This is a genomic window from Streptomyces sp. NPDC059832 (assembly GCF_042731715.1).
In the GTDB taxonomy this organism is placed as follows: Bacteria; Actinomycetota; Actinomycetes; order Streptomycetales; family Streptomycetaceae; genus Streptomyces.
Map to the genome: position 1 here is coordinate 198,871 of NZ_JBHWIY010000008.1, position 114,835 is coordinate 313,705.

Below are 114,835 nucleotides of genomic sequence, written 5' to 3' on the forward strand. Positions count from 1 at the left end.
CGTTCTGTTCGGGGGGTTCCGGTTTTCTTCCTGCCCCTGGGGGTCTTGTTCTGGGGGGGTTCTCCCCCCCCCCCTCCCCCACCCCTGGCGTTCCCTTCCCCCTGTTGGGGGCCCCCGCCCCCTGGACCGTGCGGGCGTGGTATGTACGCGCGTGCCGCGGTCCTACGCGCGGCCCGCGGTCTTCTGGGTACGGCGGGAGACCGAGTCGATGACCACGGCGGCCAGCAGCACCGCGCCGGTGATCATGTACTGGATGGCGTTGGCCATACCGATCATGTTCAGGCCCTGCTGGATCGACTGGATCACGATCATGCCGAGCAGCGCGGACCAGACCTTGCCCCGGCCGCCGAAGAGGCTGGTGCCGCCGATGACGGCGGCCGCGATGACCAGCATCAGAGTGTTTCCGCCGCCGACGCTCTTGGTGGCGCCGCCGGAGAGGCTGGCAATGAAGAGCCCGCCGAAGGCGCCCAGCATTCCGGAGAGCGCGAAGACGGTGATCCGGATCCGGTCGACGTTGATACCGGCACGGCGCGCGGCCTCCGGGTTGCCGCCCACCGCGAAGACCTGGCGGCCGAAGGCGGTCCGGCGGGCCACGAAGTCCGCCACGACCAGCACGGCGAGGAAGAGCACCAGGGCCAGCGGCAGACCACGGGCGCCGGAGGGCTCGTTCAGGACGTACGCGACGGCGAAGCACAGGATCGCGACGACGCCCGCGCGGAGCAGGACCTCGGTGGTGGGACGGGCCGGCAGGCCCGCGGCCCCGCGACGCCGGCTGTCCATCAGGAGCGAGGCGGCGTAGGCGAGGACGGCGACCAGGGCGACGCCGTACGCGACGGCCTTGTCCTCGAAGAAGTAGTTGGTGAGGTTCTCGACGATGCTGCCGGACGGCGTGTTGATCGAGCCCTCACCGCCCATCATCCACTCCTGCAGACCGCTCCAGCCGAGGAAACCGGCCAGGGTGACGACGAAGGCCGGCACCCCGATCTTGGCGAAGAAGAAGCCGTGCAGCGCGCCGAGCACCATGCCGGAGAGCACCGCGACGAGGACCGCCGACCAGTCGCTCCAGCCGTGGTTGACGTTGAGCACGGCCCAGACGGCCGCGCCGACACCGGCGACCGAGCCGACGGACAGGTCGATCTCGCCGAGCAGCAGCACGAAGACGATGCCGACCGCCATGATGCCGAGGCCGGAGCTGTAGACGGCGACGTTGGCGATGGAGCTGGCGGAGAGGAAGTTGCTGTTCTGGAGCTGGAAGACGATCGCGATGACGATCAGGCCGACGAGGACCGGCAGTGAGCCGAGCTCGCCGCCGCGCACCTTGCGGGTGAACTCGGACCAGTAGCCCTTGAAGCCCTCCTCGCGGACGAGCAGGCGCGGGTCGACGGCGGGTACGGGGGCCGCCGACGGCTCGGCCGCAGGTGTCGCCGCGGCAGGCTTGCCGGCGGTCTCGGGGGTCTTGGCGAGGTCGCTCACTTCGCGTCCTCCTTCGTGGCTGAACGGGCCTGGCGGCGCGTGACGGCGTTGTCCGTGGCACCGGTGATCGCGGAGATGATCTCCTCGTGGGACGTGGTCGCCACGTCGAAGACTCCGTTGTTGCGGCCCAGCCGCAGCACCGCCACCTTGTCGGCGACGGCGCGCACGTCGGCCATGTTGTGGCTGATGAGGATGACGCCGTGGCCGCGCTCACGCAGCCGCTCGACGAGGTCGAGGACCTGGGCGGTCTGCTCGACGCCGAGAGCGGCGGTCGGCTCGTCGAGGATGACGACCTTGGGGTCACCGATCAGGGCGCGGGCGATGGCCACGACCTGGCGCTGGCCGCCGGAGAGCGAGGCGACCGGGATACGGACGCTGGGTATCCGGATGGACAGCGTGTCGAGCAGTTCCTTGGCACGCTTCTCCATCCCGATCTCGTCGAGGACGGAGGCCTTGCGCAGTTCGCTGCCGAGGAAGAGGTTGGCGACGACATCGAGGTTGTCGCAGAGCGCCAAGTCCTGGTAGACGGTGGCGACTCCGAGCTCCTGGGCGTCGTTCGGCCGGTTGATGCGGACCGCTTCGCCCTCCCACTCGATGGCGCCTTCGTCGATCGGGTGGACACCCGAAATGGTCTTGACGAGGGTCGACTTGCCGGCGCCGTTGTCGCCGACCAGGGCGACCACTTCGCCGGAGCGAATCTCCAGGTCCACATCGGTGAGCGCCTGGACGGCGCCGAACCGCTTGGAGATTCCGCGCAACGCCAGCACGGGCGTAGCGGACACGTGAATCATCTCCTTCGCCGCCTGACCGGCGGGGATGGTACTGCTGAGCACAGGGGCGGAGCCGGTCGCCGGACCACCGGAGCGACCGGGGGGTGCCCTCGAAACGCCGTCGCCCGGGGACGACCGCGCGCCGAGGTGCGGAACCGGGGGTCCGGGGTCCGTGAGAAGTCCGGAACCGGTGAGAAGTCCGGCGCCCGCCCCTGCTGCGGGGCATGTGACGGGGCGGGTGCCGGACCGGACCGGGGGACGCCTGCCGGCGGGTGACTACTTGATGCCGGCGGCGTCGCAGGCCGCCTTGTACTGGGCGGTGCAGATGTCCTCGACCTTGTAGACCTTGTCCGCGACGATCGTGGACGCGATGTTGTCCTTGGTCACGACCGAGGCGTCGTAGAGCTTCGACGGGGTGCCCTTGAACTCTCCGGAGATGCTGTCGACCTTGACCGGGGCCAGGTCGTCGATCTTCTCGCCCTTGAGCAGCCTGACAGCGATCTCGGCGGTGGTCTCGGCCTCCGGCTTGATCTGCTTGTAGATCGAGAAGGCCTGCTCGCCCGTGAGGATGCGCTGCAGACCGGCGAGCTCGGAGTCCTGACCGCCGACCGGGATCTTCACACCCTGCTTCTTCAGGGCCGTGATGATGCCGCCGGCCATGCCGTCGTTGGCGGAGTAGACGCCCTGGAAGCCGTCCTTGCCCAGGGAGTCGATGGCCGCTCCCATCTTCTTGTTGGCCTCGTCGGCCGACCAGTCCGGGATGTCCTGCTCGTAGACGACCTTCTTGACCTGCTTGTCGAGGACGCTGTGCGCGCCCCTCTTGAAGAAGGGGGCGTTCGGGTCGGTCGGCGAGCCGTTGATCATGACAACGTTGCTGTCCTTGGCCTTGGCGCCGAGCGCCTTGACCAGCGCCTCGCCCTGGAGCTGGCCGATCTTCTCGTTGTCGTACGAGACGTAGGCGGAGATCGGGCCCTCGGCCAGACGGTCGTACGCGACGACCTTGACGTCCTTCTTCGCGGCCTGCTCGACCCAGGACTTCGCGGCCTTGTAGTCGACGGTGTCCAGGATGATGACCTTCACGCCCTGCGTGACGAGCGCGTCGAACTGCTTCTTCTGGGTCTCGCTGTCCTGCGCGGCGTTGTTGTACTTGACGTCGCAGTCGGAGCACAGCGCCTTGATCTTCGCCTCCATGATGGGGCGGTCGAAGGTCTCGTAGCGCGTGGTCTTGTTCTCCGGAAGGAGCAGGCCGATGGTCTTGCCGTCGCCGCCGCTGCCGGAGTCCTTGTCGTCGCCGGCCTTGCCACACGCCGCGAGGGAGACGGCCATGGAGAGTGCGGCCGTGCCTATGACGATGCGTCGCGTCGTTGCGTTCATTACGGGTTGCCTCCCTGACGAGGCCGCGACGTCGCGGCCGAGGTGGCTGGAAGTCAACTCGGCCGCGACGCCAGCGTCAAGGAGTAAATCCTTAACGAGATGACAACGGTGCCATCCGTTATCTAAGTGAAGGCAGGAGTGGCTTTCGGCAAGGTGCTTTCCAAAAGGGTCGAATCCCCCATCTCGCTGAGCACGAGGGCCAGTGCGCCCAGCACTTCGGCCCGGCTGCCCAGCGCCCCGGGCAGCACCGAGAGCTGCCGGGCGGCGCTCGGAATGGCGTAGCGGGAGACCGAGTCACGGATCGGCGAGAGCACCAACTCGCCCGCCTCGGCGAGCGATCCGCCGAGGACCACCCGGCTGGGGTTGAGCAGATTGCAGAGATTGGCGACCCCGCTGCCGATGTGCCGCCCGACGTCCCCGATCACCCGGCGGCAGCCCGGATCGCCGTCGCGGGCCAGCTGGACCACCCGCTCCATGGTGAGATCGGACCCGTGGCTGGGCTGGAGCAGCGGCAGCACGTACCGGGCGGCCGTGAAGGTCTCCAGGCATCCGCGGTTGCCGCAGCGGCACACCGGGCCCGATTCGTCGAGCGTGATGTGCCCGATCTCGCCGGCCGTGCCGCCCGGCCCCCGGTAGATGCGCCCGTCGATCACCAGACCGGCGCCGACACCGCTGGCGACCTTGATGTAGGCGAGGTCCTTGACCCCCCGGCCGCTCCCCCAGACCAGCTCGCCGAGCGCGCCGAGGTTGGCGTCGTTGTCGACGTACACCGGCACACCGAGCCGGCCGGCGAGCTCCTTGCTGGGGTTGATGCCCGTCCAGCCCGGCAGGATCGACGTGGAGCCCAGCGTCCCGGACTCCACGTCGATCGGGCCGGGAACACCGAGGCCCACCCCGATCACCTTGTCCGGACTGATCCCGGTCGTCTCGATCAGCCGCCTGACCAGCTGCTCCGCCCGCCCGAACCCCTGCGCGGAGGAGGCGTCGACGTCCAGCGGCTCGGCCTCCTCGGCCAGCACCTGGTGGGCGAGGTTGCCGACCGCCACCCGCAGATGCGTATGACCGAAGTCGACCCCGATCACGATGCCCGCGTCGCCGCTGAGCGAGACGCTGCGGGCCCGGCGGCCGCCGGCCGAGGTGGGGGTGACCTCGACCGTGCCGCCGTCCTTCAATTCACGAACGATATTGGAGACGGTGGCCGCTGACAGGCCGGTGCTCCGTGCGATCTCCGCCTGGGTGAGCGAACCGGCCATGCGTACCGCGCGCACGACCCGCTCAAGGTTGGCGCGATGCAGAGATGTCTGCGACCCCGGAGTCTCCATCGACTCTCTCACTCCTACCGTTTTCTCTAACATGTGAACTCTAAGCTGAGCGTTTTGCGGTACTCCCCGTCAAGACCTTGAGCGACCGAAGCCCCGGATGAGCGCCTGGGACGGCCGTCCCCGTACACGCGAACCGCCCGCCGGCTCATGGCCGGCGGGCGGTTCGTGGGTACGGGGACGGTGCGGGCCGCTACTTCACCGCACCCGCGGTGAGGCCGGCGACGACCTGGCGCTGGAAGATGATGTAGGCCGCGAGGACCGGCAGCATCGCCATCACCAGACCGGCGAAGAGACCGGACCAGTCACCCTTGTACCCCTGGCTGGTGGCCAGTTCGACCAGGCCCTGGGAGAGCACCCGGTACTTCGGGTCGGTGTTGAGCACCGTCGGCAGCATGTACTGGTTCCACTGCCCCAGGAAGTTGAAGATACCGACGCTGATCAGGCCGGGCTTCGCCATCGGCAGCATCACCTGGAAGAACGTCCGGGTGTGCGAGGCGCCGTCGAGCATCGCCGCTTCCGCCACCGAGCTCGGCAGCGTCCGGAAGAAGGAGGTGAGGAAGAAGACGGTGAACGGCAGCGAGTACGCGATGTAGACCAGGATCAGTCCGTGCCGCGTGTTCAGCAGGCCCATGTTGTTCATGACGAAGAACAGCGGGACCAGCGCCAGGATGATCGGGAAGCTCATCCCGCCGATGAACAGGTAGTAGATGAAGCGGTTGCCGGGGAAGTCGAACCGCGCCAGCACGTACGCCGCCATCGACCCCAGCAGCAGGGTGCCGATGAGCGAACAGCCCACCACCACGACGGTGTTGAAGAAGTAGTCGCTCATGTGCGCCTGGCTCCAGGCGCGCGACCAGTTCTCGAAGTGCAGCTTGTCGGGCAGCGCCCACGGCGTCGACAGGATCGAGTCGTCGGTCTTGAAGGACGCCATCACCGCCCACAGCAGCGGCATGACGACCAGGATCGCCCAGATGATCAGCACACCGTGCGAGAAGACGTTGAGGACCTGGCCCTCACTGCTCTTCTCCTTGGCGGCCGGAGCGGGCGCCTTGGCCACCGGGGCCGGGTCCGCCGCCGGGGCCGCGGGAGGGGTGTCAGTCGTCTTCACGTGTACTCACCTCGTACTGTCGAGCCGGACACGGAGGCCGACCTGTGGTGCCTGCTGGGGGTCCGGGGATCGTCTCCCGGGAATCGCAGCATCAGAACTCCAGCCGATCGCGCCGGCCCAGTCGCATCACGATGGCGGCGAAGGCCAAGGTGACGATGAGCAGTCCGACACCGATCGTCGTCGCGTAGCCGGCCTGCCCGTCGCGGAAGGCCGTCTGGTACACGTACAGCGGCAGGACCGTGGTGGAGTAGTCGGGACCACCGGGGCCCACGGTCATGACCTGCACGGCGGTGAACGCCTCGACGCCGAGGGCCAGGATCCCCATGTAGACCCAGCCCGACTGCACCGTGTCCCAGAGCAGCGGAAGGGTGATCCGGAAGAACGTGGTGAAGCGGTTGGCACCGTCGAGGAGCGCCGCCTCGTAGAAGTCCTTCGGGATGGATGCCATTCCGGCCGAGAACAGGACGACGAAGAATCCGACCGTCGACCAGACCAGCACCGACATGACGCAGACCAGCGCGAGACTCGGGTCGCCCAGCCAGTCCGGCTGGATGGAACCCAGGCCGATCGTCTTCAGTGTCGAATTCAGCATCCCACTGGTGGGGTTGAACGCGAACTGGAAGAGCAGGGCCACGATGACGATCGAGAGCACCTGCGGGAAGAAATAGGCGATCTTGTAGAAACCCGAGCCGCGCACGCCGGAGACCGCGGCGTTCTTGCGCCGCCGGCCCCCGACATTGAGCATGAAGGCGAAGAAGAGCGCCAGGCCCAGCGTCACCAGCGGCAGCAGCAGCACAAGCAACACGCTGTGCTGCAACGACTTCCAGAAGATGTCGTCCTTCAGCATCCTCGTGTAATTGCTGAACCCGACCATCTTGAAGTCCGGGCTCAGGCCGGTCCAGTCCGTGAACGAGTAGTAGATGGACTGGATGAACGGCCAAATGACGAAGACCGCGTACAGCGCGAGTGGGACTACCAAGAATCCCACGATGAAACGGTACTTGCCGTGCTGCATCGTTTACCGACCCCGATCTTTCCGCGGGTGCCGCCGCTGGTGACGGTTGCTCACTGGTGCTTGTAGTGCTTGATGGACTGGTCCTTGGCCGCCGCGTCGGCGAAGGCCTGGATCTTCTTGATGGCTTCCGCCGGGGTGGCGCGGCCGGCCATCATCTCGCCGATGCCGGCGACACCGATCTGCTCCTTCTGGAGCTTCACGTACCAGTCCTGCAGACGCGGGTTCACCACGTTGTCGCCGGCCTTCTTCAGCGAGTCGACGCCGGACTGCATGGCGGTCGACAGGGTCAGACCGTCGGTGCCGCCGTTGAACGCGCTGAGGGACTTGACCTGCTTGGTGAAGTTCTTCGAGGACTCCTCGGAGAGCATGATGCGCAGCTGCTCCATGCCGCCCTCGGGGTTCTTGGCGTTGGCCGGGACGACGAAGGGCTCGCCGCCGGAGGCCCAGATGGTGCCGAACGGCAGCTTGTCGGACGAGTCCAGCCCGGACGGCGGCGCGACCATCATCTTGAAGTCCTTGGGCGTGGTCGGCGCGGCCTCGTTCTCCACCCACGAACCGTTCGGGATGAAGAGCGCCTTGCCCTTGGTCCACTCGGTCTGCGACTGGATGTGGGTCAGACCGGGGGTGCCCTTGAGGATGTACCCCTTCTTGTACAGCTCGTAGTACGCCTCGAACGCCGCCTTGACCGCGGGGTCCTTCCAGGCGTTCGGCTCCAGGTTGTCGATCTTGTCGAGAACCTCCCGGCCACCGATCTTGGCGATGAACGGGTAGAGCGAGAACGGCAGGTAGTACGGGTACTTACCGGCGTACGTCCAGCCCGCGATGCCCTGCTTCTTCGCCTTCGCGCAGAGGGCGAGCATGTCGTCCCAGGTCTCGGGGTACTGCGCGTCGAGCTTCTCGAGCGCGGTCTGCGAGTACCAGACGCCGTACACGGTGTACGCGTAGTACATGATCCAGACCGGGTCGCCGTCGAACTGACCCATCTCCAGGACACCGGGGCGCAGCGTGTCGCGGACCTTCTTGCTCGGGTCGTCGATGGACGGGGCGTCCATCAGCGGCGTGAGGTCGAGCAGCTGCTTCTTGCCGACCAGGACACCCATGTCCATCTGCTCGGCGCCCGAGTTGTCGATCAGGTCCGGCGGGGTGCCACCGTTGAAACGGGGCTGCAGCTGCGACTGGATCTTCTGGGTCGCGACGTGCTTGACCTTCGGGGCCTTCGGGAACGCCGCGTTGTACTTCTTCTCCGCGTCGATCGCGTACTGCTGGCCGAAGCCGCCGTCGAAGATGACCACCTCGAGCGGGGCCGTCTCGTTGACGCCGAGCGGGTTGGCCTTGGTGGCCTTGCCCTTCTCGACCTTCTTGTCGCCGCTGCTGTCGCTGCTCGCGCACGCCGACAGGAAGCCCATCGTCGGAACGCTGATCAGGCCGAGTGCGGCCGATCGCTTGATCACATCGCGACGGCCAAGGCCCTCATTCTTGTGGGCGGAGGTGGATCCCATGCTCAAGTCCTCGCCTTCTCCAGGACTCAGGCGGTGTGTACCGGTCGCCCGTCGATATTCGCCTCAGGCGAAGGGCCCCGCCACCGCGGTCAGTTGCGCTTGGGTAGTGCTGATTTCAGGCTAGCCATGTGCAGTGGGGGGCTCAGGGGGAGCAGGCATCGGATGCACCCGTCGTGCCGTCCTCGGCCGTTCCCCCTTGTCCCCCTTGCCCGCGTCGCCGAAACGGCTGTTGCAGACGCCGACAGGTATAGTCCACTCACGGCCGACTGAGCAAGATCGAATGCGAGTTTGAGCAGCAGTCTTTCCCGAGTTGAGACCTCGCAGATACATGGCCCCCGCATGCTCCCGGTCCGGGTGTAACGATTTCCGCATTCCGGTCGATTCGGTTTGCCCTTCACACCCAACACCCTTGACACGCCCCGGCACTTGGCTCCCTACTGGACCTTGCGCATCTCTCTGACAACGTTGTCCAGGTGCACTTCCCCGGGAGGAATGCTCGACATGCAGCCCCGACATGGTTCTCGCAAGAGACAAAGCCGTACGGCCGCACTGATCGCGGCTTCACTGGTCCTGGTCGTGACCGCCCCCACCGCGGCCGCCGCGCAGGCGGCCGGCACGCGCGACAAGGGCCGGACCCCCTCGGGGGACCGGTCATTCAGCTCGTCCTTCGAAGCGGATGAAAAGCAGCCGGACTGGCGCAACACCGTGGAAGAGGGTCCCGATGGAAAGAAGCGGTCATCGGGTGTCGATGGCGGCTTCTCCGCAGGAATACCGGGCAATATCACCGACAAGGTGACAGACGTCCGCGCCAGCGGCGAGAACACCGGCGGCGGGGAGGTGAAGGAGAACCTGATCGACGGGGAGCCCGGCACCAAGTGGCTGGCCTTCGAACCCACCGGCTGGGCCGAGTTCGATCTCGACGAACCGGTCAAGGTCGTGACCTACGCGCTGACTTCGGCCAATGACCACGCCGAGCGCGACCCGAAGGACTGGACCCTGCAGGGCTCCACCGACGGCAAGGACTGGGAGGACCTCGACTCCCGGACCGGTCAGACCTTCGCCGAGCGGTTCCAGACGAAGTCGTACGATTTCACATCTGACACGGCATACCAGCACTACCGCCTCCAGATCACGAAGAACAACGGCGCCTCCGACGCCACCCAGCTCGCCGACGTCCAGCTCTCCGACGGCGACACCTCGGTCCCGGCCCCCGCCGAGATGCGCAGCCAGACCGATCGCGGCCCCTCCGGCTCCCCCACCGCGAAGGCGGGCGCGGGCTTCACCGGGAAGAAGGCCCTGCGGTACGCCGGTACGCACAAGGCGGACGGCCGGGCGTACTCGTACAACAAGGTCTTCGATGTGAACACGGCTGTCACCCGTGACACCTCACTGTCCTATCTGGTCTATCCCCAGCTGGGCGAGACCGATCTCTCCTACCCGGCGACGCATGTCGCGGTGGACCTGGCGTTCACGGACGGCACCTATCTGAGCGATCTGCGGGCCACCGACAGCAACGGCGGCCTGCTGACCCCGCAGGGCCAGGCCGATGCCAAGCGGCTGTACGTCAACCAGTGGAACAAGGTCGAGTCGACGATCGGCACGGTCGCGGCGGGCAAGACCGTGGACCGGATCCTGGTGGCGTACGACTCCCCCAAGGGAACGGCGAAGTTCCAGGGCTGGATCGACGACATCGAGATCGCGCCGAAGGCACCCGAGAAGCGCCGCTCCCATCTCTCCGACTACGCGTCGACGGTCCGCGGCACCAACTCCAGCGGTGGTTTCTCCCGGGGCAACAACTTCCCCGCCACCGCGGTCCCGAACGGCTTCAACTTCTGGACCCCGGTCACCAACGCCGGATCCACGAGCTGGCTGTACGACTACGCGCGGGGCAACAACGACGACAACCTGCCCACCCTCCAGGCCTTCAGCGCCAGCCATGAGCCGAGCCCCTGGATGGGCGACCGGCAGACCTTCCAGCTGATGCCGTCGGCGGTCGCCGGCACCCCGGACGCCTCCCGCACGGCGCGTGCGCTGCCGTTCCACCACGAGAACGAGACGGCGAAACCGCACTACTACGGTGTGACATTCGACAACGGCCTCAAGGCCGAGATGACACCGTCCGACCACGCGGCCCGGATGCGGTTCACCTACCCCGGTGACGACGCGAGCATCGTCTTCGACAACGTCTCCAACGACGGCGGGCTCACCCTCGACCCGGGGACCAGCTCCTTCACCGGCTTCTCCGACGTGAAGAGCGGCGGCTCGACCGGCGCCACCCGTCTCTTCGTGTACGGCGTCTTCGACGCCCCGGTCACCGCGAGCGGCAAGCTGTCCGGCGGCGGTGGCGACGACGTCACGGGCTACCTCCGCTTCGACGCCGGCAAGGACCGCACGGTCGGCCTGCGGCTGGCCACCTCGCTGATCAGCATCGACCAGGCGAAGCGGAACCTGGCCGCCGAGATCCCCGCCTCCCGCTCCTTCGGCCGGGTCGAGGACCGGGCGCAGCGGGCCTGGGACGACATCCTGGGCAAGGTGGAGGTCGAGGGTGCCACAGCCGATCAGCTGACCACCCTCTACTCCAGCCTGTACCGGCTGTACCTGTATCCGAACTCGGGCTTCGAGAAGGTCGACGGCAAGGACCAGTACGCCAGCCCCTTCTCCCCGCAGGTCGGCTCCGACACCCCGACGCACACCGGGGCGAAGATCGTCGACGGCAAGGTCTACGTCAACAACGGCTTCTGGGACACCTACCGCACGACGTGGCCCGCCTACTCCCTCCTCACCCCTGACAAGGCCGGCGAGATGGTGGACGGCTTCGTCCAGCAGTACAAGGACGGCGGCTGGATCTCCCGCTGGTCCTCCCCCGGCTACTCCGACCTGATGACCGGCACCTCCTCGGACGTCGCGTTCGCGGACGCCTACGTCAAGGGCGTGAAGTTCGACGCGGAGGCGGCGTACGACGCGGCGCTGAAGAACGCCACGGTGGTCCCGCCGTCCTCGGGCGTCGGCCGCAAGGGCATGGCGACGTCCCCGTTCGTCGGCTACGCCGACACCTCGACGCACGAGGGCCTGTCCTGGTCGCTGGAGGGCTACCTCAACGACTACGGCATCGCGCAGATGGGCCGGGCTCTCTACCAGAAGACGAAGAAGGCGCGGTACAAGGAGGAGTCCGAGTACTTCCTGAACCGCGCCCGCAACTACGTCCAGCTCTTCGACGACGAGGCCGGCTTCTTCCAGGGCAAGGACGCCGGGGGCGACTGGCGGCTCCCGTCGGAGAAGTACGACCCCCGGGTCTGGGGTTACGACTACACGGAGACGAACGGCTGGGGGTACGCGTTCACGGCCCCGCAGGACAGCCGCGGTCTGGCGAACCTGTACGGCGGCCGGGACGGCCTCGCGAAGAAGCTCGACACGTACTTCGCCACTCCGGAGACGGCCGGCCCCGAGTTCGTCGGTTCGTACGGCGGTGTCATCCACGAGATGACCGAGGCGCGTGACGTACGGATGGGGCAGTACGGCCACAGCAACCAGGTCGCGCACCATGTCACCTACATGTATGACGCGGCCTCGCAGCCCTGGAAGGCGCAGGAGAAGGTCCGCGAGGTCCTGAGCCGGCTCTACACGGGCAGCGACATCGGGCAGGGCTACCACGGCGACGAGGACAACGGCGAGCAGTCGGCCTGGTACCTCTTCTCCTCGCTCGGCTTCTACCCGCTGGTCATGGGCAGTGGCGAGTACGCGATCGGCTCCCCGCTCTTCAAGAAGACGACCGTCCACCTGGAGAACGGCCACGACCTGGTCGTCAGGGCGCCGAAGAACAGCGCGAAGAACATCTATGTGCAGGGCCTGCGGGTCAACGGCAAGAAGTGGACCTCCACTTCGCTCCCGCACGACCTGCTGGCCGAGGGCGGTGTGCTGGACTTCGACATGGGCCCGAAGCCGTCGTCATGGGGCACCGGCAAGGACGCGGCACCGACCTCGATCACCACGGACGACAAGGTGGCGTCGCCGCAGGCGGACGTGCTGAAGGGCGACGGCGCCCTGTTCGACAACACCTCGGCCACCTCCGCGAAGGTCGCCACGGTGGACCTGCCGGTCCCCTCGGCCACGAACGCGGTCCGCTACACCCTGACATCGGATAAGGCGGCCGGGGCCCCGAGCGGCTGGGTCCTCCAGGGCTCCTCGGACGGCACGACGTGGAAGGACCTGGACAAGCGCTCGGCCGAGTCCTTCGCCTGGGACCGGCAGACGAGGGTGTTCTCGGTGACCGCTCCGGGCTCGTACGCGCACTACCGCCTGGTGTTCGCCGGTGAAGGCACGCTCGCGGAACTGGAGTTGCTCGCCTGATCCTGCTGTTCCACCTGCGTCGAGGCCGACGGCCGGTACCCCTGGGCGGGGTACCGGCCGTCGGTGCGCTCAGTCCCGTTCCGGGGCCTCCGGAACGGCCCGGGGAAACAGGCTCTCCGGCAATGTCACATTCCACGCGGTGATGACCGGCTTCCCGTGCTCGGTGCCGAGCCGGGAGACGGCCCCCGTGGCGAGCTGGAACAGCGTGCCCTCGGCCGGCGTCAGACCGAGGTAGCGGGCGGTGAGCACACGCAGGAAATGCGAGTGCGCGACCAGCGCGATGTCCTCGTCCTCGTCCCGCCCGGCCGCCTCCGCGACTTCGGCCAGCACCCGGTCGGCGCGCGCCCCGACCTCGGCCGGGGTTTCACCGGGGTGCGCCTCGGGTCCGGGGGCGACCCCGTCCGTCCAGAGATTCCACTCGGGGCGGGTCCGGCGGATCTCGACGGTGGTCACCCCTTCGTAGCCGCCGTAGTCCCACTCGCGCAGCTCGGGTGTGATGCGGGGCGCTGCGAGCCCGGCGAGCTCGGCGGTGCGCCGGGCGCGTACGGCGGGAGAGACGAGGGTGAGCGCGATCCGCCGGTCGGTGAGCAGCGGCGCGAGCGCTCGGGCCTGCCGTTCCCCGAAGGCGGTCAGCGGCAGATCGGTGTAGCTCGTGTGCTGCCCGGACCGCGACCACTCCGTCTCGCCGTGCCGGATCAGGATCAGCTCGCCCATGATGATTCCGCTCTTTCTGTGCCGATGTCGCTCTGTGAACCCGCGGGCCCACGATCGCATTCCACCGGGTCGGCGGCGGGGTGCGGCTCGCCCCCGGGGGCCGGGGCGGCGGTGGACACCTACGGGTGGCGCATTCCCCGATTCCCGGTCCGGTGCGTGCGCGCGCCGTTACATTGCGGCCTATGCCGCAGCCCAAGGATCTCGATCCGTAGCCGACGCCCGTTCCTTCTACGGCTCCGAGTTGCGCCGCTTGCGTGAGGCCGCCGGGATGTCCCAGACCGAGCTGGGCGACCGGGTGTTCTGCTCGGGTAGGTACATCGGACTGTTCGAGATGGCGGAAGCTGCGTCGAGGTCACCGACAACGTCCCCGGCTTCGTGCCCGTACGCGACACCAAACTCACCAACAGCCCGGTCCTGCCCTTCCGTGCACCGGTCTGGGCGGCCTTCGTGCAGAGCGTCAAGCGGTAGAGCGACAACCACGGCCGACACGCCCGACTCGAAGGGCTGCACTCATCAAGCGGATCCGCCGTCGGTGAGGACTTCGCGGATGACGTGCCGGGCGATCGCCGCCATGGCCGGATTCGACTCCCGGTAGTAGCGCAGTTCGCCGAGCGCGGTCGACAGCGCCCAGCCACGCCCGCGCGCCCAGGCCGCGTCATCGGCGTTCAGGGCGGTACGGAAGGTTCCGCGCGCCTGCGCCGGCAGCAGGTACCACGCCGCGATCAGGTCGACGGCGGCGTCGCCCAGTCCCATGCAGCCGAAGTCGATGACGGCGCTGAGCCGTCCGTTCGCGAGCAGCAGGTTGCCGGGTTGCAGATCCGCGTGGATCCAGACGGCGGGACCGGTCGGGGCGGAGGCACCCAGCGCCGCCTCCCACACGGTGAGCGCCGCGCCGGTGTCCACGGTCTCGTGCAGTTCCGCGAGCGCGGCGCGCGTCGTGGCGTCGCGGGCGGTCAGGGGCTCGCTGCGGAAGGAGGGCGGCCCGTCGCCGGGGTCGATTCGGTGCAGCGCGGTGACGAAGTCCGCCAAGTCCGTGGCGAGCAGGCCGGGTTCGGGGATCTCCCCGACCACCGGGTTCGCGCCGTCGAGCCACCGGAAGACCGACCAGTGCCAGGGGTAGCCCTCCGCGGGCACGCCTGCGCCCAGGGGCACGGGGATCGCGGCGGGAAGCGACGGGGCGAGCCACGGCAGCCAGCGCTGTTCCTTCGCCACGTCGCCGGCGGCCCCCGCCGTACGGGGCAGCCGCATCACCAGGTCCTCGCCGAGCCGGTACATGGCGTTGGAGGTGCCCACGGGGGTGACCGGTTCGGCGGGCAGTCCGGCCCAGTCCGGGAACTGCGAGGCGATCAGCCGGTGTACGAGGGGTTCGTCGAAGTCCGGTTCGTCGGCATGCATCTTGCCCGGCCGCATGAGCACCCTTCGGGGGTCGGGGTGGCGACGGTTGTCGGCCGGGTTCATACGACCGGTCCGGGCCCTCGCCGGTCAACTCGATTCCGGGGCCGGTGGGCCGCCGAGGTCGCGCAGGAGTGCGCGGACCTGGTTCACCTCGGGGTTGAGCGCGTGGATGTCGAGGTAGATGCGGAGGGCCTCGTGCAGGGCGGCCCTGGCCGATTCGACGGCTTCGGTCGCACAGTGGGCCTGGCTCAGATGGACCAGCGTCTCGGCCTCGTTGTAGCGGTGCCCCAGTGCGCGGTTGAGGTCCAGGCTGTGCTGGTAGCAGTCGACGGCCCTCGCGTGTTCGCCGAGGCGGTGGTAGGCGTAGCCGAGGGTGTCCCAGGTGCCGGCCCGGCCTCGTTCGTCGCCCAGTTCCCGCTGGATCACCAGCGCCTCCTGGCAGCGGCGTACCGACGCCTCGTGGTCCCCGAGCTGGGTGTGGTCCCAGGCCACGGCGTTCAGGGCGCGGGCCCGTCCGGGGAGGTTTCCGGCCGAGGTGAAGTACTCGACGGCGCTGCGGTCGTGGCGCAGCGCGGCGGCGTTGTCGCCCTCGCGCTCGTACTGCCAGCCGAGGGCGAGGTGGGTGTGGGCGGCGGAGAGGAGGTCGCCGTGTCTCTCCGCGAGGGCCAGCGCGTGGGCCAGTTCCTGGTGGGCCTCTGCGAAGCGCCCGGTCTCCGTGCAGGCCCAGGCGAGCGCGCGGCGGGACTCCGCCTGGGCGGCCGGATCCCCGAGGCGCACCGCGGCGGCCAGCGCGGTGCTGTGCACGGCGGTGACGTCGACCCACCACGCCCGGCGGGCGAGGAAGGTGGTGATCGCCCAGGCCATCCGCCATGCCTGGGCATCGTGTCCGGTGCGTACCGCGTGATTGACGGCCGCGGTCAGCACGGTGTGCTCGCTCGCGAACCACGCCGTGGCCCGGTCGGCGTCGGTGAATTCCTCAAGGCGTGTGCCGTCCGCCGGCGTCGCCGGCGCGAGCGGGTCGCGGTGCGGGAGCAGGAGCCGGTCGGCCTCGTACGCGGTGTGCGCGTAGTGGTCGAGTACGCGGGTGAGTGCCGCCTCCGCCTCCCCGGCCGGGGCGACGGCCTCCGTCATCTCCAGGGCGTACGCGCGCAGCAGGTCGTGGCAGGTGAAGCGGCCGGGGACGCGTTCCTGGACGAGGTGGTGGGCCTGGAGACGGTGCAGCCGGGTACGGAGGCGGGGAAGCGGCAGGCCGGTGAGGCTGGCGGCGGCGGGCAGGCCGATGTCCGCCCCGGGGGCCTGGGCGAACTGCCGGAAGACCCGGGCGGAATCGGCGTCGAGTGCGAGATAGGAGGAGGCGAAGACGATCCGCATGTCGCCGTTCGGTTCGCCCGTCGCCAGGGCGTCCAGCGGGGTCGCCGCTTCCCGGAGTTCGGCCGCCAGGGCGATCAGGGTGAGCATCGGGTCGGTGGTGAGGCGGGCGGCGAGGACGCTGATGGCGATGGGGAGCCCGGCGCAGTGGCGGAGGAGCTCCGTCGCCGCCCCGGGTTCCGCGGCGATCCGGTCGGAGCCGAGGCGGCGGACGAGCAGGTCGCGCGCCTCGGCGGGGTCGAGCGTCTCCAGGGTGAGCTGGGCGGCGCCGTGGGAGGCGGCGAGGCCGGGCAGCCGGTGGCGGCTCGTGATCAGGACCGTACAGCTGGGGCTGCCGGGCAGCAGGGGCACCACCTGGTCGGTGTCCCGGGCGTTGTCGAGCACGATGAGCAGGCGCCGGCCTGCCGTGAGGCTCCGGTACAGCGCGGCCTGGGCCTGGGGGGTGGCGGGAAGGCTCCCGGGGTCGGCGCCGAGGGCTTCCAGGAATCCGCGCATGACCGCGTACGGGTCGGCGGGTTCACCGGAGAGGGTGAAGCCCTGCAGATCCGCGAAGAGCTGACCGTCGGGGAAGCGCTCCTGCCAGCCATGGGCCCAGCGCAGTGCCAGCGAGGTCTTGCCGACGCCGCCGGTGCCGCAGATCACCGCGATCAGCACGGTCCCGCCGTGCGGTTCGCCCTGCGGCGCCAACAGTTTGTCCAGGCCGACCAGTTCGCTGTCCCGGCCGGCCAGCAGGGGTGGCGGAGCGGGCAGTTGTCTTGGGTGTGTCGTCGTGGTCTGCGTCGTCGTGGCGGGCGCCGGGGCGGGCGCGGTGTCGCGGGCCGGCGGGGCGAGCCGCGGATCCGAGATCAGGATCTGCTGGTGCAGGCCCCGCAGTGGCGGTGCCGGGTCGATGCCCAGCTCCTCGACGAGACGACGGCGCAGCTCCTGGTAGTGGTTGAGGGCGTCGGCGGGGCGCCCGCCCCGGTACAGGGCGAGCATCAGCTGTCCGGCGAGCCGTTCGTCCAGCGGGTTGTCCTCGGCGAGCGGGGCCAGCACGCTCACCAGCTCGGTGTGGATCCCGCGGCGCAGCTGGAGATCGCTCCAGTCCAGCACGGTGGCGAGGCGTTCGACCTGCGCCGCCTCGCGCCGGGAGTTGAACCACGGGGTGTCCATGCCGGGGCACAGCTCGCCCTGCCAGTTCGCGAGGGCCTCCTCGAAGAGGCGTGCCGCCGCCGGCTCGTCCCCCGCGTGCGCGGTGGCCCTGGCCCTGGCGGACAGGGCCCGGAAGCGGTGCAGGTCGGCGTCGGTGGCGGCGACGGTCAGTACGTATCCGCCCGACCGCCGTGCGATCAGCGCGTCCTGGCCCGGGGTGCGTAACGCGTTGCGCAGCCTGGAGAGGTAGCTGTAGAGCGTCGGCCGGGCGCGCTGCGGGGCGTGCTCGCCCCAGACCCGGTCCACGAGTGCGTCCGCCGTGACCACTTGGCCGGCTTCGAGCAGCAGCACGGCGAGGACGCGCTGCTGCCGTGCGGGCCCCAGGTCCAGCCGGTGGCCGTCGGCACAGGCCTCGACCCCTCCGAGCACGCGGAATTCCACGGCCACGCCACCCACCCCCCGGGCGCGATCCTAGACCGAGGCCAAGAGCTCGGAGCAGCTGTTTCAAGCTCTTTCCAAGGTTGCGACAGGGTCGCCCGAGCACGGTGATGTCCATCCCGCCGGACAGGTTCGGGAACGGGCTACCGGAGAAGACAGCGCATCCGGCAGCCGGGGACCCACCTGCCGCGCAGCAGGACAGCAACCCGATCTCAAGGAGCAGAAATGCGTATCCGTCATGCCCTGGCGACGGCCGGACTCGGCACCGTGCTCACCCTGGGGGTCACGACGTACCCCGCGACCGCCGTCCAGCCCGACACGGCCGGCACGGCCGCTTCGGCCAGTACGGTCAGTGCTGCCAGCGCGCTCGGCAACAAGATAGCCGCGCAGGCGCTCGGTCAGTACACCAGCAAGAACGCCGAGGTGAAGAAGCGCAAGTACGAGGGCGCGGCCAACGGCGTCAACGCCAAGAACAACTGCAACTTCTACACCGGCTTCTGGACCGACCCGCGCAACCGCCGCTTCGACGGCACGAAGGCCCCGCGCACCGGCACCAACCGCGCCACCTGCGGCACGAGCAAGGGCTACATGTACGTCAAGGGCACCAAGACCTGGACGCCCGTGAAGTGGAAGTCCCGCGCCTGGTGCTCCGACTTCGCGAAGTACACCTGGTACTGGGGCGGCGCGAAGGTGACGGGGATCAACGCGGCGGCCGCTTCCTTCCGCAGCTACGGACGCACCAACCACACCTGGCACACCCGCGCCGAGGTGGCCAGGAAGAAGAACCCCTACGTACCGAAGAAGGGTGATGTCGTCAGCTACGACTGGAAGGGGGACGGCATCATCGACCACGTCGGTGTCATCACCGCGTACAGCACCAAGTACAAGGCGTACTTCTCGGTCGAGGGCAACTCCAGCGAGAAGCTCAACTACAAGAACACCAAGCAGTCGGCGCTGGCGAAGTACGTCGTCGGCTACACCTCGCCCAAGTCGCTCTGACGGTGACCGCGCGACGGTGAGCCGGTACGGGAAAGGGCCGTACCCCTTCGTCCTGCGAAGAGGTACGGCCCACTGCCCTGCCGGATCGGCTACTTGCGGATCAGGTTGCGGAGCACGTACTGCATGATGCCGCCGTTGCGGTAGTAGTCCGCCTCACCGGGGGTGTCGATGCGGACGACCGCGTCGAACTCCACACCGGTGTCGGTGGTCACCTTGACCGTGCGCGGCGTGGTGCCGTTGTTCAGCTCGGTCACGCCGGTGAAGGAGAAGGACTCCTCGCCGGTCAGGCCGAGGGACTCGGCGGTCGCGCCCTCCGGGAACTGGAGCGGGAGGACGCCCATGCCGATGAGGTTCGAGCGGTGGATGCGCTCGTAGGACTCGGCGATGACGGCCTTGACGCCGAGGAGCGCGGTGCCCTTGGCGGCCCAGTCGCGGGACGAGCCGGAGCCGTACTCCTTGCCCGCCAGGATGACCAGCGGGGTGCCGGCGGCCTGGTAGTTCTGCGAGGCGTCGTAGATGAACGACACCGGGGCGTCCGCCTGGGTGAAGTCGCGAGTGAAGCCGCCCTCGGTGCCCGGGGCGATCTGGTTGCGCAGGCGGATGTTGGCGAAGGTGCCGCGGATCATGACCTCGTGGTTGCCTCGGCGCGAGCCGTAGGAGTTGAAGTCACGGCGGTCGACGCCGTGCTCCGTGAGGTACTTGCCGGCCGGGGTGTCGGCCTTGATCGCACCGGCCGGGGAGATGTGGTCGGTGGTGACCGAGTCGCCCAGCTTGGCGAGCACCCGGGCGCCGGTGATGTCGGCGACCGGGGTCGTCTCCATCGTCATGCCCTCGAAGTACGGGGGCTTGCGCACGTAGGTGGACTGCGGGTCCCACTCGAAGGTGTTGCCGGTCGGGATCGACAGCGCCTGCCACTGGGCGTCGCCCGCGAAGACGTCCTGGTAGGACTTGTTGAACATGTCCTCGCCGATGGAGTTGGCGACGACGTCGTTCACCTCGGCCTCGGTGGGCCAGATGTCGGTGAGGTAGACCGGCTTGCCGTCCTGGTCGATGCCCAGGGCGTCCTTGGTGATGTCCACCTTCATCGAACCGGCGATGGCGTACGCGACGACCAGCGGCGGGGACGCCAGGTAGTTCATCTTGACGTCGGGGTTGATCCGGCCCTCGAAGTTGCGGTTGCCGGAGAGCACCGAGGTCACGGCCAGGTCGTGCTCGTTGACCGCCTTGGAGACCTCCTCCGGCAGCGGGCCGGAGTTGCCGATGCAGGTGGTGCAGCCGTAGCCGACGAGGTTGAAGCCGACCTTGTCGAGGTACGGGGTCAGGCCCGCCTTGTCGAAGTAGTCGGTGACGACCTTCGAGCCCGGGGCGAGAGTGGTCTTGACCCACGGCTTGCGGGTCAGGCCCTTCTCGACCGCCTTCTTCGCCACGAGCGCCGCGGCGACCATGACGTAGGGGTTCGAGGTGTTGGTGCAGGAGGTGATCGCGGCGACGGTGACGGCGCCGTGGTCGATCTCGTACGTCGTGCCGTCGGGGGCCGTGACCGTGGTCGGGTTCGACGGGACGCCGTTGTGGGCGGCCGGGGAGTCGGAGGCCGGGAAGGACTCCTTGCCCGCCTCCTCGTCGTCCGAGACGTAGTTGCGCACGTCCTGGGCGAACTGCGTCTTGGCGTTCGCGAGGACGATGCGGTCCTGCGGGCGCTTCGGGCCGGCGATCGACGGGACGACCGTCGACAGGTCCAGCTCCAGCTTCTCGGAGAAGTCCGGCTCGGCGGCCGGGTCGAGCCAGAGGCCCTGCTCCTTGGCGTACGCCTCGACGAGCGCGACCTGCTGCTCGTCACGGCCGGTCAGACGCAGGTACTTCAGCGTCTCGTCGTCGATCGGGAAGATCGCGGCGGTGGAGCCGAACTCCGGCGACATGTTGCCGATGGTGGCGCGGTTCGCGAGGGAGGTGGCGGCGACGCCCTCACCGTAGAACTCGACGAACTTGCCGACGACACCGTGCTTGCGGAGCATCTCGGTGATGGTCAGCACCAGGTCGGTGGCGGTGGTGCCGGCCGGGAGCTCGCCGGTCAGCTTGAAGCCGACGACGCGCGGGATGAGCATGGAGACCGGCTGGCCGAGCATCGCGGCCTCGGCCTCGATGCCACCGACGCCCCAGCCCAGCACACCGAGGCCGTTGACCATGGTGGTGTGCGAGTCAGTGCCGACGAGGGTGTCGGGGTACGCCTGGCCGCCCCGGACCATGACCGTACGGGCCAGGTGCTCGATGTTGACCTGGTGGACGATGCCGGTGCCCGGGGGGACGACCTTGAACTCGTCGAAGGCGGTCTGGCCCCAGCGCAGGAACTGGTAGCGCTCCTTGTTGCGGCCGTACTCCAGCTCGACGTTCTGCGCGAACGCGTCGTTGGTGCCGAACTTGTCGGCGATGACGGAGTGGTCGATGACCAGCTCGGCCGGGGCGAGGGGGTTGATCTTGGCCGGGTCGCCGCCCAGCTCCTTGACGGCCTCACGCATGGTGGCGAGGTCCACGACGCACGGCACACCGGTGAAGTCCTGCATGATCACGCGGGCCGGCGTGAACTGGATCTCCTGGCTGGGCTGTGCCTGGGAGTCCCAGCCACCGAGCGCCCGGATGTGATCGGCGGTGATGTTCGCGCCGTCCTCGGTGCGGAGCAGGTTCTCCAGCAGCACCTTCAGGCTGTAAGGGAGGCGCGCGGAGCCCTCGACCTTGTCCAGCTTGAAGATCTCGTACGACTCGTCGCCCACGCGCAGCGTGCTGCGGGCGTCGAAGCTGTTCGCCGACACGACAGTCTCCTTCATCAATGTGCGCGTACTCCGCGCCGCGCCTCATTACGGCGGGCGCCGCGTGGTGCCGCCTACGGCCCCTCGACCATCCGCTAAGGTAAGGCTTAGTTAGGTAACCCTTACCGGCTGGCGGACTACGGTGCGCCTTCGGCATATATCTCGATGTCGAGATAACTCTAGTACATCACCGTCGCACGGTCATGCGCGGGCGCCACCGATCTCCCGCGCCGCGGGTCGGGCAGCAAGGCTGCGACAGTGCCCCGCGCGATCCCGAGGCAGCACGTGGGGGCGGTGGCCTGGCGGATCAGTCCGGCCGGCGGGGCAGCTGGTCGTCGAGGTGGTCCGCGCTGTATCCGAGCTGTCCGGCGAGCGCCTGGTAGCGCACGCGCTGGGCGTCGGTCACGGGGACGTCGTACGTGAAGAGGATTTCCAGGAACAGGCGGAAGCCCAGGTCCGGGTCCACGGTGGTGACCACCTCCTCCAGCACCCGCACCACGCCCCGCACCTCGACCGCCTCGGTGCGCGTGGCCTCGCGGACCTCCCTCAGCACGGTCTCCGCCAGGTCGGTCCGGGCCGGGGACAGATAGGGCGTGTAGACGGGATCGACCTCCGCCAGGCGCTCCCGGCACGCCTGGGCGACCTGCTCCAGCCATCTCCGCCCGTCGGCGTCGAACGCCTCGTCGACGCAGGACCGTCCCGAGGCGGTCCGCCACAGCACGGTGACCGCCTCGTCGGACAGCGCGGAGTCCAGCAGTCGCCGCACGTCCTCCAGCAGCACCGCCGCGTACGAGCCCGGAGCGCATGCCCCGTCGCCGCCGATGACGCTCCGGATGTTCTCCGGCACGGTGCCCAGGTACTGCCAGTCCGTCCCGTGGAACACGGCTGCGAGCAGCGGCAGACCGAAGCGCCCGAGCATGAAGTCGCGCCGGCCGGGGTCGACAGGGGGCCAGCACACGTTCAGCTCTTCGAAGACGGCGGTCCCGGGATACGCCAGCAGGTCGCCGATGCCCAGCAGCCGGTCGTACTGCTCCTTCCCGATCGGTACGGAGTACGCCTTCGCGGCCCGCAGGAACAGACGGAGTCCGAGGTCGGCGTCCGCCTCGCGCACGACCCGCAGAAGTGCCGGGACGATGTCCGGTACGGCGACGCCGCGTTCGAGTGCGGGCGCGGCCGACTCGATCTCCGCCGCCACGGTCCCGCGCAGCTCCCCCTCCGGCACCGTCGGACGCGCCTCGTCCAGGACCTCCGCCTCGACCCGGCCGCGCTCCCGCGTGCGCGGCGGACACACCTCCGCGACCCGGCGCAGCCATGACCGGGTGTCCGTGCCCTCCTCGGCCGGGTCGAAGCACCGCCGTACGGCGGCCAGCCACACGGTGCGGAGCACCTCGTCCGGCAGCGGGGAACCCAGCAGCAGCCGGACGTCCTTGCCGAGCCGGTCGTCCTCGTCCTCCGCCTGCGCCCCGGCGAGGGCGAGCACCACGGCTGCGTCGGTGCGGAGCGTCGCCCGGGAGCACAGCGTGCCGGCGAAGCCGCTGAGCCCGAAGTCGTTCGCGTAGTCGTCGTAGTACAGCTCGCGTATCCGCGTCACCATCGGCTTCCCCCTCAGATCCACCACCCCGTCCTTCACCACCCTGCCGGTCGCCACCCCGCCCCGCCGTCCAAGATCACCAAATGCAGAATGTCCGTATGCCGATAACGAATACGCCGAGAACGGCAACGGTCGACGACGCCCCGCAGATCAGCCGTTCCCTGGCCCTCGCCTTCGACGACGACCCGATGATGCGCTCGTTCTTCCCCGACGACTCCTCGCGCCAGGCGTCGCTGGTCAGTTACTTCACCACGATCTTCACCCGGCAGTACGTCCACAGCAGCGTGTGCGAGCGCACCGGGTCCGCGGTGGCCTTCTGGGTGCCGCCGGAGGCGCAGGCCAAGGCCGTTCCGGACGCGGAGACCATCGAGGAGCTGCTGAACATCCTCGGCGACCGGGCCGGGCTGTTCAAGGACACCGTCGAGACGGCCGCCGAGCACACGCCCGAGGAACCGCACTGGTACCTGGCGTTGATCGGCGCCGACCCCGCCGCCCAGGGACAGGGCCAGGGGGCCGCCCTGCTGCGCTCGGGGCTGGCCAAGGCCGACGCGGCGGGCCTGCCCGCCTATCTGGAGTCCTCCAAGGCCTCCAACCTCCCCTTCTACGAACACTTCGGCTTCACCGTGCGCGAAGAGGTCCGGCTGCCGCAGGACGGGCCGACGCTGTGGGCCATGTGGCGCGAGCCGCGCGGTCCGGCCAACGCCTGAGAACCGTCGGCGGATCCGGCCGGTCGTGGCCGGATCCGCCGCCCCGGCTGCTGGCAAGTCCGATGCCGTATCTATGGTTTCGCCATGGCAGTCCCAGCGATCATCCCCATCGCCCACGAGCCGGACTACCGCACCGACACCATCGGGCGGTACGCGGACGGACAGTTCCTGGCCTCGATCACCTACGCCTTCCCGGACGGGTTCACGATCGACGACGGCTGGGAGGAGCACAAGCGCCTCTACACCGTCCTCCACCGGTTCGACCACGAGGGCCGGCACGTCGACTCGGACATCCGGTGCGCGGGCACATGGGCCGAGCAGCTGCAACGCCCTCCTGGCGAGGACTCCGTCATGGCGCGGGCACAGTCACGGATGACAGCGCTCCTGGACGGTCTTCCCGGGCGCGAGTACGGGGACATCGCGATCCGGCCCTTCCGGCTGACGGTCGACGGCGTGCTCTTCGGGCTGGTCGTCGAACGCCACGACGGCGGCGAGGACGAGTGCGACGAGGACGAGGACGACTGGGTCGAGCTCTACCCCGACCAACTCGGCTTCTACGCTCCCTGGGACGGCCAGTACGACACCTGACGTGCGGATCCGGACGACGGAGGAACATGAACGACGTGAGCGAGTTCAAGGACATCTCCCCGACCACCCTCGCCGATCTCCTGGGGCGCGGGCAGGTCATGGACATCGGCATCCGGCCGCTGTGGCCCTCGGTCCCGCGGGTCGCCGGCCCGGCGTTCACCGTGCGGTGCCCCCCGGGCGACAACCTCATGCTGCACGCGGCCGTCCATCGCGCGGAGCCCGGCACCGTCGTCGTCGTCGAGTCGGGTGACGTGGACTACGCGCTCGCGGGCGGCAACGTCTGTGCCGTCGCCCAACGCCGGGGCATCGCCGCTTTCGTGACCGACGGCGTGATCCGCGACCTCGCCGAGGTGCGCGAGATGGGCTTCCCCGTCTTCGCCAGGGGCGTCATCCCGATCCCCGGAACCAAGAAGGCCGTCGGTCCGCTCAACGGCCCCGTGCGGTGCGGCGGGGTGGACGTGAACGCCGGCGACATCGTGGTGGCGGACGAAGAGGGCATCGTGGTCGTTCCCCGCGCCGGGCACGAGCAGGTGCTCCTCGACGCGCGGACGAAGGCGGCCAAGGAGGCCGGCGAATCCCTCGACGCGTGGGAGGCGGCGCATCGCGCCCGCATCGACAGCATCCTGCGCAGCGGCGGCTTCGAGGACTGACCACCGGAAGGCGACGGCCGTACGGCGACGGCCGGGACGCTACGACCAAGGGACGACGTCCGGGACACCGGCCCCCGCAGACCACCCCCGGAGGCCGGTGTCCCGGACGTCCTTCGTCGCCCGTACCCGTACGGACGCACACCGCGCGCGGTCGCGGCGATCCGGGTGGACCATGGAACGCACGGCCCGCACCGGACCCGCGCTTTTCATACCGGCCTGACCTGCAACTGCCGCGCCGACACGCCCGAGCGTCACCCGAACACCACACCCCGGCACAGGTCCCATCTCATATCTGAGATAGCCTTTCGCCATGTCAGACGATTACCTCGTACGCATCGGCAAGCTCATCCGTGACGCCCGTCAGCACCGGGGCTGGACACAGAGTCAGCTCGCCGAGGCGCTCGCCACCAGCCAGAGCGCCGTGAACCGCATCGAGCGCGGCAACCAAAACATCAGCCTTGAGATGATCGCGCGCATCGGTGAGGCACTCGACAGCGAGATCGTGTCACTCGGCTACGCCGGGCCCATGCATCTGCGGGTGGTCGGCGGCCGCCGGCTCTCGGGCTCCATCGATGTCAAGACGAGCAAGAACGCGTGCGTGGCACTGCTCTGCGCCTCGTTGCTGAACAAGGGCCGTACGGTGCTGCGCCGCGTGGCCCGGATCGAAGAGGTCTACCGCCTCCTGGAGGTGCTGAACTCCATCGGCGTGCGGGCCCGGTGGATCAACGAGGGAACCGATCTGGAGATCGTCCCGCCCGCCCGGCTGAACATGGCGGCCATCGACGCGGACGCCGCCCGCCGGACCCGTTCCATCATCATGTTCCTCGGCCCGCTGCTGCACCGCATGGACCGCTTCAAGCTCCCGTACGCGGGCGGCTGCGACCTCGGTACGCGGACCATCGAGCCGCACATGATCGCGCTGCGCCGCTTCGGCCTGGAGATCGCCGCGACCGAGGGCATCTACCACGCCCAGGTCGACCACTCGGTCACCCCCGGCCGCCCCATAGTGCTGACCGAGCGCGGCGACACCGTGACCGAGAACGCGCTGCTGGCCGCCGCCCGGCACGACGGCACGACCGTCATCCGCAACGCGTCCTCCAACTACATGGTCCAGGACCTCTGCTTCTTCCTGGAGGCACTGGGCATACGCGTGGACGGCATCGGCACGACCACACTGACCGTGCACGGAGTTCCGCACATCGACGTGGACGTCGACTACTCCCCGTCCGAGGACCCGGTCGAGGCGATGAGTCTCCTCGCCGCAGCCGTGGTGACGGAGTCCGAACTGACGATACGCCGGGTGCCGATCGAGTTCCTGGAGATCGAGCTCGCGGTGCTTGAGGAGATGGGCGTCGACTGCGACCGTACGACGGAGTACGCCGCCGACAACGGCCGTACCCGGCTGGTCGACCTCACGGTCCGGCCCTCCAAACTGGAGGCGCCGATCGACAAGATCCACCCCATGCCGTTCCCCGGGCTCAACATCGACAATGTGCCCTTCTTCGCGGCGATAGCCGCCTCGGCCCACGGCCAGACCCTCATCCACGACTGGGTCTACGACAACCGGGCCATCTACCTCACCGATCTGAACCGCCTCGGCGGCAGGCTCCAACTCCTGGACCCGCACCGGGTGCTGGTCGAGGGCCCGACCCGATGGCGCGCCGCCGAGATGATGTGCCCGCCCGCACTGCGGCCCGCGGTGGTGGTGCTGCTCGCCATGATGGCGGCGGAGGGCACGTCCGTACTGCGCAACGTGTACGTCATCAACCGGGGTTACGAGGAGCTCGCGGAGCGCCTCAACTCCGTGGGCGCGCAGATCGAGATCTTCCGCGACATCTGATCCACGCGACATCCCGTACCCGCCGGCGACGTCCGGCGATGCGAGTGCGGCCCGACGGCCCTCCGGTCCAGGCGGCGTGCCTGTTCGGGGGGCCGTCGGTCGTTACGGGCGGCGCTGGTGGCCGACGTCGCGAGCGAGGTCCAGGCCGAGGACGCGGTCGAGGTGGGCGAAGGTCTCGAACTTGGCGCCCGGCGGCACATCGGGTCGCTCCGCCACCTCGGCCAGCAGTGCCAGGACGGCGGCGACATCGAGATTCTCGGTGAGAGCCGTGTGCGACTGCCGCAGCAGGTCGGTGGGGATCGGTCTGGACGGCTGCTGCGCCCAGTCGGCGACCGAACGGCGCCAGTCGCGCAGGGTCCGCCGGGCCTCGGCGAGCGCGGGACCGGTGACCGTGACCGGAGTTGCGTAGGGGCGGCCGAGCAGCAGCAGGCGTACCGCCAGTGGATCGGCGGTCTCCGGTTCCGTCGTGTCCGGGAGATCGGGGTCGAGGAGCCGGCCCGGGTCGGGAACGCCCTCCGCCGGTGGAGCCGTGGCGACCTGCGCCACCTCGATCCGGGCCCCGTCCGTGAGGTCGTCCGGGTCGGTGCCATTTGCGACCACGTGTACGTCGGCGGGGCCGCCCAGTGCCCCGTCGGGACGGTGCGCTCCGACGACGACGGGGGGATGGATGCCGAGCACCGCCATGACCCGGTCCAGTGCCCGGGACCGGTCGGGCGTCAGCTCCGGAGTGGTGAGGACCGTGACGACCTGGAGGCCGTTCAGCTCCGCGGTGCGTGCCAGTACGTCACCGATCAGCGGGACGCGCAGGTGCACCGGGCCGATCCCGGTTCCGGTGTCCGCCCCCTCGCCGATGGCCGGCAGATGGACGCAGCTGCGCAGCAGGCGGCGTGGTGCGGCGGGGATCTCCACGAGGTGGCCGGTGTGGGTGTCGGCGATACGCAGCATGATGCGGAGGCTAGTCGCGGGGGCCTGTCGCGCGTGGGAGCCCGTGCATACCATTCGCACTTTATGCCGCAGATGCTCCCCCAGGAGTAGCCTGGGGTGTGGGTTGGTGCACGCTCACGTGCACCGCCTGAAAGGGCGGCCCCGGCGCGTATTGCCGGGGTCGTTGTCATGTCGGCCGCCGGCGCAGGGCTTCCCGGCTACGCGGGGGTGATACCGGCGGCGTCGAGTATCTGCTCGGCGGAGGCGCGGTTGTCGTCCTGTACGGCCATGGTCATCGCGGTGTGTGCGGCCTCCGCGGAAGTCTGCGGCGGGATGACCAGGAACGTGAAGTGGTCGTAGTGACCGCGGCTGATGATCATCGTGCTGTCGTCGACGGCGGACCAGTCGATACGGACCTTGTGGTCGCCGACGACGAGATGGGCCGGGACCTCGTCCCAGGCACTCGCGTCCAGGCCGACACGTGCGATGGGTCCGAGACTGGCCGTCAGCGCGTCGATCAGGTCGGGCAACTGGCTTCTGATGTCGCGCGAACGGGGCCACCAGGCACCGTCGAAGAACCCGGCACGGTTCGAGGTCGTCTCCAACCGCAGTACGGCGCTGCCCGGGACCACCGGCTGGTCCACAGTGTCCTGGAGAAGCAGGAGAGCTGCCGGGGGACGTGGATCGGCAGTCATGGGTTGCCACCCGTCCGCCCGAGGCACGGGGTCGTTTCCGGGCGGACGGGCCGTCGGGGTGCCGGCGTCCGGGGCGCTGTGCCCTGGCCTCCCTCGGAGTCCCAGGCCAGTTCCCGGGTCGAGTCCCAGTCGGCCTCGGCCGCGATCCGGAAGAACTCCGCCTCACGCATCAGGCCGCTCGCGGTGAGAACCCGGAGGGGATCAGCGGCTGCGGTCATCAGCCGGGCGGCTGTGGCCGGGCCGGTCTCCGGCGGGATCACCAGCAGGTCCCAGCGACCGGTCGTGTAGGAGAGCAGCAGGAGCTTGTGCGGGTCCTGCTCGGCCTTGAACCAGCCGACGTGGACCAGATGCCCGGTGACCTGCACCTTGCGCGGGACGACCGGCCAGAACGTGGGGTTGACGGTGACCCGGGTGATCCTGCCCCAGAGCGGATCGAGTACCGCCATCAGCGGCGGCAGTTCCGCCGTCAGGTCGCGGGAACGGGGCCACCAGGCACCGTCGACAAGGGCCGGAGAGGTGCCGGCGGGCGCCAGCATGAGCCGGAGCGGCAACGAAGAAGGGGTCCGGCCTTCGACCGCCTGCGGATGCTCGATGATCGCGGTCATGACGCGAACCCTGCTCCGGGCCGGTCATGACCGGCCCGGTGTTGTGAATCGCCGAGAGCGGCACCGGCCTGAAAGCGGGTGCACGAAATGTCCCCGGTAACTCCAGGCTACTCCTGACCGGGGTCTTCCGGTCCGTGATGCCGGTCAGTTCTCCTCGGTCAACTGCTCGTCCAGTTCGTCGAAGAGCAGCTCGCCGTGGTCGATCTGACCGGTCCGGTAGGCGGTTCGGGCCACCAGGTGGGCGGCGACGGGGCCGGTCATCAGCTGGAAGAAGCCGATCAGCGCGAGGGTGGCGAGATCCATGCCGCTGCGCAGTCGCAGGGCGACCCCGGCGAGGACCAGGAGCATGCCGAGGGTCTGCGGTTTGGTCGCGGCGTGGCTGCGGGAGAGCACATCGGGCAGCCGCAGCATCCCGATCACACCGAGCAGGCAGATGCCCGCGCCGATGAGGACCAGGACCGCACCCGCCATGTCGAGGACCTGGAGCCAGACGTTCACCGTGTTTTCCCCTCGGAGCTGTCGGGGCCGTCCCCGTTCGCGCCGTGCCGGGGCGGCCGGTCTCGTACGGCGATGAAGCGGGCGATGCCGACCGATCCGGTGAATCCGAGGAACGCCAGCACCAGCATGATCGGGAAGTAGAAAGAGTCGCGCGCGAAGGCGGACTTGGCGCCGAGGCCCGCGATGATGAGGGCGGCGCACACGTCCAGCGAGATGGCCCGGTCCAGCATGGAGGGGCCTCGCCGGATCCGGGCCAGGAGCCCCGCTCCGGCGACGACGATCACCACGACGGCCGCGGTGAGCAGCGCCCGGTCGACGGTCTCCGGCACGCTCATGCGTCGCCCTTCCTGTCGGGTGGTGTGGTCGGGGGTGGTGGTCCGGCGACGCGGGCGATCTCGTCCGGGGTGCCGAAGGCCCGTACGGTCAGCCGTTCGAGGCGCCAGACGGAGCGGCGTGCCGCGTCGAGTACGGCGGGCCTGTCCGCGTCGAGGACGTGCAGGAAGACGGTGGCCGTGGCGCGGCGTACCTCGACGACCGATCCGCCGGGCACGTTGGACACGGCGACGGCGGTGGCCGCGAGCATCAGGTCGGAACGGCAGCGCAGCGGTACCGCGATGACGGCGGCCCGGTGCGGGTGGTCGACGAAGATCTGCCGGGTGACGCGCACGCCCGAGGTGTACATGTCGTAGAGCAGATATCCGGCGAGCATCAGGATGCCCCAGGGGTGCAGGCGGAGCCCGAGGTCGACCTGGGGCAGCGGGAAGGCCAGGCAGACGGCCACCGCGACGACCGCGCCGGTGAGCACATTGGCCAGGTTCGGACTGGACCAGAGCAGCACCCAGATGAGGGTGAGCCAGGCGATCAGCGGGAGGTCGAGCACGCGTCGTCGCCGCCCGCCGAACTCGCAGCTGAAGGGCGGCAGGTCCTTGTTCCGGAAGGACAGCGTGATCAGGCGTTTCACCGGCCGAGCACCGCCTGGACGTAGGGGGTCCGCGCGATGAGTTCGGCGGCGGCGCGGTCGGTGTAGGAGGTCAGTGGTCCCGCGAACACGGTGAAGGCGAGGCCGAGCGCGACGGCCGCGGCGGTGGCCGCGGTCATCGGCCGCGGCAGTTTCGTGGTGGTGGTGACGGCGTGTCCGTGCAGGGTGGCCGCGACCGCGCGCCCGGCGGGCTGGTGGCGGGGGCGGACCGGTTCGTCGCCGGTTCCGGGGATGCGGTCGGGGCCCTCGTCGGCATCGTCGTCGTCCTCGTCGGAGTCGGACTCCAGGACGGTGCCGTCGGCGGCCTGTCCGGGAGGTGCGGCCCGCCAGAACGCCAGGTTCCAGACCTTGGCCACCACGTACAGGGTGAGGAGGCTGGCCACCGCCGACCCGGTGACGAGGATCCACGCCCAGACGCTGCCGTCGGCGACCCCGGCCCGCATCAGCCCGAGTTTGCCGATGAAGCCGGACAGCGGCGGGATGCCGGCCAGGTTCATGGCGGGGACGAAGAAGAGGACGGCGAGCAGCGGGGCGGCCTTGGCGAGGCCGCCGATCCGGGTGAGTTCGGTGGTGCCGCCCCGGCGTTCGATCAGCCCCGCCACCAGGAAGAGCGTGGTCTGGACGGTGATGTGGTGGGCGACGTAGACGATCGCGCCGCCGTACGCGTCCCGGGTGGCGAGTCCGATGCCGAAGACCATGTAGCCGATGTGGCTGATGAGGGTGAAGGAGAGCAGCCGTTTCAGGTCGGTCTGGGCCACGGCTCCGAGGATGCCGACGACCATCGAGGCGAGTGCGGCGGCCATCAGCAGATCGCCGAGCCGGTTGCCGGGGAACAGGAGTGTCTCCGTACGCAGCATGCAGTAGACGCCGACCTTGGTGAGCAGGCCGGCGAAGACGGCGGTGACCGGGGCGGGCGCGGTCGGGTAGGAGTCGGGGAGCCAGGCGGCGAGCGGGAAGACGGCGGCCTTGATGGCGAAGACGGTGAGCAGCATCGCCTGGATCAGGGTCTGGACGCCGAGCGGGAGTTCGGCGAGGCGGCCGGCCAGCTGGGCGAAGTTCGCGGTGCCGGTCGCCGCGTAGGTCATGGCGATGGCGGTGAGGAACAGCATCGACGAGAACAGCGAGATGATCACGTAGGTGGAGCCCGCGCGGACCCGGGGTCCGGTGCCGCCGAGGGTGAGCAGCACGAAGCTGGCGACCAGCATGATCTCGAAGCCGACGTAGAGGTTGACCAGGTCGCCCGCGAGGAAGGTGCAGGAGACCCCGGCGACCAGGATCAGATAGGCGGGGTGGAAGACCGCCACGGGTGTCTCCTCGTCCCGGTCGGCCATGCCCTGGCCGAGGGAGTAGACCAGCACGCAGAGCGTGACGGCCGAGGAGACGGTCAGCATCAGTCCGGACAGCCGGTCGGCGACCAGGGTGATGCCGAGCGGCGGGGCGAAGTCGCCGAGGTGGACGGTGAGCGGGCCGCGGGTGTCGGCGGCGATCATCAGGGTGAGGGAGAGCCCCAGTACGGCGGTGAGCACGGCGACGCTGATGAGGCGCTGGACCTGTTTGAGGCGGGTGCCGAAGGCGAGGCTCAGGCCGGTGGCGCAGAGCGGCAGCAGCACCGGCAGGGGGACGAGTGCGTTCATCCGGTGGCTCCCGGGTCGGCGTCGGGGTGGGCCTGCTGTGCTGCGTAGTCCTCGGGGTCCGCGCCCAGTACGTCGTGCCAGAGGTCCCCGGTGGCGTCCCGGCCGCGGGCCTGCAGGGCGCGGTCGGCGCGCAGCCGGGCCCGCAGACGGCGGCGTTCCTCGCGGTAGCGGGTGCGTTCCTCGGCCGTGACGTCGTCGGCGGCCCGGTAGCGCTCGCGCAGTTCGTCCCGCTCCCCCAGTACCTCGGCGCGCAGCGCGATCCGGCGGTCCTCCAGGTCGTCGTGGACCTCGTCGGTGCCGGTCAGCTGGTGGCTGCGGTAGGCCATGGCGAGGAGGAACGCCGTGGTGGCGAGGGTGATGACGATCGCGGTGAGCGCGATGGCCTGGGGCAGCGGGTCGGTGACCCGGCCCAGCGGGACGCCGTAGAGGAGCGGTTCCGCCCCGGCCCGTCCGCCGGCGGCGAGGACGAGCAGGTTGATGCCGTTGCCCGCGATCACCGCGCCGAGCAGGATGCGGGTGAGCGGGCGGGTGAGCATGAGGATGCCGCCGACCGCGCACAGCACCGCGGCGGTGGCCAGGAGGGAGACGCTGACGGTCATCCGGGGGTGCCTTCCGTGCCGGGTGCCGCGCTCGGTGGTGTGGCGGTGCTCGCCGCCGCCTTCTCGGCTGCCGCGCGCTCGATCTGACGGTCGATCTTGGCGCCGAGCGCGCGCACGATGTCCAGCACCACGCCCAGGACCAGCAGATAGACCCCGAAGTCGAAGAGGATGGGCGTACCGATGTGGTATTCGCCGATCAGGGGCAGCCGGCCGTGATGGGTCCAGGCGTGCAGGACCGTTCCGTCGGCGAGGCCGAGCAGGGCGACGCCGGTGGAGACGAACAGCCCGAGGCCGGTGAAGAGACCGGGCTGCAAGGGGGCGGCCTCGGCCAGTTCGAACCGGCCGCCGGCCAGGTACCGGGTGATCAGGGCGAGTCCGGCGACGAGCCCGGCGACGAAGCCGCCGCCCGGCATGTTCTCGGCGCAGAACAGCAGATACAGCGAGAGCACCAGGACCGGGTGGAACAGCAGCCGGGCCACGACCTCGAAGACGACGGAGCGGTGCTCGGGCGCCAGCGTCGCGCCGGCCGCGAGCCAGCCGCGCTCCGGCGCCCCTTCGTCGCCCTGCGGAAGTCCCGTCATCCCGGGGGCTGTCAACGACCAGGCGGTACGTCCGCCCGCCTCTTCGCGCAGCGACGGTCCCTCGGTCCGGCGGTGCAGATAGATCAGGCTCGTGACGCCGACCGCCGCGGCGGCGAGCACCGCGGACTCCCCCATGGTGTCCCAGGCCCGCAGGTCGACGAGGATGGTGGCCACGACGTCCTTCAGTCCGTGGTGGGAGACCTCCGCCACCATGGCCGCGCCCGCCGAATCCGCCGTACGGGCCGCCGCCGCGACCCACACCACCACGCCGAGCGTCGCCGCCGCGGCCAGCGCCACCGGGATGCGCACGGCACGTCGCCAGCTGCTGACCGACTCCTGGAAGTGCACCGGCATCCGCCGCAGCACCAGCACGAACACGATCATCGACACGGTCTCGACGCAGAACTGGGTGAGCGCCAGGTCCGGGCCGCCCTGGACGACGAAGAGCAGCGCCGCGCCGTATCCGGTCAGCCCGGCCAGGACCACGGCCTTCATCCGGCGTCGCACGGTGAGGCACAGGAGTGCGGCGGCGCAGGTCAGCACGGCGATGGCACCCTGCAGGGGGGCGTCCCAGATCCTCGGGGCGGCGGCCGTGCGCCAGGGCCGGTCCACGCCGAGGACGGTGAGCTGACCGGCCAGCATCACGAGCAGGGTGGTGGCGAGGTAGACGGAGAGCGAGCCGCGCTGGACGAAGCCGGTGAGCTGGAGGGAGAGCCGTTCCAGGCCGAGCAGCAGATGCCCGAAGACGCTGTCGGCGGTCGGCCAGGCGATCCGCCGGGAGAGCCGGGTCACGCCGGCGCGGCCCATGAAGAGCACCACACCGCCCGCGGTGGCGACGGCCGAGAGCAGCAGGGCCGTCCCGAAGCCGTGCCAGAGCGCGAGGTGGTAGGGATGGGCGGACGGGGGGAACGCGTCCGCGTACGCGCTGAACAGCCGGTCGGTCCATCCGACGCCCGGCCCCAGCACCAGCCCGCAGAGCGCGAGCAGGGCGGGCGGTGCGAGGAACGACCAGCCGACCCGGTGCACCGGGGTGTCCTCGGCCCCGGGCTTGCGGACGAAGGCGCCCCAGACGAACCGCACGGTGTACGCGACGGTCAGCGCCGAGCCCGCGACCGTGACGCCCAGCGCCCAGCGGTCGGCGGCCGATCCGTGCAGCAGCGCCTCGAAGGCGGCCTCCTTGGCGGCGAAGCCGAGCAGTGGGGGCAGGGCCGCCATGGAGGCGGCGGCGAGCACCGCGACCGCGCAGACGTGCGGCAGTGCCCGGCCGACGCCGGAGAGCCTGCGCAGATCGCGGGTGCCCGCCGCGTGGTCGACGATGCCGGTGACGAGGAACAGCGGGGCCTTGAACAGCGCGTGGCCCAGGATCATGACGGCGGCGGCCAGCGCGGTGTCCCGGCTGCCGGCCCCGGCGAGCAGGGTGAGGAAGCCGAGCTGGCTGACGGTGCCGTAGGCGAGGACCAGCTTGAGGTCGTTCAGGCGCAGCGCCCGCCAGCCGCCGAGCAGCATGGTCGCGGCGCCGAGGACGATCACGACGGGCCGCCAGACGGGCACGTCCGCGAAACCGGGCGCGAGCCGCGCGACCAGGTAGACCCCGGCCTTCACCATCGCGGCGGCGTGCAGATAGGCACTGACCGGGGTGGGCGCCGCCATGGCGTTCGGCAGCCAGAGGCTGAACGGCCAGATCGCCGACTTCGACAGGGCCCCGCACAGGATCAGCACCACCGCGACGGAGACGGCGACGGTGGCCCGGGGCGGGTCGGCGAGGATGGCGGAGATGCGGTATGTCCCTGCCGCCTGACCGATGATCAGGAAGCCGACGAACATCGCGAGGCCGCCGAGGGTGGTCACGGTGAGCGCCTGGAGCGCGGAGCGGCGGCTGTGCTTCTGCTCGCTGTCGTACCCGATCAGCAGGTACGAGAAGACCGTGGTCAGCTCCCAGAACACATAGAGCGAGATCAGGTCGTCGGCGAGGACGAGGGCGAGCATGGCGCCCGCGAACGCCAGGAGATTTCCGGCGAATCCGGCCAGTTGCGGGGTGTCGTCGGTGAAGTAGGAGGCGCAGTAGAGCAGGACGAGGGTGCCGATCCCGGCCGCGAGCAGCACCATCAGTTCGGCGAGCGCGTCGAACCGCAGGGCGACGGTGACGTCGTACGCCGGCATCCACCGCCACGACCAGGTGACCGCGGAGCCGGAGGCCGCGGTGTTCCACTGCGTGGCCGCCCACACGGTGGCGGCGGCCGGTGGCAGCGCGAGGACGACGAAGGCGCGCCTGCCCAGCGTCCGTACGAGCGGGCGCGCGCAGGCGGCCAGGACGAAGTGGCAGACGATGAGCGCGGTCATACGGCCCCGGGGGGCGTCCCGCGCCCGCCTCGGACGGACGTTCGGGGCCTGGGCGATGCGTCACGGGCAAAGGGCACTAAATACAGATATATCCCCGACCGCGCTTCACCCGTACGGCGCGCCGCGCCCAGTACCGCATGGCGGGTTCACCCGTGCTCGCCGCAGACCCCGCTGTGGTCGCAGTACGGCGGGTTCCCGGTGCGTCCGCAGCCGCAGAGCATCACCCGGGTCTCCTGGCGCGGCCCTTTCGGGGTGGCGACTTCGAGGTCTCCGCGCAGGTGGAGTACGCCGTCGGAGTGCAGCGAGACATGGGTCGGCACCTCCGGCTCCTCGTCGGGGGCGCCGTCGGTGCGGTGGTACTGCAGGGCGCCGCTGGGGCAGCGGTGGATGACGTCGGCGATGTCGTCGGCAAGCGTCCCCCTGACCTCCCGGCCCGCTACTCGGAACGGGACGAACCCGGCACCTCCGGATCACTGTGGTGGGGCTGTGTGTGATCGGTGATGCACTTGTGAGCCCACTTTCTTTTCATTTTTTCACTGTGACTAATATCTATCTGTCGAAGTTCTCAACGGATTTGACCAGTCCTGAGGCTGGCATCATCAAGGAGCACGCCCTGCGCACGCGCGCCTCACGGCGGACCGAGTCGACCACCATGTCGCTGCGGACAGCCCTGCTCGTTCTGGCCATCGTTCCCGGCGTCGCACTGGCCGCTCTCTGGGCCGTCACCAGTGGCCAGACCCTGCTGGACTTCCAACGCCAGGCCGCCCAGGGGCAGTTGGCGCAGAAGGCCGGCCAGCCGTCCAACATCGTGTACTACAACCTGCAGCAGGAGCGCCGACTCAGCGCCGAGGCGCTCGCCCGGCACAAGGGCGCCACCGACGAACTCCGGCAGCAGCGCAAGCTGACCGACGAGGCCGTCAAGAGCTTCCAGTCACTCTCGGACGTGGCCACCGACGACGCACCCGCCGAGGTCCGTGACGCGGTCGGCAAGGCCCGCGAGGCCATCAACCAGCTGCCTGCCCAGCGCGCCCTCGTCGACGACGGCGGCAGCGACCAGCAGAAGGCCGTGTACGGCTACTACACGGATCTGATCGCGGTCGACCTCCAGCTCTTCGCGGCGCTCAGCCATGTCGACAACGGCCGGATCACCACGCTGTCGCAGCCGCTGGTCGACCTGTTCTGGACCAAGGAGATGATCTCCCGCTCGGATGCCCTGCTGGCGCGCGCCTGGTCCAAGGGGAAGCTGAGCACCGAGGATCTGAAGCAGGTCCGGGAGGCCGTTTCCGGCCAGGAACTCCAGTACTCCACCAAGGTCGTTCCCCAACTGCCCTCGGACGAGAGGGCCATGTGGGAGAAGATCACCCGCAGCGCGGCCTGGAAGACCAAGACGCAGGTGGAGAACGACGTGCTGCGCCCGGCCGATGCCGACGCGAAGGGGTTCGTCACCCTCGACGCCCAGGAGAAGACCTGGCGCGGGGCGATGGACGAGCTCTCCCCCCAGATCGAGAAGCTCCTTGAGCACCGCACCGCCAGTGTGGTCGAGGAGGGCAAGGGCAGCGTCATGTCGCTGCTGCTCAAGATGGTGCTGACCACGGTCGTCGGCCTGGCGGCCGTGATCGCGGTCATCTGGACCACCTGGCGCCTCACCCGTAACCTCCGCCGCCGGATCGGCAGTCTGCAGGAGCGGGCCGAGGAGCTGGAGAAGGCGCTGCCGGACGTCGTCGAGCGGCTCGGCCGCGGCGAGCGGATCGATGTCGAGGCCGAGGCGCGTGCCATCGAGCACGACAGCAAGGGCAGCAGGAGCGACGAACTGACCCAGCTCGGCGACGCGCTCAACCTGGCGCGCACCAGTGCGCTGGCGGCGGCCGTCAAACAGGCCGACCAGCACCGCGGCTTCGAGCGGCTGCTCCAGCGCATCGCCCGCCGTACCCAGCAGTTGATCGGCCAGCAGCTGAAGAAGCTGGACGAGCTGGAGCGCAAGCACGAGGACCCCGAGGTGCTCGACGGCCTCTTCGACCTCGACCACCTCACCGCCCGACTGCGGCGGTACGAGGAGAACCTGGTGATTCTCGCGGGCGGCACCCCGCACCGGCGCTGGCGCAAGCCGGTTCCGCTGCTGGACGTGATGCGCTCCGCCCAGGGCGAGGTGCAGGACTACCGGCGTGTGGTGCTGGACCTCGACGGCGCCCCCTGGCTGTCGGAGCGGGCCGTCGGTCCGGTCTCCCATGTGCTCGCCGAGCTGATCGAGAACGCGCTCAGCTTCTCCCGGCCGCCGAGCCCGGTCGAGGTCAGGGCCGCCAAGGTCAGCCGCGGTCTGGCCATCGAGGTCGAGGACCGCGGGCTCGGGATGGAGGAGGACCAGCTGGCGGCGGCCAACGAACTGATGGTCCGGCCGCCCCGGATGGACGTGCTCGCCCACTCCGACGACATCCGTCTCGGTCTGTACGTGATCGCCCGGCTCGCGGACCAGCACGGCCTGCGGGTGGAGTTCCGCTCCTCGGCGTACGGCGGCACCCGTGTGGTCCTGCTCGTCCCCGACGAGCTCACCGTCCCCGAACCGCGGACCGGTCCGGTCGGTGTGCCGTCCCCCGCTGCCGCCGCGCCCGCGGCCCCCGCGGCCGGCGACGCGCTGCCCACCCGCGTACAGGGTCAGGCGCTGGCCGGAGTCACCGCGCTGAACACGGCGGGCGTCCCGTACACCACCGCCGAGCAGCCGTACACGGTCTGCGAACAGCCCTACGCGCCCCCGGGCCCGGAACAGGGCCAGGAGCCGTACCGCCCGGAGCAGGAACAGCCCTACCGGCCGGCCGGGACCCCGTTCGCGGGCCAGGAACAGCCGTACCCGGCGCCGGAGCACACGGACCCGGTGCCGAGCGGGACGTTCGGGGCGCCGGAAGGCCCGTGGGCCGCGCCGTACGCCGCCCAGGAGGACCCGTACGGCCAGGCCGAGCAGCCGTACATGACGGCCGCCGGTCAGTACCCCGTGGACCAGCCTCCGTACGCGGCGCCCGAGGAACCGTACGTGGATCCGCAGCAGCCGAACGCCGCCCCGTACCCCTCCGGCTACGGCGCGGACCGTACGTCCCTTCCGATCCCCGCGCCCCGGCAGTCCGAGCCGGGTACCGTCCGGCCCGCCCCGCTGCCGGTGTCCGAGCCCGACCACCCGGCACCGCCGGAGCCGGAAGCCGTCCGCGCCCGGAACGCGGAGCACGGGTCCGACCGGCCCGCACTCCCCGCCCCCGGTGCGGAGCCCCCGTTGCCGCGCCGGGTACGGCAGGCCAGCCTGGCCGACGAACTGCGGATCGACCCGGCCTCCCGGCCCGCCGCACCGCAGCCGCCGAGCCGCCCGGAGAACCCGCTGCCACGACCGGAGCCGCGCCGGGCCGGAGCCGCGATCGGGGCGTTCCAGCGCCGGTCCCGTGCCGCCCGTGCGACCGACGAGGCCCCGAAGCAGCCCGCACCACCCGCCATCCCCCAGCCCACGAGAGAAGAACGGCCATGACACGCACAACCGCCACCCACCAGGATCTCGACTGGCTGCTCGACGGCCTGGTGGACTCGGTGGCCGAGACCCAGAACGCCGTCCTGCTCTCCGACGACGGACTCGTGGTAAGCCATTCGCGCACCATCGACCGTGCCGACGCCGAGCGGCTGGCCGCCATCTGTACCGGCCAGCAGAGCCTGGCGCGCGGCGTCGGCCAGCTCTTCAACGGCGGCAGCGTGCACCAGGTGATCGTCGAGCTGAACGACCTCTGGCTCTTCATCATCGCGGCCGCCCAGGGCACCCACCTGGCCGTGATCGCCTCCCAGGAGGTGGATGCCGAGATCATGTCGCTCGCCATGCACAACCTCGTGCAGCAGGTCGGCCAGAAGCTCAGCACGCCGGCCCGCGGTGAATTCGACGCCTTCGGTACCGGGGACGGGCAGCGCGCGTGACCCCGTACTGGGAGGACGAGGCCGAGGAGGACGGGGCGGGCACGATGGTGCGCCCGTACACCATCACCCGGGGCCGGACCGCTCCCGAACGGGACGACTTCAGCCTCATCACCGTGCTCACGACCGCGCAGGACCCCCAAGACGAGCACGGTGCGCCGGTCAGGCCCGGAAGGCTCCAGCCGGAACACCGGATGATCCTGGAGCGTTGCCGCCGCCCGGCAGCGGTGGCCGAAGTCGCCTCCGACCTCGGCCTCCCGGTATCGGTGACCAAGATCCTGCTGGCCGACCTCGTCGCCCAGGGCCTGCTGCTGGCCCGCGCCCCGCTCTCGGTGGCGCGGGTGGCGGGCGGGGCCGGCATGGGCCTGCTGGCCGCCGTTCGTGACGGACTCCGGAGACTCTGAACCAAGATGACAAGCAGTCAGGCGGCCCCCGCCGCCGTCAAGATCCTTATCGCCGGAGGTTTCGGCGTCGGCAAGACCACCCTGGTGGGCGCGGTCAGCGAGGTCGCGCCGCTGCGCACCGAGGAGTACCTGACCAAGGCCAGCATCGGTGTCGACGACCTGGCCGGTGTCGGCGAGAAGGACACGACCACCGTGGCGCTGGACTTCGGCCGTATCACGGTCAGTTCCGAGCTGGTGGTCTACCTCTTCGGCACCCCGGGCCAGGAACGCTTCTGGTTCATGTGGAACGACCTGGTCAACGGGGCGCTCGGCGGTGTGGTGATCGCCGACACCCGCAGGCTGGAGACGAGCTTCGCCTCGATCGACTTCTACGAGAGCCGGGACATCCCGTTCGTGGTCGCGATCAACTGCTTCCACGGCCACAACACCCGCACACCGGACGAGATCAGGGCCGCTCTCGACCTCGATCCACACGTTCCCCTGCTGATCGGCGACGTCCGCGAGCGGTCGTTCGGCCGGGACGTGCTGCTGGCCCTGGTGGACCACCTGATGAGCCTGCCCGTCGCGGCCGGCTGACCGTCCGCTCCCCGCAGGGTCTCCCGTTCGGATCATGCCGGGCCCGCGGGGTCCGGCACGCACCCCGATCCGGCCCGATCCGAACAAAGACCCCGCACCTTTCTCGCTCTGGAGACACCTGAGATGGCAACACCCCTGCGCGTCCTGATTCACGGCGGCGGCATCGGCGGGCTCACCCTCGCCACCGCACTGGCCCGGCGCGGTCACACCGTCGAGGTCGCCGAGCTCCGTGACGAGCTGGACGCGCTCGGCGTCGGCATCATCCAGCCGTCCAACGCCCTCCACGTCATGCGGGAGATCGGGGCCCTCGACGACTGCCTGGAGGCGGGCTTCGAGTGGGAGATCCTGACCATCGCCGACCCGGCCGGCAACACGCTCGCCGAGATACCCCAGCCGCGGATGGGCGACGCCCCCTCGAACAACGGCATCCCGCGCCCCGCCCTCGCCCGGGTGCTGAACTCCGCCGCCGTCGGCGCGGGTGCGAAGATCCGTTTCGGCACCACGATCACCGAGCTGACCGACGACGGCTCCGGCGTGGACGTCACCCTGTCCGACGGCTCCTCGGGCCGCTGGGACCTGGTGGTCGGCTTCGACGGCATCGGTTCGCCGCTGCGCACCCGGCTCTACGGGGACCGCTACACCCCCGAGTACACCGGCTTCGCGAACTGGCGGGTGACGGTTCCCCGGCAGCCCCGGGTGCGGGGCGTGGTGATGGGCACCGCGGGCAAGGAGGCCAAGGCGCTGCTCACCCCGATCACCGAGGAACTGATGTACCTGGGTGCGGTGTTCGCGGAGTCCGAGGACTTCCGGCCGGACCCGGAGCGGGCCCATGAGCAGCTCACGGAGCGGCTGGCGATGTTCTCCGGGCCGGTCGCCGAGGCACTCGCCACCGTCACCGACCCGGCCTCGGTGGTGTACTCGCGGATCTCCCAGGTGACCGTCGAGGAGCCGTGGCACGTCGGCCGGGTCGTCCTGGCCGGTGACGCCGCGCACGCCTCCACCCCGCACATCGCGCAGGGTGCGGCGATGGCCGTCGAGGACGCACTGGTGCTCGCCGAGTCGCTGGACGCCGAGGCCGACGTGGCCGCGGCCCTCGACGCGTGGGAGGCGCGCCGGCGCCCCCGGGCCATGTGGGTGCAGGCCATGTCGCGTGCGGTGCTCAAGCAGGAGACGGGCAGCGAGACGACGCCCGAGGAGGACGAGCTGCTGAAGGTCGGCATTCCGGGCGCGGCGCACGTGCTGGTGAAGCCGTACTGACCGGCAGAGGTCAGCACCGGCCGCGCTGATGCGCCGATTGCCGTACGGGCCCGGGTCACCGGGCCCGTACGGTGCGTTCAGGGCAGTACCGCCACTCCGTCGATCTCCACCAGGGCCTGCTCGTCCCAGAGCCTGGCCACCCCGATGACCGCCATCGCCGGATAGTCGCGGCCTGCCAGCTGCCGCCAGATCCGGCCCAGTTCGGCGGCCCGTTCGCGGTAGTCGGCCACATCGGTGGCGTACACGGTGACCCGGGCGAGGTCCGCCGGGGCGCCGCCCGCCGCGCGCAGCGCGGTGAGCAGATTGGTGAGCGCCGTCGCGAACTGCTCGGGCAGATCGTCACCGACGACCTTGCCGTCCTGGTCGAGGGCGGTCTGCCCGGCCAGGAAGACCAGTTGGCCGCCGGTGACCGTGACGGCGTGCGAGAAGCCCGTGGGCGGGGACAGCTCGACGGGGTTGATCCGGTGGACCGGACTCATGCGGACGCCTCCCGGCTCGCGTACAGCTCCTTGGCGATGATCGTGCGCTGGACCTCGCTGGCGCCCTCGTAGATCCGTGGCGCGCGGACCTCCCGGTAGAGGTGTTCGAGGAGGTGGCCGCGGCGCAGGGCTCGGGCGCCGTGCAGTTGGACGGCGGTGTCGACGACGTACTGCGCGGTCTCGGTGGCGTACAGCTTCGCCATGGCGGCCCGGCGCGGCACGCCGGACTCCCCCGCGTCGTACGCGGCGGCGGCCGCGTACACCAGGAGCCGGGCCGCCTCGGTGCGGGTCGCCATTTCGGCGACCTGGTGGGAGACGGCCTGGAGGTCCTTCAGCGGGCCGCCGAACGCGGTGCGGTGGGCGGTGTGTTCCACCGTGGCGTCGAGGGCGGCGCGGGCCATGCCGACGGCGAACGCGCCGACGCTGGGGCGGAACAGGTTGAGAGTGTCCATGGCGACCCGGAAGCCCCGGTCCGGTTCGCCGAGGACGTCGTCGGGGGTGACCGGGACACCGTCGAAGTCCAGGGCCCCGATGGGATGCGGCGAGAGCATGTCGAGGGCGGTGCCGGTCAGCCCGGGGCGGTCGGCGGGGACCAGGAACGCGGTGACGCCGCGGGAGCCGGCGCCCTGGGTCGTGCGGGCGAACACGGTGTAGAAGTCGGCCTCGGGCGCGTTGGAGATCCAGCACTTCTCGCCGGTCAGCCGCCAGCCGCCGGGGGTGTGTTCGGCGTTCAGGGCGAGGGCCGCCGCGTCGGAGCCCGCGCCCGGCTCGCTGAGCGCGAAGGCGGCGACGGCGCGGCCCGCGCGCACCTCGGGGAGCCAGCGTTCGCGGTGGGCCGGGGTACCCGAACGGACCAGGGGGTGGGTGCCGAGGCCCTGGAGGGCCAGCGCGGTCTCGGCCTCCGTGCAGCCGCGGGCCAGGGACTCGCGGAGCAGGCAGAGATCGAGGGCGCCGGAGTTCAGCATCCGGTCGAGGAGGCCCGATTCGCCGAGTGCGGCGATCAGCGGGCGGTTGACGTGTCCGGGGTCGCCCTTCTCCGCGAGGGGGCGCAGTTGCTGCTCGGCAAGGGTCCTCAGCTCTTCACACCAGGCGGTTTGTGCCGGATCGAGCGAGAATGCCGTCATACCGGCGCCTCTCTTGTCGCGTCTGCCCGTCTTCTCGTGCCCGTTCTTCGCATCAGTACTCCGGTCTGTCGTCCCGTCCGTTTCCGTGCTCGTCTTCCCGCCCGCTCGTTTTCCCGTCCACTCGTCTTATCGCGGACCGTTGACTACCGTCACCCAAACGATACGCTCCAGAGGCGACAAGGGGGCGATCCGTCATGGACCCGAAGACCTCAGCGCACCTCGACACCTTCGCCAGGGAGCACCTGCCACCCCAGGACGAGTGGCCGGAACTGCTCTTCGACCTTCCCGAACTGCGCTATCCGGACCGCCTCAACTGCGCGGCGGAACTGCTGGACCGCACGACCGACCGCTTCGGCCCCGACCGCCCCGCCTTCCGCACCTCCGACGGTGCGGTCTGGAGCTACGGGGAGCTGCGGGAGCGGGTGGACCGGATCGCCCATGTCCTCACCTCCGACCTGGGCGTCGTCCCCGGCAACCGCGTGCTGCTGCGCGGCCCCACCACACCGCGCCTGGCCGCCTGCTGGCTCGCGGTGCTGAAGGCCGGCGCCATCGCCGTCACGGTGCTGGACCGGCAGCGGTCAGCCGAACTCTCCACCATCTGCTCCATCGCCCGGGTGAGTCACGCACTGTGCGACGTCCGGGCGGTCGACGACCTGGTGAAGGCCGAGGTGCCGGGGCTGCGGATCACGGTGTACGGAGGCGACGCCCCGGACGATCTGCTGCGCCTGGCCGAGGCCAGGACCGGGCCGTACCGCGCCGTGGACACGGCGGCGGACGATGTCGCGCTGATCGCGTTCACCTCGGGCACCACCGGACGCCCGAAGGGCTGCATGCATTTCCACCGGGACGTGCTCGCCATCGCCGACACCTTCTCGGCCCATGTGCTCCGGCCCACTCCCGACGACGTGTTCGCGGGCAGTCCGCCGCTCGGCTTCACCTTCGGGCTCGGCGGACTGGTGGTCTTCCCGCTGCGGGCCGGGGCCAGCGCCCTGCTGCTCGAACAGTCCGGCCCGGCGCAGTTGCTGCCCGCGCTCGCCGCCCACCGGGTCTCGGTGCTGTTCACCGCGCCGACCGCCTACCGCGTGATGCTCGACCGCATCGACGACCACGATCTCGGCGCGCTGCGACGCTGCGTCTCGGCCGGGGAGAACCTTCCGGTGGCCACCTGGCACGCGTGGCACGAGCGGACGGGGCTGCGCATCATCAACGGCATCGGCGCCACCGAGCTGCTGCACATCTTCGTCTCGGCCGCCGACGACGCGATCCGCCCCGGCACCACCGGAGTCCCCGTGCCCGGCTGGCAGGCCCGGGTGCTGGACCGCGACGGCCGGCCGGTGCCGGACGGGGAACCCGGACTCCTCGCCGTACGCGGCCCGGTCGGCTGCCGCTATCTCGCCGACGAGCGCCAGCGGGACTATGTGGCGCACGGCTGGAACCTCACCGGTGACACCTATGTGCGCGACGCGGACGGCTACTTCCGCTACGTGGCCCGCGCCGACGACATGATCATCTCCTCCGGCTACAACATCGCGGGCCCCGAGGTCGAGGACGCCCTGCTGCACCACCCCTCGGTGGCCGAGGCGGCCGTGGTGGGCCGGGCGGACGAGCTGCGCGGCCAGATCGTGGTGGCGTACGTGGTGCTGCGCGAGGGCGCGGTGACATCGGCCGACGAGCTGCGCGCCCACATGAAGAGCGAGCTGGCCCCGCACAAGTGCCCGCGCGTCATCGAGTTCCTGCCCGCCCTCCCCCGCACCGCCACCGGCAAGCTCCAGCGTTTCCGGTTGCGCGACGACGACTGACCCGGGAGGCCGGGCAACCGGTCCCGAAATACGGGTGCTTCGTGCCGCGCGCACCCGGCAGGATGAGGCATGCCCTGGACCTTCACCGATGACGTCGACGCCTTCCTCGACGCGGCCGACGCCTCACTGGCCGCCCGCCCCGCCGAGAACACCCTGATCCTGACCGTCACCGGGACCCTGCGACTCCACGGCCCGCACGCCTACGGCGACGCCGCCCCGCTGCTCGGCTGGTGGCGCGGGGCGGGCGGCGAGGTCGCGGGGACGCTGGTGCAGACCCCGCCGTACCCTCCCGTGCTGGGATCCGTCGCCCCGGAGGCGGTCGGTCCGCTGGCCGCCGCGCTCCCGCTGACCCGGATCAACGCGGACCGGGCCGCCGCCGAACGGATCGCCGCAGGCTGGCCCGGTCACCGGGTCGACCAGGAGCAGCGGCTCTACCGGCTGGCGACGCTGATCCCGCCCTCCCCGGCCCCTTCGGGACGGCCCAGGACCGCCGACGCCGCCGACCGGGAGCTGCTGGTGCGCTGGGTCCGCGACTTCGCCGACGGGACCGGCCAGCCCGGTACCCACGCCGAGCGGCTGGTGGACGAGCGCATCGCGTCCGGCGCGCTGACGCTCTGGGAGGACGACGGCGTCCCGGTGTCGATGGCGGGGGTCTCGCCACGGATCGCCGGCATGGTCCGGGTCGCCTCGGTCTACACCCCGCAGGAGCACCGCGGCCGGGGCTACGCGGCAGCGGTGACGGCGGAGATCAGCCGGGCCGCGCGGGAGGGCGGTGCGCAGGAGGTGCTGCTCTTCACCGACCTCGCGAACCCCACCAGCAACGGCGTGTACCGGCGCATCGGCTACCGGGCGGTCTCGGACCGGCTGCTGATCAGCGTGGCGGAGCGGTGAGCGGGACGCCCGAGCCGGTCTGGCTGGTCGCCGCGAACGTGGTGCTGTGGCGGCGGTACGGGGATCTCGGCCAGGAGCTGCGGCCGGGCACGAAGGCGTACCGGGGCGGCGCGAAGGTGTACGTCGTCGACACCTACCCGGGCATCGGGCACCAGCAGCTGACCACGGTGGGGCACGGGCGGCACACCGGTCGCTGGATCACCATCGACACGGGGACCCGTCATCTGCACACCTTCCGGGCGAGGTTGGTGTACACCCCGGCGGTGCTGAAGCGGTGCGACAGCCGGGGGTTCGGCACTCGGGAGGAGGCCGCGGAGCTGGCCGCGCTGCTGGAGCGGATCGCCCGCGAGGAGCGGCACGCGCACCACGGGGCGCCGTGCCCGCACCGGTGCCGGTGCCACGAGTGCCTGCCCGTCACCCCAGGGTGAGCCGGGGCTTCGGTGCGTCCGTGCGGCCCGTCGGCGGGGTGCGGCTGCCCGCGCGGTAGGGAAGCGGCCAGGGCGCGCCCGGTCCGCCGTAGCCCTGCTCGGCCGCCGCGTGCAGGGTCCAGTGCGGGTCGTAGAGGTGGGGGCGGGCCAGGGCGCAGAGGTCGGCCCGGCCCGCGAGCAGCAGGGAGTTGACGTCGTCCCAGGAGGAGATCGCGCCGACCGCGATGACGGGCACGCACAGGGTGTTGCGGATCCGGTCCGCGTACGGGGTCTGGTAGGAGCGGCCGTACTCGGGGCGCTCGTCGGGGACGACCTGGCCGGTGGAGACATCGATGGCGTCGGCCCCGTGGCCGACGAAGGCGCGGGCGATCTCGACGGCGTCCTCGGCCGTGGTGCCGCCCTCGGCCCAGTCGGTGGCGGAGATCCGGACGGTCATGGGCCGGTCGTCGGGCCAGTCGGCGCGGATCGCGTCGAAGACTTCGAGGGGGAAGCGGAGCCGGTTGCTCAGCGGCCCGCCGTACTCGTCGGTGCGGTGGTTGGTGAGCGGCGAGAGGAAGCCGGAGAGCAGATAGCCGTGGGCGCAGTGCAGTTCGAGCAGGTCGAAGCCGCAGTGGTCGGCGCGCCGGGCCGCCGAGGCGAACTGTTCGCGCACGGCGTCGAGTCCGGCCCGGTCCAGGGCGTGCGGGACCTGGTTGACGCCGGCCGCGTACGGGATCGGGGAGGCGGCGGTGAGCGGCCAGTTGCCGTGGTCGAGGGGCTGGTCGATGCCCTCCCACATCAGTCTGGTGGAGCCCTTGCGTCCGGAGTGGCCGAGCTGCACGCCGATGGCCGTACCCGGCGCGCTCGTGTGGACGAAGTCGGTGATCCGGGTCCAGGCGGCGGCCTGTTCGGGGGTGTAGAGCCCGGTGCAGCCGGGGGTGATGCGGCCCTCGGCGCTGACGCACACCATCTCCGTCATGACGAGACCGGCGCCGCCCAGCGCGCGTGCGCCCAGGTGGACGAGGTGGAAGTCGCCCGGGACACCGTCGACGGCCGAGTACATGTCCATGGGTGAGACGACGACGCGATTGCGCAGTTCGAGGCCGCGCAGTCGCAGCGGGGTGAACATCGGCGGGACGCCCGGGGCGCAGCCGAACTCCTCCTCGACGGCGGCGGTGAAGGAGGCGTCGCGCAGCCGCAGATTGTCGTGGGTGACGCGGCGGCTGCGGGTGAGGAGGTTGAAGGCGAACTGGCGGGGCGGCTGGTCGACGTAGGTGGCGATCTCCTCGAACCAGCGCAGGCTGGCCGCGGCGGCCCGCTGGGTCGATTCGACGACCGGCCGGCGCTCGGCCTCGTACGCGGCCAGTGCACCCGGCAGGTCGGGCTGTTCCTCGATGCAGGCGGCGAGGGCGAGGGCGTCCTCGACGGCGAGTTTGGTGCCGGAGCCGATGGAGAAGTGCGCGGTGTGTGCGGCGTCGCCGATGAGGACGGTGTTGCCGTGCGACCAGTGGTCGTTGACGACGGTGCGGAAGGTGAGCCAGGAGGAGTTGTTGGAGCGCAGCGGCCGGCCGCCGAGCGCCTCGGTGAAGATCTTGGCGCACCGCAGGGTCGAGTGCTCCGTGTCGCAGGTGTCGAATCCGGCGGCCCGCCAGACCTCCTCGCGCATCTCGACGATGACGGTGGAGGCGTCGGCCGAGAAGGGGTAGCCGTGGAGCTGCATCACCCCGTACGCGGTCTCGGCGGTCTCGAAGCGGAAGGCGTCGAGGGCGAAGTCGGCGGCGAGCCAGATGTAGCGGCAGCGGTGGGTGGTGAGGCGGGGGCCGAAGGTGTCGGCGTGGGCGGTACGGGTGAGGCTGTGCACACCGTCGGCGGCGATCACCAGGTCGTGGGAGGCGGCCAGCTCGGCGGCGGGCGGCGCCCCGGTGCGGAAGCGGAGGCGTACGCCGAGGGATTCGCAGCGGTCGTGCAGGATCCGCAGCAGCCTGCGTCTGCCCAGCGCCGCGAAGCCGTGGCCGCCGGACGTCTGGGTGACGCCCCGGTGGACGATGTCGATGTCGTCCCACCGTACGAATTCCTCCTGGAGGGCCCGGTACACGACGGGGTCGGCGTGCTCGATGCCGCCGAGGGTCTCGTCGGAGAGGACGACGCCGAAGCCGAAGGTGTCCTCGGGGGCGTTGCGCTCCCAGACGGTGATCTCGCGCTCCGGGTCGAGCCGCTTGAGCAGGGCCGCGGCGTAGAGCCCGCCGGGCCCGCCGCCGATGACCGCGATCCGCTTCACGCCGGTCCGGGCCGCGCCGGACGGGGCCGTTTCGGAGGGCATCGCTACCGGCCCCGCCACTTCGGTGGCCGCTTCTCGGTGAAGGCGGCATGGAATTCCGCGTAGTCCTCGCCGTGCATCAGCAGGGCCTGGGTGGCGGCGTCCATCTCGACCGCGGCGGCCAGCGGCATGTCGAGTTCGGCGGTGAGCAGGGCCTTGGTCTGGGCGAGGGCGAGGGCCGGTCCGTCGGCGAGCCGGCGGGCGAGCGCCGCCGCGCGTACATCGGCCCGGCCCTCTTCGGTCAGCTCGCTGATCAGTCCGATACGTTCCGCTTCGGGCGCGCGGACCGGTTCGCCGAGCATGAGCAGTCGGGTGGCGTGGCCGAGGCCGACGACGCGCGGCAGCAGGTAGGCGGCGCCCATGTCGCCGCCGGAGAGGCCGACCTTGGTGAACAGGAAGGCGAAACGGGCCGACGGATCGGCGATCCGGAAGTCCGCGGCCAGCGCGAGTACCGCCCCGGCGCCCGCCGCCACCCCGTGTACGGCGGCGATGACGGGGAAGGGGGTTTCACGAAGGGCTCGCACCACCTGTCCGGTCATGCGATTGAAATCGAGGAGCTGGGCGGTGTCCATGGCGAGTGTCGCGCCGATGATGTCGTCGACATCTCCGCCGGAGCAGAATCCGCGGCCCTCCCCCGCGAGCACCAGAGCGCGCACGCTGCGTTCGCGGGACAGTTCGGCAAGCAGGTCGCGCAGATCGGCGTAGGCGCCGAAGGTGAGCGCGTTGAGTTTCTCGGGCCGGGCGAGCGTGACGGTGGCAACCCCGTCGTCCGTCGTCAGCCGCAGATGGCGCCAGTCGTCCGTGTGCGGGGCGGAGCTGGGAAACGGGCTCATGGAGGGGGCTCCCCTTCAGCCGTCGGGCTGCTACCTGCACCCGAACTTATCACTCGTACGTGACTTCCGTCACGAGCACGCGATAGGCGGAGAGTGAAGACACAGTGGCCAACGTCCCTTTCATACCTGTCGGCAGTCCCTTGCCCGTGTCATTGCACTTCGTAAGGTTGAAACCGAGAAGTCTTGATACCGGAGAGTCCCCGCACCCACGAACCCACGACCAGACCCGCACTCCGCCCCGGAACGGAAACCATGCCGTGCCCCCCGATGTCCCCCTCCCCGCCTCCTGGCGGATCGCGCTCCCGCATTCGACGGCGGCCGTACCGATTGCCCGTGCCCTGATCCGTACCGCACTCGCGGACATCGACGCACCGGCCGACACCGACACCGCCGAGCTCCTCACCGCGGAGCTGGTCGCCAACGCGGTCGAGCACACCCGCAGCGACGAGCCGATCGAGCTGGTGGTGGAGCTCCTGCCCAGCGGCTGCCAGGTCGAGGTGCACGACCGCGACCCCGCCCCGCCGGACGGTCTCTCCTTCCCCAGGCCCGGCGGCGAGCCGGACCCCTGGCAGGAACACGGCCGGGGTCTGCTGCTGATCCGGACGCTCAGTTCGTCCTGCGGTCACCGCACCACGGAGCACGGCAAGGCCGTGTGGTTCACCCTGCCGTCCCTCACGCCCCAGAGCTGAGCCGCCGCCCTCACCGGGCCGCGTCGGCGGCGGCCAGCCGGGAGCGGCTGCGGCCGTAGAAGGCGTACACCGCCGAGCCGACGATCAGGAAGACCGCGAACTGGATCCAGGTCGCCCAGCCCGTCCCGTACATCAGATAGAGGCAGAAGCCGACGCCCAGCAGCGGGCTCAGCGGATAGAGCGGCACCCGGAACGAGCCCCTCACCTCCGGGTTGCGGCGCCGCAGCACGATCACCGCGACGTTCACCGCGACCATGGTGGCCAGCGTGCCGATGGTGGTCAGATTCACCACCACGCCGAGCGACGAGAAGGCCGCCGGGACCGCGAAGACGACCGCCACGATCCAGGTGTTGGCGACCGGCGTCGCCGTGCGCGGCGAGACCCGCTCGAAGACCCGCGGGATCAGTCCGTCACGGGACATCGACATCAGGATGCGGGTCTGCCCGTACATCACCGCGAGCACGACGGACGCGATCGCGACGACCGCTCCGAAGGCGATGATCCCGCCGCCGACGGTCGAATCGGTGACCTGGTCGACGACGATCGAGAGCGCGGCCGGCCGGTCGGCGACGGCCTTCGGCCCCAGCGCGCCGATGGCGGCGAGCGCGACCGCGCAGTAGAGCAGCGTGACCAGGCCGATGCAGACCATGATCGCGATCGGGATGTTCCGCCGCGGGTTCTTGACCTCTTCGCCCGCGGTGGTGATGGCGTCGAAGCCGATGTACGAGAAGAACGCCAGCGACGCACCGGCCGTGACCCCGCCCGCGCCGTGGGCGAAGAACGGCGTGAGGTTCCCGCGCTCGAAGGCCGTGAAGGCGATGACGCAGAACAGGATCAGGATGGTGATCTTGAGGACCGCCATCGCGGCGGTGGCCCCGGCGCTCTCCCGGACGCCGCGCACCAGCAGGGTGGCGGCCATCATGACCACCAGGACGGCGGGCAGATTGATCACACCGCCGTCGCCGGGGCCCGCCGAGAGGGCGGCCGGCAGCTGCGCGCCGAACAGACTGTCCAGCAGCTCGTTGACGTACTGGCTCCAGCCGACGGCGACCGCGGAGACCGAGACGCCGTACTCCAGCAGCAGACACCAGCCGACGAGGAAGGCGATGCGTTCACCGAGGGTCGCGTAGGCGAAGGAGTAGGAGCTGCCGGAGACCGGGATGGCGCTGCCCAGCTCGGCGAAGGAGAACGCGGTGAAGATGCAGGTGATCGCGGCGAGCACGAAGGAGAGCACGACCGCGGGGCCCGCCTCGGCGACGCTGTCGGAGAGTCCGACGAAGATGCCGGTGCCGACGACGGCGCCGACACCGAAGCACACCAGCTGGAAGAGCCCCATGGTGCGCTTGAGGCCGTGCCCCTCCAGGTCGGCGCCGGACTCGGCGATCAGCTGGTGGGGATTCTTGATGCGCGGCCCGGACAGGTGCGGGGGGATCGGTGGGCGCAGCGGACTCACGGGGATGGTCTCTTCTCTGGCGGAGCATGTGGGGGGTGCGACCGGGGGCTGTGGGGGCTCCGGTGGCACACAGAAAATGGGGTTCGAGCGTGCGAGCTCGAACCCCACCAGGAGGCAACATATTAGTCGCCTCTGCGCATGTTCACCCAATCGGGCGTATGTTCATGCAGCGATCAGCCCTTGACCTCCGGGGACGCCATGGTCGCCACCAGAACGGCCTTGATCGTGTGCATCCGGTTCTCCGCCTCGTCGAAGACGACCGAGTGCGCGGACTCGAAGACCTCGTCGGTGACCTCCAGCTCCGTCAGACCGTAGGCGGCCTCGATCCCCCGACCGACCTCGGTACCGAGGTCGTGGAAGGCCGGGAGGCAGTGCAGGAACTTCACGTCGGCGTTGCCGGTGGCGCGGAGCACGTCCATGGTCACGGCGTACGGCGCCAGGGCCTCGATCCGCTCGGCCCAGACCTCCTTGGGCTCACCCATGGAGACCCAGACGTCGGTGGCGACGAAGTCGGCGCCCTTGACGCCCTCGGCGATGTCCTCGGTGAGGGTGATGGTCGCACCGCTCGCACCGGCCAGCCGGTGGGCCTCGGCGACGATCTCCTCGGCGGGCCAGTACGCCTTCGGCGCGACGATGCGTACGTCCATGCCGAGCAGGGCGCCGGTGATCAGGTAGGAGTTGCCCATGTTGAAGCGGGCGTCGCCGAGGTAGGCGAAGGCGATCCGCTCCAGCGGCTTGTCGCTGTGCTCGGTCATGGTGAGGAGATCGGCGAGCATCTGGGTCGGGTGCCAGTCGTCGGTGAGCCCGTTGAAGACCGGAACGCCGCCGTGGGCGGCCAGCTCCTCGACGGCCGTCTGGCTGTCGCCGCGGTACTCGATGCCGTCGAACATCCGGCCGAGAACCCGGGCCGTGTCCTTGACCGACTCCTTGTGCCCCATCTGTGAGCCGGAGGGGTCCAGATAGGTCGTGGACGCACCCTGGTCCGCGGCGGCCACCTCGAAGGCGCAGCGGGTGCGGGTCGAGGTCTTCTCGAAGATCAGCGCGATGTTCTTGCCGCGCAGCCGCTGCGCCTCGGCCCCCGACTTCTTGGCGGCCTTGAGCTCGGCCGCGAGCTCGATCAGGCCGCGGAACTCCTCGGCCGTGAAGTCCAGCTCCTTGAGGAAGTGGCGGCCTGCGAGGTCTATGGCCATGGGAGAGCTCCTGGGTCGGGCGAGGATCGCACGTACAGTGATTCTGGAAGTCTATACGACACCATGCATCGCTATACGGTGCGGTCGGCTCACGCCGCGCCCGGCCCCGCCCCTACACCGGGTCGCGCTCCACCGGACAGCTCATGCAACGGGGGCCGCCCCTGCCCCGGCCGAGTTCGCTGCCGCGGATCTCGATGACCTCGATGCCCTCCTCGCGCAGAAAGGTGTTGGTGGTGGCGTTGCGCTCGTACGCGACGACGACTCCCGGCTCGACGGCCAGCACGTTGCAGCCGTCGTCCCACTGCTCGCGCTCGGCGGCGTGCACGTCCTGGGTGGCCGTGAGGACGCGGATCGAGTCCAGCCCCAGAGCCCGTGCGATGGCCCGGTGCATGTGCTCGGGCGGATGGTCGGTGACCTTCAGGTCCCTGGGGCCGTCGCCGGGCTCGATGGTGTACGAGCGGAGCATGCCCAGGCCGGCGTACTGGGTGAAGGTGTCGCCGTCGATCATCGTCATCACCGTGTCGAGGTGCATGAACGCCCGGCGCTTGGGCATGTCGAGCGCCACGATCGTGCGGGCCGAGCCCGCGTCGAAGAGTCCGCGGGCCAGCATCTCCACCGCCTGCGGGGTGGTGCGTTCGCTCATCCCGATGAGTACGGCGCCATGGCCGATGACCAGTACGTCACCGCCCTCGATGGTGGACGGGTAGTCGTCCTGCCCCTCCGACCAGTGGTGGAAGGCGCCCGCGTCGGGGCCGGTGAAGAGGGGGTGGTGGCGGTAGATCGCCTCGAAATGGACGGTCTCGCGCTGCCGGGCCGGCCAGCGCATCGCGTTGATGGACACCCCGTCGTATATCCAGGCCGAGGTGTCCCGGGTGAAGAGATGGTTCGGCAGCGGGTCCAGCAGGAAGTCGTCCAGGTCCATGACGTGGAAGCGGACGGAGGTCGGCTCGCCGTGCCCGGCCAGGAACTCCCGCTTGGTCATCCCGCCGACGAGCGCGTCGACCAGCTCGGAACTGGGCAGCTTCTCGAAGGCGGCCCGCAGATGCTCGGTGGCGAGCGGGCCGTACTCCTTCTCCTCGAAGACCCGGTCCAGGACGAGCCGCCTGGCCACCGGGATGTCCAGCGACTCGCGCAGCAGGTCGCCGAAGAGGTGCACCTCCACACCGCGGTCGCGCAGTACGTCCGCGAAGCCGTCGTGCTCCTGGCGGGCCCGGCGCACCCAGAGCACGTCGTCGAACAGGAGCGCGTCCTTGTTGCTGGGGGTGAGCCGCTTCAGTTCCAGATCGGGGCGGTGCAGGATGACGCGGCGCAGCCGCCCGGCCTCGGAGTCGACATGGAATCCCATGCCTCCATCCTCACCGTGCACGGGCCCGTTCACTCCCGCGAACCGCCAGCGGGTTTTCCGGTGATCCCACCGGAGAACCCGCCGACGACGCCCCACAGCCTGCTGCGAGGCTCCTCAGAGCCGCGGGTCGACCGGCTCCGACTCCAGGGCCAGCACCGCGAACACCGCCTCGTGGACCCGCCACAGCGGCTCCCCGTCGGCCAGCCGGTCCAGCGCTTCGAGCCCCAGCGCGTACTCCCGGAGCGCCAGCGACCGCTTGTGGCCGAGGAACCTGCCGCGCAGCCGTTCCAGGTTCTCCGGGCGGGTGTACTCGGGTCCGTAGATGATCCGGAGGTACTCCCGGCCGCGCACCTTGATGCCCGGCTGGACCAGCCTGCCCCTGCCGTCCCGTACGAGCGCGGCGAGCGGCTTGACGACCATGCCCTCGCCGCCGCGGCCGGTCATCTCCAGCCACCAGTCGACACCGGCGCGCACCGACGCCTCGTCCCCGGTGTCGACGACGAGCCGACGAGTGACCTGGAGGAGCCCGGTCGGGTCGTGCTCGACCAGCCGGTCGAGCCAGGCCAGCTGCTCGTCGTGCGGTACGGAGGCCAGTGAGCGGCCCTGGACGGCGAGAACCTGGAAGGGCGCGAGACGGACCCCGTCCAGCCCCTGGGTGCTCCAGCAGTACCGGCGGTACGCCTCGGTGAACGCGGCGGCGTCCTCGGCGCGACCCCGCTGGCGGTCGGCGAGAGCGCCGACGTCCACCCCACGGGCCGCCGCGGCCGCGAGGGCCGCGTTGGCCTCCGGGAGGACGGCGCCGGACGCGGCGCCGACCGCGGCGTACTGCGAGCGCAGCAGCCCGGCCGCCTTGAGGGACCAGGGCATCAGCTCGGCGTCGAGCAGCACCCAGTCGGTGCCCCACTCCTCCCAGAGCCCGGCGGCTGTGACGGCGTCGCGCAGCCTGCCGAGGATCACCTCGGTGAGCGCGACGTCGTCGAGGAACGGCCGTCCGGTACGGGTGTGCAGCGCCCCGGTCGGGCCGCCGGCGGAACCGAGGGCGTCCGGGGTGCCGCCCACACCGAACCGCTCACGGGCGGCGGCCGCGTCCCGGCAGACGAGCGCCACCGCACGCGACCCCATGTGCTTCTCCTCGCACACGACCTTGTCCACGCCGTCCGCCCGGTACTGCGCGAAGGCCTCGGCCGGGTGCTCCAGGTAGCCGTCCTCGCGCGAGGTGGCGGTGGGCGCCATGGTCGGCGGGAGGTAGCCGAGCAGCTGGGGGTCGACGGCGAACCGGCTCATGACTTCGAGCGCGGCGGCGGCGTTCTCCTCACGGACGGCGATGCGGCCCATGTGCCGGGTCTCGACGATCCGGCGGCCCTGCACATCGGCGAGGTCGAGCGGCCGTCCCTCCCGGCCACCGGGTGCCTCGGTGGCCAGCGGCTTGGCCGGCTCGTACCAGACCTGCTCGGCCGGTACGTCGACGAGCTCGCGCTCCGGCCAGCGCAGCGCGGTCATCTTCCCGCCGAAGACCGCTCCGGTGTCCAGGCAGATGGTGTTGTTGATCCAGGAGGTGTTGGGCACCGGGGTGTGTCCGTAGACCACGGCGGCACGGCCCCGGTACTCCTCCGCCCACGGGTAGCGCACGGGCAGGCCGAACTCGTCGGTCTCGCCGGTGGTGTCCCCGTACAGCGCGTGCGAGCGGACCCGTCCGGAGGTGCGGCCGTGGTACTTCTCGGGAAGTCCGGCGTGGCAGACGACGAGCCTGCCCCCGTCGAGCACGTAGTGGCTGACGAGCCCGTCGATGAACTCCCGGACCTGCTCGCGGAAGGCCGGGTCCTTCTCGTCCTCCCGGTCCAATTGCTCGATGGTCTCGGCGAGTCCATGGGTGTGCTGGACTTTGCGGCCCTTGAGGTAGCGGCCGAGCTTGTTCTCGTGGTTGCCCGGCACGCACAGGGCGTCGCCCGCCGACACCATGGCCATGACGCGGCGCAGCACTCCGGGGCTGTCGGGGCCGCGGTCCACGAGGTCGCCGACGAAGACCGCCGTACGCCCTTCGGGGTGCGCGCCGTCGACATAGCCGAGCTTGCCGAGCAGGGACTCCAGCTCGGAGCTGCAGCCGTGGATGTCGCCGATGATGTCGAAGGGGCCCGTGAGGTGGCGCAGGTCGTTGTAGCGGCGCTCCAGCACCACTTCGGCGTGGACCGCCTCCTCCTCGGTGCGCAGGATGTGCACCTTGCGGAAGCCCTCGCGCTCCAGGCCGCGCAGCGAACGGCGCAGTTCGCGGCGGTGCCGCTGAATGACGTGGCGCGGCATGTCGGCGCGGTCGGGGCGGGCCGCGTTGCGCGCGACACAGACCTCTTCGGGCAGGTCGAGGACGATCGCGATGGGCAGCACGTCGTGGCTCCTGGCCAGCTGGACCAGCTGCTTGCGGCTCTCGGACTGGACGTTGGTGGCGTCCACGACGGTCAGCCGTCCGGCTGCCAGCCGCTTGCCCACGATGTAGTGCAGGACGTCGAAGGCGTCACGGCTGGCGCTCTGGTCGTTCTCGTCGTCGGCTACCAGACCACGGCAGAAGTCCGAGGAGACGATCTCCGTGGGCTTGAAGTGCTCGCGGGCGAAGGTGGACTTGCCGGAACCGCTGGCCCCGATGAGGACCACGAGGGAGAGGTCGGTCACCGGCAGTGTGCGTGAGGTACTGGTCATGCGGCATTCGCCTCCTTCCCGGTCCTGTTCCCGGTCTCGTCGGCCGCGGTCATCGTGAACACGGCCATCTGTGTGGGCGGCCCCACCTCGGGGTCGTCGGGCCCCACGGGGACGAAGTCGACCCCGTATCCGTGCCGCTGCGCCACTTCCCGGGCCCAGCCGCGGAATTCGGCCCTGGTCCATTCGAACCGGTGGTCGCCGTGGCGCACATGCCCGGCCGGAAGGGTCTCCCAGCGGACGTTGTACTCGACGTTCGGCGTCGTCACGAGCACGGTCCGCGGTCGGGCCGAACCGAACACGGCGTACTCCAGCGCGGGCAGTCTCGGCAGGTCGAGGTGTTCGATGACCTCGCTGAGCACGGCCGCGTCGTACCCCTTGAGCCGCTTGTCGGTGTAGGTGAGCGAGCCCTGCTGAAGCGTGACCCGTCCGGCCTGCCGCTCCCCCATCCGGTCCAGCTTCAGCCGTCGTGAGGCAATGGTGAGGGCGCGGATCGAGACATCGACGCCGACGATCTGCGTGAAGCCCACGTCCTTGAGCAGTGCCTGCACCAACTGGCCCTGCCCGCAGCCCAGGTCGAGGACCCGGCTCGCGCCCGCGGCCCGCAGCACGTCGAGGATCGCGGCGCGCCGCTGCTCGGCGAGCGGGACCGGCTTCTCCTCGGTGTCGGTCGTCTCGTCCACCGCGTTGTCGATGCTCTCGACGTCCAGGTCGTCCGACTCGGCGAGCCGCACCAGTTCGAGCCGCTGCATCGCCTGCCGGGTCAGCCCCCAGCGCCGGGACAGATAGCGGCTGGTGATCAGCTTCTGCTCGGGGTGGGTGGCGAGCCAGCCCTCGCCCGCCCGCAGCAGCTTGTCCACCTCGTCCGGTGCGACCCAGTAGTGCTTGGCGTCGTCCAGCACCGGCAGCAGCACGTACAGCTGCCGCAACGCGTCCGCCAGCCGCAACTCGCCTTCGAGCACCAGCCGTACGTACCGCGAGTCCCCCCACTCCGGGAACTGCTCGTCCAGAGGAACGGCCACCGCGTCCACGCTCGTCCAGCCGAGCGGCCCGAAGAGCTTGCGCACCAGCTCCGCTCCACCGCGGGCCGGCAGCGCGGGCACCTCGATCCGCAGCGGCATCGATGCCTCCGCGCGCTCGGGCAGCGCGCGGCACGCACCGTTCAGCGCGGACTTGAAGACCGTGCTCATGGCGACGGACAGCAACGAGGACGCCGCGTAGGGGCGGTCGTTGACATACTGCGCGAGCGCCGCGTCGGGAGCGCCGCCCCGGCCCTTGCCCTTGCCCCGGCGCACCAGGGCCACGGGATCCACTTCCAGCAGAAGCGCCGCGGTGCAGCGCTCGGCGGATGCCTCGGTATAGAAGACATGCGCGGTGCCGTGGGAGGTGGAGAACGTCTGCGCCTTCTCGGGATGCTTGTGCAGCAGGAAGCCGAGGTCGGTCGCCGGACGTTCCGGGTTGCCGGTTGTGCTGATTGTCAGGAACACACGTCCGAGTATGGTCCGGTCCACTCGCCTCCGACCAGGTATTTTCAGGTGTCCGAAGAGCCGGCTGGGTCTGTTCCCGGGGGCAGGTCTGCTCTCCGGGGCGGGTCCGCACTCCGGGGCGGGTCGGTTCTGCTCGTCGAGCGCTGCGCGGACTCGCCGGCCGTCGTCGTGCCGAGCAGTCCGGCCAGTTCCGCGACGGTGTCCGGGCCGACCCGGCAGCAGCCGCCGATCAGCCGGGCCCCGGCGTCCAGCCAGGCCGCTGCTCCGCCCGGGTCGAACGTGGGAGCGCCGGCCCATCCCCGTCCCCCCGCGTCCCACCGCTCGCCGCTGTTCGGGTACACGACGACCGGCTTCCCGGTCACCTCGGCGGCCACCCGCACCGCCCGGTCCGCGTCGACCGGATCGCAGCAGTTCACCCCCACGGCCACCACGTCGTCGCGCCCCGAGGCGAGGGCGAAGGCCGTCTCCAGCGACTGGCCCGCCCTGGTCCGGTCGCCCGCCACGCTGTACGAGAGCCAGACGGGCAGCCCGCACCCCTCGACCGCCCGCAGCAATGCCTCGGCCTCGTCGATGTCCGGCACGGTCTCCAGCGCCAGCGCATCGGGCCCGGCGGCGGCCAGCGCCTCGATCCGGGGCCGGTGGAAGCGCTCCAGCTCCCGGACGGAAAGCCCGTAGCGGCCCCGGTACTCGCTGCCGTCCGCCAGCATCGCCCCGTACGGGCCGACCGAAGCGGCGACCCAGACGTCCCGCTCCACCGCACCGGCGGCCCGTCGCGCCAGCCGGACACTGCGGGCGAACAGCTCCGCCGCCTCCGCCCGCCCGATCCCCCGCCGCGCGAACCCCTCGAAGGTCGCCTGGTACCCGGCGGTGATGAGCACCTGCGCACCCGCACGCACATAGGCGGTGTGGGCCGCCTCGATCTGTCCGGGCCCGTCGGTCAGCAGACGGGCCGACCACAGCGCGTCGGACAGATCGCAGCCCTGCGCCTCCAGCTGGTTGGAGAGACCGCCGTCGAGCACGACCGGCCCTGCCGCGAGAGCACGGCCGAGCGGACGGGCGGGCGGGCCCAGGCGCGGACGGGCGGGCACGGGGAGGGACAGTGAGCCGTCGGCCGGGCGGGCGGGGTGCACAGGTGGCCTCCTTTGCCCTCGGTCCTCAGCCGAGCTGGGACTGGATCTGGGAAGAGATCAGCTCCAGGTGGTCCAGGTCGTGCAGATCCAGGGCCTGGAGGTAGATCCGGGACGAGCCGATCGCGCCGTACCGGCCGATCTTGTCGACCACCTCGGCGGGCGAGCCCGCGAGCCCGTTCGCCTTCAGCTCCGCCACCTCACGCCCGATGACGGAGGCGCGGCGCGCCACCTCGGCGTCGTTCCTGCCGACACAGACCACCAGGGCGTTGGAGTAGACCAGGTCGTCCGGTGCGCGGCCGGCCGCCTCGGCGGCCTCCCTGACCCGGCCGAACTGCTTCTCGCTGTCCTCAAGCGACGCGAAGGGGATATTGAACTCGTCCGCGTAGCGGGCGGCCAGTCGCGGTGTACGCGTCGCACCGTGACCGCCGATCAGCACCGGCACCTTGGCCTGCGCCGGCTTGGGCAACGCGGGCGAATCGGTGAGCTGGTAGTAGGTGCCGTCGAAGCTGAACGTCTCGCCGATCCCGGTCGCCCAGAGCCCGGTGATGATCTCCAGCTGCTCCTCCAGCCTGCCGAACTTCTCCTTGGGGAACGGAATGCCGTAGGCCTTGTGCTCCTCCTCGAACCAGCCTGCGCCGAGACCCAGCTCGACGCGTCCACCGGACATCTGGTCGACCTGCGCGACCTGGATGGCAAGCACGCCGGGGAGCCGGAACGTCCCCGCCGTCATCAGGGTGCCGAGCCTGATCCGCCTGGTCTCACGCGCCAGCCCGGCCAGGGTGATCCACGCGTCGGTCGGGCCGGGCAGACCGTCCCCCGGGCCCATGCGGAGATAGTGGTCGGAGCGGTAGAAGGCGTCGAAGCCGAGGTCCTCGGCCGCCTTGGCGACGGTGAGCAGGGTGTCGTAGCTCGCCCCTTGCTGGGGCTCGGTGAAGATTCGAAGATCCATGCATCCATCCTGCACCTCCGGATACCGGTCGTTCTTCTCCTGCCGCCTCCCCGGCGCCGTCGCTGTCGAAGTCCTGTACAGTCACCGCCTTCCCGTCCGACGGCGCGCTCAAGGCCGCCCGTTCACCCCCGAATCCGCCGCGCGGTCGCATCCGACGCCTTGCCCGGTCACTCCCGAAGTCTTGCGCGGCCACGGCCGGCCGCCGTCGTACCTGCCGGTCCGCCGACCGCGCCGTACGGGCCGTCCCGCCCCCGGCCGCGCTCCAGATCCTGCTGCCGCTCCCTGTCCTGCTCGTCGAGGCGGCGGAGCATTCCGTGCACCCGGTCCATGGACTCGTCGGCCGCGTCGATCGCCTCCATGCACTGCCAGTAGAGCCCCTGCTCATCGGTCTCGCAGGCCACCCCGACCAGCGCCATCCCCACCTCCCCGAGCAGTGTGCCCAGCCCCGTCAGCGTCGCCCGGGGTTCGGTGAGCTCGGAGAGCTGCGCGGCCCGTGCCACCCCGGCCCGCGCCGCCGGGTGGTCCAGCGCCCCGCTGCTCCGGCCGCCGATCTCGCTCAGTCCGCGCGCCTCGCCCCGTAACTCCTTCGGTCCGTCGGCCGCCAGGCGGCTGCCGATCGCCTGGGCCAGCGCCTGTGCCTGCCAGGCCTCCGCGATGATGTCCGGCGTCCCCCTGCTCTGCGCCAGAGCACGCCGGCTGACTCCTACAAGACGTTCCGCTTCCATGCGTTCCCCCGTCCGTACGAAAAGCCGCTCACCTCATCCATTACCCACAGTGAGGTCACCGGTACCGAAAAGCCAGGGGAATTCGGAAATCTATGGACACTAAATCGATTGTGGATAAGTCGATCACTCCGAAGAGTGACGGTCGCTCGATTCCGTGGGGTCCTGGAGTCCCGGCACCGGGAATCGGGACTCGTTCCGGTCGATCTTCTGCGACAGCGCCGCGAGCGCGTCGATCCCCAGCACTTCGCAGAACTGCAGCAGATACGCGAGAACATCCGCGACCTCGTCCGCCACCCGGTGCGCCGTCTCGGGCCGCTCCATCACCCGCGCCGACTCCTCCGGCGTCAGCCACTGGAAGATCTCGACCAGTTCGGACGCCTCGACGCTCAGCGCCGCCGCCAGGTTCTTCGGGGTGTGGTACTGCTCCCAGTCCCGTGCGGCCGCGAACGCGGCGAGCCGTCGCTGCAGGGCCTGTACATCAAGTTCTGTCACGGTCCAGGTCTACCACCGTCACCCCGGGCGTCTCCCGGGCCCGTACCGCGCCCGGTTCCGTGACCGTCCCGGCCAGCCTGAGGTGCCCGGCCGCCCCGATCGACACGGCCAGGGACAGCAGCTCGCGCACCTGCCTTCCGTCCAGGTCCCGGTCGAGTCCGTCGGCCAGCACGGTGAGGGTCTGCATGGCCGACGGCACCTCCCCCGCGGCGTCCACCGCCAGCACCCCGGGGCCGGTGAGCAGCACGAGGGCGAGCGCGAGATACCTCAGCTCGCCGTCCCCGAGCCGCCCGACCGGGGTCGCCGGGGTGGCGGGTCCCCCGCCCCGCCCGACCGTCGCCCGCAGCGATCCGTCCGCGAGCCGCTCCACGCCCAGCGCGCTCACCGGCCCCGCGCACCCGGCATGCGCCGCGGCGACCAGCCGGGCATGGCGCTGGACGCACTGCGTGTGCGTACGCTCCAGCACCGCCGCGAGGTTGTCGCAGCCGCGTCGCAGTCTGCCGTCGCCGGCCGGCACGGGGGCGCGCATCCGCTGCGGTTGCGGTTCGCACGCGAAGACCGACCGCAGGGCCACGACCATCTGTTCCGCGGCGGCCAGGACCCGTAACTGCCCCTCGGTCCTGCCCGCGACCCGCAGCGGCAGCAGGGCCGTGCCCAGCCGGTCGTCCGGCAGCGGCGCGCGCGTCACCGGGACCGTGCCGGCGGTGTGCCAGGCCGCCTGGACCATGGAGCGCCCCGGGTCGCGCAAGGCGGTGGTGAGCAGGGTCTCGCCGCCGGCGGTGAGCCGTTCGCCGACGATGCGGAGCGTGGGCTCCGCCTGGACGGCGACATCGAGCCGTACCGGTCCTGCCGGGCCGTCCGCCGTGCAGCCGATCCGGAAGCCTCGGCGCCCCTGCGGGTCGGCCGCGGCCCCTTCCGGCACGCAGCCCGCCGGGTCCGGGAACACCTCGTCCAGCGGGTCCCCGCCACCCAGGCGCGCCAGCGCCTCGTACGCCCGCAACGCGCTCGTCTTGCCGCTGCCGGCGGGCCCCGCGAAGAGCGTGACCGGACCGATGGGAAAGGCGGCACCGCGGTGCGAGGCGAAGGCGGACAGCCGCAGTTCGGTGACGACGGGTCCGGCGGCGCGGTCCGGCCCGCCGGAGCGCCGCGCGGCCTCCGGACGGACCGGCTCGGGAGTGGCGGCGGCCCCGGAAGGGTCGGCGGGCGGTGGCGGGGTGGCCCCCGGTCGGAGTGCGGTCATGGGCGGACCGTATGCGCGCCACGGACCGGTGAACCGTTCCGCCTGAACGACCTTCCTACGATCGGGTTACACGAACCATCTCGCTCCGCCCACCCCAGCGCCCCGCCCCGCCCCCACGATCTCCGGCGGCCCACTAACCGGGCAGGCCCGCCGCCGTGACTCCCTCGACCTCCATGCCGACCGGGGACAGCAGGAAGACATTCCGGTCGACCCGGTGCATTCCGCTGCCGAGGCCGAAGACCACCCCGCTGGTGAAGTCCAGGATGCGCTTGGCCACATCCGTCTCGGCGCTGGTCAGGTCGAGCAGCACCGGAATCTGGGAGACCAGGTACTCGGCCACCTCCCGTGCGTCCGCGAAGACCTGGACCCGCAGCACGACGAGTCGCCGCTGCTCGGACGCCGGGCTCTCGTCGGGGACCGTGCGGTGATCCACCCTGGACGGCCACTCGTTGCGGCTGCGCAGAGGTACGACCTGGGCAAGCCCCTCCCACTGCTCGTCCGTGACGTCGTACCTGTCGTACCTGCTCACCGGACCACCCCGTCTGTGCTTCGGTTGGCGTTGCGCCGGCTGCGCTCGCTGTTCATCGGGCAATTCTCTCGCCACTCACCCGTTCGGCGTACCACCGACACGGTTCATGGGCCGATCGACACCGCCGACGGCCCGTCCTCGGCTTCCCCGGCGGACCTGAGCCGGTGTGCTTCCGCACTCATGTCGACGGGGGTGAACCGTACCGGAAGCCGGACCAGCGCGCGGTGGAACGGTCCCGGACGCCACTTCAGAGCACTGACCGGAACGGCCAGTTCCGCGTCGCACAGCTGACTGGTGAGCTGCTCGATCGCGGTCATGGCGATCAGGAGCGCCGGCTGCTTCGCCGGGCATCGGTGCGGACCCGCGGACCAGGCGAGGTGGGCGCTGGCCCCGGAGCGGACCGCGGGGTCCGAAAGGCCGGGCGCCGAGCGGGTGTTGGCCGCGGCGTAGGAAACCAGGAGGAGTTGTCCCGCGCGCAGCCGCACGCCGTGGAACTCCGTGTCGTGCCGCGGGTAGTGGGCGGCGAGATTGGCCAGCGGCGGATCCTGCCAGAGGACCTCGTCGATCGCCTCGTGCGCCGTCATCGCGCCGCCGTGCAGCGAACCGGCGTAGCGGGCGTCGGTGAGCATGTGCAGCAGCGCGTTGCCGATCAGATTCGTGGTCGGATCGTGGCCCGCGCTCATGATCAGGGTGATCTGACGCACAGTCTCGTCGTTGTCGAGATTGGCCGGGTGGCCGAGGAGGTACGAGGTGAGGTCGCGGCGCGGCCGGGTGCGCCGGTCGGCGACCAGTTCGGTGACGACCTCGACGAGGTCGGCGTACGCGGTGGCGGCGTTCTCGGCCGAGTTGAACATGCCGGCGATGCCGTTGACGATGCGTTCGCCGTCGCCCGGCGGCACGCCGAACCAGGTGACGAAGACGTGCAGCGGCAGCCGTCGAGCGTACTGGGCGATGAGATCGCCGCTTCCGGTGGCGGCGAATTCGCCGATGAGCCGCCGGGCGACCCGAGCGACCTCGGCCCGCAGGACGTGCGGCTCGATCAGGGCGAGGCTGTCGTTGATGGCGTCGCGGTAGCGGGCGTGCACGTCGCCGTCGCTGAAGAGCGCGGTGGGCCGGTAGCCGAGCATGGGCAGGACCGGCGAGTCGTCGGGCACGGTCGCCTGCCAGACGCGCGGGTCCTTGGTGAAGGTGTGGGTGTCGCGCAGCAGATCGACGGCGGCCTGGTAGTCGGTGACCAGCAGGGCGTCGATGCCCGGGGCGAGCCGGACGGGCGCGAGCGGCCCGTGTTCGCGCAGGCGTCGGTAGTGGCTCCGCGGGTCGGCGGCGAATTCCGGTCCGTACAGGGCGAGGGGCTGCGGCGGCTGTGCGTACGGTGTCATGACGGGTCCTCGGGCCTGGGCATCCGGGTGAGCACGTGCTCGGCCAGCGCGATCAGCGCGTCGATGCTGCCGCGGCGTTCACGGGCGTCGCACTGCACCAGGGGGGTCTCGGGTGCGAGGTCGAGGTGTTTGCGCAGGACCTCGTCGGTGTGGGCGGGGGCGTCGGGGAAGCGGTTGACCGCGACCGCGTACGGCAGGCCCTGCTCCTCGACCATGTCCATGACCGCGAAGGAGTCGGCGAGTCTGCGGGTGTCGACCAGGACGAGTGCGCCGAGCGCACCGCGCGCGATGTCCTCCCAGAGCGGCAGGAACCGCTGCTGGCCCGGGGTGCCGAACATGTAGAGCACCAGGTCGTCCAGGACGGTGAGCCGGCCGAAGTCGATGGCGACGGTGGTCGTGGTCTTGTCCGGCAGCCCGGCGGTGTCGTCGAGCCGGGTGCTGGACTGGGTCATCGCCTCTTCGGTATGGAGCGTGGCGATCTCCGACAGCGTACGGATCAGGGTGGTCTTGCCGACGCCGAACGGACCCGTGACGACGAGTTTCATCAGGGTCCGGGCGGCAGGCGGCAGATAGCCGATGCCGGTGCGGTCAGTGGAGGGAGCGGAGTCCAACGAGCAGCCTCTCGACGAGCGACCGGTCGATCTCCCCGGCACTGGGGATGGGCGGTCGGGTGTGCAGATGTCCGGCGGCCGCGAGGTCCGTGGCCAGGAAGACGGTGGCGCTGACCGGCAGGCCCAGGTGGGCCGCGCACTCGACGACGGTGAGCGCCCCCGGTTCGAGCAGCTCGCACAGTCTGCGCTGTTCCGAGCCGGTGTCCGGGGGCAGCTCGGTGTCGGCGCGTACGAGCACGTCGAGCCGGTCGAGCGCGGGACCGGCGGGCCGGGTCCGGCCGCCGGTGACCAGATAGGGGGGTATCAGACGGCGCCCTGGGCCGGAGGTCATGGCCGGGCGGTGGTGTCCGGCAGGCGGGCGGGTGCGTTCATCGCCCGGGTCAGGGCGGTGACCTGCACCTGCATCTGGTACGCGATGTCGCCGAGCTTGGCTCCGGGTTCCGCGAACAGGGCGAGTGTGGTGTTGTTCCCGGCCGGTACGACGATGGCGAAGCCCTGGTCGGACTCGACGACGGTCTGGGCCAGGCGCGGTGCCTCGACGTCGGTGAACGCCGTGGTGAACGCGCGTGCCGCGGCGTGCAGCGTGGCGGTCATGGCGGCTACCCGCTCGCCGGACGCCCGGTCCAGGCCGGGCGACGCGCCCTCGACGAGACCGTCTCCGGTGGCGACCACGGCGTGCTGGACTCCCGGCAGCTCCAGCAGCGGGGTCAGCACCCATGCGAGGTCACCGGTGGTGGAAGTGGGGGCGCTCACGTCTGGTCGTCTCCTTGCTCGTCCCGGTCGTCCGGGTGGTCGTGGTCGTCCGGTGCCGGTGCGGATGGCCGCCCGGCGACGCTCCTGCCGTTGAGGGTGCCCTGTTGGAGTGCCGCCCAGGAAGCCCCGGCCTGCTCCGGTGTACGGGGCACCTGTTCGCGGTTCGGGGCGGCGTCGGCGGACGCGGGGCGGGCCGGGGCCGGACGCGGGGCGCGTCGGCGTCGGCTGGGCAGCGCGGCAGCCTCCCCGCCGGCGGGTTGCGGCACGGGGGCGGTCTCCTGCTCGGTCGGGGCGGGAACGGAGGAACTGGCCTGCGCCTGCACCGGCTTCGGGGCCAGGGCGGAGAGGCTGCGGTCCTCCTCCATCACGGTCAGCAGATGGGCGGGAACGCGCAGGATCGTGCGCATGCCGCCGAACGGCGATGCCTCGATGTGGCAGTTGAAGCCGTACTGCAGCACCAGCCGGCCGACGACGGCGAAGCCGGTCTGCGGCGGGTCGCCCAGCTCGGTCAGGAGGACTTCGGGCGGGCCCGCCAGCAGGGCCCGTGCCCGGTCGAGCGCGTCGTCGTCCATCCCGATGCCCGCGTCGTCGACCACCAGGAACGCGCCGCGGCCGCCGCTCTGCTGGAGGGTGACCTGGACATCGGTGTCGGGGTGCGAGTAGGCGGTGGCGTTGGCGAGCAGTTCGGCCAGTGCGATGGCGAGGGGTTCGGCGGCGCGGGCGACGAGGGCGAGCCGTTCGTCGCGCAGGTGGTTGGCGACCTTGACACGTTCGTAGCCGGCGACCCGGGACTGGGCGCCGAGCACGATCTCGACGAGCGGCGAGTTCTGGCGGGCGAGGCCGGGCCAGGCGTCGCAGAGCACCGCGGTGGCCTGGGTGCGCCGCAGCGCCAGTTCGTTGCGGAAGTCGAGCTGCAGGATCCGCGGGTCGTCGTACTCGTGCTGGAGCTCGTGCAGCAACTGCTGGGACTGGTTGAGCAGGGACTGGATCTTGGCGGAGGTGCCGCGCATCGCCGCGCGGGCGGCCGCGTCGACACGCCCGCGCTCCTCGACGACGGCCTTGCGGGCGGCCTGCACCGCCTCGGTGAGCAGCCGCGCGGAATCGCCGTCGACCTCGGCCGCCTCCCGCAGTCCGGGGACCTTGGCGGTGGGATGGGAGAGGGCGAGCGCGGCGGCGGGTATCCGGTTGTGGGCCAGCTGGCGGATCTCGTCGGTGAGGGCCGCGGTACGGGCCTCGGCGGCCTTCGACTGGCGTTCGGCCAGCTCGGCACGGGCCAGGGCGATGTGTTCGGCGCGCGCCGAGTTCTGTGCGCGGACCGCTGCCGCCACGGCAGCGGTGACGGCGATCACCGCCATTATCCATCCCATGCCGTCACCGCGTTTCTGTTGTCGGATCGGTCTTCCGGCCGAAGCGGCGGCAGAAGCTCCGCCTACCGCTCCGCGGGGCCCGCCGGCTCATCCGGCTGCTCCAATTCTTGAGCGACCACGGCGACCTCGGTCATCACCTGGAGCACTCCGGGCAGCTCGGAGCCGTCGAGCTGCCGGTACTCGCTGCCGATGGTCACCACCAGCCGCTCGGGCAGGCCCAGTTCCGGGTAGCGCCCCTCGCCGATGACCCGGCGGGCGGCCTCGACGGCGGGAATCCCCGCCGTGTGGAAGGCGTGGGCGCGCTCGCGCACGTACTCCAGGTACACGATGTGGTCGCGCACCCCGGCCCGGTCGAGGAGCGGGCCGTGCCCCGGGACGACGGTCTCGGCGCCGGTGGCCAGCACGCGTTCGCAGGCCGCGATCAGATTGCTCAGCGGACCCGCCCAGTGCACCGGGTGGTCGCCCGGCTGCTCCGGGGTGGAGGAGAAGATGATGTCCCCGGTGAACACGGCACCCTGCGCGGGCAGATGGACCATCAGGTCGCCGGTGGTGTGCGCGGACGGCAGCGCGGAGATCTGGACCGGGTACTCCCCCAGGGTCAGTTCGAGCTCGCCCGTGAAGTAGGTCGTCGGCACCACCGGCTCGGTCTGCGACCAGTCGAAGGGGCCGAAGTGACGTGCGAGATAGCTGCCGAGCGGGGTGGCCGGATCGCCTGCGGCGACGAGGGCGTGCTGCTGCTTCGGGGTGGGTTCGTAGTGGATGTGCTCGCGGGCCTCGCGGGTGGCGATGATCTCCGCGTCCGGGAGTACGCCCGCGCCCCAGAAGTGGTCCCCGTTTGCATGGGTGACGATCACCCGGTCGACGTGGACGCCGTCGGGCAGCCGCTTCGTGGACTCGGCCAGGAACTGGCCGGCCAGCACGGCGTCGTACGGGGTGTCGATCCAGAGCGCACCGCGGGGCGAGACGAGCAGACCGCAGTTCGCCAGCCCCCAGCCCCGTTTCGGCGGGAGCCATGCGTAAAGGCCCCGCCCCAGGTCAACGACGTCTCCACCCGTGATCGACATGGACGCGATTATGCCGACCGAAATCCGGCCACGCGTTCGAACTCGGTCACCATGAGGTCCCGTTGGCGCAAATTCATCGCTCCCGCTCCCCGGCGGCGGAGCCGCGGTGACCCTGCGAGACCGGCGCACCCCGTCCTCACCTGTCACCTTCCGGATGAACCTTCTCAATTCACCCGACAGTGTCACGCGTCGCGGTGAGCAGCAGCCGGGCGGTCGCCAAACCGGAATGAGTCGATTACCCACCGAGCATGGCCGAAAACAGTCGCAAGAAGAGACCTCCGGGGCGGCGCCGGAAGGCACTGTCCCCGGAGGTCTCCCGGGCGGCGAACGAGTCGCGCCCGTCGTACCGGCTACTGGCGGACCTGGCCGCCCTCGAAGTAGGCGATCAGCTCCGGGTCGAGGGCCGGCACCTCGAACGGCGCACCGCCCTCGCGCAGGGAACGGGTCGCGAGCACACCGGCGGCGACGCTCATCCGGGCGGCGACCGGCGAGGTGTCGGTGACGCCCCCGTCGCGCACGAACTGGCAGAACTCCTCCATGATCCGGGTGTCCCCGCCGCCGTGCGAGCCACCGGCCTCCGGAACCCGGTAGGTGATGTCGGCGTCGCGGCGGTAGCCGCTGGGGCCGGTGTTCCAGACCTTGACCTCGTCACCGGGGCTGTCACCGAAGTTCTCCAGGCGGCCCTCGGTGCCGATGACGGTGTAGTTCCGCCAGTAGTCGGGGGTGAAGTGGCACTGCTGGTAGGCGGCCACGACGCCGTTGTCGAGCTGCATGTTCATCACCGAGACGTCCTCGACGTCCACGATGTGGTGCAGGTCCTTGCGGGCCGTCGGCGGCCAGTCGAACTCGCGCAGCCAGTTCGCCGGTCGCGGGGTGTCCGCCTCGCGGCGCGGCAGGTCGCCGTAGACGAGGAGGTCGCCGAGCGCGTTGACGCGGCGGGTGTAGCCACCGGCCAGCCAGTGCAGGACGTCGATGTCGTGCGCGGCCTTCTGGAGCAGCAGGCCGGTGGTGCGGGTCCGGTCGGCGTGCCAGTCCTTGAAGTAGTAGTCACCGCCGTAGCCGACGAAGTGCCGCACCCACACGGCCTTGGGCTCGCCGATGTCACCGCGGGCGATGATGTCGCGCATCAGCCGCACGACGCCCATGTGGCGCATGTTGTGTCCGACGTACAGCCGGGTGCCGGTCTCGTACGCGGCGCGCAGGATGTTGTCGCAGCTCTCGACGGTGATCCCGAGCGGCTTCTCGACGAAGACGGCCTTGCCGGCCCGCAGCGCGTCGATGGCGATGGTCTCGTGGGTGTCGTCCGGGGTCGCGACGATGATCGCGTCGAGGTCGTCCCGGCCGAGGAGCAGCTTGTAGTCCTCGACCGCGACCTCGGTGCCGAAGCGCTCGGCCTCGCGCCGGCGCACCTCGGGGTCGAGGTCGCAGACGGCGGTGATCGCCGAACCCTGTCCGGGGTGGTGGGCGGACGTCGCGATGGAACGGCGCAGGCCGAGCCCGATGACGCCGAGTCGCAGGTCTGACACGGGGGTCCCTTCTGTCTGTACGGGTGGTGCGGGCGGAGACTACTGACTGCGGCTACTTGCCGGCGAGCGAGGCCTCGAACTCGGCGCGCATCTTGTCGCCGCCGCCGGAGCGCCACTTGCGCAGCTCCTCCTTGAAGGCGGAGATCGGCTTGCGGCCCGCGACGATGTCCTTCTGGCAGTCGCTCATGGCGGTGGTGAGGGAGGCGCTCTTGCTGGTGGACGTGTCGGAGAAGTGGCCGCTCGTCGGGTTCGTCTGGTTGATCTTGAGGAGCTCCTGCTGCCAGCCGTGGATCCGGCCTGCCAGCTCCGCCTTGCCCGGCAGGTAGATGTACTCGGGGCCGGCGGCCAGGAAGGCGAGCGGCATGGCGGTGGTGACCGCCTCCGCGTTCCCCTTCGGCGTGAGCTCGATGTCACCGTTCGACGCGTGGGTGAAGTGCGTGCCCTCGATGCCGTTGTCGAGGAAGAGCCGCTCCTCGGTACCGAAGGGCGCGGCCAGGTAGTCCAGCACGCCCAGCAGCATCTTGACCCGCTTGTCGTCGGCCTTCTTGTTGATGGCGGTGTAGCCGACGGATCCGTATCCCATGCTGTACCGCGGGTTCGCGCCGGACTTGGCGGCGAACGGCGTGATGATGCCGAACGGGAAGTCGTAGTTCTTGACGTCGACCAGGAAGCTGGGGAAGGACTGCACATAGGCGCCCAGCGTGCCCTGTGCCATCTTCTCCATGACGGTGGAGAGGTTGGGGTCGGGCCAGAAGAGACCGGCCTTGGCGACCTTGACGCCGAACGCCAGGGCCTCCTGGTACTCCTCGGTCTCGTACATGTGCGTCAGCTTGCCGCCCTCCAGCCGCCAGCCGCTGGGGGCGCCGAACCACTGGCCGAACATGCCGACGTGGTTCACGTACGCCGGCTCCAGGACGTACTTGTTGCGCTTGGCGTCGAGGAGCTCCTTGCCCTTGGCGAGGAAGTCCTCGGCGCTGGTGAACTCGGCGCCGCCGACCGGCTTCCAGAAGTCCTCGTTGACGACGTAGACCTGGCCCATGGAGCCGTAGGCGACGGTGACGCCGCGGATCTTGCCGTTGATGACGGCGGTCTTCCACGCGGTGGTCGGCAGGTTCGCCAGGTTCGGGTACTTCTTGACGGCGTCGCCGGACAGGTACGGCGTGAGGTCGTGGAACTTGGCGTCCAGCAGCTCGGGCACGCGCTGGATGCCCTGGTTCGGCGGGAACCAGACCAGGTCGGGTATGTCGCCGCTGGCCATCATGGCGTTGAACTTGGTGAGGTACGCGTCGACGCCCTGGTCGACGACGATCGTCATGTCGAACTGCGCCCCGAGACGCTTGTTCAGCTCCTGCCAGTAGCCGTTCTTGCCCTGCGGCGGGGCGGGCGTGGTGAACGTCTCGGTGAGGGCCGTGATCCGGCTGCCGTCGCCGGGCGCCTTGGCCACGGACCTGGTCAGCTTCTTCGGGTAGCGCAGATACGTGGCGTCCAGCCCGGCCGCGTTCCCGGCGAGGTCCGCGGGGGCGGTCTGCGCGGGGACGTACGCCGGGAGCTTCAGCTTGGCGGACGCCTTGGCCCCGCCCTTGCTGATGGTGGCGCCGCTGCCGCACGCGGTCAGGGACGTCAGACCGGCCACGGTCAGGCCGGCGATCCCCGCCGCGCCCATGAAGCCGCGCCTGGACAAGTTGGTGGACATGGGTACTCCTTGAAGTGTGTGAAGTGCGCGGGACGACGGGAGGTCCGGGCGGGCGGATCAGCCCTTGATCGCCCCGGTGAGGACGCCCTTGACGAAGAACTTCTGCAGGAAGGGATAGACGCAGAAGATGGGCACGATGGCGATGATCAGCACGGCCATCTGCAAGGAGGTCGCGGGCGGGATCGCGTGCACGCCCATGGCCTGCGCGTTGATGCTCTGGCCGTTGAGGACATAGCTGCGCAGGATCACCTGGATGGGGAACTTGCTGGAGTCGTTGAGGTAGAGCACCGCGTTGAAGAAGCTGTTCCAGTACCCGACCGCGTAGAAGAGGCCGACCACGGCGAGGACCGCCTTGGAGAGCGGCAGCACGATCCGGAAGAGGACGGTCACCTCGCCCGCGCCGTCGATCCGCGCGGCGTCGTACAGCTCCTCGGGAATGCTCTGGAAGAACGAGCGCACGACCACGATGTTGAACGCGTTGAGCAGTACGGGAAGGATCAGCGCCGCGTAGGTGTCGAGCATCTTGAACTGCTGGACGGCCAGGTACGTGGGGATGATGCCGGGGGCGAAGAGGAAGGTGCCCAGCACCAGCAGCAGGATCGGCTTGCCGAGGACGGTGCCGGGCCGCGAGGTGCCGTACGCGATCATCACGGTGCAGGCCAGGCTCAGCGCGGTGCCGATCAGCGTGATGAAGATGGAGACCACGGCCGCCTGGGTGACGACTCCGCCGGAGAGGATGACCCGGTACGCCTCCAGCGTCGGGTGCTTGGGCAGCAGGACGTATCCGCCGTTGGCGTTGAGCTCCTCCCGCCCGGCGAGGCTGGTGCCGATGGCGAGGACGAACGGGTAGAGCACGATCACGGTCAGGACGACCAGGGCGGCGGCCTTCGCACCCTGCCCGTACCAGTGGGGCCGTTCCATCCACGGCGGGCGGCCGGAGGAGGCGCGGCGGCGCTCACCGCCGCGGGCGGTTCGCAGCCGTGCCGCAAGGGTCTGCTGACTCATCGGTACACTCCCTGCTCACCGAAGCGGTGGGCCAGCTTGTTGGCGGCGAGGATGAGGGCGAATCCGATGACGCCCTTCATCAGGCCGGCGGCCGTGCTCATTCCCCAGCTGCCGTCGATGACGCCGTGGAAGTAGACGTAGGTGTCCATGACTTCCGAGGCGTCCGGACCGACCGCGTCGCGCTGGAGGATGATCTGCTCGAAGCCGACCGAGAGGATGTCGCCGAGCCGCAGGATCAGCAGCATGAGGATCACCGGCCGGATGCCCGGCAGGGTGATGTGCCAGATCCTGCGGAGCCAGCCGGCCCCGTCCATGGCGGCGGACTCGTACTGGCCCATGTCGATCGAGGCGATGGACGCCAGGAAGATGATCGTTCCCCAGCCGCAGTCCTTCCAGATGGCCTGGGCGGTGATCAGCAGCTTGAAGGTGCCGGGATCGGTCATCACATTGCCGATGTTGACCCCGTGCTCCATCAGCAGCGTGGTGACGGAACCCGCGCCGCCGAGCACCTGCTTGAACATCGCGACCACGACGACCCAGGACAGGAAGTGCGGGAGGTACACGACGGTCTGGATGAACCGCTTGATCTTCTCGCTGATGAGCGAGTTCAGCAGCAGTGCCAGCGCGATCGGGGCCGGGAAGTAGAGCAGCAGCTGGATCGCGGTGATCTGCAGCGTGTTGGAGACCGCGCTCCAGAACTCCGGCTCGGAGAGCAGCGCCGTGAAGTTCGCGAGACCGACGAACGGGCTCTGCTTGAAACCCAGGAACGGCTGGTAGTCCTGGAAGGCGATGACGTTGCCCGCGAGCGGCAGGTAGAAGAAGAGAGCGAAGTACAGGACACCCGGCAGGCAGAACAGCAGAAGTGATCTGTCCCGCCTGAGGCGGTGCCGGAGCGGTAGTCGTACCCGTATGTCCTTGCGCTTCTTCCCGCCGGAGCGAGCCGTTTCGTCAGGGTCATGGGGCTGCGGCACAGGCGACCGCACGGCCGAGACCGGCGCATCTGCCATCGTCACAGGCACCTCCAGGGCTGATGGAGCAACGGGGAGTGTCCCGCGATCACGACTGCAACACGCACCGGTGACAGTGCGGCCGTTGCTCCCTCGCGGCGACAGCCACATGGTTCACGACATGCACCTCAATGGCAAGAGTTGTTCATTTCACACGGGTAACGAACATCTAAGGACATTGGAAAGTCCTGGCTGAGCTTCGCTTTGACCCCCCGGAAGCCCGCAATCGGGCACATCAGGGGCACATGGCAGGCGCAGAACGGTCACGGAAGAACCTCGACGTGATCACCGAACCTCTTGTCGGCCGGTTGATCGCAACTCAGAAGCCGCCCCTGTGCTCGATCTTGCACCACTGGACGCATCCTCCAGCATTCTCAAGCAGAGGCTGGGGAAACAACTTCTGTCCGACCGCGGCGCCCGGGACGGCCGGCGGCGGCAAGAAACCCCGGTCACGGTCACGACCCGCACCGGGCGCGCCCGGACCGCTGACGGCCTGGGCCCACGGCGCGCACGGCTCGGTCGTGGACGACGCGGCCGGCACATGCCGGTACGCCCGGCGCGGCAACGCGACCGGGCACCGGGTGGAACCGCGCGGCGGCACCGGCAGGGCCGGCCGGCGGTGGACGGCGGCCCCGCCCGACCTCGCGGGACAACATCACCGCCGGTCGGGAGGGGGTCGCCTCACACGGCGATGACGGTGACGCCGGCCTCCGTGAAGCGAGCGGTCGCCTCGGGCGTGATGCCCTTGTCGGTGACCAGGAAGTCGACCTGCCCCAGATCGCAGACCCGGGCGAAGGCGCGCTTGCCGATCTTCGAGGAGTCGGCGGCCACGACCACCCGCTGCGCCTGCTGGGCGAGCAGCCGGTTGATGCTGGCCTCGCCCTCGTGGTGGACGTACGCACCGCGCTCGGTGTCGATCGCGTTGACGCCCAGCACGGCGACATCCAGCGTGATCTCGCCCAGCACCCCGCTGGCCAGCGGGCCGGTCAGCTCGTACGACTGCGGCCTGGCCACCCCGCCGGTCACCACGATCTTGATCTGCGGCCGGATCACCAGCTCGTTGGCGATGTTGAGGGCATTGGTGACCACGGTCAGGGTCGGCTGGCCGCCCATCCCGGCCGCGCTGTCGCCGACGACGTCGGAGCGCACCGCCAGCGAACGGGCCACCTCGGTCAGAGTCGTGCCGCCGGTCAGCCCCACCACCTCGCCCACGGCCACCAGTTCGGAGACCGCGCGGCCGATGGCCTGCTTCTCCGGGGCGTGGCGTCCGGTCTTGTAGCGCAGGGCCAGTTCGTAACTGACGCCGTGCGCCACCGCGCCACCGCGGGTACGGGTGAGCAACTGCTGCTCGGCGAGCTGATCCAGGTCACGGCGGATGGTCGCGGCCGAGACGTCCAGCGTCGTGGCGGCGTCCTCGACGTCCACCCGGCCGTTCTTACCGACAAGTTCCAGCAGCGCGTTCCACCGGGCATCCCTGGACAAGGCAACTCTCCTTACGAGTCCGGGCTTCGGGCACCCATCCCCTTGGGTACGGTCACCGGACACGCGCAAGCGTCGCACAAGGCTCCGCCCAGTCAAGCCTCCTGCAAGCAGAATGCTTGATAATGCTCGTAGGTCGCGTATAACGTGCGTAAACGAGCATCCCACTACGAGTACGGAGTGCAAAAGTGTCATTTGTCGAGATCGAGACAGCCAGTCAGCCGGATTGCTGGCGTCGCGCCGCCGAGCTGGCCCAGACGCAGTCGGCCGCTCTGCCCGCCACCGGTGAGCGCATCGCGGTCGTCGGCTGCGGCACCTCGTTCTACATGGCTCAGGCGTACGCCGCGCTCCGCGAGGGGTCCGGCCAGGGCGAGTCCGACGCCTTCGCCGCCTCGGAGTTCCCGTTCGGCCGCGGCTACGACCGGGTCGTCGCCCTCACCCGCTCGGGAACCACGACCGAGGTGCTGGAGCTGCTCGAACGTCTGCGTGGTGCCACCCGCACAGTAGCCATCACCGCCGATCCCGACACCCCGGTCATGACGGCCGCCGACGACGTCGTCGTGCTCGACTTCGCCGACGAGCAGTCCGTCGTGCAGACCCGGTTCGCCACCACGCTGCTCACCCTGCTCCGCGCCCACCTCGGTCTGCACACCGAGGACGTGGTGCGCGACGCGGAGACCGCGCTGGCCGAGCCGCTGCCCGAAGGCCTGGTGGACTGCACCCAGTTCACCTTCCTCGGCCGCGGCTGGACGGCGGGGCTCGCCAACGAGGCGGCGCTCAAGATGAAGGAGGCGTCGCTGTCCTGGACCGAGTCGTACCCCGCGATGGAGTACCGCCACGGCCCCATCAGCATCGCCACCTCCGGCACCGCGACCTGGATGTTCGGCACCGCCCCCGAGGGTCTCGCCGAGCAGGTGCTGGCGACCGGCGCCCGCTGGGTGGAGAGCGGCCTGGACCCGCTGGCCGAGCTGGTACGCGTGCAGCGTCTGGCCATCGCCCGCGCCGCCGCCCGCGGTCTGGACCCGGACAGCCCCCGTCACCTCACCCGCTCCGTCGTGCTCACGGATGCCTGACCGGCCGGTGCACATCGTCGAGCGCACGTTCGGCGACCCCGGCGAAGGCGCTCGTGAGGCTGCTCGCGGAACCCCTCATGAAGCCCTTCACCAGGGCGTTCGTGAGGGGTTTCTCGCCAGGCCCGCGGGCGGGCCGGTACGCGACACGGAAGTCGGGGTGCTGGTGCTCGCCGGGTCCAGCGGGCGCATCGAGGACGAGCGGTGCAGGCTCCTGGCCCGGGAGGGCATCGCCGCCCTGTCGATCCGCTGGTTCGGCGGCCCCGGGCAGCCGCCGGGCATCTGCGAGGTCCCGCTGGAGACGTTCGAGCCCGCGATCGAGGCGCTTCGCGCGGGCGGCGCACGGCGGATCGGCGTCCTCGGTACGTCCAAGGGCGCGGAGGCCGCCCTGCACCTGTCCGTGCTCCTGCCCGGTGTGGACGCCGTGGTGGCGCTCTCGCCCACCTCGGTCACCTGGGCCAACGTCGGGCCCGGCCGGGACGGACGGAGCCGTCCGTACCGCTCCTCCTGGACCTGGCGCGGTGAGTCGCTGCCGTTCGTCCCCCTCGACGACTCCTGGGCACCGGCGCCCGGACGGCCTGAGGGCGATCCCGTAGCCGTCCTCGGCTGGTACGAGAAGAGCCGGCGGACGTTCGCCGACCGCGTCGACGCGGCGGCAATCCCGGTGGAGAGGTCCGGTGCCGAACTCGTCCTGGTCGCGGGCGGCGACGACGCGATGTGGCCCTCGCTGCGCTCTGCCGAGGAGCTGGCCGCCCGCCGCAGAGCGGCCGGCCTGCCCGTACGGGTCATCGGCGGCCCCGACGCGGGCCACCGCCCACGGCTGCCGGGCGAGGGCCCGGCGCCCGCCTCCACGCAGTTCCTGTACGGAGGTTCGACCGCGGCGGACGCGGCCCTCGGGGCAGCCGCCTGGCCCCACATACTCGACGCGCTGCGCGGCACGCGCGCTCCGGTCGGAGGTATGTGAGGAGGACCGGCGGTGCGTGCGGAGGCCGACGGTCCCGCGAGGAAGCCGGCAGTACGGGAGAAGGCCGGCGGTCGTCCCTTCCGCCGGCCCGGTCTCTCGAACGGCACCTCTCCGTGGTCAGGACTCCTCGAAGTAGACGTCCAGAACCGCGTCGAGTTCCGCCGCCCACTCCTTGAGGCTGCTCCTGGCCGGCGCCTCGACCTCGGCGTTGAACCATCGGCGGGTCGACATATGGACCGTGACGGTGAACCGGCGGCCGAACCGGGGGGTCTTCACCTCGACCGCGCCGATCTCGTCCCAGCGGAACTCGGCCTCCTGATCGTCCAGCCGGAACCGGACACCCTCGCGGTCCGCGGTGATCGACCCGCGGCGGTCGCTCACCTCGAACGCGGGCCCGTCCGCCGCCTCCTTCCCGTCCGCCGCCGAGGCCTCTTCCGAGTCCGGCTCCGAATCGGACACGGCCTCCGCGGCCTCGGACGCCCGCTCCTCCGTCCTTTCCGGCTCCGACTGTTCCCGCTCCGTCTGTTCCGGTTCTGTCTGCTCCAGGTCTGTCTGCTCCAGGCTCGTATCCGGTTTCCCGGCCGTGACGGGGGCCATGAGACCGGGGATGAACGCCGGGTCTGTCCCTGCGGCGTATCCGGGCTGAGTGTTCGGATCTATGCGCTGCTCCACGGCGGGCAGTATGGCCGACGAAACTGTGCCGGGCCAGCGAGCCCGCCGTGGAAGCCGCACGGGATCTATGTGCTACGACACCGCTCCCCGCGCCGCCAGGAGTTCGGTCACCCGGTCCAGCGGGAGCGCCGGGACGTGGTGTCCGGCCCGGCCGGTCATCGCGTGCGCGCCGGTGAGCACATTGAGCACCGCCTCCTCCACCGACTCGACCACGGCGCCGTAGAAGGGGTCCATCCGGCCCCAGGGCACGAAGCGCATCGACTCGTACGGCGCGCTGCCGTCGTCCTCGGGGAACGTACTGGTCAGCGCGGACGGGTTGGCCGTGGAGAAGGCCAGGAACAGGTCTCCGGAAAAGTGGCTGCCGGTGGTGCCGGTACGGGCCAGGCCGAGCGTCACCCGACGGGCCAGCGCCTTGCACTGCCCCGGCAGCAGCGGGGCGTCGGTCGCCACCACCACGATCACCGAACCCGCGCCGGGCGGCACCGGGCGCTCCCCGTCGGGCGCCGCTCCGGGGGCCGGTGCCTCGACCGGGTCGGACAGCTCGCGCCCCACCGGCACCCCGGCCACCACCAGTTCGCGCCGTGCGCCGAAGTTGGCCTGGACGAAGACACCGACGGTGTACCGGTCCTCGCCGTACTCCACGACGCGCGACGCGGTGCCCGAGCCGCCCTTGAAGCCGTAGCAGCGCATGCCCGTTCCGCCGCCGACGCATCCTTCCTCGACCGGCCCGGACGCCGCCGCCTCGATCGCGGCCGCCGCGTGGCGGGACTCCACGGCCGTACCGTGGATGTCGTTGAGGTGGCCGTCCCAGGTCTCCGTGACGACCGGCAGCAGCCACTCCGGCGCCATGCCACGGCAGTTGGCGCGCACCCACTCGACCACGCCGCGGTGCACCGGGCCGACCGCGTACGTATTGGTGATGACCACCGGAACGGCGAGCGAGCCGGTCTCCTCGATCCACGCGGTCCCGGTCATCTCACCGTTGCCGTTGAACGAGTGCCAGCCGGCCGCGCAGGGGGTGCCCACACCGTCCCGGCCGCGTGGCAGCAGCGCGGTCACTCCGGTGCGCACGTCGTCGCCGTCGACGAGGGTGACGTATCCGACCTCCACGCCGGGGACGTCCGTGATCGCGTTCCACGGTCCCGGCTCACCGGTCAGGGGGATGCCCAACTCACGTGCGCGCCTGCGCTCTTCGCCCGGTTGATCTTCGCTCATGCGGACAGAGGTTACGGGAACACCCACCCGTCGGACGAGACCTGCGCCGCTGCTTCCCGGTCCCTACGCACCCGTTCCGCGCGGAGCGCCGGGGGCGTTCCCGACGACGATCGCGGTCAGCACCAGGCCCTTCTCGGCCAACCAGCGGCCGTGGAAGGCCGCGGGGACCGCTTCCGACCCGGTCCCGGTCGCCGGCACCGGGTCGGAGGCCAGCAGTTCGGCGGTGAAGCTACCGTCGAGGCGGAGCTCGATGTCGGCCTCCTCGAAGCCCAGCCAACGGTGGGTGAGCGGGAACCACGCCTTGTAGACGGCCTCCTTCGCGCTGAACAGCAGACGGTCCCAGTGAATCTCCGGGTGCTCCCGGCGCAGTTCGCGCTCCCGCCGCTGCTCCGTCGCCAGCGCGATGCTGTTGTGCACGTCGCCGGGCAGCGGCGCGTGTTCCTCGGCGTCGATGCCGATGCTGAACACATCCGTCCGGTGGGCCACGGCGGCGGCGCGGTAGCCGGTGCAGTGGGTCAGGCTGCCGACCGTTCTCTCCGGCCAGATCGGGGCGCCCCGTTCACCCTTGAGGATGGGGACGGGAGCGATGCCCAGCGAGCCGAGCGCGCGGCGGGCACAGTGCCGCGTCGTGGCGAACTCGCCGCGCCGCTTCGCCACGAAGCCACGGGTCAGCTCCTCCTCGCCGGGCAGCAGTACGGCATCGGGCAGGTCGGAGAACGCCTCTGCCACCGCTACCCGGGACGGCAGGATTTTCTCGATCATGATCTCCCCTTACCTGCTGGACTCCCCCATCCTGCCTGCTCTCGCGGGCTCTCCCAACCGGTCGGCGGCACGGGCACCGACTCCACGGTGTTGTATCGGCCACAGCGCAGTCGTCAACGGCCTCTTCGGCATCCTTGCGGTTCCCTCAGGACTCGGCGAGCCTCGGCCAGCGGATCTGCGTGGCGCACAGGGACACGAGGATCGCCGAGGCGGCGACGGCGGCCATTCCCCAGACGAGACTGCTGGCACCGGCGATGAAGCCGATCACCGCGGGTCCGGCCAGCAGGCCCGTCGTTCCCATGGCGGCGACCAGGGCCAGCGCGTCCGTACCCTGTGCCGCCGCCGCCACGTAGATGCACGGCGTCACGGCCGCGACGCCCAGTCCGACGCAGGCGAACCCGATCAGCGTCGGCACGACACCGCCCGCCAGCAGGGCGAGCGCCAGCCCCGCACCGGCCACCACGCTGCCGACCCGGACGATGCGTCCGTCGCCCCAGCGGCTGCGCCAGCCGTCGGCGAAGACACGGGCCAGCACCATCATGACCGAAACCACCGCGATGCCCATGGGCGCCAACTCCGACGCCGCGTCGACGACGTCCTTCATGTAGAGCGCGGACCAGTCGTTCATGGCACCTTCGGTCACCGTGCCGAACACCATCGCGCAGCCCATCCATACCGTCACGCGGGACGGCATGCTCAGCTTGCGACGGCTCTTCTCCGGAGCCGGGACCGGGTCCTCCGCCGGGGCCTCGGCCCGAGGCTGCTGTTCCTCCGTCAGCAGGCCCGACCGGGTGAGGCCGACCAGCAGGAGCAGGAGGACGGCGGCCACGCCGAAGTGCGCGGCGATGTCCGTGGTCACCAGGTTCACACCGGACGCGAGAAGCGCGGCGAACAACGAACCGGCACTGAACGTGGCGTGCAGTTTGGCCATGGCGGTTCGCTGATAGGTGACTTCGAGAGCCGCCCCCTGAGCATTCATCGCGACGTTCAGGCTGCCGACGGCGATTCCGTCGCAGCAGATGACGACAAGGGCGACCGGGTAGTTGGGCGCCGCCGACAGGGCCAACAGGAGCAGGCTCAGACATACCGCCGACACGACCGCGAGGCGCCGCGAGCCCATGCGCTTCATCAGTACCGCCACGAGGGGGAACGATGCGGCCGCGCCCGCACCGCAGGCCATCAGCAACAGGCCCAGTTCCGCCTCCGTGAGGTCCAGCCGTGTCTTGATGGCGGGGAGCCGTGAGGCCCAGGTCGCGTACTGGAACCCGAGAAAGCAGAACAACCCCGCGATAGCGAGCTGCGCCCGGCGGAATTGATCACGAACGCCAAACATTGGTCATCAGCCCACTTCGTCTTCCAGAGGTGCCCGATGCGAGGACGCATGGGCGGGATTCGTTCTGCTGCCGCGGACGCCCGGCACCGCCCTGGACATGTACACCGCGTCCGCGCCGTAACTCTTCGGGGGCGTGACCTCCCGATGGGCCCGGTATCCGTTCGCCGCCCAGAAGGTGTCGCTGCCCGAGACGGCGACCAGGGAGATCGCTTCGTACCCCTTCGATCCCGCCGTTCCGGTGAAATGACGCAGCAGGCCCTTCGCCAGACCCCTGCCACGCAGTTCCTCGGCGATGACGAGGTCGTGCAGATGCAGATTGCGCGAATGGAAGACGATGTCCTCCGCACGGGTCAGATCCGGATACTCGAACATCGGGTAGGGCAGGGCCAGCAGGTAACCCGCCGTCCGGTTCCCGTGGTCCACGACGAAGCAGGTGGCCGGCGAGGCATGGGCCCGGGACTCCAGTGCCGCCCGCCCCTCCGAAAGACCGTCGTCGGTGTACGCGCCGGCCTCCAGCGCCACGATGGCGTCCCAGTCGCTGTCGCAGATGTGTCGTATACGCACGTCGTGACCCGTCTAATCGCCGTGTACGCAGGTGTACGGAAGCGGATCGAAACCGTTGAACCCCTGCGTCATGTAGCCGGTGGCATAGGCGCCGCTGGAGAGAATCCAGACCGGGTCTCCTGATGCGGCGGAGCCTGGTACGGCGACGCGATCGTGCTCGTGGTCGTATGCGTCGTCGCTGTCGCACGTGGGACCCGCGACAACGGCCCGGACGCTTTCCGTGCCGGAACGAGAGGGAAACAGCAGCCGGTACTGCAACTGGTCCATCTCGTACAGTCCGTTGAACTTTCCGCAGCTCAGATACAGCCAGTGCTCGCGTGCACCGTCGATCTGCCGTCGGGAGGACAGCCGTGACACATGTGCCCTGATCGCGCCGTGGTCGGCGACCAGATGACGTCCCGGCTCCATGACGAAGTCGAGAGGGGATTCCGAGACCGCCCCGAGGTACTGCAGGCCTTCCCGGATCACGGCGAAGATCTTGTCCAGCGGAGGATCCAGAGGTACTCCCCGGCTGTCGAGATAGCCGAGAGCGGGCAGGCCGCCACCGAGATTGATGTGGTCCGGGAAGATGCCCCGCCGGTTCAGGTCCGTGAGGACGCCGGCAAGGAGCTCGAAGGCGTCCTGCCAGGCCTCGGACGTCATCTGCTGCGAGCCGACATGAACGGACAGACCGGACGGTGTCAGGCCGGCCGACCGCGCGGCCTCCATGACGAGTACCGCGTCGGTTGCGGAGCAGCCGAATTTCCGGCTGAGACCCCACAGTGCCCCGTCCCCACTGGTGGCCAGTCGGCAGAACACCCGGGAACCGGCGGCGTGGGCCGCTATCGCCGCCACGTCCTCCAGGCTGTCGGTCGCGAAGTCCCTCACACCGAGGCGGTGGGCGTCGGCGATGTTCTCGTCGGACTTGATGGTGTTGCCGTAGTGAATCCGGTCGACCGGCACGCCGGTCCTGAGGGCTTGCGCGATCTCATTGGGGCTTGCCGCGTCGAAACCCGATCCCTTTCCCGCCAGGCGGCCGAGGATCTCGTCCACGGGGCAGGCCTTCATGGCGAAGCGGACGGAGATGTCCGGCAACTCCCGTAACAGTGCGTCGTACTGCGCTTCGATGCCCGCGAGATCGAAGAAGATCCGGTCCTCGTCGGCGGCTTCCAGCGCAGCGCGCATATGAGCATTCAGGTGCATGTTGATCCACGCCCGCCTAGCGAATCGACTGATGAACGCCGGTGGATGTACTCGGCCCACGCACGCTGGTGGATCTGCTCGCCTCCATCAGGGGGCGCCAGGCCTCGGTCAGCAGCGCGAAGTCCTCGATGTCCGCCTGGGCCTCTTCGAGCAGTCGTCGACCGCGCGATGCCAGGATGTCGGCGAACTCGGCGTATCTGCCGCCCAGTTTCCGGTAGGAGCGGTCGAGGACGTCCAGCCGGTGTACGTTCTCCTCGCGGTCCGACCCGGCGCTCTCCCTCGCCAACTCGGCCACCGCTTCGGGGCGCAGGTGGAAATCGCCGTCGATCAACGAGGCACCGGCCGCCGCCATGCGGTCGTAGATGAAGTTGAAGTAGAGCATCGACAGGAAGAACTTCGTCAGCCGCAGCTGATAGGCCATGAATCCGGCATCGGTCCGGCGTTCGGCCGTGTAGTAGTTCACGATGTGGCGGTTGTGCAGAACACCGGGCAGGGTGCCGTCGTGCACCAGGTGCATCAGGAAGTAGTCGCTGCCGATGGTGTCGGTCGCGGGCGGCAGTGGCACCCGCTCGTACACCTCGTGCAGGAAACTGATGTTGCACATGTCCACACGCATGGGATCGACATGGGTCAGGGTCGAGTGATCGCCTGTGAACGCGTCGGTGCCCGCTCCCCGGAAGGATTCGTCGACCAGTTCCCTCTTCCGCTCGTTGGACCAGTGGCGAGGAGCCCAGAGACCGACGACGTCGTGGTAGATGTCGCGGTCCAGCCGGGAGATCTCGCCGATGTCCACCGAAAGTTCACCCACGAATGAACTGCCCACCATCACCACCGGTTTGGACGCGTGCTCCGGACCGAGCACGGTCTCGGACACACCGCTCGCCGCGTCGGCCGCGGTCTTCCCGAGCGAGGTGAGCTCATGGTGAATGGGAAAGACCGTCTCACCGTTCAGAACCTGGTACGTGCTGTCCGAATCCCTGCGGTGCACCGAGTGGCACCCGAGCGCACCGGCGATCAGAAACGCGCGATTGGTGCAGGCGCCGTAGGACACACCGGCCGGGAGCATGAGGTCGAGCATCAGATCCGGCTTGAGAACACCGGAACGCCGGATCACCCGCCGCAGGAAGTGCCTCTGTTCCGCTTCGCCGAGGTGATGCACGATCACATTCGGCGCCCGGCGGGCCTCGCCGACGACCTGGGCGTGCTCGGTGAACGTCTGCTTCCCGGAGGAGTCCAGGATCAGCACATGCACCTCGACGCCGAAGTGTCCGGCCGCGTAGTCCGCTTCCTCGCCCACGGCCGCAATCGTGGCGGCGCAGGCCCTGTTCGTGGGAAGGGTCAGGCAGATGCTGCGCATGCCGGCTCTCCCGTCGACCGTTCGGATTCCCGCTCGTTCCAGGACGTCAGCCCCAGCAGCTTCTCCCCGAGGCCGTTCAGCACGGCGGTGCCGTACCTGAGGGATTCATGCCTCGTGGCGTCACCGACCAGGGTCCTGTTCCAGTCCGGCGTGCCGAGCCGCCGCCACGATTCGACCCGGGAGCGCCGCAGCTCTTCGTGCGACTCCAGTGCGGGCATCATGGAGAGGTACTGGACCGCGCGCACACCGTTGTCCGAGGTGTTGCGTGCCACCCCGTGCGCGAGCAGACCGTTCCAGATCAGCAGGTCCCCGGCCCCGAGTTCGGGCCGGACCACGGGAAACTCCTCCCCGTCGGCGTCCGGCCTGATCGGGTCCCGGTCCTCCGGCTGCGTGGTCTTCCACTGCTCGAACCGGCGGAACAGTTCGGGCGAGCACTGGAAACCGCCCAGCTCGGGCCGGGTGTCGTTGAGCGCGATGATCCCCTGGACCCGTTGGGGCAGAACACCGAGCGTGGTGTCGACATCCCAGTGGAGCTCGATGTCGAAGCCCTTGTCCGTGGGCTCGATGAGCGCGCGATCACGGTTCTTGACGTTGGGCGGATTGAGATTGAGCCGGTCCAGCGTCACCCACAGCTCTTCGCAGTCCCACACATCGACGAACGCGTCGTAGACGCGCTGCGCCTGTCGGCTGTCCCAGATCAGCTGGTGATGGTACGCCTCGACGAAGCCGTAGACATGCAGCTCCCGGTCCAGATCGGTCCGGAACGGCCGGTCCCCGTACCAGCTTTCGGGCCGTGCCGGATCGAGCCCCTGGAAGTCCCAGGTGAAGTCCAGCAGGCGTTTCGCCGCGGCGGCGGGAATCGCCTCCCTGACGATGACGTAGCCATAGGTCTGCCAGAAGTCGAAGTCCTCCTCGGACAGCACCCGGAGCTCTCGCGACTTGCGGATGTCCCTCAGTGGTGTCCGTGCCAGGTATGCCTCACCGTCCGAGCTGAAATACGGGAGGTCCGAAGGGGCTCGATGCAGATACGGTTCGGGCGTCGGCATGCAATCACTCCAGGCTCGAAATGTCGGTGGGCGCCGGAAACGGCCTCCGCTCGTCGTCGTCGTCGGCGTCGGCGCGGTGTGTGTCGGGACAGAGCGATGGACGTGGCCCGGTCGTCGGGGCCGGGTCGCCGTCGGCCTCACGAGTCCGGCGTTGTGCCGGCCTTCGGCCGAGCCGTTCCCCACCTCGACTCTTGTCGACCGCAGGGCGGCGGACAAGCCTTTCGGTGTACGCCGAATCGCCTCGGCCACGCACCGCGCCGTCGGGCTGTATCCGGCGAAACCGCTGGTGAGGAGCGCGACCACGGACCAGCCCGGAAGATCACTTGTTCATCAGACACTGCGTCAGCGTCACGCCCGAACGATTCAGCTCGTACAGGACACGGGTGCCGGCCCGGTGGCGTTGGACCACACCTGCCGAGACCAGGGCCGACAGGTGCTGGGAGACCGTGCTCGCGGCCAGCCCCAGCTGGTCGGCGAGCGCGGACGTGGTGATCGGTACAGCAAGTTCACGGACGACTGAGGCGCGCCCCCGGCCCAGCAGGATCGCCAACCGGTCCTCGCGTGAGGGCTGTTCGGCGCCGGCCCGCTCCGGATCGGCGTACAGGAGTCCCGCCCCCCGCGCTGCGAAGGAGACCACGGTCCGCCCGTCGGCGACCGACCACCAGTGGGTGGCGTCCGCGAACAGCATCGGCACGGCGGTCACGCGATCCACACCGTCCGTGCGCTCGAACGGGATCCCGAGGTCGCGGAGCAATGCCACACCCCCGCCCATCGCCAGGGTGCGCGAGCGGAAGAGGATCTCCTCCTCCAGGGAACGCGCCAGCCCGATCCCCCGCGGCTCGATCGCGGTTCGCCAGAAGTTCGACAATTCGACCGCCAGATAGCCGAGTTGTACTTCGGGGTCGCGGACCATGGCGGCGATCAACGGGTCCGCGAACGCCTGCGGGTACTCACGGGCGAGCTCGTCACGGACGAGTCCGGCCGATACGCGTGCCATGTCGCCGAGCTCATCGGCGACACCCGCCTTCCGGGAGGTGACGCCTCCCGTCAGGAACGAGGGAATGCGTCCGCGCGGCCGGGCCAGGGCGACCACCGACCTCAGACGCGGTGTCAGCGCCCCGTGTGCCTCACGGGCCCAGGAGGAATGCGGCCAGGGGACCTCGGGGCCGTATCGGACCAGCAGTGCGGCGGCACCGAACGCCTGCCACAACTCGCACAACGCCAGGCGTACGTCCGAGAGCTGTCGGTCCATCAGCTCTCCCGGGCGGCACTGGCGCACACCGCTACGGACTCCCGGACCGGGCTCCACCCGGACGCCAACCCCCTTGATCTGAACCGGCATTCAGTCCGGGAGAGCAGCACACCCACAGCAGAAGCACGCGACGGCTTGAACATGAACCCCGCCCATTCATCGTGGTCCAGACCAATGATGAATGAGCTTTCGGCACCCGTCCGGCGACTGTCAAGGATCTTGTGCCCCAGGTCACATCGACATCACTCACGGCGACAGTGTGCATGCGGATGGTGATGCAGTTTAGCTTGTACATGCCAAGTAACAACTTGCCGAGCCGGCGTGGCCGGACGCCCGAACAGTGCGCTTACCAGGCCAATTGCCGTGCGGGGTATGCCTGTCGGCCCGATTCTCTTCGCCCGGCCGTAACCCGGGCATGCGTGCGCTCGGGTTACCGCCGGACGTCGGCCGGCACCTCGCGCAGGGCGGTGGCGACGGACTCCAGAACCTCGATGGGGCGCAGCAGATCCCCGTAGTCGATCGGCGGCCTGCCCGTGCGAGCCATCTCCAGGAACGCTTCGAGGCCGGGCACGCAGTAGTCCGCGCCCGGAACGAGGGTCTGCTGGACCATGCTCTCCCGGGTGAACGTCATTCCGTGGAAGGGGATCTGTTCCGTGCTGCCGGGCTTGACGAGGTTCACGACGACGCGGGTGTCGCCCGCGGTGAACGAGGCGGTGACCGTGGTGCCGGTGACGTCCGTCCGGACGCCGGAGATCTCACCGGGGGCGAGCCGCAGGGCGATGTCCACCGCGTGGATGCCGTAGAAGAAGATCCCGCCGTGGTCGCCGGCCGGGTCGGCGGGACCGGACACGACGACCAGGTGCGGCCCTCCTCCCGGCGCCGACCGGGCCACCAGCGCGTCGGTGTCGGGGATCCAGCGGAGCGCCGAGGACGAGGTGAGCGGTGCGCCATGGGCGCGTGCGGTGTCGATCAGGGCCCGAGCGTCCTCGACGGTGCGGGCGAGGGGCTTGTCGACGAACACCGGAAGGCCTTCGGCCAGGAAGGGGGTCGCCTGGTCCCGGTGGTGCGCGCCGTCCCGGTCCGCGACGACGACGGCGTCGACCAGCCCCAGCATCCCGGTGGGCTCGTCGACGATCTCCGGGATGCCTCCGGTGGCCGCCAGCGTGTCGTTGCGCCGACCTCGCCCACCGCTGAGCGCCACGACGCGTGCGTCGCCACCGGCCTCGTCGACATTGAGGTGACGGACGATCTGGTCGACATGGCTGTTGTCGGTGCCGACGATCCCGATGCGCATCCGGAGAGCTTCCCTTCGAGGTGACAGGCTGGTGGAACACACCCTCCCGGGCGCGAGGAGGCGCCCCTGCGCAGCGCAGGACCGAGTTTCCCACAGGGGTGGAGCAGCGCCCCCGTCTACCTGATCGCGCGGGGCCGTGGCACGGGCGGGCGCGAGGCGTCCCGGCCGTGCTCGGCGTAGCCGACCGGACGTCCGGTGTCGGACCGTCGGACGGCCATGGCGGGCGACGGGCGGGGGTGTGGAGGCGGTACAGATACTCCTGCGCCGTGGGCAGCGTCTCCAGCAGGATCTGCTGCTGGCGCTTGATCTGCAGGAACCGGGCCTCCGCCGCCCGGCCGGCGGCCGGGCGATGGGTCAGGGCGGACCGGGGTGCCGAGCGGTCCGTGGTGAGTGAGGCCGGCAGGCAGTATCCACCGCGACCTGACGGCCCGTGCGATTCCTCATGTCGACGCGGCGCAGATCGAGGTCGTGACCCGCCCGGAGACCGCAGGCATTCGCGATCTCCCGGAGGCGCGCAACGCCGCGCAGAGTGCCGGGGAGAAGGCGAGCTGGTCCCTCAGCTGGGAGCTGATCGAGGAGGTACTGGCCGCCGACACTTTGGTGATCGGCCTGCTCATGTACAACTTCTCCGTACCGTCCGCGTTCAAGGCCTGGTTCGACCGGATCGCCATACCGCCGCTGATCGTGGACCTCACCACCGGGAAGGGCCCGCTCTCCGGCAAGCGGACCATCGTGGCCACGGCCCGCGGCGGCGCGTACGGGCCGGGGACGCCCAGGCACGGCTCGGACTTCCAGGAGCCCTATCTGCGCGCCGCGTTCGGCATGGTGGCGCTCGCGGAGAACCTGGAGTTCCTGCACTCCGAGATGACGAAGTCCGGCCATGTGCCGCTGCTGGCCCAGTTCCGGGACATCGCCGCCGGTTCCCTGAAGGAGTCGGTGGAAAGCGCCCGCGAGTACGCCCGCCGCTGACGGGGCACGTCGACGGAACCACGGGCCGGCTTGCTCCACCGGATCTCGGCGGCATCCGGGGCCGTGCGCATCAGGAGGTCCCTGAGGGGCGGGCCCGGCTCCCGCCCCTTCGGGCTCACTCGCCCGCGAGATCCTGAATGCTGATGTTGTCGTGCTGCACGACCCGCGTCGGAACATCTCCGTTCTCGATGCTCCGGCCGGGCCGGTAGAGGCCCCACTTGATGTAGCCGAAGTTCGTGGGATTCCTGGGGTGGAAGGTCTGCACGTTCTCGTACGTCTTGCGCAGTGCGAAGTCCGATTCGCCGGGCATACGGACGGAGATCTCGTCATAGCCGGTCTTGTCGTCCGTCCAGCGGACGTCCACGCGGAATGTCATCCACTGATTGACGTACGGGCGGAAGTCGTCGACCACATCCGCCCGCAGTTCGAGCGTGGGCGACCGGAAGGCGATCGAGGCGTCCTGCGCGGTGGCGTGTGTCGTCGTCAGTCCGGGAATTCCCGAGTCGAGGCTGCCGTCCTGGTAGTCGATGCCGAGCAGGGTGGAATGCGCGCTGCTGCGGGACTGCTGCGCCGTGGACCGGTTCGGCCTTTCCTGACCTGCCTCAGCGGTGTTCAGGCACACACGCAGAGAGTCCCCGTCAGTGCGAGGGCGGTCGTGGCCCGCACCATTGTCTTCCTGTGCATTTCCGCGTCCCTTCCTGTAGCCGTTCCCCGTCGGTCGTACGGTCAGCGGCCCGGCCTGTCGGTGATCCGGATCAGGTTGCGGCCGCGCATGGTGCAGAGGTGACCGGCCTCGTCGTCGGTGAGGTGGGAGCCGCTGCACCAACTGCCGTTGACGGCGGGAACGACGGTGCTGACGGCGAAGGCGCGGGGATCGAAGCGGAACACGGTCGTGTCGAGACTCCGTACGCCACACCGCGGTTGGTCACCAGGGCGGCGAACCCGTTGCAGACCTCCCTGATGTCCGCCCGGTGTACGAGGCTGCACCGGTGAAGGCCGATGACGAAGAGGCCGCCCTTGCGTGACAGGCCGTAGAGGTGGAGGTGTTGTCCCCGGACCGCCAGAGCCGCTGTGCCCGCCGTCCGCTGCGGGTCGATCCGCCAGAGTTCCTGGCCGCGGACGGGGTCGAACGCCACCACGGTGCTGCCCGGCCCGGTGGCGAGGGTGTTGTCACCGCCGAGGTGGCGTGACCCAATTCACTTCACTTCAATAGTTGCGCAATGCTTAAACTATCGCCATGAACACAGGCAGCCCGGCGGGGTGGGAAGCGGCGGTACTGGTCGGAGGGCCCGCGGACGGGCTACGGATGCGGGTCGTCGACCGGCCGCCGACGATCCAGGTGACCTGCCCCTGCGAGCTGGAAGCCCCGCCGAACGGCGTGCGCGCGGAGGCGCTGCACATCTACCGCCGCGACTTCCGGGTGAAGAGCGAGCCGCTGCGGTACGGCTTCGACGGGGCCAGCCCCTGACGGGCGCGTTACGCGCGGCTCAACGGACGGCGTCACTCTCCGCGGCGGGGCGGGCCGACGCGGCATCCCCCGGCGCCGCCCGCATGATGCGCGGCGCGTCTTGCGCCGAGGCGTCGTCGGCAGGGGCCGCGGAGGTCTCCGCGGCGCCGTCCTGCTTCATGGCCTTGGCCTCGCTCTTGAGGATGCGCATCGACTTGCCCAGCGACCGGGCGGCCTCGGGCAGTTTCTTCGAGCCGAACAGCACGATGACCACGATCGCCACGATCAGCAGGTGCCAGGGTTCCAGTCCGTTGCGGAGCATCTCGCCCACCCCATTCTCTTCGTTCGGCAGAGGCGGGCGCCGAGTGCACCACACCGCCTGCAACACTTGCTACATTGCGCAACTGTACAACTATGAAGTGGGGTCGGACGTCCCCTTCGTACGAGGCAGACGGATGAGGGCGTACGCATGACAACCAGCCACTCGGCGGCTTCAGCGCGGCGGCGGCGCACGGCACCTGCGCCGCGGGACGGCGGGCATCACAACGTCCGCGCAGGGCGGCGCCGTAGACGCAGTCGTCTGCGGATCACCCTCGTGACCGTGCTGTCCATACTCGTGCTCGGCGCAGCCGGGCTCGGCTGGATCTTCTTCGAACTGAACGGCAACATCGACACCTTCAGCGCAGACGGCATCTCCGGCGACCGTCCCGAAGCCGCGAAGGGCGAGAACGTCCTCGTCATCGGATCGGACGCGCGTACCGGCGGCAACAGCGCGCTGGGCGGCGGCGACAAGGACGACATCGGCCGTTCCGACACCGCCTTCCTGCTGCATGTCTACGCCGACCGCCGGCACGCCGTCGCCGTATCCATTCCGCGCGACACGCTGGTCACCATCCCGCCCTGCAAACTGCCGGACGGCTCCTGGACCGGCACGCGGACCAACACCATGTTCAACGCGGCCTACTCCGTGGGGCAGACAGCCAAGGGCAGTCCCGCCTGCACCCAGAACACCGTCGAGGAACTCACCGGGCTGCGCGTGGACCACACGGTGGTCGTCGACTTCAAGGGCTTCGCGGAGCTGACGGACGTGGTCGGCGGCGTGAAGGTGTGCCTGCCGCAGGACATCCATCAGAAGGACCTCAACCCCAACCGCACCACCCGGGGAAAACTCCTCTTCGGCAAGGGGGAACAGACGGTCTCCGGGCAGAAGGCTCTGGACTACGTACGCATCCGGCACGGCATCGGCGACGGCTCCGACATAGGACGCATCAAGCGCCAGCAGGCGTTCGTGGCCAGCCTGATCACGAGAGTGAAGAGTGACGGCCTCACTCCCACCAAGCTGCTGCCGCTCGCCGACGCCGCCACCAAGTCGATGACGGTCGACCCCGGTCTCGGCTCGGCCGACAAACTCATCTCCTTCGCGATGTCCCTGAGGGACATCGACCTGCACAACACCAAGTTCGTCACCATCCCCTGGCGATACGAGGGTGCACGCGTGGCGATCGTCCAGCCGGCCGCCGACCAGCTCTGGGCCGCGTTGCGGGCCGACCGGACCATCGACGGCAAGGACGCCAGTGGCAAGAAGGGCGCGGCGGCCTCCGCCCCGCCGAGCACCGTCGAGCCCCTCTCCGGGGACGGCGTCGACGTCGCCGTCTACAACGGCACCACCACCAGAGGACTCGCCGCACGTGCCGCAGCCACCCTTGCCGACCACGACTTCACCGTCACCGGTACAGCGAACGCGAGCACCCAGGACCATGCCGACACCGTGATCGAGTACGGGCCGGGGCAGAAGAACCAGGCCCGGAACCTCGCCAGGCTCTTCCCCGGTGCCCAGTTGCACCCGGCGTCCAGCACGGGCATCAGTGTGACCCTGGGCAGGTCCTACACGGCCGGGGGCCCCGCAGCCGAGAGCCCGGCAGCCGAGGCAACCGGGGTTCCCACGACCGTCGCCGACGACGCCCGCTCGGCCGACGACGACCTGTGCTCCGACCTGTCGTACGGGTAGCACCGCCCGGAAGCGGATGCACACACCACCCCAGAAGGACGGTGTGCCCGGACGTGGGCATCGGAAGTGTCCGGGAAAGGGCGGGGCGCGGCCTCGCCGGGCTCGGCGAACCGACGGCTCGTGGCCTTCGCGCGGCCGCCCCGGGAGGCATCGCCGGTGCGCCCGGCGGTCCACCGAGCGGACGTGGACCTGACCCGGGGCCGGCCATCACGTACTACTTGCTGACGGCGAAGCGCATCAGGGCGTGCTCGTTGCCTTGCTTGATCTTGCCCGTCGTATTGATCACTTCGAGCTTCCAGTTGTCGCCCACGCGAACGGCCTTGGCCACGGCGCAACCGTTGTCCTGGGTGAGCAGGCTCGGCCAGATGTCGGCGACCTGCTGGGGGGTGCCCCCGGTCGCGTCGTACACCTTGAAGCTGATGTTGCGTGCCTTCTGGAAGGAACTGCCCTTCTTGTAGGCGGCGGCGACGAACACGATCGACGTGATGTGGGACGGGAGCCGCGCGAACTCGACGGTCACCGTCTCGTCGTCCCCGTCCCCGTGCCCGGTCTGGTTGTCTCCGCTGTGCACCAGTGAGCCGTTGCCCATCGGATCGAGGGAGTCGAGGCCGGCCAGGCGCACGGGGTCTCCGCCCTGCATCGCGACGGCGATCAGGTCGAGGTCGGTACCGGACTTGCGGCGGAGTATCCCCATCACCCCGCCGCTGCTGCCGGCGGTGGGGTCCCAGGACACTCCGATGGACAGATGAGTCACTCCGTCCAGATCCGCCGGGCCGTCTTCCTTCTTGAGCGTAATCATGTGTGGATCTTCCTTTTTGACGACGGGCTGCAACACCTAGAGTGTGCCTGGGAGCCTTCGGACCACCTTCGGCGCGGTTGCGCGGAGCGCGAGAACGGCAGCACGGGCGAGCCGAGCGACGTCGAAGCACAGGTTCGGCACCAGGACCTGTACGTAGCGATGTCGCCGCCGGCGAACCGGCTTCGCGGTGACGGTGTGGTCGATCGCGGCAACGCCGGCGGCGTGCAGAACGGGTTGCGGGCCCGGACATCTCCGGCCCGATCCTGCGGTCCCGGAAGTATCAGGCACCGGCCCCGCGCAGTCGGCCCCTTGGCCCCGCCGCTCCCTCGGCGCGTGCGGCCAGCTGGCCGACCATGAGCCGGACCACGGTCACGACATCGGGATCGTCGACGTAGTAGACCTGACGTCGGCCATCACGGCGGGAGCGTACGAGTCCGGCAAGTCTCAGCTTTGTCAGGTGCTGACTGACCGCGGGCAGCGCCCCGCCCACCCGTACCGAGAGGTGGGTGACATCGCTCTCGCCCTGCGCCAGCGCCCACATGATGTGCAGCCGCGCCGACGACGCCAGCAACCCGAACTTGGCGGCCGCCTCGGCCAGCACCTCGGTGGGCGGATCTTCGGGGTCACCAACGTCTGCCGTCACAACCCGCTCTCTCCCGTCCCGTCCTGGCCAGTCCTCGCGCCGTGGGCCAGTTTAGGTGTCCGGCGTCCGTGCGAACGCTGCGGCGGCGGCACGGGCAGAACCCCTCACCCGGCACACACGGCTCTACGGCTCTACGGCTCATCCCAGGAGCGGGACACCGAGCAGCCTGGGTGCAGGTGGCGCAGTGTGCCCAGCCAAGTCAGGGGCTGCTGTGCCGGCTCAAGCCGGGCTCTCCAGCATGGCGGTCTCGTACGCGCGCAGGGTATGGACGAACAACTGCCGCTCACTGACGGAGAGTGGCGCAAGGGCAGTTCGCCACGAGGCGGCGCCGCGCGCCAGCCAGCCTTGGATCGCCGGCCGCTTCTCGGCGGCGATGCTCACGATGCGGCGCCGCCGGTCCGCCGGGTCCTCTTGTCGCTCCAGGAGCTCCTTCCGGCCCAAGGCCCGCGCACGGCGCAAGCGCGGGCCGCCCTGTCAGTGGGCAAGGGCGAGAAACGATCTTCCGCATCCGTAGCCACAGGCCCAAGATGGTCGCATGGGGGTATCCAGCACACACGCAACGTTCCGCCTGACGTTCACCGACTATCAGCAGGACCCGAGCGATAGCGACGTTCTCCGCCGAGCAGTCACCGTCCAAGCAGACCGAATCACGTTCGAGGACAACCACCTGGACCTCTGGCTCACAGGAACCCTGGTCGGGAGCTTCCCGCTGGACGTGATCGAGTCACTCTGCCCACAAGGAGACCCCGGCAGGCGGCAGGAGTCACCGGACGAACTGCGCTCCCGCTACCCGCAGATGGGCCAACCATGGGCGCCACAGGACGACGCTCGACTCCTCGCGCTCTACCAGCAAGGAGAACGCGACTTCGGCACCCTCGGGAAGCAGTTCGGCCGGAAGCCCAGCGCCATTCGGTCACGGCTGGCAAAGCTCGGTCTGGAGAGTCTTACCTGAGCTTCGAATGCGCGCGCATGAATCCCCCGGTCAGGCGCCCTTCTCAGCAGGTTCAAGGATCGCCACGCACTCCACATGATGCGTCATCGATAACGTGTACAACTCCAAGCCATCAAAGAAAGCCAAGGTCAGATGGGGTTGCCAGCCGCTGTCCGGGTGTCGCCCCGGGCCTGGAGCGTCAACTGAGCGTCATGGGCACCTGACTTACCGCCCCGAACCGGAGGGTCGACGTCACCACAGCAAAGTCGTGCAAGACAGTGACTTGAGCGACAAGTGCAAGCCAGATTTTCCGCTCACCGGCGTCGGGCTGCACTCCGTCTCTCCGTCCCAGATAACTTTGAGCGGGTACACGGGTAAGTCGTGAGAGGTTGCCCTGCGACCTCTGACCGCGCTTGGGGCGAACATGCTGTTTGAAGAGCTGACAGCGCTTGCGACAGAAGGCGGACAGGCACTGGTCCGGGCCGTGGGTACCGCGTTCTGGCCCGTGACGCAGCGTCGCACCGCGAAGTTGGTCGGCCGCGGTGACGCCGAGCGAGTGAAGGCGGAGCTTGTGCGGCTCGATCACACCGCGCAAGCACTGACGCCCCCATCATCAGGCGATGCCGCCGCAGAGCGGGCGCGACAGGAAGGGCTGTGGGCCGGACGGTTCGAAGCCCTTCTGGACCGCCTCGACGGGGCTGAACAGACTCGAGCAGCAGCAGAGTTGCGCGCACTCCTCGAATACCTCACTACCTCAGTCGGCGACACAGCCATCGACACCGGCAACGCGACGGCCCGCGACGGCGGCAGCGCGATCACAGGAATCCGGAACGCAGGCGGTAACCGTCCCGGCGCGTCGAAGGTCGCGCATACCGGAGACGCGGAAGCCTCCGGCCCCGGCTCCAAAGCCGTCACCGGAATCGCCAACGAGTAGGCCGGCCCAGGAACGGCCAGAGGCATCGTGGATACGTTGAACACACCCCCAGAAGCCGACAATCGACATCGCGCTCCGGATCAAACTCGCAGCGGTCGCCAACGGCACGGAAAGCAGGGCCTATAAAGGCCGGGGGATCACATCACCCTCCTCCGTCGCTCGCCGACACTGCCTTCCCCTCCTGCCCGCTGCAGCAGTGCTTGAACTTCCGCCCCCGCCGCATCATGCATGGACACGGCGCATTCCTCCGTGGCCGCACCACCGATAGCGGCACGGCTGCGCCAACAGCCTGCCCAAGGATGATGGCCCGATTGAGGTACGTGGGGTCGTCGGCCACCATGCCCGGAAGGTTCCGGCCCACGATAACGATCAGCGAGCCATGGTGGGCCCGCTCGTACCAGCGAGGAAGGAAGTTGAGCGGCAGTCCCGGCAGGAGGTCGCCATGAGGGCTGCTGAGGGTGAGTTTGTTGTCGACCAGGCGGGCCTGAAGGTCCCGGCCGGGGACGGGCGGCAGGTCGCGGAGGTCGAGGGGCTTGCCACCGTTATCAGTATACAAGGTGCACAAGTTGGTGAAGCCCGACTCCAGGAAGAGCCGGAGGATGACGTCCTCGATGCGGCGGCTGCCGTTGATCGCTCCCCAGCCGCCGTGGCAGTCGAGGACGATTCCGGCGCGGTCGCCGCCGAAGAGGATGCACTCGGCGTCGAGGCGTTCCGGTGAGCGATCGGGGGCCGGGCCGGTAAGTTCGATCACCTCGGAGAGGTGGCAGTGGGAGTGCGCGAGCCGGAGCATCAGGGGGTCGACGTCCGGGTGGCGGAGGTAGAGGAGTTCGGCCTCGCCGGACTCGTCGATGATCAGATTGCATATAGTGCAGTACTGTCGGGAGTTGGCGAACCGGAGCGTGAGCGACTCCAGGTCGAATGCGGCGAGCGCCTGTTGCACGGTATCGGAGATCCGCACGCTGCGCAGCCGGGGCAGGGTGGGGGACGGCACCGCTGCATTGTCACGATCGTCCCGGAGGGCGCGAGCGCGGAGTGATTCGAGGACGCGCAGGTCGACCGGGCTGGCACCCACGAGCTCCACGGGGCTCGGTACAGTGCCGTCCGGGTCCGTCTCGTGGTGGAGTGCACCAAGGAAGACCAAAGTCTCTCCTGCTTCCGACCAGTTGCCGAGCGCCTGATGGAGCGCAAAGGCCTGACGGGCGCGGGAACGCGCGGCCTCCGATGCATGGAGGGCCTTTTCGGCGCGGGCCAGGTTGAACAGGCAGGTGGCGCGCAGTGGGCCATCGCCGAGACGTTCGCTGATCTGCAGGGCCGTGCGAAAGGATGCTGCCGCGGCGGGGTGGTCGCCGACCTCGGCGTGGCAGGCGCCGAGGTTGGTGTGCAGGGATGTCAGCACGCTGTCCATGCCGAGCTTTTCGGCGAGCGGAATGTTCTTAGTCATCAGGGCAACGGCTTCATCCCGGTTGCCGGTCTCCAGCATGCAGGTCGCGGACTGCGCGCGGGCGGAGAGGAGGACGTGGAGATCATTGTGCTCGGCAGCGGCTCGCGCAGTCTGTTCGTACTGGTCGGCTGCTTCGTCCCATCGCCCAGCCCGTGCGTGGATGTTGGCCAGTGCCATCCGGCAGTGCAGGACGCCTTCGATGTCGTCGTGCTGTTCACAGTCGTTGAGTGCCGTGGTGATCGCGGACAGGGCTTCGGTGTGCTGGCCGCGTCGCGAGTGGAGGACAGCCAGAGCACGCGTCGCCCGGGCCCGGGTGTGGGGGGAGGCGGCGTCGCTGAAGTCGGAGACTACGGACCACAGCATGCGTGCGCCGTCCTGCCACTGCCCCGCGACGACCAGGGCCTCTCCCAGCGCCGCCCGCACCTGGGCGAGCGCCCAACTCTCGTCAGTGGCGGCGAGAGACTGCTCCGCTTCAGTTAGCAGGCGGACGGCGTCTCCGATCCGCCCCCGGTGCCACAGCAACTGGGCTCGCTTCCGCAGGACATCTGCTTGAAGAACCGGGCTGCCGGACTCCTGGGCCATGTCCGACGCGACCTTGAACTGCGACTCCGCCGTGTCGTGGTGCCCGATACCGCCGCTGTACGAGGCGAGATAGGTCAGGGAGCGCGCCGCATGCTGATGGTCGCCGATTCCGATGGCGAGCTCGGCGCACTGCGCGAGGTAGGTCGCGGCCTGGTCGAGGTCAGCGCGATGCGCGGCATCCTCACCGAGCCGGAACAACGCCCGGACCTGGCCCTGCACGTCACCCGTCTCCTGATGGATGGACAGGGCTGCCTCAAGCGGCCCGGCCGGAGCAGAATCCGGCCGGGCGCTGGCCGGGACCGCCGCAAGGTCCATCAGCGCCTGCGCCTCCCATTCCCGGCTGCCGATGGCTCGTGCCCGCTCGATGTCCCGGACGGACTCCTCCGCCGCCTCAGCCTCGCGGCCCGTGCTGCTGAGCAGTCTGGCGATCGACCGCGTAGCGAGCATCTCACCGAAGCCACTGCTCCGGCTCAGGTCGCGACTGTTGCGCAGGTAGCTCTCGGCCCGGCGGATCTGTCCGACCGCCAGGTACGCCTGACCCAGGTTGCCTAGAGCGAGCGCTAGTGCCTGATGCTGCCCGGCGGTCCTCCAGTAGTGCAGTCCGTTTCGCAGGTAATTGATGGCGTCACGAGGCCGGCCCAAGTTGATCAGGAGTGTCCCCAGACCGAGCTGTGCCATGAAGAAAAGATGCTCGGCTTCGTTGGCCGCGCGCGCCGTTTCAGCGCAACGGTGGAATAGATCAGCCGCATCCTGGCTCTCGCCGAGGTGTGCGGCAACGACGGCCCGGTTGTGCAGAGCGGTGGCCGTCCAGTTGGGGTGTCCGGCCAGCTCCCCGGCCTCCTGTACGCACTGGTAGACGCGGTCCAGTTCCTTCCAGTGACTAGCAACCCGCAAGTGCTCGGTGAGCGTGAAGGCGAGAAGCAGTAGGTAGTCCCAGGCCTCGTACCGCCGGGCCGTCTCAACTAGAGCGACAGCGCCGGGACGGTCCGCGTCCAGCGACCGCAGCGCTGCAGGACTGCTCTCGGCAGGGACGGTCGCCTCCTCGTCCAGAAAACCGATCGCATCGGTAGACGACCGCACGCGGACGGCCGTGACGAGACAGGCATGACGAACAACATCCGCCCGTTGTGTCCCCGACCACGGCGCGGACGTCAGCCGGGCGAAGCGGTGCTGAATTTCGTGCATCACGAATCGGTCGTCGTCGATCTGCTCGATGAGGCTGAGCTCGACCAGCGAGTCGAGGAGCGCGGCTGTGTCCGTGAGGTCGTCGTCGTTGATCTCGTCCAGCGAACGCTGTGCGATGACCGCTGCGACGACATCGACGGTGAACGACATGTGCGGCAGGACGCCGAGCGCGGAGAAGACCTGCGCCTGGTCGTGTTCGAGTGCGTCGAAGCTCTGCTGGAACACAGGCTGCAGCGCGGTCTGGCCGGCGACGAGGGCTTTGACGCTACGGTCCGGGTTGGTGATCTCGGACAGGTAGCGGTCGGCGTTCACACGGGGCCGCCGGGCCAGATGCGCCGCGGCGATGTGCAGGGCGAGCGGGTGACCGGCGCACGCCGCGGACAACGCGGTCGTCTGCTCGCCGGTCAGCCGGCCGGGACCGGCGACCGACCGTACGAGCTCCTTGCTGGGCGCGCCTGGCAGTGGACCGAGGTCGATGAGGCGGACCAGGCCAGTTAGCCCACTGAGCTTGGCCCGGCTGGTTCCTACCAGTGCGAACGGGCCGTCGATGGAGAGGATCTCAAGGAGCGCTTCCTCCGAAACGATGTCGTCGACGAGCAGCAGGACACACTTGCCAGCGAGCGTCGTCCGTAGCAGCGCTAGCTGCTGGTCACGGCGATCCGGCAGGGGGTGCTCTGGCGGAAAGAGCGCGTGGAGAATCGATGACACGAGGTCCATGGGACCGGTCGACAGCGCGAGATTGATGTGAAACTGGCCGTCCGGGTACCGCTCTGCGGCAAGCCGGGACATGCGCAGGGCGACGTCACTCTTCCCGATGCCAGGAGCCCCAGTCACCACAACCGCCGCCCGGCTGCCGCCGTCCGTGCGCCGCAGCACGTCGAGGCCGGCGGAGATCTCCGCCTCGCGCCCAAACAGGCGTGGGCGCCGTTCGCCGGGCAGGACGGATTCCTGCATCGAGCGAGACTGCAGGGAGGGCAGCGTCACACGGACGTCACCCGCCACGTACCCAGTGATGGCGACCCCACCGTGCGAGGCGTATGCCGCCCCCGTCGCCTTGACTGAGACGGGGCCGGGCACGCCGGGCACTGTCGCTGCGCTGACTCCGGTGATCGCGGTGCCGCCGTCCGTCGCGCGGGCGTCGCCGCTGTCCCGCACCTCGGTACCTGGCCGTGCGTCGCCAAACTCGTTCTTATCCTCCACCGAAACCGCTCCCGGGGACTAGCTGTAGTCGACCCCGGTGCCGGCACTGCTGCCGGCACCGTCAGCCTTGGCGTCACCAGTCCGATCCACCCGCACCATTCCCGTGCCCGCCCCACCGGGCCTACGGATCCCGGTGTGCGCGGACCCACCACCAGACGCCTTTGCCTGGCCAGTATCCGTGGCCGAATCTCCACGGCCGGGCTGCAACCACGCCCACACGAGCGCTGCAACCCCGGTGCCGGCCTGCAACGAAGCCCCGACCAGCTCCCCCTTCCCTGGACCGTTCAACAACCACACCATTGGGGTCGCCGCGATGCAGGCCACCCCAACCACGATCAGCACAATCTTCCACGGCCGTGTCACGCCGTCCCGCCTTCCCCCTGACCAGCCTTTCCGCAGATACAGCAAGGACGCTCCTGCCATTGCCGCTGGTTCCAGCGGTCTGCGTCTACCTGGAGCGATCGAAGTGCGATGCCGTCCCGACCCAGGTAGGTGCCGACGATGAATGCCTCATGTCGGCCATCAGGACATGGGCAAATCCCGGTCGAGGGCGGGCAGGAGGCCGCGAACCGGCCTGTCGCAAGCAAAAGCCACTTGGTGGCCTTCGCGTTACTGACTTCGGCTCGTCAGGGTGAACTTTGGCGAAGTCCCTGATGGGCCCGGTGTGGTGGCTGTATCTCGTGATGTGTGAGGTATGCAGATGGGGGCGGGGTGACCGCTGTGGGACGGCGGCGCCGGGAGTCGGTGCGGATGCAGGCGGCCGAGTTGTTCGAGCAGAAGATCAAGCCGCTGGAGGTGGCACGGCGTCTGAGGGTGAGCCCGAAGTCGGCCTATCAGTGGCATCAGCTGTGGCGGGACGGCGGTGCTCAGGCTCTGGCCTCCCGTGGCCCGAGCGGATCCCGATGCCGTCTGTCCCCGCGCTGTCTGGACAAGCTGGCCGCGTATCTCGAGCAGGGCCCGGCCGCGCATGGCTGGGTGGAGGACCAGGTGTGGACCGCGGCGCGGGTGGCCACGCTGATCGGCAGGAAGTTCCACGTCTCCTACAGCGTCTCCGGGGCGACGAGGCTGCTGCACCGACTCGGCTTCAGCCCACAGGTCCCCGCGCGGCGGGTTGCCGAGCGCGACGAGCAGGCCGTCACCGTCTGGAAGGAGGCGACCTGGGACGAGGTAAAAGAACCCGGGCGGCCTGCGGGGGCTACATCTGCTTCGAGGACGAGGCAGGCTTCACCCGCAGGCCGCCCGAAGGACGCACCTGGGGCCGGCGCGGAGTGACTCCGCAGGTGACGGTGAGCGGACGGCGTTCGGGACGGCTGTCCGTGGCCGGGCTGATCGCCATGCGGCCCGGCTCCCGGACCCGGCTGTGCCATCGCCTGCGCGCCCACCCCTCGGGCAAAGGCGAGCGCCGCAGCATGGGAGAGCGCGACTTCATCGCGCTGATCGACGGTGTCCACCAGCTCGTCAAGGCACCGATCGTGCTCGTCTGGGACCGCCTGAACACCCACGTCTCCCACGCCATGCGTGAGCTGATCGCCGAGCGTGCATGGCTGACGGTGTTCCTGCTGCCCGCCTACTCGCCCGACCTCAACCCCGTCGAGTGGGTCTGGGCACACGTCAAACGCAGCCTGGCCAACCTCGCCGTCGTCGCCCTCGACCGCCTCGAGGCCCTCGTCCGCAACCGGCTCAAACGACTTCAGTACCAGCCCGACACCCTCGACGGCTTCATAGCCGGCACCGGCCTGACTCTCAACCCCCCAACGTCACCCTGACGAGCCGAAGTCAGTAGCAGGCCTCAACGGCGGTAAGGCTCGCAAACTCCTACCCGTCGAAAGACTATGCCGACAGTATCGAAGACCGTGCCACAGCCACCAGGAATGATCACGACGAGATGCGTCCAGGCGCTGCTGCCCCGGACTGCCACCCGTCGAGTGCGCCGCTGAGTCGTCAATAGGGCACGGCACATGGAAACAGAGGCACGGAACAAGCCGACAAGCGCCTCTCCGGGGAGGCGCAGCGACGTCCAGCTCACGCGGCGATGGTCAATGGAACGTCCAGCCGCTCCCACGCCCCGAGCACAGCCTTGTGGGCATCCGGCTGCAGATGCGCGTAGCGCTGGGTCGTCTGGAAGCTCTCGTGGCCGAGGAGGTGCTGAACCTCGTAGAGGGAGACTCCCTTCTGGACGAGCCACGAGGCACAGGTGTGGCGCATGGAGTGCGGCGGATAGTGCGGGACGGGGAGTTGCTCCCCGTGGGTGTCGAAGTAGTGGGCGTTCTCGATGGTCGGCCACCAGGTCTGGCGGCGCCAGTTGCCGTCGTCGAGCCGACGGCCGGCGCGGCCCTTGGTGATGGTGGTGAAGACTAGGGCGTCGCGGTCGAGTGGGTGGATGTGCCGTTCGAGGGCGTCCAGGACCTGTGGTGGGAGCGGGACCTCTCGGCGGCTCCTCGAGCTCTTGGGGTACTCCTTGATGCCGCTCTTGGTATTGACCTCCACCACGAACAAGCGGGAACGGCGCTGGTCGATCCGATGGCGGTGCAGGCCGGCGAGTTCGCCCCAGCGCAGGCCCGTGTAGAAGCCGAGCAGGCACATGGTGCGCCACGGGGCCGGGAGCTCGTCGACGATGCTCTGCGCCTGGTCGAGGGTGAACCACTGCGGCGGCTTGACCGCGATCTGCGGCAGGTCGATGTTCCGGCAGGGGCTGACCGCGATGACATCGTCGTCGACGGCCGCCCGCATGATGGACGACAGCAGGTTGTACGCCCTCTTGATCGCGGATGCGCCGACCCCCTTCTCCACCAGTCCGCGGATCCAGCTCTGGACGTCCATGCGGGTGACAGCCCGCATCTCCCAGTCGGTCCAGTGGGGCAGCACGTGGTTCTTGATGCTGGAGGCATCACCGCGCAGCGTGTGGGGCTCGACCACGCGGGCCTGCCACCAGCGGTCGTGCCACTCACAGAACGTCGTCTCACCCGCTCGGGGATCCCGCATGCTTCCACGGGCGAACTGGGTTTCCATCTCGGTACCCCAGACGCGGGCCTGCGCCTTGAGGGGAAACGACTCGCTGAACCGGTCTCCAGTCCGGTTGCGGACGGTCGCCTGCCATTTGCCGGACTTCAGCTTCCGGAGGTACGTGGTTCCGTTCCTTCCTGTTTCGCGTACGGAGGGACTTGGTCCTGGTCAGCGGCGGCGCGCGGGCGAGGCGACCGCCCGGCTGTTGATGAAGTCGTCCAGGCTCGCGGCGGGGACGCGGACGCGAGAGCGAGCCGGTCCCGTGCGCAGGTCGACGACGGGCAGCTCGCCGGCGGCGATGAAGCGGTAGACCGTTCGGCGGTCGACGTCCAGGGCTGCGGCGACGGCAGGTATGGACAGCAGGCGCGGTGCCATAGGCGGTTCCTTTGCGTGAGAAAGAGCGACGAGAATTGAGAGATCCAGCCGGGGCGAGAGGCAACAAGCCCAGCCGATGCTGCGAGATCGCCGAACAGGGCTTTACGAACGGCCGGGATCTCCGAGCGGAGCAGAAGAGGAAGCGAGCGGAGTTACGTGTGCGCGGCGGGGAATTCGAAAACGGCGCGTAGGCGAATCGAGCAAGGTGTCCTCTGGGGAGGTGGGCAGGCTTCTGGCAAGGACCGGTACGACGGGCGTTCCGGGACCCACAATGATCCGGAGAATCGCCGGTCAGGCTAACCGGCGATCGTCGGCTATATTCCGCCCGCGCCGACCGGTTCCAGGTGCGTACGTCGGCCGGCGAGAAGGGCCTGCGGGGCGACCCCGAGGGCTGTGGCGATGGCGACGAGGTCGTCGATGTCGCAGCGTCGGACGGTGCGTTCGATACGGGAGAGCGCGGTGAACGTCATGGGCCGGCCGAGGGCGGTGACGCGGGCGGCGAGCTGGCGCTGGGAGTAGCCGCAGGCGGTGCGGGCGCGTTCGATGGCCTGGGCGGCGGCTCGTCCGGCGGGTCCGATTTCGAGGGGGCGTGGCGGCATGGGTGGTGTTGTAGCTTGCGCACCGGCCCTTCTGGAAGGGTATTCATGTCTGCCGTGAGCGATGCGGATCGCACGGTGTTTTCCGGCGGCTATTTCGTCAACCGGGATTTCGGGTCTACAGCCACCGGGCCACGGGCGAAACGACTTGTGCATGATTCCAGAACCAAGTCTGGACTTTCGCACACCGGGTGTGGCTGTGTTGTCCATGCACCCTGGCGTCGCCGGATTCCCTGCCCCTCTCCCTGATTTCGAATGGTGGTCGATCGACATCGCCCGTATCCGCACCATCAAGCCCGAGGCGTTCGCGTCGGAGTCCCTCGCATCCGTGTCCCTGTCCGCCGAGCGGACCTTCTTCGGCCTGCTCACCCAGGCCGACGACCAGGGCCGCCTCCGCGACCAGGCCGCCGTCATCGCCGGCCAACTGTGGTCGCTGCGCCGCGAGCACGGCCCGGTGGAGGTCGAGGACGACCTCACCCAGCTCGACGCCGCCGGGCTGATCTGCCGCTACGAGGGCGGAGACGGCAAGCGGTACCTGCACATCGTCACCTTCGCCAAGCACCAGAAGATCAACCGCCCGAGCGGAGTCCGCAACCCACCGTGCCCACACCACAACCTCGGCATTCCGTGTGAGCCCTCACCGCAGACGCTCGGAGCGGTCGCGGAGCCCTCCGCGACTCAGCCGGGAGAACCCACGGAGATACCCGTGAACGACGAATCCGCAGGCCAGGGCGGATTCAGTGAGTTCTCACCGCAGCCGCAGGGAGGGCTCACGGAGCCTGCGGTGAGCCCTCACGGCCCGGATCTAGGACCTAGGAACAGGGATCTAGGAACTACCCCGTTGGGGGGCGCAAACGCCCCCGCGCCGCAGACCGTCTCGGCAAAGGACCTGATCAGCGAGTACGCCGCCGCGTGTACGCACCGCCCGCCCCGGGACGTTCTCGGCCAGCTCGGCGCGCAGGTGCGCAGGCTCCTCGGCGAGGGCATCGACGCCGCCCACGTACGGTCGGGTCTCGCACGGCATCGTGCCAAGGGCCTGCACCCGAGCACTCTGCCCAGCCTGGTGCACGAGGCCATGAACGCCTCCACGCCCGCCCCCGCCGCCCACCGGCCGTGGACCAACCCCGCCGACGTGGCCGCCGCCTACGGAGGTGACCTGTGACCGCCACCCTCACCCGGGACCCGCACCAGTTCGGCCGGATCACCGGCCGCCTCGGCGCCATCCTGGCCCAGCGGGGCCTCGGCCCCGCCGCCACCGCGCACGAGCCGCCGCCGGAGCCCGTCACCGCGCTGGAGCTGGCCGATGCCCGCATCCCCGCCCGCTACCGGTGCGCCCTGACCGACCACCCCCACGTCACCGCCTGGGTGGACGAGATCGCCCGCGCCGGCCGCCCCGGACCGGCAGGCGCACCGGGCATCGCGGAGGGCACCTCCCTGCTGATCGTCGGCCCCACCGGCACCGGCAAGACCCACCAGGCGTACGGCGCCATCCGCGCCCTCCTCGCCGCCGGGGTCCGCCTGCGCTGGGAGGCCGTCACCGCCGCCGACCTGTACGCCCGCCTGCGTCCACGCTCCGGCTTCGACAGCGAGCGCGAGCTACAGACCCTGGCGCGCTGCCCGCTGCTGCTCCTGGACGACCTCGGAGCAGCCAGGAACAGCGAGTGGACCGAAGAGCTCACCTACCGGCTGATCAACCACCGGTACGAGCACCTGCGCCCCACCCTGATCACCACCAACCTCCCCACCGCCGACCTACGCACCGCCCTCGGAGACCGCGTCGCCTCCCGCCTCGCCGAGATGACCGAACGCGTCATCCTCGACGGCCCCGACCGCAGACGCCACCCCGCGGCCTGACTTCCCTGCCGGGGACCGGGGACCGCACGGTCCCTGGTCCCCGGCTTGCGGGGGTTCCGGCAGGCCCAGTGGAGGCCGTACGCGGGGACCGGACCCGTCGAAAGCGGGGACCGTCCCCCGCCCCGGGGACCGTCCCCCTGACGACCCGTCGGTCCCCGGTCCCACCGGATACCGGGGAACGGTCCCCAACGCTCGCGGTCCCCGGTCCCGGTCCCCAGCCAAAGGCCGCAGCAGAAGCGGGACCGGGGACCGTGAGGACCTGCACCAGGGGACCGGCGAAGCCCAAGGGAACGGGGGCGCAGTCCGCCACCGCAGAAACGAAACCGCTGCTCAGGGGCACTGCGAGGCCGGTCCCCGTGTCCGCCCCCTGCGGCATGCGGTGCCGGTCCCCTGGGGATCTCGCACGCCGGAACCGTCCTGCTCGGTCCCCGCTCGGTCCCCGACAGAGCGGGGTGCCACCGAGGCAGGGACATCGGTCCGGGGCCCGAGCAAGGCGGGGACCGTCCCCGCTACGAGACGGTCCCGATTCGGGACCGACCGCCAGGGACCGAAGCCTCGTGGGGACCGGTCCCCAAGGGACCGGGGACTGCGGTGGGGGCCAGGAGCCACGGACTCAGGAACGGGCACCGAGCACGGCGTCCTGCGCAGCCGACGACGGAATCCGCAGATGCCCAACCCAGCTGCGTTCCCTCACCGCGCGTACGCCCTCACCGACCATCCGCACAACGACGAAGAACACGGAGACCAGACATGCACACCCCGCACCACGAAGTCCCCTCCATGCAGCAGGAGATGACCACCCCAGCCCCGGGCGGAGCAAGGTATGACGTTGGACCGTCCAAGGGCCGGTCCCACGCGGAAGCCTCCGCCCCGGGGACGGCGGAGGCGAGTCCCCGGCGCGAGGGCGCACCGGGAACAGGGGGTGTGCGTGCCGCCGACGAGGCCGCGCTGCGCCGAGTCGCCCACCGTCGCGCCCGCCAGGACGTGCAGCGCAAGGAGCGTGTCGACGTCCGCTACAGCACCGACGAGAAGCAGGCGATCCTCGCCGAGGCCCGCCGCCACAACCTGGCCGGCGCCCATCTTGTCGGTGCCATCGTCATGGCCCACCTGCACGGTGAACTCGCCCTGCCCGAGCAGCGCACCGCCATCGACGACCTGATCGACGAGTACGCCGCGCTGCGTATCCAGCTCGCCAGGATCGGCACGAACGCGAACCAGATCGCCCACCGCCTCAACGCTGGCGGTGAGGCACACCCGGTGGACGCCGCCGTGCTCGCCGTGGCCCGCCAACTCGTGGCAGCAGTGAGGCAGACGGTCACGGCGGTCGACACCGCCGCCGATGTGGCCGCCACAAACTGCCGGGCGGCCTGATTGATCGCGAACATCGTCAAGCCCGGCCACAAGACCCGAGGCGTCCTGAACTACCTCTACGGCCCCGGCCGCGCCAACGAGCACACCGACCCGCACCTCGTCGCCTCCTTCGACGGCTTCGCCCCCGACCCTGGCCGCAGCCCCGCCGCCACCCTCGCCCAGCTCGCCGACGTCCTCGACCTGCGGGTCAAGCAGGCCGGTCCGAAGGCGCCGGAGAACCACGTCTGGCACTGCTCGATCCGCGCCGCTCCCGAAGACCGCCGCCTGACCGACGACGAGTGGGCCACCATCGCCCGCCGCGTCCTCGACGCCACCGGCATCGCCCCCGTCGGCGACTCCGACGCCTGCCGCTGGGTCGCCGTCCGCCACGCCGACGACCACATCCACATCGTCGCCACCAAGGTCCGAGGCGACCTCCGCCCGCCCCGCAACTGGAACGACTTCCTGCGCGCTGACAAGGAACTCATCGTCATCGAGAAGGAGTACGGGCTCCGCCAGGTCCCGCGCGGCGACCGCACCGCCGCCAAGCGCCCCACTCGGGCCGAGCAGGAGAAGGCCCGCCGTACCGGGAACGCCCGGACCTCCCGCGAGCACCTGCGCACCATCGTCCGCACCGCAGTCTCGGCGGCCACGACCACCGAGGAGTTCTTCCGGCTCGTCAAAGGGACCGGCGCCCTTGTCGACGTCCAGTACTTCCCGTCCGGAGACGTCCGCGGCTACAAGGTCGCCCTCGACAACGACACCAACGCCCAGGGCGAGCCGGTGTGGTTCTCCGGTTCCACCCTCGCCGCCGACCTCTCCTACCCCAAGATCGCCGAACGCCTCGCGACCACGGAAGCACGGTCTGCCAACCAGACCGAAACCCCGGCCTGGCGACGACTCTCCGTCGCCATCGACCAGATACCCGACCACCTCGCCCACAGCGAGGACGAGGCCGGACAGGCCCACATCGCCGTCCTCGCCGAAGCCCTCGACGCACTTCCCCTGGTCGCGCCCGCCGGTCTCCAGGCCCAGCTGATGCAAGCAGCAGCGTTCGAGCGCGCCAGCCGCTCCCGTATCCGCGCCCATCACCAGCAGGCCCAGGCCACACGACGGGCGGTGAAGGCCATGCTGCGCGTGCCCCCACCCAGGGACGGAGCCCTCCTCGCGACCGTCCTCGACGCCCTCCTGCTGGCGGTCATCGCCGCCCAGCACTGGCACCGCACCCGCAACCACACCCAGCAGGCCGAAGCCGCCCGACAGGCAGCCGAGCACCTCCGTGTCGCCTACCGGGCCGCAGCCACAGAGCCGCTGGCCGTGATCCACCACCGGGGTCGGAGCCTTGCCCGGCCACTTCTGGAGCGGCAGGCCGCCGTGGTGCGCCAGGCGCTCCCCGACCTGGCCGAGCGGATCCTCGCCGAACCCGCCTGGCCCGCCCTCGCTGCCACCCTCGACGACGCCACCACGGCCGGCCACGGCCCCGCCGCGCTCCTCACCCAAGCCGCCCGCCACCGAGAACTCGACACCGCCGCCAACCTCGCCGAAGTCCTCACCTGGCGCCTGAAGCGCCTTCCGGATGTGGCAGTCGGGGAGCCTTCGCATGACAGGACGGCGGGCAGAGTTCAGCCTGGTCCTGCCACACCCACGCCAAGGGCGACGCGGTCAGGCTCCCTTCCAAGGAGCCGTTGACACGGCCCCTGTCCCGAGCGGTGCATCCCACGTTCACCGAGTGAACAGCCGGGGCGTTCACCCGGTGAACGTCCGCGATGTTCACCGGGTGAACAGGTCATGGCTCGTTCTCAGAGTGCCGTTCCGCGTCGGAACAGCGACCTCGTTCCAGCTCGGAACGCACCCCTTGTTCCGCCTCGGAGCACCGACGGACCGCTGTTCAGTTACTGAACGGCGGTGTCGTTTCGTAACTGAACGGCCTTCCCGTTCAGTTACTAAACAAGCCGACCGCTCCTCGTTCCACAGCACGCTCCCCAGTGCTGGCGTACGAAGGCGGTCCCGTTCCTCCAGGGAACACCGAACGCGTTCCCTGAAGGAACGGCCACCGCGTTCCCCGAGGGAACAGCGCTCGCGTTCCGATTCGGAACACGCTCGCCACGCTCATGAGAACGCAGGCCGGATCACGTTCAGTCGATCTTTCCCTCCAGCAGCTCCAACGCCTCCTCCCACCGGAAGCGGTCCGCTCCCCCACCCGCCTTCGGCCGGTGCGGCTCGTACCCCCCGACCAGCACACCCATCTCCCGCAGCTGCTCCAGGCTCCGCCCGTACGCCGGGTGCGCGGCCATCGCTGCGTTCACGTACAGCAGCACGACCATCGGGATGCCCATCCCATACGCCTCGCACAGGATGCCCAGCGCAAGGGTGTCGGCAATGCCAGCGGCCCACTTGTTGATCGTGTTGAACGTGGCGGGCGCGACGGCGATGGCGTCAGCGGGAGGGAGGGGGCGCGGGTCGCCGGGTCTGCGCCAGGCCGAGCGGATCGGGTAGCCGGTCTGGGCCTCGATCGCCTCGGTGTCGAGGAAGCCGAGGCCCTGGGGTGTGGCTATGACGCCGACGCCCCAGCCCTGCTACTACGCGGCAGTGATCAGCGTGTGGCCGTCGCCCGCGATGCCGGCGGCGCAGACGACGACGTAGAGGAAGGGCTTCCTCGGATGGTCGTTCACCGCACGTTTCCCCCGTCGGCGGCCAGGAGACTTGCAGCTTCTTCGGCGCAGCCCCACGAGAGCGTGACACCGGCGCCTCCGTGCCCGTAGTTGTGCAAGACCACGGTGCCGTCCTCCGCCCGCTCTGCATCCACTCGGACCCGGGCCCGGGTCGGTCTGGCACCGATCCGGTGCTCCAGGACGCGGGCCTCAGCAAGGCGGGGTTCGCCCTCGGCTCAGCGGGCCCGGATGTTGGCCGACGCCGTGTCGTCGGGGGCGAGGCCGCCTTCGCCGTCGATAGCCGTACCGCCCAGGACGACCGTGTCGCCGTGGGGGTAGAAGCACAGCAGGTCCGGAGAGAGGCCGGTGTCCTCGGAGAGGAACTCGGTCAGCCCCGGGTTGGTGACGACGACATGCTGGCCGCGGGTGGGCCGAAGGTCATGGTCAGGGACCAGTTCCTGGGCACCCAGGCCCGTGCAGTTGACGATCACGGGAGCAGGCGCGGCGTCCGCGAGCGAGGCCAGGCGCCGCCGCTCGACCGTTCCTCCAGCGGAGTCGAGCCGGCGCAGGAGGTAGGCGAGGTAAGTGGGCATGTCGATCAGCGGCACCGTGAACCGGTAGCGGACCGAGAACCCGGCCGGCAGCTCGGCCAGCTCACACGGCCGGAAGCCGGGCAGGGTGGTGGCCCAGTGCGGTGGCGCCTCAGCCGTGCGGGACGCCTCGATGCCGCTGGCGAGCCGGACGCCCGTGGACGGGTCCTGGGCCAGCTTGCGGAAGATCTCCAGGGACCGCTGCCCCCACTGGTCAACCTTGTCCTTCGGCTCGACCAGGTACGGCCCCCACATCGCCCCGGCCGCCAGCGAGGTGACGCCCGGCACCTGCTCGGCGATCACGTGCACCGAGGCTCCGGCCTCGGCGAGAACGACGGCGGTGGTGAGCCCCGCCACCCCAGCCCCGACAACGACAACGCGCGCCTCACGTCTCAAGGACGCTGACCCAACGGAGATCACGAGAGCAGAGCCGCATCGAGGTAGTTCTGCACCGGCTCGAACAGCCCGTACGGCACGTACTGCGGGATCTCGCCGTGCGCGGCCCAGGCCAGGCCGGCCACCTCATCACCACTCGCCACGACCGCCTGGCCGCCGACGGGGCGGCATGCGATGTAGTAGATCTCCCGGCCTGTCATGGGGTGAACCCGTTGTCCCAGCACGCTCTGTGGGACCACCAGGAGCCCGGTCTCTTCCTCGGTCTCACGTGCTGCGGCTTCCCCGGGGGTCTCCTCGGGTTCGATCTTCCCGGCCGGGAACTGCCACGAGAGTGCGCCTTCCGCGACTCGTCGCCGCACGAGCAGGACTCGCTCGCCCTGAACGACGACGGCAGCGGCGACTGGTCGCTGGGCCTCGGTAGTCACGAAGATCCCCTACCGTCGCACCTGAATCAGCGCGTGCGTTCCACTCGTACGCCAGGCAGCCCCGGACCGTTCGAGCGCGTCCAGTGCTTCCTGCTCCAAACCGACGATGACGTCGGACTTCAGGGTCCGGAGAGCCGCGACGGCCCCAGGGAAATATGCAGTGAGATCGGCGAAGGACGCCTTGGCGTCCCACAGCTGGTCACCCACCAGGCGCCGGTAGTTGAGGTCGCCCTTCAGGACCGTGAGCGTGGCGCTCTCGAACTCGCCGCGGAGGTCCTCGGGCATGTCCTCGTACGGCAGCGGAGCGCAGAAGAACGGGTGGGTGCGGACCTCCAGGCTTCCTGCCGCCATGGCCTTCCACAGCCGGCCTCCGATCGCACTGGCCTCGCCGGATGCCTCGGTGAGGCGACGGAGGCAGTCGACGACGTCGGCCGTCATCGCGTCGGAGACGTAGTAGGGGTACGGCTTGAGGTGAAGCACGACCTGTTCGACATGCCGCTGTTCGAGGAGGTGGTCGATGAGGATCAGGTCCGGGATCAGCTCGCGCCCCGCATTGTCCGCCACCACGGCGACAGCCGCGGAGCCCCCGACAGGCAGCAGCTGCCACAACAAGGCGCTGTCGTCGGCCACCAGCGCGGAGGCAGCGGCGTCACCGGCCACCGGCTCCCCCGCCGAGACGCGGAAGCCGAGGTCCGCCCGGTTGCCCCAGAGCGACGCGTGGAGCAGGGCCGCAGCCCGCTCGTCCGCCGGAACGCTCGCGAGCGCGTCCAGGGCCCGCAGTTCCTCCTCCACGGCCTCGCCGCGCAGCTCGGCCCGTTTGAACGGCGCGAACGGATCGACTCCCTGCCACGGCCCGGTGCCGAAGTACGCGACCGCACCGAGGAGCCTGCGGTAGAAGTAGCTCTCCGCCCACAAGAACGGGGCGTCGTACCAGGAGCGTCCGAAGTGCTCCTGCCCCCAGTCCGCCCAGCACTCACGGTCGTGCTCCCCAGGGGCGAGCGGCTCGATGACGCCATTGGTGATCTCGTCCAGCAGAGCGTCGAGGGCCTCGTGCTGCTGGCGGCCGTACGGGAAGGCGTCTCGTACCTGCTGGATGAGGGCAGGGTGGCGCTTGGCCAGCACACCCCAGGCGAACGAGCCGGGCTCGTTGCTCAGGATGACCGGCTCGCCAGTCACATCGCTCGAGATCCGGGAGGTCTTCTCTGTCATGGTGTCCAAAGCCCTTCGCATGTCGCTCACGTGTCCATGATCCCCAGGGCCACGACGCCAGCCGCACTCCCGACCAGCACCTCACCCGTCGCCGGCTCGAAGGCCGCGCAGTGCAGTGAGGCGTCCACTCGGACCTTGGTGGTCTGCCGCTGCTCGCCGAGCGACCACACGCGCACCGTTCCGTCCGCCGCAGCCGACACGAGGCGGTCCTCGTCGCCCATGAAGCCAAGCATGAGGATGCGGCCCGTGTGACCGGAGAGGTGGAAGGTGAACCGGTCCGTCCCCAGATGCCGTACCGCGATGTCTCCGGTTCCCGACCCGACCGCCACGCGGTTGCCCGGACCGTCCACGGTGACGGCACGAGCCCACCCGCTGGGGCTGCTGAACCGGCTCCTGAAATCCCCTGTGGGGGCGTGCCATACGCGTACCGAGCCGTCACCACCGCAGGCCGCCAGGACGTCTCCACTGTCGTCGAACGAGAGCGACCGCAGCCGACCGGCGTGCACGTCCTGAGTCCACAACAGCGTCCCGGTGGGGAGATCCCAGCACCGGATGTGTCCGTCGCCCGTGCTCGCAGCGATACGAGGCGTCGAACGGGCCATCGCCACAGCCCACGTTCGCGGGGTGTCCTGGTTCAGGGTGAGCGACCAGGCCCGATCGGGCAGCGACCAGACCCTGACCGCCCCGTCGCCGCAAGCCGCGGCGACGTGCTCCGCGCCGCAGGCCAGGGACCAGACGCGTCCGTGGGCGGCGGGCAACCTCCGGCCGACTGCCGCCGTCGCGGTGTCGACGACGTCGACACCGCCGACCCCGTCGCCGACCACGGCGGTACGTCCGCCGGCCGCGAAATGCGTGGACCACACGGTGTTCGAGCCGCCGGCCAGGGTCCTGAGCCTGCTCTTCCCCACGGTCCAGACTCGGACAGCGCCGTCCTCGCACCCGGCGACCACGGTGCCGTCGCCCGTTCTGGCGAGTGAGCGCACCCAGTCCACGCCCCGTGGGAGCTGCGTCTCGCCTACGGGCGTCTCAGCTGAGAACGCCTGGATTCTCGGCTCCTCGGTGGCGGCGACTAGGACTTCGTCATGCGGGGACAGAGCGACGGCGCGCACGCGTGCCTTGAGGTCGGCTATCCGGCGGACGAGGGCGAGTTTCCCGTCGGCCACGTCCCACAAGGCTACGGAACGGTCACCAGACCCCGAGGCCAAGAGAGAGGAGCCGGACGCGAAGGCGACGGAGCGGACCCAGTCCCGGTGTTCCGCGCGTTCGTCGAGGAGGCGGCCGGTGCGCAGGTCGAAGAGTCGGACGAACTCGTCCTCGCCGGCTGCGGCCACGAGCGAGTCGGAGTCCCCGCCGATAGCCACGGACCAGACGGGGGTACCTGCCGCCCTCATCGTGCGCAGGAGCACGAGCCGCTCCAGGTCCCACGCGCATACGGCTCCGTCCTCGGCACCGGAGACCAGGACGGAGTCGGCTGGGGAGAAGGCGAGGCTGCGAACACGGCGGTTGTGCCCGGGCAGCACCCCGACAGGTTCGCCGGTGTCCGTGCGCCACAGCCGGATCGCTCCGTCGTCCCCCGCTGAGGCGAGGACCATCCCGTCCGCGGAGAGCGCGGTGGCGAACACCCATCCGGTATGGGCTTCGTGGGCTCGGAGGAGCTTTCCCGTGTTCAGGTTCCACAGCCTGACCACTCCGTCCTCTCCACCTGATGCCACGAGGTCGCGGACGGCGGACAC

At 70.0% G+C, this 114,835-nt stretch carries 101 protein-coding genes and 2 pseudogenes (1 of these 103 cut by a window edge); 30 read left to right on the forward strand and 73 right to left on the reverse strand.

The annotated features are described in order from the left end of the window. Positions 1-162 precede the first annotated feature (162 nt). From ACFV8T_RS16830 to ngcE, 7 genes are all read right to left on the reverse strand, one after another. Positions 163-1,473: a sugar ABC transporter permease gene (locus ACFV8T_RS16830; RefSeq protein WP_385328144.1), complete on the reverse strand. Its 1,311-nt coding sequence runs from the start codon at positions 1,471-1,473 to the stop codon at positions 163-165. Beyond that, positions 1,470-2,264: an ATP-binding cassette domain-containing protein gene (locus ACFV8T_RS16835; protein WP_385328145.1), complete on the reverse strand. Its 795-nt coding sequence runs from the start codon at positions 2,262-2,264 to the stop codon at positions 1,470-1,472. Before ACFV8T_RS16835 ends, ACFV8T_RS16830 begins: the two co-directional genes overlap by 4 nt. Positions 2,265-2,519: 255 nt before the next feature. Beyond that, positions 2,520-3,617: a substrate-binding domain-containing protein gene (locus ACFV8T_RS16840; RefSeq protein ID WP_385328147.1), complete on the reverse strand. Its 1,098-nt coding sequence runs from the start codon at positions 3,615-3,617 to the stop codon at positions 2,520-2,522. Between the two features lie 122 nt (positions 3,618-3,739). After that, positions 3,740-4,939: an ROK family protein gene (locus ACFV8T_RS16845; RefSeq protein WP_385328148.1), complete on the reverse strand. Its 1,200-nt coding sequence runs from the start codon at positions 4,937-4,939 to the stop codon at positions 3,740-3,742. Positions 4,940-5,129: 190 nt separating this feature from the next. Further along, positions 5,130-6,047 (reverse strand): carbohydrate ABC transporter permease, encoded by a 918-nt coding sequence (locus ACFV8T_RS16850; RefSeq protein ID WP_385328149.1) that lies wholly within the window; start codon positions 6,045-6,047, stop codon positions 5,130-5,132. Between the two features lie 91 nt (positions 6,048-6,138). Continuing rightward, positions 6,139-7,062, reverse strand: coding sequence for a carbohydrate ABC transporter permease (locus tag ACFV8T_RS16855; RefSeq protein ID WP_266428262.1), 924 nt, complete (start codon positions 7,060-7,062; stop codon positions 6,139-6,141). 50 nt (positions 7,063-7,112) lie between these two features. Continuing rightward, a complete protein-coding gene (gene ngcE / locus ACFV8T_RS16860; protein ID WP_385328151.1) occupies positions 7,113-8,561 on the reverse strand; it encodes an N-acetylglucosamine/diacetylchitobiose ABC transporter substrate-binding protein in 1,449 nt (482 codons plus the stop codon). A gap of 501 nt (positions 8,562-9,062) precedes the next feature. Here ngcE and ACFV8T_RS16865 point away from each other — a divergent pair. Beyond that, positions 9,063-12,908: a GH92 family glycosyl hydrolase gene (locus ACFV8T_RS16865; RefSeq protein ID WP_385328152.1), complete on the forward strand. Its 3,846-nt coding sequence runs from the start codon at positions 9,063-9,065 to the stop codon at positions 12,906-12,908. Positions 12,909-12,977: 69 nt separating this feature from the next. On the opposite strand, the gene ACFV8T_RS16870 is transcribed toward ACFV8T_RS16865, so the two are convergent. Next, on the reverse strand, positions 12,978-13,622 hold the full coding sequence (locus tag ACFV8T_RS16870; RefSeq protein WP_351256717.1) for a histidine phosphatase family protein: 645 nt from the start codon (positions 13,620-13,622) through the stop codon (positions 12,978-12,980). Positions 13,623-13,997: 375 nt separating this feature from the next. Between ACFV8T_RS16870 and ACFV8T_RS16875 the strand changes: the two genes are divergently transcribed. After that, on the forward strand, positions 13,998-14,090 hold the full coding sequence (locus ACFV8T_RS16875; RefSeq protein WP_385328154.1) for a DUF397 domain-containing protein: 93 nt from the start codon (positions 13,998-14,000) through the stop codon (positions 14,088-14,090). Between the two features lie 45 nt (positions 14,091-14,135). Here ACFV8T_RS16875 and ACFV8T_RS16880 read toward each other — a convergent pair whose 3' ends face one another. Then, complete coding sequence (locus ACFV8T_RS16880; protein ID WP_385328156.1) at positions 14,136-15,080, reverse strand: aminoglycoside phosphotransferase family protein; 945 nt, start codon at positions 15,078-15,080, stop codon at positions 14,136-14,138. Between the two features lie 24 nt (positions 15,081-15,104). After that, positions 15,105-17,963: a BTAD domain-containing putative transcriptional regulator gene (locus ACFV8T_RS16885; protein ID WP_385328157.1), complete on the reverse strand. Its 2,859-nt coding sequence runs from the start codon at positions 17,961-17,963 to the stop codon at positions 15,105-15,107. 216 nt (positions 17,964-18,179) lie between these two features. On the opposite strand from ACFV8T_RS16885, the gene ACFV8T_RS16890 reads away from it, so the two are divergent. Continuing rightward, the gene (locus ACFV8T_RS16890; RefSeq protein WP_385328158.1) at positions 18,180-18,953 is read left to right on the forward strand and encodes a CHAP domain-containing protein; all 774 of its coding nucleotides are present in this window, start codon (positions 18,180-18,182) and stop codon (positions 18,951-18,953) included. Between the two features lie 89 nt (positions 18,954-19,042). Here the strand turns inward: ACFV8T_RS16890 and acnA are convergent, their stop codons facing one another. Both acnA and ACFV8T_RS16900 read right to left on the reverse strand, forming a co-directional pair. After that, the gene (gene acnA / locus ACFV8T_RS16895) at positions 19,043-21,757 is read right to left on the reverse strand and encodes an aconitate hydratase AcnA (protein WP_385328160.1); all 2,715 of its coding nucleotides are present in this window, start codon (positions 21,755-21,757) and stop codon (positions 19,043-19,045) included. 304 nt (positions 21,758-22,061) lie between these two features. Then, positions 22,062-23,402 carry a hypothetical protein gene (locus tag ACFV8T_RS16900; RefSeq protein WP_385328162.1) on the reverse strand — a complete coding sequence of 447 codons (1,341 nt, stop codon included), beginning with the start codon at positions 23,400-23,402 and terminating at the stop codon, positions 22,062-22,064. A 41-nt stretch (positions 23,403-23,443) separates the two neighbouring features. On the opposite strand from ACFV8T_RS16900, the gene ACFV8T_RS16905 reads away from it, so the two are divergent. The 4 genes from ACFV8T_RS16905 to ACFV8T_RS16920 all read left to right on the forward strand — a co-directional run bounded on the left by ACFV8T_RS16905 (position 23,444) and on the right by ACFV8T_RS16920 (position 27,130). After that, on the forward strand, positions 23,444-24,052 hold the full coding sequence (locus ACFV8T_RS16905; RefSeq protein ID WP_385328163.1) for a GNAT family N-acetyltransferase: 609 nt from the start codon (positions 23,444-23,446) through the stop codon (positions 24,050-24,052). 84 nt (positions 24,053-24,136) lie between these two features. Continuing rightward, entirely contained in the window at positions 24,137-24,640 is a 504-nt protein-coding gene (locus ACFV8T_RS16910; RefSeq protein WP_385328165.1) for a hypothetical protein, read from the forward strand. 26 nt (positions 24,641-24,666) lie between these two features. Next, entirely contained in the window at positions 24,667-25,290 is a 624-nt protein-coding gene (locus ACFV8T_RS16915; protein ID WP_385328167.1) for an RraA family protein, read from the forward strand. A gap of 310 nt (positions 25,291-25,600) precedes the next feature. Then, a complete protein-coding gene (locus tag ACFV8T_RS16920) occupies positions 25,601-27,130 on the forward strand; it encodes a helix-turn-helix domain-containing protein (protein WP_385328168.1) in 1,530 nt (509 codons plus the stop codon). Positions 27,131-27,232: 102 nt separating this feature from the next. Here ACFV8T_RS16920 and ACFV8T_RS16925 read toward each other — a convergent pair whose 3' ends face one another. From ACFV8T_RS16925 to ACFV8T_RS16970, 10 genes are all read right to left on the reverse strand, one after another. Further along, a complete protein-coding gene (locus ACFV8T_RS16925) occupies positions 27,233-28,075 on the reverse strand; it encodes a hypothetical protein (protein WP_385328170.1) in 843 nt (280 codons plus the stop codon). A 197-nt stretch (positions 28,076-28,272) separates the two neighbouring features. Then, the gene (locus tag ACFV8T_RS16930; protein ID WP_385328172.1) at positions 28,273-28,749 is read right to left on the reverse strand and encodes a DUF5994 family protein; all 477 of its coding nucleotides are present in this window, start codon (positions 28,747-28,749) and stop codon (positions 28,273-28,275) included. Continuing rightward, positions 28,746-29,354, reverse strand: a complete 609-nt coding sequence (locus tag ACFV8T_RS16935; RefSeq protein ID WP_385328173.1) for a DUF5994 family protein — start codon at positions 29,352-29,354, stop codon at positions 28,746-28,748. Before ACFV8T_RS16935 ends, ACFV8T_RS16930 begins: the two co-directional genes overlap by 4 nt. 144 nt (positions 29,355-29,498) lie before the next feature. Continuing rightward, positions 29,499-29,852 (reverse strand): monovalent cation/H(+) antiporter subunit G, encoded by a 354-nt coding sequence (gene mnhG / locus ACFV8T_RS16940; protein WP_385328175.1) that lies wholly within the window; start codon positions 29,850-29,852, stop codon positions 29,499-29,501. After that, positions 29,849-30,187: a monovalent cation/H+ antiporter complex subunit F gene (locus tag ACFV8T_RS16945; RefSeq protein ID WP_385328177.1), complete on the reverse strand. Its 339-nt coding sequence runs from the start codon at positions 30,185-30,187 to the stop codon at positions 29,849-29,851. The genes mnhG and ACFV8T_RS16945 overlap by 4 nt, the downstream gene beginning before the upstream one ends. Further along, positions 30,184-30,813, reverse strand: coding sequence for a Na+/H+ antiporter subunit E (locus tag ACFV8T_RS16950; RefSeq protein ID WP_385328179.1), 630 nt, complete (start codon positions 30,811-30,813; stop codon positions 30,184-30,186). The genes ACFV8T_RS16945 and ACFV8T_RS16950 overlap by 4 nt, the downstream gene beginning before the upstream one ends. Further along, positions 30,810-32,465: a Na+/H+ antiporter subunit D gene (locus tag ACFV8T_RS16955; protein ID WP_385328181.1), complete on the reverse strand. Its 1,656-nt coding sequence runs from the start codon at positions 32,463-32,465 to the stop codon at positions 30,810-30,812. The genes ACFV8T_RS16950 and ACFV8T_RS16955 overlap by 4 nt, the downstream gene beginning before the upstream one ends. After that, positions 32,462-33,064: a Na(+)/H(+) antiporter subunit C gene (locus tag ACFV8T_RS16960; protein ID WP_385328183.1), complete on the reverse strand. Its 603-nt coding sequence runs from the start codon at positions 33,062-33,064 to the stop codon at positions 32,462-32,464. The genes ACFV8T_RS16955 and ACFV8T_RS16960 overlap by 4 nt, the downstream gene beginning before the upstream one ends. Further along, complete coding sequence (locus ACFV8T_RS16965; protein WP_385328185.1) at positions 33,061-35,985, reverse strand: Na+/H+ antiporter subunit A; 2,925 nt, start codon at positions 35,983-35,985, stop codon at positions 33,061-33,063. Before ACFV8T_RS16965 ends, ACFV8T_RS16960 begins: the two co-directional genes overlap by 4 nt. A 146-nt stretch (positions 35,986-36,131) precedes the next feature. Then, on the reverse strand, positions 36,132-36,305 hold the full coding sequence (locus tag ACFV8T_RS16970) for a CDGSH iron-sulfur domain-containing protein (RefSeq protein ID WP_385328187.1): 174 nt from the start codon (positions 36,303-36,305) through the stop codon (positions 36,132-36,134). Between the two features lie 218 nt (positions 36,306-36,523). Here ACFV8T_RS16970 and ACFV8T_RS16975 point away from each other — a divergent pair, with 218 nt between their 5' ends. The 5 genes from ACFV8T_RS16975 to ACFV8T_RS16995 all read left to right on the forward strand — a co-directional run bounded on the left by ACFV8T_RS16975 (position 36,524) and on the right by ACFV8T_RS16995 (position 42,155). Next, positions 36,524-39,487, forward strand: coding sequence for a nitrate- and nitrite sensing domain-containing protein (locus ACFV8T_RS16975; RefSeq protein ID WP_385328189.1), 2,964 nt, complete (start codon positions 36,524-36,526; stop codon positions 39,485-39,487). Beyond that, a complete protein-coding gene (locus ACFV8T_RS16980) occupies positions 39,484-39,921 on the forward strand; it encodes a roadblock/LC7 domain-containing protein (protein ID WP_385328191.1) in 438 nt (145 codons plus the stop codon). The genes ACFV8T_RS16975 and ACFV8T_RS16980 overlap by 4 nt, the downstream gene beginning before the upstream one ends. Then, the gene (locus ACFV8T_RS16985) at positions 39,918-40,322 is read left to right on the forward strand and encodes a DUF742 domain-containing protein (protein WP_385328192.1); all 405 of its coding nucleotides are present in this window, start codon (positions 39,918-39,920) and stop codon (positions 40,320-40,322) included. The genes ACFV8T_RS16980 and ACFV8T_RS16985 overlap by 4 nt, the downstream gene beginning before the upstream one ends. 6 nt (positions 40,323-40,328) lie before the next feature. Further along, the gene (locus ACFV8T_RS16990) at positions 40,329-40,898 is read left to right on the forward strand and encodes an ATP/GTP-binding protein (RefSeq protein WP_385328194.1); all 570 of its coding nucleotides are present in this window, start codon (positions 40,329-40,331) and stop codon (positions 40,896-40,898) included. A gap of 123 nt (positions 40,899-41,021) precedes the next feature. After that, positions 41,022-42,155, forward strand: a complete 1,134-nt coding sequence (locus ACFV8T_RS16995) for an FAD-dependent monooxygenase (RefSeq protein WP_385328196.1) — start codon at positions 41,022-41,024, stop codon at positions 42,153-42,155. A gap of 77 nt (positions 42,156-42,232) precedes the next feature. Here the strand turns inward: ACFV8T_RS16995 and ACFV8T_RS17000 are convergent, their stop codons facing one another. Beyond that, positions 42,233-42,634, reverse strand: coding sequence for a RidA family protein (locus tag ACFV8T_RS17000; RefSeq protein ID WP_385328198.1), 402 nt, complete (start codon positions 42,632-42,634; stop codon positions 42,233-42,235). Beyond that, the gene (locus ACFV8T_RS17005) at positions 42,631-43,758 is read right to left on the reverse strand and encodes an acyl-CoA dehydrogenase family protein (protein ID WP_385328200.1); all 1,128 of its coding nucleotides are present in this window, start codon (positions 43,756-43,758) and stop codon (positions 42,631-42,633) included. Before ACFV8T_RS17005 ends, ACFV8T_RS17000 begins: the two co-directional genes overlap by 4 nt. 194 nt (positions 43,759-43,952) lie before the next feature. Here ACFV8T_RS17005 and ACFV8T_RS17010 point away from each other — a divergent pair, with 194 nt between their 5' ends. The 3 genes from ACFV8T_RS17010 (at position 43,953) to ACFV8T_RS17020 (ending at position 46,876) form a co-directional block, all read left to right on the forward strand. Beyond that, on the forward strand, positions 43,953-45,557 hold the full coding sequence (locus tag ACFV8T_RS17010) for an AMP-binding protein (protein ID WP_385328202.1): 1,605 nt from the start codon (positions 43,953-43,955) through the stop codon (positions 45,555-45,557). Between the two features lie 69 nt (positions 45,558-45,626). Then, on the forward strand, positions 45,627-46,448 hold the full coding sequence (locus tag ACFV8T_RS17015) for a GNAT family N-acetyltransferase (RefSeq protein WP_385328203.1): 822 nt from the start codon (positions 45,627-45,629) through the stop codon (positions 46,446-46,448). Further along, entirely contained in the window at positions 46,445-46,876 is a 432-nt protein-coding gene (locus tag ACFV8T_RS17020) for a hypothetical protein (protein WP_385328204.1), read from the forward strand. Before ACFV8T_RS17015 ends, ACFV8T_RS17020 begins: the two co-directional genes overlap by 4 nt. Here ACFV8T_RS17020 and ACFV8T_RS17025 read toward each other — a convergent pair. Together ACFV8T_RS17025 and ACFV8T_RS17030 are read right to left on the reverse strand one after the other, a co-directional pair. Next, a complete protein-coding gene (locus ACFV8T_RS17025) occupies positions 46,863-49,175 on the reverse strand; it encodes a bifunctional salicylyl-CoA 5-hydroxylase/oxidoreductase (protein ID WP_385328206.1) in 2,313 nt (770 codons plus the stop codon). The genes ACFV8T_RS17020 and ACFV8T_RS17025 overlap by 14 nt on opposite strands. Before the next feature lie 2 nt (positions 49,176-49,177). Continuing rightward, complete coding sequence (locus tag ACFV8T_RS17030; RefSeq protein ID WP_385328207.1) at positions 49,178-50,005, reverse strand: enoyl-CoA hydratase family protein; 828 nt, start codon at positions 50,003-50,005, stop codon at positions 49,178-49,180. Positions 50,006-50,262: 257 nt separating this feature from the next. Here ACFV8T_RS17030 and ACFV8T_RS17035 point away from each other — a divergent pair, with 257 nt between their 5' ends. Then, positions 50,263-50,694, forward strand: a complete 432-nt coding sequence (locus ACFV8T_RS17035) for an ATP-binding protein (RefSeq protein WP_385328209.1) — start codon at positions 50,263-50,265, stop codon at positions 50,692-50,694. A 10-nt stretch (positions 50,695-50,704) separates the two neighbouring features. Here ACFV8T_RS17035 and ACFV8T_RS17040 read toward each other — a convergent pair whose 3' ends face one another. The 22 genes from ACFV8T_RS17040 to ACFV8T_RS17145 all read right to left on the reverse strand — a co-directional run bounded on the left by ACFV8T_RS17040 (position 50,705) and on the right by ACFV8T_RS17145 (position 75,806). Beyond that, entirely contained in the window at positions 50,705-52,147 is a 1,443-nt protein-coding gene (locus ACFV8T_RS17040) for an amino acid permease (protein ID WP_385328210.1), read from the reverse strand. A 173-nt stretch (positions 52,148-52,320) separates the two neighbouring features. Next, on the reverse strand, positions 52,321-53,337 hold the full coding sequence (gene argF / locus ACFV8T_RS17045) for an ornithine carbamoyltransferase (RefSeq protein ID WP_385328212.1): 1,017 nt from the start codon (positions 53,335-53,337) through the stop codon (positions 52,321-52,323). Between the two features lie 112 nt (positions 53,338-53,449). Beyond that, complete coding sequence (locus ACFV8T_RS17050; protein WP_385328213.1) at positions 53,450-54,682, reverse strand: arginine deiminase; 1,233 nt, start codon at positions 54,680-54,682, stop codon at positions 53,450-53,452. Positions 54,683-54,796: 114 nt separating this feature from the next. Next, positions 54,797-57,370: a polynucleotide kinase-phosphatase gene (locus ACFV8T_RS17055; RefSeq protein ID WP_385328215.1), complete on the reverse strand. Its 2,574-nt coding sequence runs from the start codon at positions 57,368-57,370 to the stop codon at positions 54,797-54,799. Next, the gene (locus tag ACFV8T_RS17060) at positions 57,367-58,854 is read right to left on the reverse strand and encodes a 3' terminal RNA ribose 2'-O-methyltransferase Hen1 (protein ID WP_385328216.1); all 1,488 of its coding nucleotides are present in this window, start codon (positions 58,852-58,854) and stop codon (positions 57,367-57,369) included. Before ACFV8T_RS17060 ends, ACFV8T_RS17055 begins: the two co-directional genes overlap by 4 nt. A gap of 44 nt (positions 58,855-58,898) precedes the next feature. Then, positions 58,899-59,924 carry a homocysteine S-methyltransferase gene (gene mmuM, locus ACFV8T_RS17065; protein WP_385328344.1) on the reverse strand — a complete coding sequence of 342 codons (1,026 nt, stop codon included), beginning with the start codon at positions 59,922-59,924 and terminating at the stop codon, positions 58,899-58,901. Positions 59,925-60,009: 85 nt separating this feature from the next. Continuing rightward, entirely contained in the window at positions 60,010-60,933 is a 924-nt protein-coding gene (locus ACFV8T_RS17070) for an LLM class F420-dependent oxidoreductase (RefSeq protein WP_385328218.1), read from the reverse strand. Positions 60,934-61,100: 167 nt separating this feature from the next. Further along, entirely contained in the window at positions 61,101-61,658 is a 558-nt protein-coding gene (locus ACFV8T_RS17075) for a DUF6099 family protein (protein ID WP_385328219.1), read from the reverse strand. 123 nt (positions 61,659-61,781) lie between these two features. Continuing rightward, the gene (locus ACFV8T_RS17080; RefSeq protein ID WP_266428111.1) at positions 61,782-62,150 is read right to left on the reverse strand and encodes a nucleotide pyrophosphohydrolase; all 369 of its coding nucleotides are present in this window, start codon (positions 62,148-62,150) and stop codon (positions 61,782-61,784) included. After that, positions 62,137-63,390, reverse strand: coding sequence for an ATP-binding protein (locus tag ACFV8T_RS17085; protein WP_385328220.1), 1,254 nt, complete (start codon positions 63,388-63,390; stop codon positions 62,137-62,139). The genes ACFV8T_RS17080 and ACFV8T_RS17085 overlap by 14 nt, the downstream gene beginning before the upstream one ends. Before the next feature lie 133 nt (positions 63,391-63,523). Beyond that, complete coding sequence (locus ACFV8T_RS17090; RefSeq protein ID WP_266428106.1) at positions 63,524-63,919, reverse strand: cell division protein SepF; 396 nt, start codon at positions 63,917-63,919, stop codon at positions 63,524-63,526. A 104-nt stretch (positions 63,920-64,023) separates the two neighbouring features. Beyond that, positions 64,024-65,298, reverse strand: coding sequence for a cytochrome P450 (locus ACFV8T_RS17095; RefSeq protein ID WP_385328222.1), 1,275 nt, complete (start codon positions 65,296-65,298; stop codon positions 64,024-64,026). Then, positions 65,295-65,909 (reverse strand): ATP/GTP-binding protein, encoded by a 615-nt coding sequence (locus ACFV8T_RS17100; RefSeq protein ID WP_114247180.1) that lies wholly within the window; start codon positions 65,907-65,909, stop codon positions 65,295-65,297. Before ACFV8T_RS17100 ends, ACFV8T_RS17095 begins: the two co-directional genes overlap by 4 nt. Beyond that, positions 65,887-66,240: a DUF742 domain-containing protein gene (locus ACFV8T_RS17105; protein WP_385328224.1), complete on the reverse strand. Its 354-nt coding sequence runs from the start codon at positions 66,238-66,240 to the stop codon at positions 65,887-65,889. Before ACFV8T_RS17105 ends, ACFV8T_RS17100 begins: the two co-directional genes overlap by 23 nt. Continuing rightward, positions 66,237-66,662 carry a roadblock/LC7 domain-containing protein gene (locus tag ACFV8T_RS17110; protein ID WP_266428095.1) on the reverse strand — a complete coding sequence of 142 codons (426 nt, stop codon included), beginning with the start codon at positions 66,660-66,662 and terminating at the stop codon, positions 66,237-66,239. Before ACFV8T_RS17110 ends, ACFV8T_RS17105 begins: the two co-directional genes overlap by 4 nt. Further along, complete coding sequence (locus tag ACFV8T_RS17115) at positions 66,659-68,029, reverse strand: ATP-binding protein (protein WP_385328227.1); 1,371 nt, start codon at positions 68,027-68,029, stop codon at positions 66,659-66,661. Before ACFV8T_RS17115 ends, ACFV8T_RS17110 begins: the two co-directional genes overlap by 4 nt. Positions 68,030-68,091: 62 nt before the next feature. After that, complete coding sequence (locus tag ACFV8T_RS17120; protein WP_266428091.1) at positions 68,092-69,093, reverse strand: MBL fold metallo-hydrolase; 1,002 nt, start codon at positions 69,091-69,093, stop codon at positions 68,092-68,094. A 350-nt stretch (positions 69,094-69,443) separates the two neighbouring features. Then, positions 69,444-70,619: a Gfo/Idh/MocA family protein gene (locus tag ACFV8T_RS17125; RefSeq protein WP_385328229.1), complete on the reverse strand. Its 1,176-nt coding sequence runs from the start codon at positions 70,617-70,619 to the stop codon at positions 69,444-69,446. A 52-nt stretch (positions 70,620-70,671) separates the two neighbouring features. Further along, on the reverse strand, positions 70,672-72,312 hold the full coding sequence (locus ACFV8T_RS17130; RefSeq protein ID WP_385328231.1) for a hypothetical protein: 1,641 nt from the start codon (positions 72,310-72,312) through the stop codon (positions 70,672-70,674). A 57-nt stretch (positions 72,313-72,369) separates the two neighbouring features. Continuing rightward, positions 72,370-73,317: a carbohydrate ABC transporter permease gene (locus ACFV8T_RS17135; RefSeq protein WP_385328232.1), complete on the reverse strand. Its 948-nt coding sequence runs from the start codon at positions 73,315-73,317 to the stop codon at positions 72,370-72,372. Continuing rightward, positions 73,314-74,324, reverse strand: coding sequence for an ABC transporter permease (locus ACFV8T_RS17140; RefSeq protein ID WP_385328234.1), 1,011 nt, complete (start codon positions 74,322-74,324; stop codon positions 73,314-73,316). The genes ACFV8T_RS17135 and ACFV8T_RS17140 overlap by 4 nt, the downstream gene beginning before the upstream one ends. A 681-nt stretch (positions 74,325-75,005) precedes the next feature. Next, positions 75,006-75,806 carry a DeoR/GlpR family DNA-binding transcription regulator gene (locus ACFV8T_RS17145; RefSeq protein WP_266428079.1) on the reverse strand — a complete coding sequence of 267 codons (801 nt, stop codon included), beginning with the start codon at positions 75,804-75,806 and terminating at the stop codon, positions 75,006-75,008. A gap of 185 nt (positions 75,807-75,991) precedes the next feature. On the opposite strand from ACFV8T_RS17145, the gene ACFV8T_RS17150 reads away from it, so the two are divergent. Together ACFV8T_RS17150 and ACFV8T_RS17155 are read left to right on the forward strand one after the other, a co-directional pair. Next, the gene (locus ACFV8T_RS17150) at positions 75,992-76,876 is read left to right on the forward strand and encodes an SIS domain-containing protein (RefSeq protein ID WP_385328235.1); all 885 of its coding nucleotides are present in this window, start codon (positions 75,992-75,994) and stop codon (positions 76,874-76,876) included. Next, a complete protein-coding gene (locus ACFV8T_RS17155; RefSeq protein WP_385328237.1) occupies positions 76,869-77,837 on the forward strand; it encodes an acyl-CoA thioester hydrolase/BAAT C-terminal domain-containing protein in 969 nt (322 codons plus the stop codon). Before ACFV8T_RS17150 ends, ACFV8T_RS17155 begins: the two co-directional genes overlap by 8 nt. Positions 77,838-77,954: 117 nt before the next feature. Here the strand turns inward: ACFV8T_RS17155 and ACFV8T_RS17160 are convergent, their stop codons facing one another. The 10 genes from ACFV8T_RS17160 to ACFV8T_RS17205 form a co-directional block, all read right to left on the reverse strand. Beyond that, positions 77,955-78,509: a hypothetical protein gene (locus ACFV8T_RS17160; protein WP_385328239.1), complete on the reverse strand. Its 555-nt coding sequence runs from the start codon at positions 78,507-78,509 to the stop codon at positions 77,955-77,957. A 72-nt stretch (positions 78,510-78,581) separates the two neighbouring features. Further along, complete coding sequence (locus ACFV8T_RS17165) at positions 78,582-79,724, reverse strand: P1 family peptidase (protein WP_385328241.1); 1,143 nt, start codon at positions 79,722-79,724, stop codon at positions 78,582-78,584. 63 nt (positions 79,725-79,787) lie between these two features. Beyond that, a complete protein-coding gene (locus tag ACFV8T_RS17170) occupies positions 79,788-80,486 on the reverse strand; it encodes a 4'-phosphopantetheinyl transferase (RefSeq protein WP_385328243.1) in 699 nt (232 codons plus the stop codon). Positions 80,487-80,631: 145 nt separating this feature from the next. After that, positions 80,632-81,819: an MFS transporter gene (locus tag ACFV8T_RS17175; protein WP_385328245.1), complete on the reverse strand. Its 1,188-nt coding sequence runs from the start codon at positions 81,817-81,819 to the stop codon at positions 80,632-80,634. Between the two features lie 6 nt (positions 81,820-81,825). Beyond that, entirely contained in the window at positions 81,826-82,377 is a 552-nt protein-coding gene (locus ACFV8T_RS17180) for a GNAT family N-acetyltransferase (protein WP_385328346.1), read from the reverse strand. An 18-nt stretch (positions 82,378-82,395) separates the two neighbouring features. Then, complete coding sequence (locus ACFV8T_RS17185; RefSeq protein WP_385328247.1) at positions 82,396-83,547, reverse strand: type III PLP-dependent enzyme; 1,152 nt, start codon at positions 83,545-83,547, stop codon at positions 82,396-82,398. 34 nt (positions 83,548-83,581) lie between these two features. Beyond that, complete coding sequence (locus ACFV8T_RS17190) at positions 83,582-84,922, reverse strand: DUF6271 family protein (RefSeq protein ID WP_385328249.1); 1,341 nt, start codon at positions 84,920-84,922, stop codon at positions 83,582-83,584. Continuing rightward, positions 84,904-85,968, reverse strand: coding sequence for a phytanoyl-CoA dioxygenase family protein (locus ACFV8T_RS17195; protein ID WP_385328250.1), 1,065 nt, complete (start codon positions 85,966-85,968; stop codon positions 84,904-84,906). Before ACFV8T_RS17195 ends, ACFV8T_RS17190 begins: the two co-directional genes overlap by 19 nt. Positions 85,969-86,287: 319 nt before the next feature. Continuing rightward, on the reverse strand, positions 86,288-87,220 hold the full coding sequence (locus tag ACFV8T_RS17200; RefSeq protein ID WP_385328252.1) for an ArsR/SmtB family transcription factor: 933 nt from the start codon (positions 87,218-87,220) through the stop codon (positions 86,288-86,290). Between the two features lie 430 nt (positions 87,221-87,650). Continuing rightward, positions 87,651-88,514, reverse strand: coding sequence for a Gfo/Idh/MocA family protein (locus tag ACFV8T_RS17205; protein ID WP_385328253.1), 864 nt, complete (start codon positions 88,512-88,514; stop codon positions 87,651-87,653). A gap of 390 nt (positions 88,515-88,904) precedes the next feature. On the opposite strand from ACFV8T_RS17205, the gene ACFV8T_RS17210 reads away from it, so the two are divergent. Continuing rightward, on the forward strand, positions 88,905-89,483 hold the full coding sequence (locus ACFV8T_RS17210) for an FMN-dependent NADH-azoreductase (protein ID WP_385328255.1): 579 nt from the start codon (positions 88,905-88,907) through the stop codon (positions 89,481-89,483). A 115-nt stretch (positions 89,484-89,598) separates the two neighbouring features. On the opposite strand, the gene ACFV8T_RS17215 is transcribed toward ACFV8T_RS17210, so the two are convergent. Beyond that, positions 89,599-90,105, reverse strand: a complete 507-nt coding sequence (locus ACFV8T_RS17215) for a heparin lyase I family protein (protein ID WP_385328256.1) — start codon at positions 90,103-90,105, stop codon at positions 89,599-89,601. Between the two features lie 104 nt (positions 90,106-90,209). Further along, positions 90,210-90,371: a hypothetical protein gene (locus ACFV8T_RS17220; RefSeq protein ID WP_385328258.1), complete on the reverse strand. Its 162-nt coding sequence runs from the start codon at positions 90,369-90,371 to the stop codon at positions 90,210-90,212. 158 nt (positions 90,372-90,529) lie between these two features. On the opposite strand from ACFV8T_RS17220, the gene ACFV8T_RS17225 reads away from it, so the two are divergent. Together ACFV8T_RS17225 and ACFV8T_RS17230 are read left to right on the forward strand one after the other, a co-directional pair. Then, positions 90,530-90,673, forward strand: coding sequence for a hypothetical protein (locus ACFV8T_RS17225; protein ID WP_385328259.1), 144 nt, complete (start codon positions 90,530-90,532; stop codon positions 90,671-90,673). A 47-nt stretch (positions 90,674-90,720) separates the two neighbouring features. Then, on the forward strand, positions 90,721-90,951 hold the full coding sequence (locus ACFV8T_RS17230; RefSeq protein WP_385328261.1) for a hypothetical protein: 231 nt from the start codon (positions 90,721-90,723) through the stop codon (positions 90,949-90,951). Between the two features lie 19 nt (positions 90,952-90,970). Here ACFV8T_RS17230 and tatA read toward each other — a convergent pair whose 3' ends face one another. Continuing rightward, complete coding sequence (tatA, locus tag ACFV8T_RS17235; RefSeq protein WP_385328347.1) at positions 90,971-91,252, reverse strand: Sec-independent protein translocase subunit TatA; 282 nt, start codon at positions 91,250-91,252, stop codon at positions 90,971-90,973. 147 nt (positions 91,253-91,399) lie between these two features. Between tatA and ACFV8T_RS17240 the strand changes: the two genes are divergently transcribed. After that, the gene (locus tag ACFV8T_RS17240) at positions 91,400-92,938 is read left to right on the forward strand and encodes an LCP family protein (protein ID WP_385328263.1); all 1,539 of its coding nucleotides are present in this window, start codon (positions 91,400-91,402) and stop codon (positions 92,936-92,938) included. Between the two features lie 214 nt (positions 92,939-93,152). Here ACFV8T_RS17240 and ACFV8T_RS17245 read toward each other — a convergent pair whose 3' ends face one another. The 3 genes from ACFV8T_RS17245 to ACFV8T_RS17255 form a co-directional block, all read right to left on the reverse strand. Further along, positions 93,153-93,737 (reverse strand): TerD family protein, encoded by a 585-nt coding sequence (locus ACFV8T_RS17245; protein ID WP_385328265.1) that lies wholly within the window; start codon positions 93,735-93,737, stop codon positions 93,153-93,155. A 280-nt stretch (positions 93,738-94,017) separates the two neighbouring features. After that, entirely contained in the window at positions 94,018-94,380 is a 363-nt protein-coding gene (locus tag ACFV8T_RS17250; protein WP_266428021.1) for a metalloregulator ArsR/SmtB family transcription factor, read from the reverse strand. A gap of 219 nt (positions 94,381-94,599) precedes the next feature. Beyond that, entirely contained in the window at positions 94,600-94,761 is a 162-nt protein-coding gene (locus ACFV8T_RS17255; protein WP_385328266.1) for a hypothetical protein, read from the reverse strand. A 154-nt stretch (positions 94,762-94,915) separates the two neighbouring features. On the opposite strand from ACFV8T_RS17255, the gene ACFV8T_RS17260 reads away from it, so the two are divergent. Next, the gene (locus ACFV8T_RS17260; protein ID WP_385328268.1) at positions 94,916-95,332 is read left to right on the forward strand and encodes a hypothetical protein; all 417 of its coding nucleotides are present in this window, start codon (positions 94,916-94,918) and stop codon (positions 95,330-95,332) included. 403 nt (positions 95,333-95,735) lie between these two features. Further along, the gene (locus tag ACFV8T_RS17265) at positions 95,736-96,245 is read left to right on the forward strand and encodes a hypothetical protein (RefSeq protein ID WP_385328270.1); all 510 of its coding nucleotides are present in this window, start codon (positions 95,736-95,738) and stop codon (positions 96,243-96,245) included. Positions 96,246-96,387: 142 nt separating this feature from the next. Here ACFV8T_RS17265 and ACFV8T_RS17270 read toward each other — a convergent pair whose 3' ends face one another. Continuing rightward, the gene (locus ACFV8T_RS17270; protein ID WP_385328271.1) at positions 96,388-100,653 is read right to left on the reverse strand and encodes a tetratricopeptide repeat protein; all 4,266 of its coding nucleotides are present in this window, start codon (positions 100,651-100,653) and stop codon (positions 96,388-96,390) included. 711 nt (positions 100,654-101,364) lie between these two features. Here ACFV8T_RS17270 and ACFV8T_RS17275 point away from each other — a divergent pair. Continuing rightward, positions 101,365-101,925 (forward strand): winged helix-turn-helix domain-containing protein, encoded by a 561-nt coding sequence (locus tag ACFV8T_RS17275; protein WP_385328273.1) that lies wholly within the window; start codon positions 101,365-101,367, stop codon positions 101,923-101,925. Next, positions 101,853-102,419 (forward strand): transposase, encoded by a 567-nt coding sequence (locus ACFV8T_RS17280; protein ID WP_385328349.1) that lies wholly within the window; start codon positions 101,853-101,855, stop codon positions 102,417-102,419. The genes ACFV8T_RS17275 and ACFV8T_RS17280 overlap by 73 nt, the downstream gene beginning before the upstream one ends. Positions 102,420-102,675: 256 nt before the next feature. Here the strand turns inward: ACFV8T_RS17280 and ACFV8T_RS17285 are convergent, their stop codons facing one another. The 3 genes from ACFV8T_RS17285 to ACFV8T_RS17295 form a co-directional block, all read right to left on the reverse strand. Further along, positions 102,676-103,635, reverse strand: a complete 960-nt coding sequence (locus ACFV8T_RS17285) for a tyrosine-type recombinase/integrase (RefSeq protein WP_385328274.1) — start codon at positions 103,633-103,635, stop codon at positions 102,676-102,678. Positions 103,636-103,824: 189 nt separating this feature from the next. Beyond that, positions 103,825-104,031 carry a helix-turn-helix domain-containing protein gene (locus ACFV8T_RS17290; RefSeq protein ID WP_385328275.1) on the reverse strand — a complete coding sequence of 69 codons (207 nt, stop codon included), beginning with the start codon at positions 104,029-104,031 and terminating at the stop codon, positions 103,825-103,827. A gap of 314 nt (positions 104,032-104,345) precedes the next feature. Then, a complete protein-coding gene (locus ACFV8T_RS17295) occupies positions 104,346-104,630 on the reverse strand; it encodes a helix-turn-helix domain-containing protein (RefSeq protein ID WP_385328276.1) in 285 nt (94 codons plus the stop codon). A gap of 268 nt (positions 104,631-104,898) precedes the next feature. Between ACFV8T_RS17295 and ACFV8T_RS17300 the strand changes: the two genes are divergently transcribed. From ACFV8T_RS17300 to ACFV8T_RS17315, 4 genes are all read left to right on the forward strand, one after another. Next, positions 104,899-105,789: a hypothetical protein gene (locus ACFV8T_RS17300; protein ID WP_385328351.1), complete on the forward strand. Its 891-nt coding sequence runs from the start codon at positions 104,899-104,901 to the stop codon at positions 105,787-105,789. Then, positions 105,786-106,481 (forward strand): ATP-binding protein, encoded by a 696-nt coding sequence (locus ACFV8T_RS17305; protein WP_385328277.1) that lies wholly within the window; start codon positions 105,786-105,788, stop codon positions 106,479-106,481. The genes ACFV8T_RS17300 and ACFV8T_RS17305 overlap by 4 nt, the downstream gene beginning before the upstream one ends. 924 nt (positions 106,482-107,405) lie before the next feature. Next, the gene (mobC, locus tag ACFV8T_RS17310) at positions 107,406-107,852 is read left to right on the forward strand and encodes a plasmid mobilization relaxosome protein MobC (protein WP_385328279.1); all 447 of its coding nucleotides are present in this window, start codon (positions 107,406-107,408) and stop codon (positions 107,850-107,852) included. Further along, on the forward strand, positions 107,853-109,520 hold the full coding sequence (locus ACFV8T_RS17315) for a relaxase/mobilization nuclease domain-containing protein (protein ID WP_385328281.1): 1,668 nt from the start codon (positions 107,853-107,855) through the stop codon (positions 109,518-109,520). It abuts the gene before it with no gap. Positions 109,521-109,966: 446 nt separating this feature from the next. Here the strand turns inward: ACFV8T_RS17315 and ACFV8T_RS17320 are convergent. The 5 genes and pseudogenes from ACFV8T_RS17320 to ACFV8T_RS17340 form a co-directional block, all read right to left on the reverse strand. Then, positions 109,967-110,503: pseudogene (locus ACFV8T_RS17320) on the reverse strand (flavoprotein). Further along, positions 110,500-111,468: pseudogene (locus tag ACFV8T_RS17325) on the reverse strand (FAD-dependent oxidoreductase). Before ACFV8T_RS17325 ends, ACFV8T_RS17320 begins: the two co-directional pseudogenes overlap by 4 nt. 20 nt (positions 111,469-111,488) lie before the next feature. Beyond that, positions 111,489-111,893, reverse strand: a complete 405-nt coding sequence (locus ACFV8T_RS17330) for an NUDIX domain-containing protein (RefSeq protein ID WP_385328283.1) — start codon at positions 111,891-111,893, stop codon at positions 111,489-111,491. 9 nt (positions 111,894-111,902) lie between these two features. After that, positions 111,903-113,102 (reverse strand): damage-control phosphatase ARMT1 family protein, encoded by a 1,200-nt coding sequence (locus tag ACFV8T_RS17335; RefSeq protein ID WP_385328285.1) that lies wholly within the window; start codon positions 113,100-113,102, stop codon positions 111,903-111,905. 26 nt (positions 113,103-113,128) lie between these two features. Then, positions 113,129-114,835, reverse strand: the 3' end of a protein-coding gene (locus ACFV8T_RS17340; protein WP_385328286.1) for an NB-ARC domain-containing protein. 1,824 nt of this gene lie beyond the right edge of the window; the window shows 1,707 of its 3,531 coding nt (coding positions 1,825-3,531); its start codon lies beyond the right edge, outside the window; it ends in the stop codon at positions 113,129-113,131.

What these genes read in the sequence shown, in the direction of transcription:
- ACFV8T_RS17010 (WP_385328202.1), top strand. Translation starts at nt 43,953, where the DNA reads ATGGACCCGAAGACCTCAGCGCACCTCGACACCTTCGCCAGGGAGCAC.
- ACFV8T_RS17265 (WP_385328270.1), top strand. Translation starts at nt 95,736, where the DNA reads ATGCTGTTTGAAGAGCTGACAGCGCTTGCGACAGAAGGCGGACAGGCA.
- ACFV8T_RS17245 (WP_385328265.1), bottom strand. Translation starts at nt 93,737, where the DNA reads ATGATTACGCTCAAGAAGGAAGACGGCCCGGCGGATCTGGACGGAGTG.
- ACFV8T_RS17170 (WP_385328243.1), bottom strand. Translation starts at nt 80,486, where the DNA reads ATGATCGAGAAAATCCTGCCGTCCCGGGTAGCGGTGGCAGAGGCGTTC.
- ACFV8T_RS17005 (WP_385328200.1), bottom strand. Translation starts at nt 43,758, where the DNA reads ATGACGGCATTCTCGCTCGATCCGGCACAAACCGCCTGGTGTGAAGAG.
- ACFV8T_RS16890 (WP_385328158.1), top strand. Translation starts at nt 18,180, where the DNA reads ATGCGTATCCGTCATGCCCTGGCGACGGCCGGACTCGGCACCGTGCTC.
- ACFV8T_RS16905 (WP_385328163.1), top strand. Translation starts at nt 23,444, where the DNA reads ATGCCGATAACGAATACGCCGAGAACGGCAACGGTCGACGACGCCCCG.
- tatA (WP_385328347.1), bottom strand. Translation starts at nt 91,252, where the DNA reads ATGCTCCGCAACGGACTGGAACCCTGGCACCTGCTGATCGTGGCGATC.
- argF (WP_385328212.1), bottom strand. Translation starts at nt 53,337, where the DNA reads ATGGCCATAGACCTCGCAGGCCGCCACTTCCTCAAGGAGCTGGACTTC.
- ACFV8T_RS16995 (WP_385328196.1), top strand. Translation starts at nt 41,022, where the DNA reads ATGGCAACACCCCTGCGCGTCCTGATTCACGGCGGCGGCATCGGCGGG.
- ACFV8T_RS16880 (WP_385328156.1), bottom strand. Translation starts at nt 15,080, where the DNA reads ATGAACCCGGCCGACAACCGTCGCCACCCCGACCCCCGAAGGGTGCTC.
- ACFV8T_RS16855 (WP_266428262.1), bottom strand. Translation starts at nt 7,062, where the DNA reads ATGCAGCACGGCAAGTACCGTTTCATCGTGGGATTCTTGGTAGTCCCA.
- ACFV8T_RS17290 (WP_385328275.1), bottom strand. Translation starts at nt 104,031, where the DNA reads ATGGCACCGCGCCTGCTGTCCATACCTGCCGTCGCCGCAGCCCTGGAC.
- ACFV8T_RS17200 (WP_385328252.1), bottom strand. Translation starts at nt 87,220, where the DNA reads ATGGACCGACAGCTCTCGGACGTACGCCTGGCGTTGTGCGAGTTGTGG.
- ACFV8T_RS17260 (WP_385328268.1), top strand. Translation starts at nt 94,916, where the DNA reads ATGGGGGTATCCAGCACACACGCAACGTTCCGCCTGACGTTCACCGAC.
- ACFV8T_RS16965 (WP_385328185.1), bottom strand. Translation starts at nt 35,985, where the DNA reads ATGACCGCGCTCATCGTCTGCCACTTCGTCCTGGCCGCCTGCGCGCGC.
- ACFV8T_RS17015 (WP_385328203.1), top strand. Translation starts at nt 45,627, where the DNA reads ATGCCCTGGACCTTCACCGATGACGTCGACGCCTTCCTCGACGCGGCC.
- ACFV8T_RS17025 (WP_385328206.1), bottom strand. Translation starts at nt 49,175, where the DNA reads ATGCCCTCCGAAACGGCCCCGTCCGGCGCGGCCCGGACCGGCGTGAAG.
- ACFV8T_RS16910 (WP_385328165.1), top strand. Translation starts at nt 24,137, where the DNA reads ATGGCAGTCCCAGCGATCATCCCCATCGCCCACGAGCCGGACTACCGC.
- ACFV8T_RS17205 (WP_385328253.1), bottom strand. Translation starts at nt 88,514, where the DNA reads ATGCGCATCGGGATCGTCGGCACCGACAACAGCCATGTCGACCAGATC.
- ACFV8T_RS17155 (WP_385328237.1), top strand. Translation starts at nt 76,869, where the DNA reads ATGCCTGACCGGCCGGTGCACATCGTCGAGCGCACGTTCGGCGACCCC.
- ACFV8T_RS17165 (WP_385328241.1), bottom strand. Translation starts at nt 79,724, where the DNA reads ATGAGCGAAGATCAACCGGGCGAAGAGCGCAGGCGCGCACGTGAGTTG.
- ACFV8T_RS16840 (WP_385328147.1), bottom strand. Translation starts at nt 3,617, where the DNA reads ATGAACGCAACGACGCGACGCATCGTCATAGGCACGGCCGCACTCTCC.
- ACFV8T_RS16945 (WP_385328177.1), bottom strand. Translation starts at nt 30,187, where the DNA reads ATGAGCGTGCCGGAGACCGTCGACCGGGCGCTGCTCACCGCGGCCGTC.
- ACFV8T_RS16960 (WP_385328183.1), bottom strand. Translation starts at nt 33,064, where the DNA reads ATGACCGTCAGCGTCTCCCTCCTGGCCACCGCCGCGGTGCTGTGCGCG.
- ACFV8T_RS17135 (WP_385328232.1), bottom strand. Translation starts at nt 73,317, where the DNA reads ATGAGTCAGCAGACCCTTGCGGCACGGCTGCGAACCGCCCGCGGCGGT.
- ACFV8T_RS17085 (WP_385328220.1), bottom strand. Translation starts at nt 63,390, where the DNA reads ATGACCGCACTCCGACCGGGGGCCACCCCGCCACCGCCCGCCGACCCT.
- ACFV8T_RS16870 (WP_351256717.1), bottom strand. Translation starts at nt 13,622, where the DNA reads ATGGGCGAGCTGATCCTGATCCGGCACGGCGAGACGGAGTGGTCGCGG.
- ACFV8T_RS17105 (WP_385328224.1), bottom strand. Translation starts at nt 66,240, where the DNA reads ATGACCTCCGGCCCAGGGCGCCGTCTGATACCCCCCTATCTGGTCACC.
- ACFV8T_RS17240 (WP_385328263.1), top strand. Translation starts at nt 91,400, where the DNA reads ATGACAACCAGCCACTCGGCGGCTTCAGCGCGGCGGCGGCGCACGGCA.
- ACFV8T_RS17075 (WP_385328219.1), bottom strand. Translation starts at nt 61,658, where the DNA reads ATGGAAGCGGAACGTCTTGTAGGAGTCAGCCGGCGTGCTCTGGCGCAG.
- ACFV8T_RS16930 (WP_385328172.1), bottom strand. Translation starts at nt 28,749, where the DNA reads ATGACTGCCGATCCACGTCCCCCGGCAGCTCTCCTGCTTCTCCAGGAC.
- ACFV8T_RS17295 (WP_385328276.1), bottom strand. Translation starts at nt 104,630, where the DNA reads ATGCCGCCACGCCCCCTCGAAATCGGACCCGCCGGACGAGCCGCCGCC.
- ACFV8T_RS16935 (WP_385328173.1), bottom strand. Translation starts at nt 29,354, where the DNA reads ATGACCGCGATCATCGAGCATCCGCAGGCGGTCGAAGGCCGGACCCCT.
- ngcE (WP_385328151.1), bottom strand. Translation starts at nt 8,561, where the DNA reads ATGGGATCCACCTCCGCCCACAAGAATGAGGGCCTTGGCCGTCGCGAT.
- ACFV8T_RS17000 (WP_385328198.1), bottom strand. Translation starts at nt 42,634, where the DNA reads ATGAGTCCGGTCCACCGGATCAACCCCGTCGAGCTGTCCCCGCCCACG.
- ACFV8T_RS17230 (WP_385328261.1), top strand. Translation starts at nt 90,721, where the DNA reads ATGAACACAGGCAGCCCGGCGGGGTGGGAAGCGGCGGTACTGGTCGGA.
- ACFV8T_RS17190 (WP_385328249.1), bottom strand. Translation starts at nt 84,922, where the DNA reads ATGCGCAGCATCTGCCTGACCCTTCCCACGAACAGGGCCTGCGCCGCC.
- ACFV8T_RS17335 (WP_385328285.1), bottom strand. Translation starts at nt 113,102, where the DNA reads ATGACAGAGAAGACCTCCCGGATCTCGAGCGATGTGACTGGCGAGCCG.
- ACFV8T_RS16980 (WP_385328191.1), top strand. Translation starts at nt 39,484, where the DNA reads ATGACACGCACAACCGCCACCCACCAGGATCTCGACTGGCTGCTCGAC.
- ACFV8T_RS17030 (WP_385328207.1), bottom strand. Translation starts at nt 50,005, where the DNA reads ATGAGCCCGTTTCCCAGCTCCGCCCCGCACACGGACGACTGGCGCCAT.
- ACFV8T_RS17055 (WP_385328215.1), bottom strand. Translation starts at nt 57,370, where the DNA reads ATGACCAGTACCTCACGCACACTGCCGGTGACCGACCTCTCCCTCGTG.
- ACFV8T_RS17175 (WP_385328245.1), bottom strand. Translation starts at nt 81,819, where the DNA reads ATGTTTGGCGTTCGTGATCAATTCCGCCGGGCGCAGCTCGCTATCGCG.
- ACFV8T_RS17120 (WP_266428091.1), bottom strand. Translation starts at nt 69,093, where the DNA reads ATGTCGATCACGGGTGGAGACGTCGTTGACCTGGGGCGGGGCCTTTAC.
- ACFV8T_RS17070 (WP_385328218.1), bottom strand. Translation starts at nt 60,933, where the DNA reads ATGGATCTTCGAATCTTCACCGAGCCCCAGCAAGGGGCGAGCTACGAC.
- ACFV8T_RS16865 (WP_385328152.1), top strand. Translation starts at nt 9,063, where the DNA reads ATGCAGCCCCGACATGGTTCTCGCAAGAGACAAAGCCGTACGGCCGCA.
- ACFV8T_RS17050 (WP_385328213.1), bottom strand. Translation starts at nt 54,682, where the DNA reads ATGGGATTCCATGTCGACTCCGAGGCCGGGCGGCTGCGCCGCGTCATC.
- ACFV8T_RS17130 (WP_385328231.1), bottom strand. Translation starts at nt 72,312, where the DNA reads ATGTCCACCAACTTGTCCAGGCGCGGCTTCATGGGCGCGGCGGGGATC.
- ACFV8T_RS16845 (WP_385328148.1), bottom strand. Translation starts at nt 4,939, where the DNA reads ATGGAGACTCCGGGGTCGCAGACATCTCTGCATCGCGCCAACCTTGAG.
- ACFV8T_RS17140 (WP_385328234.1), bottom strand. Translation starts at nt 74,324, where the DNA reads ATGGCAGATGCGCCGGTCTCGGCCGTGCGGTCGCCTGTGCCGCAGCCC.
- ACFV8T_RS17195 (WP_385328250.1), bottom strand. Translation starts at nt 85,968, where the DNA reads ATGCCGACGCCCGAACCGTATCTGCATCGAGCCCCTTCGGACCTCCCG.
- ACFV8T_RS16955 (WP_385328181.1), bottom strand. Translation starts at nt 32,465, where the DNA reads ATGAACGCACTCGTCCCCCTGCCGGTGCTGCTGCCGCTCTGCGCCACC.
- ACFV8T_RS16925 (WP_385328170.1), bottom strand. Translation starts at nt 28,075, where the DNA reads ATGCTGCGTATCGCCGACACCCACACCGGCCACCTCGTGGAGATCCCC.
- ACFV8T_RS17185 (WP_385328247.1), bottom strand. Translation starts at nt 83,547, where the DNA reads ATGCGCGCTGCGCTGGAAGCCGCCGACGAGGACCGGATCTTCTTCGAT.
- ACFV8T_RS16835 (WP_385328145.1), bottom strand. Translation starts at nt 2,264, where the DNA reads ATGATTCACGTGTCCGCTACGCCCGTGCTGGCGTTGCGCGGAATCTCC.
- ACFV8T_RS16990 (WP_385328194.1), top strand. Translation starts at nt 40,329, where the DNA reads ATGACAAGCAGTCAGGCGGCCCCCGCCGCCGTCAAGATCCTTATCGCC.
- ACFV8T_RS17095 (WP_385328222.1), bottom strand. Translation starts at nt 65,298, where the DNA reads ATGACACCGTACGCACAGCCGCCGCAGCCCCTCGCCCTGTACGGACCG.
- ACFV8T_RS16920 (WP_385328168.1), top strand. Translation starts at nt 25,601, where the DNA reads ATGTCAGACGATTACCTCGTACGCATCGGCAAGCTCATCCGTGACGCC.
- ACFV8T_RS16915 (WP_385328167.1), top strand. Translation starts at nt 24,667, where the DNA reads ATGAACGACGTGAGCGAGTTCAAGGACATCTCCCCGACCACCCTCGCC.
- ACFV8T_RS17285 (WP_385328274.1), bottom strand. Translation starts at nt 103,635, where the DNA reads ATGCGGGATCCCCGAGCGGGTGAGACGACGTTCTGTGAGTGGCACGAC.
- ACFV8T_RS17115 (WP_385328227.1), bottom strand. Translation starts at nt 68,029, where the DNA reads ATGGGATGGATAATGGCGGTGATCGCCGTCACCGCTGCCGTGGCGGCA.